Consider the following 115,343-nt stretch of genomic DNA (forward strand, 5'->3'; position numbering starts at 1 on the left):
GCTGCCCATGAGTGGCGACCATAAGCCGTTCCCCTTCTTGCAAGGCACCGCACGCCTGTACGATCCACAATTTTCGCCCGACGGTCACTGGCTGCTCTACACCTCCGACGAATCCGGACGTAACCAGAGCTACGTGGTTCCTTTCCCCGGTCGCGGAGGCAAGTGGCAGGTCTCCATCGACGGCTCCGATAATGCCAAGTGGCGGACGAACAACGATATTATTTGCGTCACCGGAGACCGCCTGTTAAGTATACCGGTGAAAGCAACGGGCAATAGCATGGAAATCGGCCAGTCCCAACCGCTATTACAGGCTCAGAACATCCTTAACACCAACGGGGGACTTTTCACTCACGACGGCAAGCGAGCCATCTTGGCAGTCGGAGTTGAAGGTACTGTAGCTCCACAACTCAATCTTGTAACGAACTGGACATCTGCGTTGAAGAAGTAGTGGAACGGAAGGCGAGAGAATGATGCGGGCACGAACCAGGACACTCCCTATCTCATTGCTCGAAAACAGAGAAGGATTGTTGCACTGAGGTGGAGTTACGACAGAACAGCACGTCGGCGCTACCTTTGATACCTTTTACCTCTTGCGATCCTCCTTCTAGACTTGATTTTCTAGCTGGTGAGGATCAACTTGTCTGGAGACACGATCAGCTGCAGCCGGTTATCACGGAGAGGTGACTCATGCGAAACGTAGCAATAGTCCTTTTATTCACATCACTGGTACTGCCTTTGAATGCGCAAAAGAAGGAACAGGAACGCGTGAAGGACGCCGGCGAAGTGCTGACAGAGATCCTGAATATTCCTGACGACATACCGCAAGACCTGCTGGACAAGGCAGAGTGTGTGGTTGTGCTGCCGTCGGTGAAGAAGTTAGCGATCGGCATCGGCGGCAGCTATGGTCGGGGAGTGATGGTGTGTCGCAGCGGGGAGCACTTCACCGGACCTTGGGGCGCTCCGGCGTTCTTCGCGCTAGAGGGCGGTAACATCGGGTTCCAACTGGGAGGGCAAGCAACCGATTTTGTTCTGCTGGTGATGAACCCGCGAGGTGCGCGCTCGCTATTCAAGAGCAAGGTGAAGTTAGGAGCTGATGCCGCGGCCGCAGCGGGACCAAAAGGTCGATCGGCCGAGGCTGCAACGGATGTTGTGATGAAAGCGGAGATACTCTCCTACTCGCGATCCAAGGGACTGTTTGCCGGGGTGTCTCTGGAAGGCTCCACCCTGCGCTCCGACGGTGGAGCGAACCGAAATTTCTATGGCAAAGACTTAAATGCCGAAGACATTCTTGCCAAGCATGAGGTCGGGGTGCCCGGAGCGGCCTCCCAACTTGTGGGCCTGCTGAACAGGAAATCACCCAGGAACAGATCCGATCCGAAATCACTTCAATAGGATCGGTACGGTTTTAGGACCACTCTATTTTGTCTGCCATCGGCTGATATTCAAGACGCTCATCCTGGACGGTGCTGGTCCACTACTTCGGAGCCTAGTACGGTCCCAAACCGGTCGTCGACTCTGCTGAGTGCGCGCTCCGGATTCTCCTAAAGAAAAACATTGACCAGCCAAAGCATTATATGCAAATATTCTAATCTTCAAATGCCAGAACTATCACAATTTACTGCTGAGTTCTTCAAGGCTCTAGCGCATCCAGTGCGGATCAAGATCCTGGATACGCTGCGCCATGGCGAGGTGACGGTAAACGACCTGAGCGCCCGGCTGAAAGTCGAGCAAAGTACGTTGTCTCAACAGCTTGCAGTGCTTCGGAAAAGCAACATTGTGGTGGGTCGCAAGGAAGGGCAGAACGTTTTCTATTCGGTGCAGGATCAGGCAATTTTTCGTTTGCTGGATGATGCCCGGCAGATCTTCAACAACCACCTTATCGATGTCAGGGACCTATTGTCGCAGTTAGCGCCCCTGAGCGAGAAATGATGGATAACTGAGACGGGACAAGGCGGCCAGACGCTGCTTGGGGCTTCGTCAACTGGCCAACTCCCAGCAAATTCCTGATGATGCAGATTGGTTTCGATTTATTCTTGGCAGTCTTGCTTTGTATTCCAGCAGTGACTCTGGTTGCCAGTCTCTGGAAAAAAGCACACATAATTCCTTCGGCGCTGCTGGTGCTTTCTCTGCTTGTTGGCGCGGTTGTTGCTGCTCTGAGCTTCTGGGGTGGATTCGGACTCAGCCTCGACTTATCGTATCTGGCGCCGTTTTCGTTCACCTTGACCGTCGACCGGCTCAGCGCCTTTTTCCTCTTATTGATCTGCGTTGTGGGCGTGGCAACTGCGCTGTTCTCGACTTCCTATATCGAGCGCCACTATGAGGGCATGCGGCGCAATTGGATCTGGATCCTGCTGCCCCTGTTCCTGCTGTCGATGGTGCTGGTGGTTACCGCCTCGACGGCCTTCGCGTTCTTGTTCGGCTGGGAACTGATGACGCTGTTTTCCGCGGGACTGATCGTGGTGGACGGCGACTCGGAGAAGCGGCGCCACAACATTTATGTGTACCTGCTGATGATGCACGCAGGTGCGGCGGCCGTAGTCGCCGCTTTTCTGCTGTTCCTACCGCATGCTGAGGGATTGGACTTTGCGTCCATGCGGGCCAGTGCCGGCAATCTTCCGGTCGGCGTGCGCGCTGCCATGTTCGTCCTTGCCTTTATAGGGTTCGGCACCAAAGCCGGGATTGTGCCGTTGCACGTGTGGTTGCCCAAGGCCCACCCAATCGCGCCCAGTCCGGTATCGGCGCTGATGTCGGGCGTAATGCTAAAGACCGCCATTTACGGGTTCGTCCGCTTTGCCTTCGATTTCCTCGGTGGCGGACCGAGTTGGTGGGGATATCTGGTGCTGGCTGCCGGTGCGCTTTCGGGTGTACTGGGAGTGTTGTACGCGATCGCCGAGCATGATCTGAAACGACTGCTGGCGTATCACAGTGTTGAGAATATCGGGATCATCTATCTCGGACTCGGTTCGGCGCTGGTGTTTACCGCGAATCATGCGCCAGCATGGGCCGCGTTGGCGCTGATGGCCGCGCTGCTGCACACGCTCAATCACGCTTTATTCAAGAGCCTTCTCTTTCTCGGAGCCGGTGCCGTTTCCGATGGAGCCCACACGCTCGATATCGAAGAACTCGGCGGCCTGCTCAAGCGTATGCGCACAACAGGCACGTTGTTCCTTATCGCGTGCTGCTCAATCGTTGGACTACCGTTATTCAACGGCTTTGTAAGTGAGTGGTTGACCTTCCGGGGATTTCTCGCGGGTGCTGCTTTATCGAACGTAAGCGCCTCCATAACTCTGCCGCTGATGACCGGGGTGCTGGCCCTGATCGGCGGGCTCGCCGCTGCCTGTTTCGCGAAAGTGTACGGCGTGGCTTTTCTTGGACGGCCGCGAAGTGCTGAAGCCGAGCAAGCACATGAAGTTCCTATCCCAATGCTTATCGGTATGGCGGTACTTGGCGTGGCTTGCGTAGTAATCGGCGTTGTGCCTGGGATAGTACTGCGCCCACTCAGTGCCGCTGTAACAGGAGTGATGCACGGAGCTGTCGTACCGGCGGAAGCCACATCCATCGCGCGAGTGCTGCCGTGGGTCGCAGTCGGGGCAGTCGGGATCGTATTGCTTCTCGTCGCGATGCGCCGCGTTGCGCGTGTGACCGCCACCTGGGCGTGCGGAATGCCGGGCCTGGATGCTCGCATGCAATACACTTCCACGTCGTTTTCGAAGCCGCTGCGGCGAGTGTTCGCGCAAGTCTACCGTCCCGACCGGAGCATCGAAGTGCTGCCGGCGGACCAACCGTACTTCCCGAATTCGGTTTCGTATCGCTCGGTGAGAACTACGTCGTTTGAGAAATATCTCTATCGCCCCGGGGTGGACGCTATTGTCTCCGTGTCGCACCGGCTGCGACGCCTGCAGACGGGGAACATCCAGGTTTACCTGCTTTACATGTTCCTGGCGCTGGTGGCCCTGCTCGTTTTCATGAGGTTCGCATGACAGCCGCGATCGACTTATTTCAAGTCCTGCTATTGATTGCTGTGGCGCCGCTCATACGCGGAGTGATCGCGCGCATCAAGGCGCGAATCCAAAACCGGCACGGGGCCAGCGTGTGGCGTCCATATGCCGACTTGTGGAAGCTGCTTCACAAAGAGGATCTGGTACCGCCCTCAGCCTCCACTGTGTTTCGCCTGGCACCTATCGTGCTCTTCGCGGTGACGGCCGTGGCTGCGGCATTCGTGCCGGTACTGCGGGACTCGGCGTTGCTCGGAGTCACCGGCGATTTCATTCTGCTGGTGTATCTGCTGGCCTTGGGACGTTTTTTCCTGATGCTTGGCGCCATGGACGGTGGCAGTGCGTTTGGTGGCATGGGCGCCAGCCGTGAGGCGTTGGTCTCCACGCTTGCCGAGGCGCCGCTGCTGCTCGGGTTGCTGTCCGTGGCGATTGCCGCGCACACGGCCAGCATTGCGGGTATCGTGCATTGGACATTGGGGCAGGACTTTAGCCGCGTGTCCGCCATTCACGCGCTGGCATTTGCCGCATTAGCGCTGGTCGCGATCGCAGAAACAGGCCGTATCCCCGTTGATAACCCGACGACTCACCTTGAACTCACGATGATTCACGAGGCCATGGTGCTGGAATATTCCGGGCCGAGCCTCGCCCTTATCGAGTGGGCCAGCGCCATCAAGCTAACGGTAGTACTGGCGCTGCTGATTGCGCTATTCGCGCCGTGGGGGATGGCGACGACCTTTTCCGTTTTGTCAGTTTCGATCGCATTGTTCGCGCTGCTGGCGAAGGTCGCTGTTCTTGCTGTCGGCATTGCGGTAATCGAGAGCAGCGTGGCGAAGCTGCGAATGTACCTGGTTCCGGATTTCCTGGGGGTCGCGACGGCGCTGGCGATCCTCGCGGTAGTGTTTACGGCGGTGATGAGGTGAGGTATGGGATTGTTTGAAGTGGCGGCGACCAAGGCGTTGGCATCCTCTGCCGTCTTTCTGTTCATAACGGTGCTGCTGATGGCGGCGGCCAAGCGGATTTCGACTTGCATTGTGCTGTTCAGTGCGCAATGCGCGGTGATGACGGCGCAAATTCTCGCCACCGCATGGGTCTACCATTCCGCCGAGGCGTACGCGGTGGCGGCCCTGGTGTTCGCCGTAAAAGTGGTGGCCATTCCGTATGTGCTTTTCCGTATCGTGGACGCCTTAAAGACAGTACGAGAGGTCCAAGCATCCACCACGCCAGCGCAGTCGGTATATATCGCCTGCGCCTTGATTCTGCTCTCATTCTTTGCGGTTGCGCCGTACGTGCGCGCACTGCGCCTGGATGAGGACATGCTTGCAGCCGCAGTCGCCCTGGTGCTCACCGGCGCGTTTCTCATGGTCAGCCGCAGGAAGGCGGTCATGCAGGTGGTTGGGTTGCTGGTGCTGGAGAACGGCATCTTCCTGGCTGCGCTCACCACTACCTTCGGCATGCCGCTGGTGATCGAAATCGGTATCTTCTTCGACCTTCTGATGGGCGTGTTCCTCATGGGGCTGTTCGTGTTTCGGATTCGCGACACTTTCGAGCACTTGGACGTTTCCAAGCTGCGTAAGTTGAGAGGCTGAGGCGATGGTACTGATTTTCCCGTTGCTGGTTCCGATCGTCGCCGCGTGCGTCATGTTCTGGTGCAGAAAGCCGGTCGTGGCAAATGTGATGGCGATGGTGTTCGGAGGCTTGGAGTTGATCGCCATCGGTAATGCAGTATGGGCGACTCATCGTGCAGGAACGATCACTGCGGGTCACTACTTGCGCGCTGACGGGCTGACATCTTTCTTCCTGATAAATCTTGGCCTCATCTTCGCGCTGGTGCTGGCCTACTCGGTCGGTTATCTGCGCCACATCCCAGAAGGACGGTTTTCTTCGCCTCGCTGGTTTTATGGCCTGGTGTTCCTGTTCCTGTTCACGATGATGGCTGTGTACCTCTCCGCGAATCTGGGGATGATGTGGATCTTCGTCGAGGCCACAACATTGGCGTCCGCGCTGCTGGTCGGCTTCTACAACACCGAAGGGGCGGTGGAGGCCGGCTGGAAATACCTGATCCTGTGCACGGTCGGCATTGCTTTTGCACTGTTCGGAACCATTGCGCTGTACCTGGCTGCGGTACGCAGCGGTGTAAATCCAGAATCGGCTCTGGACTGGGCTACGCTGATGAGCGCCGCTCCCGGATTTAGTGGCGTCCAGGAAGTACTGAAACTCGCCTTTGTCTTTGTGGCCGTCGGGTACGGAACCAAGATCGGGTTCGTACCGATGCACAGTTGGCTGCCCGACGCGCACGCGGAAGCGCCCTCGCCAATCAGCGCTCTACTATCGGCCGTACTGCTGAACTGCGCTCTTTACGCCCTGCTGCGCTTCGAAGCCATCACCTCGCTCGCCATGGGCCACGGTTTCAGCCGTACCCTGCTGCTGATCTTCGGCGGACTTTCCGTCACGGTTGCGGCGTTACTCATGGTTGTGCAGAGGAACCTGAAGCGTCTGCTGGCCTACAGCAGCATCGAGCACATGGGGATCGTGGCGATCGGCGTCGGACTGGGTGGCCCCCTGGGTCTGTATGGCGCGCTGTTGCACGCGTTCAATCACTCAATTGCCAAAACACTCTTATTCTTCAGCGCCGGCAGCGTGCGCGAGAACTTCGGCACATTGCAGATGGATCGTATCCGCGGCATGGCTCGCGCGTTGCCCTGGACCAGTACGGCTCTGGTGATCGGCAGCATCGCCATTGTCGGCTTGCCGCCCTTCGGGTTGTTCGTCAGCGAATTCGTGATACTGACGGAAGCTTTCGCGGAAGCGCGCTTTATGATCGCGATCATCCTTCTCGTAGCACTGTCCATAGTGTTCGGAGCGCTGCTTTATCACTTTCAGCGCATGCTGGCAGGCGAGGCGGAAAGAAGTATTGCCGGCCCTCGAATGTTGATCTCGGATTTCGGTGTCATGGGTATTTGCGCAGGCTGCCTGCTGGTGCTGGGCGTCCGCATCCCCACAGCCTTAACGCATTTGCTCCAAAGCGCCACGACGGTCTTGCACCCATGAATCCGACAGCTACCCAAGTCGCTAAGGAAGTCACTGTTCAGGAAGTTCTCACGGTGCTACGTACCGACAACGCTCGCCTGGTTTCGATCTTCGGCAGCATCGGTGACGACGGCACGCGCCGGGCAAATTACATCATCGAGTCAGACAGCCGCGAGTACCGCGTGCTCACGTGCCGTGCCGACGGTTCGATACCTTCGGCAACGCCGATCACGCCGGGGGCTGCCTGGTACGAGCGCGAATTGCACGAGCAGTACGGTATCGCGATCGAAGGCCACCCCGATCTGCGGCCGTTGTTTGCTCATCCTGCGGACTATCCATTCCTTCAAGTCCAGGGTGAAGGCGTTTGTGAAGTGCCGGTCGGACCCGTGCACGCGGGAATCATCGAGCCGGGACATTTCCGCTTCAGCGTTGTGGGCGATACCGTTCTGCATCTCGAACTGCGCCACTTCTACACGCATAAAGGAACAGAGAAGCTGTTCGAAGGCACCTCGGTGCGAAATGGTCCGATCATCGCCGAGTCGGTTTCCGGCGATCATTGTTTCTCGCATGCCGTGGCCTATTGCCAAGCGGTGGAGAACGCGATCGGTATTAGCGTTCCTGTCCGCGCCGAGGCCATTCGTCTTGTAGGCCTGGAACTGGAACGTATGGTGGCCCACATCGCCGACGTGGGGGCGCTCTGCCGTGATGTAGGCTTCACCGTACCCGCTGCCTACACCGCACGGATCAAGGAATCGCTATTGCAGAGTTCTGTGCGGATAGTGGGAACCCGCTTCTGGCGTGGAGTCGCAATACCGGGAGGGGTTCGCTGCGATATTTCCGACGCTGGCGCACATGAACTCCGCCGCACCGTTGCCACCGCCGCGGGCGATTTCGCGGAACTCGCGCGCATCATTCTCGAAACGCCCTCGGTGCAGAACCGCTTCGAGTCCACCGGTGTCTTGAAGGAGGAAGATGCGCGTGCCTTGGGAGTGGTGGGTCTAATAGCGCGGGCCAGCAACGTGAAACTGGACGTCCGCCGCGATCATCCCTATGGCCGCTATCGCGATGTGCAAGTCGAAGCGCCGCGGTTCCATTACGGCGACGTGCTGGCGCGTGCGCGCATGCGCATTGAAGAGACCGCCATTTCGGCGCGCCTGATACAGGACACGCTGGCCACACTGCCGTCGAGCACGCTCGCGGCTGCGCTTCCGGCAGATGCGAGCGGAAAGGGCTTCTCTGCCGTGGAATCGCCGAGGGGAGAGCTTCTCTACTGGATCGGCGTGCGCGATGGAAGCATAATGCGCTGCCACATCAAATCGCCATCCTTCCAGAACTGGCCCGCCTTGCCGCTGGCGATGCCCGGCAACATCATTGCCGATTTTCCCCTGATCAATAAGAGCTTCAATCTTTCCTATTCCGGGTGCGACCGATGATTTTCGACGTTGTGAAACGCAGTTTGCAGAGTCCGAACGTGTTGATTCCGGTCGAACATCTACTGGGCGATTGCCGCGGTAGCCGTCTGCCGGACGTGCATGCGGCCATGCTGACCAACGCCATTGCAGAACGCGTGGTCGCGGCCTGTCCAACCTCCGCACTGAGCTACAGAGATAGGAAGCTGAGCCTCAACTATGGCGACTGTATTGGCTGCGGACGCTGTATTGAAGCCGGTGAGGGGGCGCTTTGTGCCGCGGAAAAACTCACCTGTTGCGGGGTTTCCAAGCAGGGCCTGGTGCGAACATGGAACATCGAAGATGGTGTTGAACTGCTTGCGGATGAAGCCGTATTGACCGCCGCTGCCGCCGAAATTCGTAGCATTGTCGGACGGGCGCTGAATATCCGCGAAGTAGATGCTGGTTCCTGCAATGGTTGCGAAGGCGAAATCATCGCACTCACGAATCCCTACTACGACTTGGAGCGCTTCGGGATCCATTTCGTCGCTTCCCCGAAACACGCGGACCTGCTGTTGGTAACGGGACCCGTTACGAAGAACATGTCCGAAGCCGTCCGGCAAACGTACGAGGCGACGCCCTCGCCCAAACTGGTCGTTGCTGTCGGCGCGTGCGGTTGCACCGGAGGTATCTTTGCCGGCAGCGATTCGGTGGTCGGCGGCGTTGAGAAGGTTATTCCCGTAGACGCCTACATTCCGGGTTGTCCGCCGACTCCTGCCATGCTCCTTTCAGGTATTTTGCAGGCGTTACGCCATGGCTCATGAACGATACTGCTGTGTGCGACGAAGCTAGTTGATTGCACTGGACGCACCGCAAGATTTCACTGATGATTACGGGCAACGGTTGACGTCGGTTTGGACAACTGCTGTTTTCCACGCTGCGGGCGCGTCTTTACTCTGAGCAGTCGAACTGCAATAAGAATGTTATCGAGAGGACATCTCTCCTATGTCCGCCGGTACCACCACATCGCCTGCCAGATTACGCCGCACCCTGAAGCTGTGGAACCTGATCATCATTGGAATCATCATCATCCAGCCCACCGCTCCGATGGGAATATATGGCGTGGTCAGCAACAAAGGCCACGGCCACGTTGTTTCGGCGATCCTCATCGCCATGGTCGCCATGTTGTTCACGGCTATCAGCTACGGAAGGATGGCGCGCATTTATCCCAGCGCCGGTTCCGCATATACATATGTCGGACAGGAAGTCTCGCCTGCAATGGGATATCTGACCGGATGGAGCATGGTGATGGATTACGTGCTCAATCCCCTCATCTGCGTGGCGTTTTGCGCTAAAGCGGCGATGAATATTGTCCCGGGAATATCGTTTTATTTGTGGGCAATATTCTTCGCGATTCTTTTTTCCGCTTTCAACCTGTTCGGAATCAAGACTTCGGCCCGTCTGAACGAATGGTTGTGCGCCGTGATGGTTGCGGTCGTGGTCGTCTTTATAGGCGCGGTCGTGAAATACGTCATAGCCATGCCGGGCCGCGCTCCAGGGTTCTTTACTCACCCGTTTTATAATCCGGAGACCTTCAATCAGGGTGGCCTATTTCGTGCGACGTCCGTCGCGGTGCTGACCTACATTGGCTTTGACGGAATCTCAACGCTTTCGGAAGAAGCTGAAAATCCCGAACGCAACATCCTGTACGCCACCGTGCTGGTTTGCCTGATTACGGGGATACTCTCCGGAATTGAAGTCTATGGGGCACAACTTGTGTGGGGATCGAAACTGTTTCCTTCGGACACAGTTGAATCTGCGTTTGCGACGATCTCCGGCGTGGCGGGTGGCCGATGGTTATTTCAAACCATCAATTTCATTCTCCTGATCGCAAATATTGGTTCCGGAATGGGCTCGCAATTGGCAGCCGCCCGGTTGCTCTATGGCATGGGTCGTGGCGACGCGCTACCGAAGAAGTTTTTCGGAGTCATCGAACCAAAACGACGCATCCCACGCAACAACGTTCTCGCCGTCGGTGCATTCGCGTTGCTTGGAGCCATCGCGCTGGAAGCTCTTTCGACTAGACTCGGCGGCGGCGCCTACGAGATCGGAGCCCAACTACTGAATTTTGGCGCGTTCATTGCCTTCATGGGAGTAAACCTTTCGTCGTTCGTCCACTACTGCATGCGAGGGCGCCAGTGGACGATGTCGCAGGTTGCTCCTCCCGTGCTCGGATTCGTCATCTGCTTCTTCATTTGGCTGAACCTGTCGAACGCCGCAAAGATCGTTGGAGCCAGTTGGGTCGTTGTCGGAATGTTGTATGGTGCCTATCGGACCAGAGGGTTTAAGAAGGACCTCGTCAATTTCGATATCCCAGCGGAGGAGTGACCTGCTGTTGATGTCCAGTCACCAACGAGAGACTCAGATCAGAAGAGGGCAAAAACCCTTTGACGAACCCATTCCGCTAAGTTGACACTGCGTTCATGCCGATGTCGTTTCGTGGGGTTGCTCAAATTCGCGCGGTTGCATTTTTTGTATCCATCTTTATCACAATTCACGCACTCGGACAGGCGACCGGCACTCTGCGCGGCAAGGTATCAGATACGCGCGGCCGTACAGTCGACGGTGCCCGGGTGCTGCTCTATGTCGGGAATCGCGCCGAGGTGAAGGCAACCGCGGTGAGCGATCAGCTTGGGCACTTCGAATTCGTCGATCTTGCACCTGCGAGCGACTATCGGTTACGCGTTACGCACACTGGGTACGTCAACATTGAAGCTGCGGGCATTTCGCTGCGGCCCGCGGAGACCAAGCAGCTGCAGATCACGCTGGACTCGCGGCGCGCGCTTAAAAATGCGGTGACTGAGATTAAGGGCTTCGGCGTGGAAGAGCAAGTGCGCACGTTGCCAGTACGCGGGCAGGCATCCGGCAGTCTCGAGACACTGACCCCTGGGGCCGGCGCAACCGGGGGAACATTTGGATCGTTTCCTATTAACGGCAGCCGTGCGCAGTACAACACCTACATAGTAAGCGGTACGAATAATCTCGACCCGTTTCGTAATGCGGAGGCCATCGGGCAGGGTGGCGCGTTTGGTGCCCCAGCAGTTCTGCTGCCGCTCGATGCCATCCAGGAAATTGAAGTGCGAACCAACACCGGCGCTGAGTATGGCCCATCAGGAGCCGCGGTGCTGACGACGATTAAGGCCGGTGGGCCGCAACTGCACGGGTCGATGTTCGAGTTCTTCGATAACGACAAGTTAGCCGCGAACAATTTCTACAACAATGCCTTTGGACGCCCGCGTCCCGAATTTCGGAACAACCAGTTCGGATTCACCGTTGGCGGCCCCCTGCCGTTTCACAACCATTTCTTCAGTTCCTATGAAGGGCAGCACGAGCGCGTCGGCGTGACGTTTGCATCTCGATTCCCCACGCAGGGCGAAATTGCCACAGCAACATCGCTCGTCGAGGGAAGTGGCCGTTCGGTGAACGCCCTGGCCGCGCCCATTCTCGCGCTCTATCCATCTTCGCTCGGCGAGGGCCAGCTCAGCTTTTCTGATCTCGGGCGTAGCGACGGCAACACGCTCACACTGAAACTGGATCATGGCAAGAGCGCTGATAACAATATCTCGGGGACATACGCTGTCGGCGCGAACCGCCAGAGTTTTCCCCAGGGGCATTTCGGGTTGGGTGGAGGATCGCGGCTTCCGGCTTACGCTTCGCAATCGCACACAGTGGTGCAGTTGTTTGCTGCCGGGTGGCAACGAGCGCTGTCACCTCAGTTGCTCAACTCTGCCCGGGTCGGTTACTCGCGTTACTACGAGACAACATTTCCTGGAGACGAGAGCTTCGACGCAACAACGATCGGCCTGAACACTGGGGTTAGCTCGACCCGCGATTTCGGCTTGCCGGAAATCGATATTGCGCCCGGCGAATACGAAAATATTGGCGCTCCGCTCTCGCTGCCGCGAGGTCGCGCCAGCAACGTCTACGACTTCTCAGATGGTATCTCCTGGAATCGCGGCACGCACCAATGGAAGTTCGGCGGCGACTTCACATTGCTCCAGGAGAATGCGTTCACCGACACCGGCATGCGCGGACGCCTGGTGTTCGATGGCTCGCAACTCGGAGACCAACTCACGAGCGACTTCGCCATTGCCAGTCTGGTTGACCTGCTTGCTGGCCTCCCTGCTCCCGGCGTAACTACCATCGCGCGTGGCGACTCGCAGCGCTATGTGCGCGAGCATCGGTGGGCCGCATACATCGAAGACGGCTGGCAGCTTCGGCCGGCACTGAAGGTCACTCTTGGACTTCACTACGATCAGTTCTCGGTGCCCAGGGAGAAGCAGGGCAGGCTGAGTAATTTCGTTCCCGGCTCAGGGTTGCTGTTGGTCGGCTCTCCTGGACTTGCGCACGAATATCAGCCGAACTACGGCGACTTCGCGCCCCGAGCCGCGTTTTCGCTCGGATTAGGCGGCTCTCGCACCCTGAGCGGCGGTTGGGGAATGTATTTCAACCCTCATTCGTTTGACGAATTGATGGACAACAGCGGTAACTCAAATTCTATTCTTGCCGGGCCGATATTCAATCCTATCGGTTCCAGTGCAATCTTCACGATTACGCCGCCGGCGCCCGTGCCGTTTGGCAGTGGTATTCAGATATTTGGGCCGGCAACTCCACAGCCGCCATTCGATGTTTTCGCTGTGAGCACCCATCTTCCCGATCCCCGCTACCAGGATTTTAATCTCGCGTTGGAACAGCGACTTGGAGCGCAATCTTTCCGCATCGCATATTACGGCACGCGGGGGACGAATTTGCCCGTGGTCATCGACATCAATCAGTCAACCCCCGGCAGTTCCGATCCGGTCAGTGAACAGTCTCGCCGGCCGTTTGCGGCTTCGTTTTCCGAGTTTCGGGTGATCAACACGCTTTCGGACATCGCGCAGTCGAACTACAACAGTCTGCAAGTCTCCGCCCAGCGCTCGGCAGCCAACGTAACATTTCGTGCCAGCTATACGTTCTCCAAATCGCTGGATGATGCGTCCGGTGCTGGCGGATTCCACGGCGGGCCGCCACAGGACAGCCGCAACCTGCGCATGGACTATGGACGCTCGGATTTCGACATTCGCCATCGCTTTACGGTTTCTTATGCCTGGCGCGTACCGTCGCCGACAGGTGTTCCCGGCTGGCTGCACGCTCTCACGTCCAACTGGCAACTGAACGGCATTACGACGCTGCAGACCGGCGGTCCGATCAACATCACTCTGCCTTTCGATAATTCCGGGACCGGCGAATTTCGCGACCGCCCGAATCTGGTCGGCAATCCTCACGTGCCGTTCGATCCCCTGGGGCCCTATCTGAATCCGGCAGCCTTCGCGCAGCCGGTGCCTGGAACTTACGGCAATCTGGGGCGAAACGCTTTCAGCGGACCGGGGCTGAACGACTTCGATATGTCGTTCGTCAAGTCCCAGCAACTGCATGGTGACTGGTGGTTGCGGCTGCGAGCCGAATTTTTCAACATATGGAACCACCCGAACTTTGCCAACCCGTCGACGACTTACGGTTCGGGATTCCGTTTGACCAGCACGCCGGACTCGTTCAACCCATATTTCGGCAACGGCAGCCCTCGGAACATTCAACTGGTTGCGGAGTTCGAGTTCTGAGCCGGTAGGACACAGTTCCGAGAAGACACTCCGCCAGCCGAACCGCAAGGACTCGTGCGCGCCCGTGGCGTGCCTCTTCGCTTTTGCGTCCACGGGGGATGAAGATGTTTAATGCTTCTGTCGATGATTCGCTACCTGCTGGTATTCCTCCTCTTCGCTTCCGCCGCCCTCGCGCAAGTCCCCGAGGGCATTCCGCGTCAGCTCGCCCGCGAGCGCGCTGCCAACGTCAGCGACGTGCATTACAAGCTCTCTTTATCTCTCGCGCCACACGCCACCGACGTTCCGGGATCTGTCGAGATTACGTTCACGCTGAAGCAGCCGGGCGAAACGCTACTCGATTATCGCGACGGTGTAGTGAAGAACGTTGTGATTAATGGTCAGAGGCGCGACTCGAAGGTTGATAACGGGCATATTGTTCTTCCCACCGTGTCAGTGCATGCGGGCCAGAACACTGTAGAAATCGAGTTTACGTCGCACGCGGGACCGGCGGGCAAGCCGATCATCCAGTACGAAGACAAAGACGACGGCTCCGAGTACGTGTACACGCTGTTCGTACCGATGGACGCGAGCATGGCCTTTCCATGTTTTGACCAGCCAGACATCAAGGGAAGGTTCCAGCTCAATATTTCTGTGGCGCCCCAGTGGACTGTGATATCGAACACCGCTGTCCAGAGCGTAGATAGAGCGAGGGGCGTAGCGCCCGTTCCTGCTGTCGGTCCTCCACTGACAGCGTTTCACTTCGGCGAAACGCTGCCGCTGCCAACCTATCTTGTCGCCTTTGCCGCCGGGCCGTTTCGGAAGATCGAGCACGCGGGCGAACCAACGGTTTATTTCCGGAAATCCGAGTTGGCGCGAGCCCAGCAGGAAGTCCCCGAGTTGCAGGAGATCACGGCAAAGGGGATCAAGTTTCTCTCCGACTATTTCGCGCAGCCGTTTCCATTTCCAAAGTACGACCTCGTGCTCATCCCTGGCATGGCATACGGCGGAATGGAGCACGCGGGAGCAACGTTTTTGCGCGAGGAGTCGGTGTTGTTCCGCACCGCGACGACACATTCCGACATCTTGGGCCGGGACATTTTGACGCTGCATGAGCTGACGCACCAGTGGTTTGGCGACCTGGTGACAATGCGCTGGTTCGACGACCTGTGGCTGAAAGAAGGGTTTGCGCAATTCATGGCGTATCGCGCATTGTCGTCCCTGCGGCCGGAGGACACCGTCTGGAAGCGTTTCTACGAGACGATCAAGCCGGGAGCATACGGCATCGATCAGACGCTCGGGACGACGCCGATCTACCAGGATATCGGCAACCTGAATGTCGCGAAGTCCGCCTATGGAGCGATTGTCTATTCGAAGGCTCCCGGCGTTCTGAAACAGCTCTGGTACGTGCTCGGCGACGAGCACTTCCGGGATGGTTTGCGGGCGTATCTGAAAGAACACGCTTATTCCAATGCCGAGTGGAGCGACCTGGTCCACGCTTTCGAGCAGGCTTCCGGCCGATTGCTGGGGAACTGGGCCGATACATGGATCCGAAAGCGCGGCATGCCTGAAGTCGATGTTGCCTGGTCTTGCAGAGACGGCAGGGTGCAAAGCCTCACGGTAACGCAGCACGATGTCCTGAACGAGGGAGTCGTGTGGCCGATTGCCATCGAAGCCGGGCTTCATTATCCAGACGGTTCTGAGTGGACCACGGGTCTGGAAATCGAGAAGGCGGCCGCGAAAATTGAGCGGCCCTTTGCGGACGGCCAGCGACCCTGTCCCGCGTGGGTATTCGCCAACGAAAATGATTACGCCTACGGGCGCTTCCTGCTCGACGAAAAGAGCAAGGAATATGTGATGGCGCACCTGGGACAGATGTCTGATCCCTTCGAGCGCGCGCTCTTGTGGGGATCGCTGTGGGAGTCGGTGCAGGTGGCAGACCTCGATCCGCGACGCTATATCGAGCTCGCCACCCGGCTGCTACCTAAGGAAAAAGATGAAATGATCCTGGCGCAGACTGTCGGGCGAACCGCCGGGGCGCTGCACCGGTACGTGTCGGAGGCAGACCGGCATCTCCTGACGCCTCCGCTGGACCAGATCGCCGCCACGCACATGCAGCAGGAAGCAGACCGCAACCTGCGTATCGTCTGGTTCCGCGGCTTCCGGGCTCTGACGGAAAGTGCGGAGTCGCGGGAGAGACTAAAGGCGTTGCTCAACGGATCAGCGCTCATCCCCGGTATTACCCTGCGGCCGCTGGATCGCTGGAACATGGTCACGACGCTGGTCGCGCTCGACGATCCCGATGCCGATAAGATCCTGGCGCTCGAGAAACAGCTTGATCACACAACCGACGGCCAGAAGTACGCCTACATGGCTGGAGCCGCGCGTCCCGACGCAGCGACGAAGAAGAGATATTTTGACGATTATTTAGACAACCCCGAACGTCCGGAAGACTGGGTGCAGACCTCGCTGGGGGCGTTCAATTATTGGAACCAGTCGGCCGTGACCCAGCCGTATCTCGAGCCGGCATTGCAGGCATTGCCGCAGGTGAAACGCGATCGAAAAATCTTCTTTCTCGTCGCGTGGCTGGATGCGTTCATCGGTGGGCAGCAGAGCGCGAATTCCGACGAGATTGTGCACCACTATCTCGACACGGCGCAGATCGAGCCCGACACTCGGCTAAAGATATTGCAGGCGGTGGACGAGTTGGACCGGACCGTGAAGATTCGGAAGAAGTATGCCGGTGCCCACTGAGCGGATAACAGTTCGAAACGCTTGCAATAATAATTGATCTGGTTGGGCAGTATTTCGCAAGTTCAGTTGCGATCCGTGACTTGAACCTGAGGTACGATCGTTCTTTTCGTGGCAGTTTCGCGCAGGACAAAGAACGTCAGCAGAAGGGTTCCGACTGAAGGGACGATCAGTGCCACGCGGAGAGAGCCGGAGGCGGTTGCGGTCGCGCCGAAGAGCCAGGGCAAGGCACCGCCGCCCATGCTGCCGAGAGAGAAGAGCCAGCCGGGAATGTTTACCGACGCCGCTTCGGCATAGCGCGACATGAGCGAGAGCAACAACGCGAATAGTGGAGCGAGACCGAGTCCGGCGATGAGCGCGGCAACAACCACGATTGCACCGCTGTGCGCAATGAAGAAGACGGCAAGGCCGGCAGCGGTGGTGAGGAGCGATGCGCGGAACAAAACCGCTTCCCCCGTATGTCGCAACAGGACGGCGGCGATGGCTCTGCCAGTGAGTAACGCTGCCCAGAAAGAAACCAGCGATATTGTTACGTAGAAGTGCTTGCTGGAAAGAGTAGCAGCATACTTTCCGGCCCAGCCGCCGACGCACCCTTCCACCCCTATATATAAGAAAAGGAGAAAGCAATAAAGCAGAAGCTTTCCTGCGCCCGTAGAGTCTCTATCATCCCGTTTTGCCGGAAACGTCGCGGGAACTCGGACGATAAGCAGTGCGAGGGCGACAGCAGCCGCTGCGATCGAAATGACAAAAAGCATTCCCGAGAAATGCAGCCAGCGCATGAGCGCGGCTACGATGAGTGCGCTTCCGGCCGCGCCTGCTCCCCAGATCAGGTTCAAGACGTTCAGGGAAGCGGCGCGGCCATCCTTCGCTGCATAAGCGACGGTCATGTTTGTCGCGGGAATTGCCGCGCCCAACCCGAAGCCGAATGCGAAGACGGCAAGAGCAACAACTCCCCAACCGGAAACTGCCAGAGCGAGCAAGCCACCGGCAATCAGTACGAAGCCGCCAACGATGCTGAGTCGTGGACGCCACTGCGACACGAGGCCGCCGAGTGACGCGCCGGCAAATTGGGCGGCGAATAAGGCACCGAGCTCCGAATCGTTTGCGTGAAAGCGCGATTGCAATATGGGGAGAAGCGGGCCCAGCAGGGCATTGACGATTCCTGTGAGCAGAAATCCGACATGCAGCAGGAACAGAGCGCTGCGATATCGGGGGCCCCGTGAAATGTCAACTGCAGTTGCGGCCATGATTATCCGGCTACGACGGCCCGGCGTGCTCGCCTGGAAGCGGGTTGTGTATGCTTAACTGCACAGGTAGATTCCCGAACCACGAGTTCCGGTTCCACGAGTATCTGCTGAGGACCGGTGCCAGGATTAGCGATTCGTTCCAGCAGCGTGCTCGCGGCAAGTACGCCCATTTCATGCAGGGGCTGGCGCACCGTTGTGAGGCGCGGGTTCTGGAATGAAGCGGAAGGAATGTCGTCGAAGCCGATCAGAGAGACGTCCTCCGGGAGTTTGAGGCCGGCATCGCGAAATGCGCTTGCGGCACCGATGGCCGACATGTCGTTGAAGGCGAACAGGGCAGTGAAGTGCTGCTTCCGGTCGAGAAGACGCTGCGCATAAACGTAGCCCTCTTCCGAGGTTGAGGCTTCCGGAAGGCCCGCTACTCCCCGGAGTTGAATCCACAACTCGTCACGGATAGGGATACCGAGATCTGCCGCGGCGTCGCAGATGGACTTCCAGCGCAAATCCGTGTCCGCGCTACGCGGGTGTCCCTTGAAGAGCGCGACGTCTTTGTGCCCGAGGGCCGCGAGATGTTCCATCGCGAGGCGGCACCCCTTCTCATGATCCAGCAGAATGTTGCAGATATTCGGGCCTTTGCGTTCGCCGCCAACCGTCACGATCGGCACGTGGACACCAACTGGCAGCGGAGTGTTGACGAAAATGAAACCTTCGACTGCGCGTTCCACGAGCAGGCGCGGGTACTTCTCGATCAGTTCAGGGCGGTTGCGGTGGCTTGCGACGTAGTAAAGATAGCCGGACTGCGCGAGTTGATCTTCAATTCCCGCGATGACGGATGCGTTGTAACCTTCGCTGACCTCCGGCACCAGGACACCCACGGTGAACGAGCGCTTCTGGCGCAACGAGCGAGCCATGTAGTTTGGGTGGTAATTGAGTTCTTCTACGGCTTTGAATATCCGGTCCTTGGTTTCCTGCGGAATGGTTCGGGCCGGGGGCGCGTCGTTGATAACGGCGGAGATCGTGGCCTTGGATAATCCAAGATGCTGGGCGATCGTCTTTAAACTTACCGGGACGTTCACCGAGCCGCCGTCTTTTGTTCTGGAACCGTTCTTCATCCTACGACGCTCAACTTAGCACGCTCGCCTTAGAGGGTCTTAACTAAATCCACTGCAAGAAATCTATTGACAATCGCGAGTCTCAGGAGCAGATTTAATGCCGTTGACTGTACCGATTTAGTAAGCCACTAAACCGATACAGCATAACACGAGCCCACGATGCGACTGCAACGTTTTTTCCGGACTCAAAGTCCCGGTTTCGAAAACGGGGCCGCGAAAGACTCGCGGTGCGTTCCGTTTTGCGGTTCTGTCTCTTTGCTTCTCCTCATCGTCATTGGTTCAGCGCTTTTCGCATGTGCCGCAACACCGGAGACCGCGGCAGCGAAAGACAGCCAGTGGAAGCTGACCTGGAGCGACGAGTTTTCCGGACCGAACAATTCGCTTCCAGATGCATCGAAGTGGTCGGTTGAAGTCGGCGGCCACTGGTCCAACAACGAACTTCAGGCATACACCAACCGTCCCCAAAACATTCACGTACAAAATGGCAATCTCGTAATAACCGCAACCAAGGAAAATTACACGGGCGCGGATGGAGTCTCGCGCTCCTACACCTCGGCAAGAATTAAGACCGAAGGCAAGTTCTCCCAGAAGTACGGACGATTCGAGGCCCGCATCAAGTTGCCGCACGGCCAGGGAATGTGGCCGGCATTCTGGCTCCTGGGCAATGACGTTGGAACGGCCGGCTGGCCGAAGTGCGGCGAGATCGACATCATGGAAAACGTCGGCTCCCGCATGTCGGTTGCGCTCGGCACCATTCATGGCCCGGGTTATTCCGGAGACAAGGGGATCGGCGCCAAGTACACGCTTCCCAGCCAGCAGGATTTTTCCGACGACTTCCACGTGTTTGCGGTTGAGTGGGAGCCGGCGGCCATTCGTTTCTACGTGGATGATCATTTATATGAAACCCGCACTCCGGCTGATCTACCGGCTGGTGAGAAGTGGGTTTTCGATCATCCGTTCTCCATCATTCTTAACCTGGCGGTCGGGGGCAATTTACCCGGCTCTCCGGACGCAACCACTCAATTTCCGCAGTCGATGCTCGTCGACTATGTTCGGGTTTACGGGCACAAGTAATTCCTGTTCCACAGGTTTCTGAGGGGCACCGGCAGTACGCAAAAAGTTCAAAGAAGCCCTGCTTCAGCCGCAGCGAGGTCCGTACTCCCATTCACGGTCCAGCGGGAATCGGCGGGCGAAGGATGTGAGCATGAAGACAAAAATTCTATTAACAGGATTGGTTTTGCTCCTGGCGACGGTTGCGTTCGCGCAATCGGACCGCGCGACTATCACAGGCACAGTGAAGGACGCCACGCAGGCAGTGGTCCCGGGCGTGCAGGTTCGCGTAACGAACGTCGGCACGAACGATGTCACCACCACGACGACCAACAGCGACGGAATCTATCGAGTTTCCAACCTTCCTATCGGCAACTACAGCATCGTGTTTTCGAAAGACGGATTCAAGAACCTGGAGCGCAACGGGCTGACACTTCTGGTGAGCCAGGTTGCGACAATCGATGTTGCGCTGCAGGTGGGGACCACAGGCGAAACCGTTGAGGTGACGGCTGCAGCACCGATGTTGCAGTCCGAAGACGCGGTAATTTCTACCAACCTCACCAACAACGCAATCAGCCAGTTGCCGATCAATGTGCAGGGGAGCCGCAACCTTTCCAACTTCATGTTCCAGTTTGTTCCGGGCGTGGAAGGGAGCGACTACAGCTCGCATATCAATGGCGGTATTGCCCTGACCAAGGAAGTGATGATCGACGGCAGTTCCGCTGTCTCGCAGTTGGGCGGCTACATCAGCGAGTCGCAGCCGCCAATGGAAGCCGTGCAGGAGTTCGAGGTTGACAGCGCCGGAATCAGCGGAGACGCGGGACGCAGCGGTGGTGGTGTTTTCCGCTACGAAATGAAATCCGGTACTAACAATTTTCACGGATCACTGTTTGGGTTCATGCATTCGACTGCTCTCGATGCATTAAGTGCGCAGAACCACCTCAGTGCTCAAAACGATCCTGCCAATGCGGCGGCATACCTTCGCAAGAGCGATTCCTTATCCGATTGGGGTGGCGGAATCGGCGGACCAATTATCAAAGACAAGCTGTTCTTCTTCGCGGCTTTCGAGCGCTATATGCAGTCCATGTGGTCGCTGGGCGCCAACACCCGCACGGTGCCGACCGATGCCATGATGGGTTTGAACCCCGACGGTTCGGTCGCGTCTTATGCCAATTTGAGCCCGATGCTTTCGACCAACCAGCCGCTCGGAACGGACTCTTGCGGAAACACTGTCTACCTGGGCGGGATATTCAATCCCTCGACTGGCTGCGTGTTTGTCGGCAACATGATTCCGACGAGCATGATCAGCACGACAAGTGCCCAGATACTGCAGCTCTATCATCAGTACTATCAACCGGAATCCAGCAACCCTGCGAATAATGCCGGCCAGGCATATAATCCCGATCCCTGGTTCCACAATACGCAAACCAGCGTTAAGATCGACTTCAACGCCAGCGACCGGCACCATATCAACAGCTCCTTCTATTACGACAACTATCCACGCATTAACGCCGACCAGGGCGGAGTATGGTCCGCCACCGCTCCGTATGGTGGGCCGATGGCGAACTCTTACTGGCACAACACCACTGCGCCGTCGTTCCGGATTAGCGACTCGTATACCTTTTCGCCGCACGTCCTGAACGTCTTCCATGCGACCTTCAACCGGTTCCGCAATCCCAGCAGTGCTGTTTCACAGGCGGGAGGATGGGATAGCAAACTCGGCCTCCTGAACGGCGCCGGCAATTTCCCGCTCATCGTGTTCAGCAGCGGTATGTACACCAACTGGGGCAACTATCAGAACGGGTGGGCGTTCTCGAATCTCGGTAGCCAGTTCAATGATTTCTATGCGGGCAACACGTTCATTTACAGCGACGAGGTTGATTGGAACAAGGGCCGCCACAATATGAAATTCGGCGCCGAGTTCCGCGCAATGCAGATGAATGAGCACCCGGATAACAACATCTTTAACAACATCACTTTTGACCCGACCTCGACGGCCGGGGCATGGTGGAATTACGGCTGGAACACGGTCGGTAATGCGTTCGCGAGTTTCCTGCTCGGCGATGTTTACTTGGCCACGGAGATGCCTGTGGATCCCGAGTACGGCCGCCGCAAGTCGTTCGCGCTGTATGCGACCGATGATTTCAAAGTCAACGATCGCCTGACCGTGAATCTCGGCTTACGTTGGGATTACAACAACCCGTTCAAGGAAAAGTACGGCCACTGGTCCAGCTTCGTGACCGGGGATGTAAACACGGTCACGGGCTCGATGGGCCAGTATGAGTACCTGACGAGCGGCAGCCAATCGTTCGAGAAACGGCAGGAATGGTTCAACTTCGCACCGCATGTTGGCGCGGCTTACCGTTTGAACGATAAGACTGTCATTCGCGGCAACTTCTCCGTGTTCTTCGTCCCCTTGAACATGAACCAGTGGGGCGGCGTACCGTATCAGCAGACGGGCAACCCTGGCTACTACCAGCACGCTGCGCAGTCGAACTTCAACTGGGATAACGGATTCCAGCCAGTGCTGTCGCAGGTTCAGACTCCCGATTACACTCAGTGGGGCACGGTCAGCATCGATCCACGCTCTCTCATTCTGGGCAACACACAGCAGTGGAACATCGGCGTGCAGCGAGAACTGGCGCGCGATACGAAAATTGATGTCAACTGGATTCAGAGCCACAGCTATCACCTGCATAGCGGGTTCCTGGCAACCAACCAGCCCACGCTGGCCAACCTGCAGGCCTATATCAACAACGGCAATGCATGCCCGGCCAACTTAGCAAATGTTCCGTTTGCGGGCGGTGGTCCGGGATGGCAGTGCATCACGCCCTACCCGCAGGCCGCCGTTGGATACGGCCCGCTCTTCTCGGTCGGATCGCCCTTGGGCAATGCCGATTACAAGAGCTTGCAGTTCACGGTTACAAAGCGCGCCGGACATGGGCTCTCGCTGATGGGCAGCTACAACTGGTCACGCACACATGGTGATGTTGATAGCGACATGGGAGAACCGTGGTGGGCGGGCAACGTCCAGAACATCTACGATCTCGCCACCGAAGCTAAGGGGATCTCGGGATTCGACATGACCCATATCGTAAAGGGTTATGTCATCTACGATCTTCCATTCGGTAAGGGCAAGATGCTGTTCTCCGGCGCCAACTCAGTGGCGGACGCGATTATCGGTGGATGGAGCCTGAACGGAGATTTCCACTACAACACGGGAACTCCGATCCAACTCCACTCTTCGAACTCGTATCCTGGCTTCAACTCTGTCTACGTGAACCTGGTTCCTGGCTGCAAATTCACGAACGGAAGCCCCGCGCTCAACAAGATGTGGTTGAACACGGATTGTTTCCAGAATCCCACGTACGGTCAGATGGGCACGGCCGGCAACTACCTCTCCCAGGTACGTAATCCCGGGATGGCGACGGAAGATCTCGGCTTGCACAAGGCAATCTCCATGGGCGAACGTTACAAACTCGCTCTCCGCCTGGAGTTCTTCAACGTATTCAATCGCCATAACCTGGCGGGTCCGGTCACGAACATGAACGACCAGAATTACGGCAAAATCATTAACTACGGTAACCTGGGTGGACGCGTGGGCCAGTTCGGCGCACGATTTACGTTCTAACCAATGACACCACACTGGGCAGCCACCTCCAGGCTGCCCAGTTTTTTTCTTCATCCTCGCCGTGACTGCGCCCCCGGCAAATTCAAATTCGAGAGATCGTACGGGAACGCTCGTCCCCTGCGTACGGAGGAATACGTGAAAGGCAAATTCATACTGGCATTTTCTCTTATTGCGATTATTGCGATGTTGGCCTGCGGTGGCGGTTCGAGTACGAGTTCGGGGGGAGACGGCGGCGGTCGTTCGAGCGCGGTTTCCACCCCAACGATTTCGATGACCGCGCAGTTAAACGGCGGCCAACTCATCAGCATGGCGGATAGCACGTCCGGAACGTCGATCTACTTCACACTCGACGGCAGTACGCCCACTACAAGTTCCGCGTTATACGTGGCGCCATTCCTGTTGACCACAAATGCGACCTTAAAGGCTGTCGCCTACGCCGGAAGCACGGGAAGCCAGCTCGCCAGCCAAAGCGTTTCCCCGAACATTGGGTCTGGAACGTTGGTGTGGAGCGATGAATTCACCAACAGCACGGGGGCGAATATCGGGCCCAACTCGACGTTCTGGACGTATGACACCGGCGCAGGCGGTTGGGGAAACCAGGAACTGGAGACATACTGTGCCTGGGGTTCGTCGACCGCGCCATGCGACTCGAATAATCCCAACGTGTACGTCGGAACCGACGGTTATCTGCACATCGTCGCCCGAGAGCCTTCCACTGGCGTGTACACCTCCGCACGTTTGAAAACGCAAGGACTGTTCAGCGTTCTTTATGGGCGAGTCGAGGCGCGCATGCTGGTGCCCGAAGGGCAGGGGCTCTGGCCGGCGTTCTGGATGCTCGGCAATAACATCGCGAAGGTGAACTGGCCGGCATGCGGCGAGCAGGACATCATGGAGCACATCAACGCTCCTCAACCTGATTGGGTCGCCGCGTCCATCCATGGTACGAACTTGAATGGCTCGCAGCAGTTCTTCGGCGCCGGAGGGCAGACTTTCTCCGCCTCGGAGTGGCATACCTACGGCATGATCTGGTCCCCCGGCCGCGTCGAATACTATGTCGACTCGCCCGACAACATCTATGCGACCTACACGACAGGGCAGAGCGGTGGGGTGTGGCCCTTTGACTCCGGCAGCGGCGCCTTCATCATTTTGAATTTGGCCGTTGGCGGAAACTGGCCGGGATCGCCGGATGGTTCGACGAGCTTTCCATCACAGGTTCTGGTCGACTACGTTCGCATTTACAGCAACTGAGCCGCCCAACGGTGGGTGCATTGGGACATTGGCGTCTGGTGCACCCGTTTACCGGATCCTGCGTTCCTCTGTATTTGGCGCGTTTTGGCTCGTTGCATCGCTTCCCACTAGAGTAGAATCCCCCCACTGCTTTCTGGAGTGGGGATTGGGACTTACCGGTGGAACTCGCCTGGGCTCCTATGAAATCGTGTCGCCTCTCGGCGCCGGCGGCATGGGTGAAGTGTACCGTGCGCGCGATAACAAGCTTGGCCGCCAAGTCGCCCTCAAGGTCATTCCCGACGCATTCGCAATGGATCCTGAGCGATTGGCTCGTTTCGAACGGGAAGCACAGTTGCTTGCGTCTTTAAACCACCCTAACATCGCGGCGCTTTACGGATTGGAGGAATCCCAGGGAACGCGGGCGTTGGTGATGGAGTTGGTCGAAGGCGACACACTGGCCGAGCGGCTTGCGCACGGCCCACTGCCCTTGGATGAGGCAGTTGCTTGCGCACGACAGATCGCCGAAGCTTTGGAGTACGCGCACGAACACGGCGTCGTTCACCGTGACCTGAAGCCCGCGAACATTAAATTGTTGCCCGACGGAACGGCCAAGGTCCTCGACTTCGGGCTCGCGAAGGCGCAAGCGGCCGACAATGCAGGCGGTAGCCCAGTAAGCTCCCCAACCCTCACAGCCGCCGCTACAAAGATGGGCATGATCATCGGCACCGCAGCATACATGAGCCCTGAACAGGCAAAGGGCAGGGCGGTTGACCGGCGCAGTGACATCTGGTCATTCGGCTGCGTGCTCTACGAGATGATGGCAGGGAAGTTGGCGTTTCAAGGCGAGACAGTAACAGATACGCTGGCGGCGGTCGTACGTGGTGAGCCTGATTGGATCCTTCTGCCCGCCACTACTCCCGTTACCCTTCGCAGGCTCATCGAGCGTTGTCTCCGAAAAGACTTAAAGAATCGTCTGCAAGCCATTGGAGATGCCAGAATCGCGCTCGAAGAGTGCCTATCCGGCGAAACGGCAGTGCCGCCGCCCGCGGCTGCTGCCATTGCCCCACGACCGCGGTCCGCGCTCTTTATGGCTGTTCCGTGGGCGCTGGCAGTGGTGCTCGCCTTGTTGAGCCTTCTGATTTGGCGGCCCTGGAAAGTTTCGCCAGCCCCGCAAGTGGTTCGGCTTACGGCGGACCTCGGCGTCGAAGGAGATCTCTACACTGCCTATGGCGCTTCCGCCGTTTTGTCTCCCGACGCCACACGGATCGCATATGTCGTCGTAGATGGCAACCGCGTGCGTCACCTCTGGTGGCGCTCCCTCGATGAGGCGAAACCGAAATTGCTGCCGGGAACCGATGGCGCGCGAGATCCCTTCTTCTCTCCCGATGGACGCTGGATCGGCTTCTTTGCCGAGAATCAACTGAAGAAGCTTGCTGTTGAAGACGGGGCCATCGTCAGTCTCTGCACGATCACGGATGACCGCGGCGGCGCCTGGGGTGAGGACAACACCATTATCTTCGCACCCCAGACGCGCACGTCTCTGATGTGGATTCCGGCTGGCGGAGGGACTCCTACAGCGATTTCCAAACTGCAGGGCAATGAAGTAACCCATCGGTGGCCGCAGTTTCTCCCGGGCGGGAAGGTCATCATCTATACCGCAAGCGATGACGGCAACAACTACGAGAACTCCAACATCATTGCGCAGGTGATCGCAACCGGAGAACGAAAGATTCTCTACCACGGGGGCTATGCTCCCCATTACTTGCCCGGCGGATATCTCGTTTTTGTGCACCAGGGCACCTTATTCGGCATGCGGTTCGATCCCGGAAAACTTGAAGTCCGGAGTCAGCCGGTGCCCATTGTTGGCGGAATCGTCAGCGCGTTTGGCAGTGCTGGGTCACAGATGTCCTTTTCCAACTCCGGCATGGCCGCGTACATGGCCGGAAACGTCAACACCTCGGAGCTATTTGATGTCGAATGGTTGAACTCACGGGGTAAGTCTTCCCCTCTGGCGAGCGCACCAAAGACCTACTGGGCACTAGCCTTCTCACCGAACGGCAACCTCCTGGCGTTAGGGATCGAAGAAGGAGGGTCGCAGGACATTCTTGTCGACGACTATAAGCGCGACGTGATCACGCGCCTGACATTTGGGAGTCCCAGCAATATGTATCCGGAATGGACTCCGGACGGCAAATACGTCTCATTCGCAACGGACGAGCCTGGCGCAAAATTTTCCCTGTCGTGGAAGCGCGCCGACGGGGGTGGCGAGAAGCAAGTCCTGCTGGAAGACGCTCTCCGTTTTGGCCCTGTAACGTGGAGTCCTGATCGCAAATCGACGGTGTTCACCCGTATCACGCGCGGCGGAGCCGATTCGGATCTCTTTCGTGCCACGCTTGAAGGAAATGACAAGGCAGGATGGAAGCTTGGATCCATTCAGCCGTTCGTGACCGCGACTGGGTTACAGACTCAACCGGCGTTCTCCCCGGATGGAAAATGGGTCGCGTATCAGTCGAACGAGACCGGTACATGGGAAATCTTTGTCCGTCCCTTCCCCGGACCCGGAGGACGCTGGCAGGTTTCACAGGGAGGAGGTTTCTTTCCTCACTGGTCCGCCGCTACGCACGAGCTGTTTTTCGAAAACAACGAGAAGCAGTTGATGACCGCCAAGTACGCCGCTACGGCCGATACGTTTAGCCCCTCGACACCACAGATGTGGAGCAGTGTCAATTTGGGCGTCCGCGGGCCGGTCAACACCAACTTCACAGTCCATCCCGACGGAACTCGAGTCGCAGTCCTGCGCGACTACAGCCCAACCGGAAAACACGAACCGATGCGCATCACCTACGTTTTCAATTTCACCCGTGAGGTGGAAGAGAAACTCGCAGGGACGGTGGGTAAATGAGCCTGTCGAGTGGGTCGAGACTCGGACCGTACGAAATCACTGCGCCGCTTGGGGCCGGCGGAATGGGCGAAGTATACCGAGCGCGCGACCCGAGGCTAGGTCGCGATGTCGCGATCAAGTTGCTGCCATCTTCACTGGCGAAGGACGATGACCGCCTACACCGATTCGAACTCGAGGCCCGCACGGTTGCCTCCCTCAACCATCCCAACATTCTCGACCTGTTCGACATCGGTGAGTATGAAGGCTCTCCCTACCTTGTCTGCGAACTGCTGGAAGGCGAGACGCTGCGGGAACGCCTGAAGGCCGGCGCACTTGGTCAGCGACGCACGGTCGAGTACGGAATGCAGATCGCGCAGGGACTGGCGGCAGCACACGACAAGGGCATCATCCATCGCGACCTGAAGCCGGAGAACATTTTTCTGACCAAAGATGGCAGGCTGAAGATACTGGACTTCGGGTTGGCGAAACTGGCGCAACGTGAAACCGTCGCGAGTGCAAGCGCAGATGGTTTGACCGCAGCCGCTCCGACGCACACGACGCCGGGCGTCGTCCTGGGGACGGCTGGTTATATGTCGCCTGAGCAGGTACGCGGCAATGAAGTCGACGCGCGAACGGATATCTTCAGCTACGGCGCGGTCCTCTACGAAATGCTAAGCGGACAGCGAGCGTTTCGTGGTGAATCGTCGATTGAGACGATGAACGCCATACTCAAAGAGGAACCTCCGGAACTCGACCCCGCCGCACTGCACGTTTCGCCAGGACTGGAACGTATTGTGCGGCGGTGCCTGGAAAAAGAACCGCAGCGGAGATTCCACTCATCCCGCGACGTTGGGTTCGCGCTAGAGGCGCTGTCGCAGACCACGACCACGACTGCCCTGCCGGTTGCTCATCGTACAAACTGGAAACTATTCGGTGCAATGGCAGCGCTCCTTGTCGCGGCGGTTGCAATCGGATTGTTGTCTGTCCGTTTAGCAAGCAATCATGGGCCCGCGCACGTCCAGTACTTCGCGATTCCAGTGAACAATGAAGTCAGCCACATGGCGATCTCTGGCGATGGCACGATGCTGGGGTTTGTATCAGTGAACGATGTGACGGGCCAGCGAATGCTGTTTGTGCAACGGATCGGCTCCCGCACATCAACGGTGCTGCCGGGTACAGAGAACGCACTATTTCCGTTCTGGTCACCTGATGACAAGTACGTCGGGTATTTTGCCAATCGTAAGTTGATGAAAATCTCGATCTCAGGCGGGGGACCGCAGCAGCTAGCTTCGGTCAGCACACCACGCGGAGGAAGTTGGAGTAGCAAGGGCGTGATCATCTTCTCGCCGCAGTCAGGCGGACCGCTCTGGCGTATCAATGCTGACGGAACAGGTTTGGTTCAGTTAACTGACAAGATGTTTGCCAAAGACGAAGCCTCACATCGCTGGCCCCAATTTCTCCCGGACGGCAATCACTTCATCTTTTACGGAGGCAATTTCGCCAAGATCGGTAACCGCAACGGCATCTGGATCAGTTCGCTCGATGGCGAACCGAAGCGGTTTTTGCAAGCTACCTATTCCAACGCAGCGTACGTCGATCCGGGCAAGCTTCTATATGTCGGGGAAAAGGGCCAGGTCCTGATGCAAGACTTTGATCCGAAGAGCGGTACCATTCGCGGCGAGGCGCGTATCGTCGCAGAAGGCGTAGCTTACGACGCATCTCTATACTGGGGGGCTTTCACGGTTTCACGAAATGGAACGTTGATATCGAACACGAGCGCGGCGGCTTCGCAATCGCAGTTAACTTGGGTCGATCGGGCCGGCAAGGAATTAGGGACCTTGGGTCCTGCAGGCTTGATTTTTAATCCTGCCATTTCTCCCGACGGAACACGCGTCGCTGAGGATATTGATGATGTAACAACAGCGAACGTCGATGTCTGGATTCGCGATTTAAAAAGTGGAACAGCGACACGTTTCACATTTGCTCCTGACGAAGAAGCCGACCCAGTATGGTCTCCGGACGGAACCGCGATCGCTTTCCGGAGAACATCCAGTCTGTCGTTGAAAGCCTCCAACGGCCTGGAACAGGATCACGTCTGGGTAGCGCGGACCTTGGCCTCGGAGGACCGGTTGCCGAACTCGTGGACTCCTGACGGCAAGACACTGATTTACACTTCGCCGGAGCCGCGCGCGAATGGAGATGAACGGTTAATGCGGGTCAGCCGCGGGGAATCCCAGGGTACGCCGATCTTCGAAGGCGCTGCCAATTGGGCGAATGGACAAGTTTCCGCGGATGGCAAGTGGCTCGCGTATATGTCCGATGAGTCAGGCGCTTGGGAAGTATATGTAACGAACTTCCCGGGTCTCGGCGGCAAGTGGCAGGTTTCGCAGGGTGGCGGAACCGAACCTCGCTGGCGCCATGACGGTAAAGAGCTCTTCTATGTCAACTCGAAGGGAGTACTGACGGCGGTTCCTGTGAGCACGGTCAATGGCTTTGCGGTTGGAGTTCCCGTGCCGCTGTTTCTGCTGCGCGCCCGAATGGCCCTGTCTTCAACCGATTGCTTCAGCTACGATGTGACCCGGGACGGACAGAAATTTCTGGTGAACCGATACATTTCACCGGAGCACGTCAGGCCGCTGGATATTGCGATCGGGATCACGGCGTCGGAAGGGCAGAAATGATTGCGGCTGGAAGCAGATTGGGTTGACGGCACCATACTGGAAGACGCCAGCGCCGAACCGCATGAAACCGGTTATTATTTATCTCATCACTTTTGCGAGAGATAGGTCATGCTCAAGGTATCCAAAATTGTCTTCATACTACTGTTCTCCACGGCTCTTGCGGCTGCTCAATCCAAACACTTCGATTGCACACCGTCGTTTTCACTGAAAGCCCCCTGGCAGGGTGCCGATGCGGCATACTCCATCCCCCTGCAGGATGGGCGCGTGGTATGGATTTTCGGAGATACCCTTTACGGCGACAAGCGTGAAGTCACCGGGAACGAACCCAAGATGGTGCACAACTCACTGGGGATCTCGACATGCAAGAACGGCAAGTGGAATCTTGAATACTCGATCAAGCGCGATGCAAACGGCGCATTTGACAGCTTTTTCAAACCGCAACGTAGTGACGGCACCTACTACTGGGCGCTGGACGGCGTGGAATATAAACACGAACTGTGGATCACGCTGCTATGCGTGCGCAATAAGCCGAACTCCGATGCCTTTGCGCTTGGGTTTGAGGTCTGCGGGACCGATCTCGCGCATGTGACCGGGATCGAGAAGAATCCGCAGGACTGGAAGATTTCGTACTCGCCGCTCGTGGATGAGGCTGTTCACGCGAATCCGTCCGCTTCAACATTGATCAAGGACAACTATCTCTATATTTTCACGATGTACGAACAGGGGAACCGGCCGCAAATCCTCACGCGCATTCCGGTAAAAGGGCTTGGCGATCCAAAGAAGAACCTGCAGTACTTGGGAAGCGACGATAAGTGGCATGACGGCCTCGATCCAGCCAAAGCCAAGGTTGTGATGGAGAAGGGCGCTTCTGAAATGTCGGTGCGCTACCACCCGGAACTGAAGAAATGGATTGCGGTGATGGTGGATCCGCAGATTTTTTCAGACAAAGTGATCTTTCGCACAGCGCCCAGCATGACCGGCCCATGGACGTCCGGCGACGTGATCTACAAGATTCCAATACTGCAGAAGAGCGATCCTCACTACGATCCCGATACTTTCTGTTACGCTGGCAAAGAACATCCCGAGTTCGAAAAATCTGGCGAGTTACTGTTCACTTACGTCTGCAATACGATGAAGCCTAAGAAGCTCGAAACAGAACCGAACGTCTATATCCCCCAGGTCGTGAGCATGCCCATGCCCGTGCCCAATGGAGCGAAGAAGTAAATACTGGTCCCTGCACTCGGACGTGCATGAAGGTGCTCATTGGCATAGTGATGCCAGCGAGGCCGAGTTGTGTCATTTGTAACCCACGCGAGCGCGCATAATGATGCTTATTCAGAAGCCAGCATGCGCATCCTGGTAATTGAAGACGAGCGGCGCCTGGCCGGCAATATCGCTCGAAGTTTGCGTGAGAGTGCCGGTTATGCGGTCGATTGTTCGTACGATGGCGAAGAAGGCCTCTACATGGCCGAGTCAAATCCGTACGACTTGTTGATCCTCGATCTCATGCTCCCGCACCTCGATGGAGCGCAAATACTGCAACGTTTGCGAAAATCGGGGAAAGATGTCCCGGTGCTGGTTCTTACGGCGCGCGATGAACGTGAGTCGGTCGTCGCCTTGCTGAACGGCGGGGCAGACGACTACGTCACCAAGCCATTCGATCTGGGAGAACTGATCGCGCGGGCCAAGGCGCTCATTCGACGCGGCAAAGGACACGCTTCAGCGGCGTTGCACTTCGGGAACGTGGAGATCGATACCAGCCAGCAGCGAGTTTATCGGGCGGGAAAGGCCGTCGCGCTTTCGGCGATGGAGTACCGTGTTCTGGAATATCTTGCTCACCGGAAAGGTGCAATCGTCTCGAAGACCGAACTCTCCGAACATCTGTACGATTTCAACTGGGAGCGCTTCAGCAACGTCATTGAGGTCTACGTATCCGGCCTTCGCCGCAAGCTGGAAGACCGCAACGGGGAGATGATTCAGACTCTGCGCGGCCAAGGTTACCTGTTGCGGGACCAGGAATGAAGCAGCTCTCCATAACGCGACGCCTCATCGTCTCGCTAGTCCTGGCGCAGCTTGTGCTGACAGCGGCAGTGGTCGGCCTCGCCACTTATCTCACGAGTTGGCAGTTGCGTAAGGCGCTCGATGCCGGCCTGCACGGAAGAGCGACAACGATTGCCGCGCTGGTGCGCTTCAGCGAGGACGAGAAGCCCACGCTCATCTTCGACAACAGCCTGGTGCCGCCGCCGCTCGATAGTGAGCATCCGGACATTTACGAGATTCTCGGGAGCAACGGGAGCATCATTGCGAAATCTCCGAACTGGCAAGGCGACCTGCCGCTGCCTCGAAATACGGACCGTTCTTACTGGACGGCGCGACTGGGGAATCAGCAGTACCGGGTGATTCGATTAAAGGAAATATCCGTACTCGATTCGGAAGGTCCCGGGACGGAGAATTCTGCAACTATCACGGTCTTTTACGCGGCCTCGACCCGCGAGATTCGCGAGCGTGAGTGGTGGGTGGCGATCTCTACCTTCCTCGGCAGCCTCGTGCTGCTCGCAATCGCGACATCAACAACGATTTGGGTGGTTCGGAAGGGACTGTCGCCGCTGTGGTCTCTCGCCAGCAGCGCGGCGCAGGTTAACGCGACGGATTGGCAACTCGGAGCCGCCGATGAGGCAAGGTCGACGGTTGAACTTGTTCCTCTTACCGAGGCCATGGACCGCATGTTGGCCACGCTGCAGGAAGCGTTCTTATCCGAGCGCGAGCTTGTGGCGAACGTCGCGCACGAGATCAAGACGCCGATCGCCGTCGTGAAGTCCACTTTACAGTTGGCGCTGCAACGGCCGCGCGGTGCTGAGGAGTATCGGCGGCAACTGGAGCATGCGCTTGATGATGTTGGACGGTTGGAATCGCTGACGCATTCGATGCTTCGCCTTGCGCGAGCCGAGCAACTGCGGGAAGGGAATGGCCGGGAAAAGCTGCCGCCGGTGGACATCGCTGCGAGCTGCGAACAGAGCGCCGACCGCTGGCGTCCGATCGCGGAAGCGAAGTCCGTGCGAATCTCGGTGAACGCCTCGAACATGGCGGAGATTCCGGGCGACGCAGATGACCTGGAATTGATCTGGAGCAACCTGCTCGACAATGCGATTCGCTACAGCCCCGCGGGCGCGGAGGTGCGAGTCTCCGTCGCGAGAGGCGATGGCCGGGTGAGAGTGGAGGTCGCCGACCAGGGACCGGGCATCGGCGAAGAGGAGCTGCAAAGAATCTTCCACCGGTTCCACCGCTCCGATGCGTCCCGCTCGCGCGAGACCGGTGGCTACGGCTTGGGTCTGGCGATCGCGAAAGCGATGGTCGAGGCTTACGGCGGCAGCATCACTGCGGAGAATTGCAGTGACGCAGGAGCGAAGTTTTCGGTCGAGCTTCCAGCCAAGTAGACAGTGCCAACGGGCCATCTAAGCGCAACAATGTGGAGGAGCCGTTCGCATTGCGATCGATATACTGATTGCGATATGGGGGCGAAATGACTGATAGCGCATTCTTTACTCCGGGAGTATTCGAATTTCTTCGTCAATTGAAGCGGCACAATGACCGCGAGTGGTTCGCGAAGAACAAAATGCGATACCAGCAGTTCGTGCAGGAACCTGCGCTGCGGTTCATCGCGGGTTTCGCACCGGAGCTTACGAAGCTCAGTCCACATTTCGTAGCTGACGCACGGCCGACGCGCGGGTCGCTGTTCCGCATCTATCGCGATACTCGATTCTCCTCCGACAAGCGGCCCTTCAAAACGCATGTTGGAATTCATTTCTCGCACGAAAAGGGCAAAGATGCGCATGCGCCGGTCTTCTATTTCCACCTCGAACCCGACAATTGCTTCGCGGCTGCCGGCGTTTGGCATCCGGACGCGCCGGCGCTGACGAAGATTCGAACGGCTGTTGTGGCGAATCCGGCGGAGTGGAAGAGCATCCGAAAGAGGATCGAGTTGGAGGGCGACAAGCTTTCGCGACCGCCCCGCGGGTTCGATCCGAATCACGAATTTGCCGACGATCTCAAGTTCAAGGACTTCGTGGCATCGATCGAGTTGAGCGAGAAGCAGATCTGCGGTGCAAAGTGCATGCAGGATTTTGCCGGAGCATGCCGCAAGATGGCTCCGCTGGTGGAATTCACGACAAAGGCGCTGGGGTTCAAGTACTAACCGGGGCGCGACAAGGCCAAGTAGTGCCCCGGCGCTAGGATAAGTTCTTCTTCAGAAAATCGAGCGATCGTTGGCGCGCGAGTTTTGAAGCGTCGGCGTTGAAGCTGGTGCGATCGCTGGTGTTGAAGCCGTGGCCGGCGTCGTACCAGAAGATCGGAACATCCGGGTGCGCGGCCTGGACCTTGTCTACCTCTTCTTTCGGAATGTGCTGGTCCAGTTTGCCGAAGTGGAGCATCACCGGGCACTGCGACGTTTCTCCTGCATATTGCGCGATACGACCGCCGTAGTAGCCCACAGCGGCATCAGGGTTGAGGCGGGTAGCTGCGAGCCAGGCCATGGTTCCGCCCATGCAGTAACCGGTCACGCCCACTTTTCGCGCGCCCTGCTCACGTAGATAACTCATTGCCGCGGCAATGTCCTTGACGGCATTGCCGGGATTGATTTGCCGCGCGAGTCCGATGCCGTACTGCGCTTCTTCCCCCTCGTACCCCAGTTCCACTCCGCGCTGCATGCGATCGAAGAGCGCAGGAGCGACAGAGAGAAAGCCATCGTCCCCGTACTCATCGACGACCGACCGAATATGACGATTGACGCCGAACGCTTCCTGTATGACGACGAGTCCAGCCGTCGGTTTTCCATTTGGCCGAGAGATATACGCGTCGAATTCGTGGCCGTCCTCGGCCCTGAGCTTTGTGTGTTCTCCCATGCACGCTCAGATTTCTGGACTCGCGGAATGGATGCATTTTAGCGTGAGGTCTTTCGCGCGCCCTTTCGGCGCTTCCAGCGACAATCTCTCTGGTATGCTCTTGGGTCGTTCTGAGGAGCACCATGCGCAATCTCTTTGTCTCTTTTGTTCTATGCCTCATTGCTGTCTGTGGATTCGCTCAACAATCGCGGCATCCTTACACATTCGATGATTCTGTCACGCTGCGCAGTGCGTCACCGGTTGCGGTGTCTCCGGACGGCAAGAGCATTCTCTACCGCGTGCAGTTCGGGGCGCAAAAGGGAACTACCAACACGGAGTGGGATTTGATCGCTCCGTCGGGCGGCGACTCGCGGCAGCTCAGCATTCCCGAAAAGTTTCAGCCGCGTGGGTTCACGCGCGATGGTTCGGCACTCTATGGGACATACGAGGTCGGCAAAGCGGGGCAGTTGGCGACCTTGCCGCTGGCGCCGGCCTACACCCCCGCTGCCGCCGCGGCAACTCCGATTCCGCTGACGGCACTTCCGCGAGGAATTCACTCCGCGGCGATCTCGCCTGACGGTTCGCATTACGCCGTGCTCGCCGATCCGCGCCTTCCCGACCCGCTCGACGACGTCCACACGGTAATTGAGGCAAAGCCAACCAGCATCTACGTCGTGGGTGCCAATGGATCGGGTGGAGCGTGGTGGTGTTCCAATTTGCATGACGTCAACCAGGTAGCATGGTCGCCGGATGGCGCTTCGCTCGCGGTGTTGTCGACGACGCCGAAGATCGGCTTTCACTATATGCGGTCTTTCATTGACGTTTGCAGCGTAGCAGGGTCGCGCCATGTCGCAACCGTCGATAATTCTGCTGGAAGCCTTGTGTGGACTAATGGCGGCAAGGAACTGGCGTTCTTGAGCACGACTTCGTCTGTCTTGACGCCCGATCACGTTTGGACGGTTTCGGCGAGCGGCGGAACTCCAGTGGACCGCACGCCTAAGCTGCAGGGTTCGGTGCTGCACATCTCCGTGGATAACAAAGGGAGCGTGTGGGTAACTGTCGAGCGCGGGGTCCAGGCGGAGATCGATGCCTTCCAGAATGGAGCGCTCTTGCCCACGTACAAGTGGGCTGCGGGCACGATTCAGAGCGGCATTATTTCGCCGCAGATCAGCTCTGCGCCTGAGGGGCGCGCGATGGCCGTTGTCGATCCGCAGCACACGACGAACGTTGCGGTTGCGCAAGGGAACGAGTTGCAGCGCATCACGAAAGAAGGCGACGAACAACTGGCGAAAATTGCCCTGGGCAAAACGCGGGTAGTGCACTGGACAAGCAAAGAGGGGATCGCGCTGGAAGGCGTGCTGACTCTGCCACCAAATTATGAGGCGGGCCACCACTATCCCTTTGTAAACCTGCCGCACGGCGGGCCGGAAGGGAACGACGAACTCGCGTTTAACGGCATGGCGAAGATCATCGCCGGGATGGGCTATGTGGTGCTGCAGCCGGAGTATCGTGGCTCGACCGGCTACGGCACAGAGTTCTTGAACGCCATCTACCAGCATTTCGGCGACCGCGCGTACCGCGATGTGGATAGCGCGACCGATTACGCGGTTCAGCAAGGCTGGGCGGATCCGAACCGGTTGGCGATGTTCGGCTGGAGTGCCGGCGGATTTATGACCGCATGGACGGTTACCCAGACGAATCGTTACAAGGCCGCGATTGAGGGAGCCGGCATCACCGACTGGGGCAGTTTCATGTGGACGAGCGACATTCAGCAGTTCGACTACGACGCGCGTTGGCCGGACAAGGATCCGGAAGCCTTCTCGCAATTTTCGGCTGCGCTGCATTCAGAGAATGTCACCACACCCTTGCTGATCCTGCATGGCGCCGCCGACGAGCGAGTTCCGACCTACCAGGGCCGAGAACTGTTCGAGGTAATGGCAGCCCGCGGAAAAACAGTTCGCATGGTGACGTATCCGGGTTCGCCGCACTTCCCGAGAAAGTGGGAGCAGATTCGGGATGTGTTTCGCGAAGTCGCAGCGTGGTTGGCCAAGTACAACCCGTAGACGAGAAACCCACGGCCGCGATGCTGACGGAACCGTGGGTTCTTGTCCTTCACTTAGCTCGGTTACTTGCGTGACTCTGCTGGCGCTTGAGTTGCGGGAGCCTGGTCGAACAATTTCACGGCGAGTGCTCCATGTGTGACGGCCGCACCGGCACGAAGAGCGGCGGCGAGGAGTGCCGCTTCGGTCACCTCTTCCCGCGTGGCCCCGGCACGTTTCGCGGCGCGGGTATGAACGTCGAGGCAGTAGGGACACTGCGTGGTGCAGGCAACTGCGATGGCAATCAGTTCGCGATATTTGCGCGGAATGGCCCCGTCATCGCGACCGACAATTTTGTCGAATTCGACAAATGCGGAAAACTCGGTCGGCGCCAGTTGTTTGAATTCGCCCAAACGCTTCAAATCGTCAGAATCGTGATAATGCATTTCTCCTCCAAAGGTCTCGACATACTAAACCAACCGGCACCTTCGTGGGTGTAACTTTTTGGCAAAAAGCGGTTCAGTCCGTGACACCTACTGAGGATTGGGCGTCTGTCCTGTTGTTCCGGCGGGTGGCTTTTTCTGTTGCATCATCATGCCGCTGCCCATTCGTCCACCTGGGCGCATGCCCCGCATCATGGTCATGTGCGCTTGCATGTGATCCACGAACTGTTGCCAAATATCGGCATTGTCAAGCAGCGCGGTTTTCGTGTTCGGATCCTGTACCTTTTCGGCATCCGCTCGCATTTTTGCTATCTTGGTCTTCAGGTCCTGCATCTCGGTTTGCATCTGCTGCATGCGGGTGTTCATGTTCGACATGGACTGGGATTTCTGTTCGGGACCCATCTTCATGCCACTCGACACGCCGGTGGTTTGGTTACCGGACTGCGCGGGCTGGCTATTCTGAGCGAACATCCCGCTGCAGGCAAGTAGGACGGTTCCGATCGTCAGGAAGAACTTCATAGTCTTTCTCCTCTAGTTCATAGATGCACTGAGTCCACAGGCGAGGTCCGTTGCGTGTAGCAAAAATTCCCAATATCGCAGGTGAATGAAATCTCCACTTCTACAGTGTTATGATCCCCGGCGTCTGGGCGAACCTTTTTCATGAACACTGGACTTCTGATAGCAGTCATTCTAATCGTGATCGTCTACGTGATTGCGCGTTCGCGGAGTCGCGATTCTAAACGCGAGACGCAACCTGCGGTGGAATCAAAGCCCTCGGCGGAAACCGTCTACCAGGGCTTGCGCAACATGGTGTTGTACGGCACACGCGAGCGGTTCGGGTTGGGTCCACCTCCACACGCTGATGATCCCTGGGGCGTGGTGATGGACTGGGGTGTGCCTGCCGGCACTGCGACGGTGATGGCGCTCTCTGACGGCAGTGCGAGCATTTATCTGAGCAGCGGCGGTGGTTATATCGGCGGCCAAAAGGAAGAGTCGGTAAGGCGAGCGACACTCGAGGCCATAGAAGTCGCACGCGAATATCCGTCGCAGATGCGCAAGACCACGGACTACGTGCTACCAGCGACCGGTGAAGTTATTTTCTATCTGATGTCCGATACCGGAGTGTTCATGGCCACGGAAAGAGAAGTGGAATTGCACAATCCAAGCCATTCCCTCGCGAAGCTGGGAAATGCGATGCAAAACATAGTGACGCAATACCGAATTCTCGAAGACTACAAGAAATAACCAGATCGGAAGATGGGAAGAACACGATGGATGTTCGATCTTTGGCTCTTCGCGTCCTCCGATCGCCCGATGTTCCGATGTACGACTCGCCTATCGGCCACCCGCAACAGTTCTCGCCCCTTCGGGTTATTACTCGCGAAATCCCAAATAGACTCGGAGCAGGTAGTCTGCATCCAAGAAGAACAAGTACAAACCATGGAGTTTGCACATGATTCGACTCAGGCGAGGCAGTAGTGCGTTTTTCGCGGCAGCCATCATTGCGATGACGCTGCTTCTAACAGGGTGTCCACAGGGGCGCAGCATTGCAGAAATCCAGGCGGATCCTGGGCGGTACCAGAACAAGGAAGTCGCGATTCATGGCACCGTCGTTTCTTCCTGGGGAGCGCTCGGCACCGGCATGTATCAGATCGACGATGGAACCGGCAAGATGTGGGTGATGTCGGAGAAGTTCGGTGTCCCCGGTAAGGGCGCACGGGTCGGGGTCACTGGAACCGTAGTACCCACGGTCAGCATGGGTGGCCGCAGTTTCGCCACCGTTTTGCGAGAGACTCGCCGACGCAAATATTGATCGTGTGACTTTGGGACGATCTCGAATCGGAACTTCCGTTATTGAGAAGTGCGGTTCTTGCGCATATTGACTCTTGCCTTAAGTGCACTCTGGGGTACTATCTTCACCCAGAGTGCCCTTGGAACAGACCAGCCCGGGTCTGCTGGATGATTCAATGCCGGCAGCGGTGGCCGTGCGCGAACTCGAATCCAAACTCGAGGCGCTGGACGGTCGCGATCTTTATTTGTGGTCTATCGCCGTCCTGGTCGGTGTTACCATCTCGGCCGGTTTTTTGGCCATGGCGGTGCCGCAGTGGTGGAGCGGCACCCTGGAGCTCTCGCGGCGATACTTGCCGGGGCTCCTTCTTGGATTCGTCGTCCTTGTCATCCTCGTCAACGTTTACCTGCTGGAACAGCGCCTGCAGCTCAAGCGTAACCGCCTTGAATTGATCCGACAGCTCGTAAGAACCGAAGCCGCGGAACTGACCGCGCAGATCGATCCGCTCACCGAAACGTTCAACCGCCGCTGCCTCGAGGCACTGTTGAGCAAGGAGATTGCGACTGCAGAGCGTCGAAAAACCGCGCTCTCCGTGGTCATGATCGACCTCGATGATTTCCGCGGCGTGAATAACACACTGGGTCATGCAACCGGAGACCGAGTGCTGAAGATCGCCGTCCAGATCATGCGCCGCACGCTGCGCGCTTCGGACTCCGTGGTTCGTTACGGCGGCGATGAATTCGTGGTGGTGATGCCGGATACCACGGAGCAACAGGCTGGGTTTGCCCTTCAGCGGCTTCTTGGAAACGTAGTGCGCTGGAACCAGAACCCCGAGATTGAGGCTGTTCACCTCTCCTTCAGCATCGGCGTAACCGAATATCGCAGCGGGGTAACGGTCGGAGAGATGATCGACGAGGCCGATCGTAAGATGTACGAAACAAAGAAGCAACACGTTTGAATGCCACCAGAGCTGCCCCCGGGCAGATCAATTGTCCATCCAGAGTAACTACCGAAACGATTACTATAGGTTACTAGCGTGATATTGCCCTTTAGTAAGAAGCAGCTACAATCATTCGCGAAGTTGGCAGTTCTGGGGGAGGGCTGCCACAGCGTCCTGGACATCGGGTCCGGGACGCTTTATTTTGCGCCTGAGGTTTGCGCGCTCTAGATTTCTCTGAACTATTCTCCCACCGTTGCGGCAGGTCCCGGGCTGCGTCCTTTAGCTTCCGACCGCATCTATGTAGGTGGTACGATATTTCGTTGTTCTCGCCGCCTCATCCTTCGGACTAACCGGCGATACCTTTGGGAGGGACATTGATGGCAAGCGACGCCATTCTTGAGATTACTGATGCCAATTTTGACCAGACGGTACTCAAATCAGACCGTCCGGTAATGATCGATTTCTGGGCAGCCTGGTGCGGCCCCTGCCGCGCCCTGGCGCCAATCGTAGACGAGGTAGCCAAGCAGTATTCCGACAAGATCGTCGTCGGGAAGATGGATGTCGACAAGAATCCCGCCACCACCCAGCGTTTCGGCGTACGCAGCATCCCGACTCTCCTGGTTTTCAAGGGCGGACAGGTTCGTGAGCAGATCGTGGGCTACGCCCCGAAAGATCGCATCGAAAAGGCGATCGACAACAATCTGGCGTAACCGTCTGCGCGGATCAAGAAACTTCAGCCCGGCGCGAGCCGGGCTTCTGATTTCAGTATTGGATAGGTGCCCCGATTAACGCGCCAGCTTCACGCGTCCACCTGCAATTTTGAACTAGTACTTCCGAAGCACTCCAATGACTCTTCCCTGGATCGCAACATTCGCAGCCGGAACCATGATCGGCTGCATAGTGGTGTTTGAGGGCTGCAACCGAACCATCTCGCCTTCCTTGTAGAAGCGCTTCAGCGTAGTTTCAGCGCCGTCGACCAGCGCGACGACGATCTCGCCATTGCGCGCCGCCTGAACCTTCTCGACGAGTACGTAGTCGCCGTTCACGATGTGTTCGTCTTGCATCGACTCGCCGGAGACTTCCAGTACGAACACGTCTTTCGAGCGGGTGAAATCCGCAAGAGAAATGGTTTCCGGCGTCTCCACCTGTTCGATCGGGTGGCCTGCGGCGATCCGTCCAACGAGGGGCAATTCCAGTCCGACTGGACCCACTGCTTTCGCGCGCGATTTGTTCGGCACGACGTCGATTGAGCGGCTGCGGTTGTAATCGCGTTTCAAGTAGCCCTTCTGATCGAGGTTGCTGATGTGCTTGTGCACGGTAGCCAGGGAACTCAAACCGAGCCCCTGGCCGATTTCCTCGAATGACGGTGAATATCCGTTTTCGCGAATAAAATTCGTGATGAAATCGAGCACCTGACGTTGTCGGCGCGTGATTGCCATGAATGTACCTCGTTCGCTCTCAGTTTCAGCGAATAAAAGGCGAATGTCAAGTCCGTCGTTAGTTTTTCATAACCGTTTCCATCCTGGTACATGGCTTTCCGATACACAGTAGTACCAACCCCTACGTGCGAGGGTAAGTGGTTCTCTCTCGATACGTTTGCGGTTATTCTGCAGAAGGTTTCGCAAGCGTCCGAGAAGCCGCTTGCGACCTCCGGTTGCGCGCATGTCGGATATCGCAAAACGTCTCGAAAAAGCCGAGAAATTCCTCCACAAAGGCAAGCCGGAAGCGGCCCTCGACGAATACCTGGCGATCCTTGAAGATGATCCGCGCAACGATTCCGTGCGGCAAAGTGCCGCCGATCTTTGCCTCACACTCGACCGCAACGACGAGGCTGCCCGCCTGGTCTCCGAGATGTTCGATCACTACGTCTCGATCGGTGACATCGGAAGACTTGTTGTTACCTACAAAAGGCTGGCTCGCCTGCGAAGTCCTTCGACTGAGCAAACCCTCCAGTTCGCGCAGTTCAGTGAAAAGATCAATCGCAAGGACGCTCTGGACGCATACGAGGTTGGCATCAAGGGATTACTCAGCGCACGACGCAAGAGTGAGGCGCTGGCAGCCCTTAATCGAGTCGTTGCCCTGAACTCGAACTCAAGCAATCAGCAGCGATTGGGACAGCTTGCCGCCGAACTGGGAGAGAACAAGATTGCGGCGATCGCCTTCGTCGCGGTTGCGGTTGCAGCCGAACGCGCAAACGAAGATCCCTGTCGCGCCTATGCACGAGCCTACGAACTCGACCCGCAGAACGCGGCCGCGGTGCTGGGTCACGGGCGTTGCCTTGTCGAGAATTCTCATCCCGAAGAAGCTGCTCGCCTGCTTGAATCGCTGGCGAATTATCCCTCTGCTCCGGCGGAGGCGCGCGAGGCGTACGGCAAGGCGCTGGTCGGGTGCAATCGCCTGACGGAAGCCGAGCCATACATCTGGGAGATGTTCGATCGCGCCCCGAAACAGTCTTCCCCGCTCATTTACAACTTCATCGGCTCGTTTCTGGATGCCGACGAAGGCGAACACGCCTGCCGCATTGCCGATCGCGTGGATTCGTTCCATCGCAAGGCCGGAACGCGGCGCGAGTTCGTGCACAAAATGAGTGAGATCGCCGAGCAGCATCCGGTCAATGTTCACTTCCTCGAGTACCTCGTAGAACTCTTTAACACCTCGAACCGCGAACACGAGTATTGCGCGACACTGCTGCGACTGTTCGACATCTACTGCGCTGCGGAGAATTTTTCTAAGGCTGCCGACGCCCTGGATCGTGCGGCCGAGGTCGATCCTTATGAGCCCGGACACGCCAATCGCCTGGAGATGCTGCGGCAAAAGATCGAACCCGCCCGCTTTAATGCCATCGCCAACCGATTTGCTGGAGTGTTGAAGGCGGAGGACAGCAAAGAGGCTCCAGCGGTCGGTGACAGCGAGTCCACGGTTCTCGAAGATCTGATCCTGCAGGCGGAGATTTTCCTGCAGTACTCCATGCGCTCCAAGGCGCTGGATCGCCTCGATCGGATCGCAAAGCTCTTTCCTCGCGAAGAAGACACGAACGCTAAGCTTCGCGACCTTTATCAGAGCGCCGGTTATGTTGCGCAGTATCCGCCGGCTCAGACGCGCCTCGTAACAACGCAGACTACCCCGGCGGGACGCTTTCTCATGGTCGAGCCGCCGTCTGCGGCCACGAAGGAGTCGCGCGCACTCACCGGTGAGACCGCCGTCGATAACATTTCGCGCGTGGCGGAGATCACCCGTAACCTTTACCGCCAGCACAACGTAAAGGGCGTTCTATTCACTTCGGTCAACGATATCGGCCGGCACTGGGGCGCGAGCCGCTGCATCGCCGGGCTGATCACGCCAGGTAAGCCGCCGTCCGCCGCCATGGAGTATTGCGCACCCGGCATCAAGCAGTCGGAAGTGACGAGCATCGTTAAGCTGATCACGACACTGCAGGCTGTCAGCGTTGCTAACGGCGGAGCAGTCGCCTATTCGGACGTCGCTGGTATTGCGGAACTCGAACCGATTCAGCAGGTGATCACTTCGCTCAACATCCAGGCGCTGCTTGCGGTTTCACTGATGGACGGCGACAGGCACGCCGGACTGCTTATTCTTGAACAGTGCGGCACGCCGCGACATTGGCTGCCCACCGATACAGTAGTCCTGCGCACCATTGCCGACCACATGGTGCTCGCCGTCAACAATGCTCGCCTGCGAAGCCTGGTCAAAAACCTCGCGGTCACTGACGAAAAAACCGGCCTCCTTAAGCGCTCTTCGTATCTCGACGTGCTCATGTCCGAGGTGCGTCGATCCGTGCAGCAGAACTCGCCACTCAGCGTCATGCTGATGGACTTCGGCAAGGCATCGGTGCTGGTGCGCGAGATGGGTGAGAGCGGCGTAGAAGCGATGATGCAGCAACTCGGACAGACCATCTCTTCGCACATTCGCCAGAACGACGTTGCGGTCCGATACGATCTCACCGAGATCGCGCTGATCCTCGCCGACACGAGCGATAAGAATGCATTCTTCGTTGTGGAGAAGATGCGTAAGCTGCTCGATGGCATGCGCTTCTCCACCAGGACCGTTCCCCTGAGAACCACATGCGGAATTGCCGAGGCGGTGCTCGACCCCTCCTATGATCCCGTCGACATCGTCACTGAAGTCATCAACCGCGCCGAGAGTTCCTTGCACGCCGCCAAGCACGAAGGCGGCAACGTAGCCCGAGCGCTGGCTCCCGCTTTCGCGACTGCCAGCTGAGAAGAAACGTAAAAGGACGGCGAAGACGAAACCCGCCCTTGGGGTGTTTACTCCTCAAAGATTGCTGGGGCACCGGTAAAATCCTCTCGAAGTAACCTCTCGACTTGAGCGACTCACCTATAGTTCATGTGCTTTCCCCCTCTGCGACCTCTGCGTCCTTTGCGTTAATCTTTGCTTCCCCGCGTGCTACACTTTTCGTGCAATTCCGCACATTCTGCTTCACTGGATTCTTATGCCCACCAGCGCCATTGTTTCCGCGTTCCGAGCTGCCGCCGCCCAACATCCTGACAAACCAGCTTTGATCTCCGGCGATCAGATCGTCACCTACCGACAACTGGAATCTCAAATCGCCGCCACGGCTCAAGCCATTGCGCAACGAGTCCCGGGAGACACAGTCGCCTTGCTGATTCCCAACTCGCTTGCTTTCGCGCCTGCGTTCCTGGGTGCATTGTGGGCAGGGAAGACGGTTACGGTGCTTCCAACCCTTGCTCCGCCGCAAATCCTGAAACTGATGGTGGCGAGTGTCGGGGCCGGACTGGTGATCACCTCGGAAGAGTTTGTGCCGCGCCTCGTGGAAGCCGGGATCCCGTGCTGGTTGTACGAAGGAACGGAATCATCCGATCCCGCCAGTGTCCGCATCGCGGAGCGAAAACGCGAAGCGGCTGTGTTTCTCTTTACGTCCGGCACGACGGGGATGCCTAAGACCGTCGAACTCAGCGAGCGCAACATTCTCGACAACGCCAAGGGGTGCAGCGATGCGACCGGCTTCGACGGCAACCAGATTATGCTGGCCGTCCTGCCGCTGTTCCACGCCTACGGCTTGACCGTCACCCTGTTGCTGCCTCTGACCACGGGTTCCACCGTCGTCATCGAAAAATTCGTGCCTCGCCAGATCCTGCAAACGATCGAGAAACTTCGAGTCACCTGTCTCATCGCGGTGCCGAACCAGTATCGACTGCTGACGAAGGAGCCTGTGCCCGCTGACCTCAGTTCCATTTGGCTGGCCATTGCCGGGGGCGAGCGTCTTCCCGAGCAGGTTGCCCTGGAGTTCGAGCAGCGGTTTCACAAGACAATCGTGCAAGGATACGGCGCGACCGAAGTCTCTCCCGTAATCTCGCTTAATGTCCCGGAGACAAATCGTTTCGGCTCGGTTGGCAAGCCGCTGCCGAATGTCAAGGTCACGATCCGCGATGAAAACGACGCCGTCCTTCCGGCAGCCGAAATCGGCGAAGTCTGCGTCGAAGGCTCGTCGATCATGCTTGGCTATCATAATGATGCGCAATCCACCGCGAACAAGATCCGCAACCGCTTACTGCACACCGGCGACCGAGGATTCTTCGATGCCGATGGTTATTTACACCTGGTCGGGCGAGCCGACGACCTCGTGAAGGTTTCCGGCGAAAAGGTATACCCGGCAGAGGTCGAAACTGCCGTCGAGAACATCGCCGGAGTAGAAGAAGTTGCCGTCCTGGCCTTCCCAGATGAGAAGCATGGTTCGCGCTTGCAAGCGTATGTGCAGCTGAAAGCCGGTGCGAGCCAGAACGAGAACTCTTTGCGTGCGGCATGTCGCGAAATGCTGGAGCCCTTCAAGGTTCCACGCAGCTTCACAATATTGGAAGCTCTGCCCCGAACCGCCACCGGCAAGACCGACAAGCGTGCGCTGGCTACAATCGCGGTGTAAAAATCGTGCCATCGAGCCGTTGAACTGCTTAGGATGGCCCGATGGCCCGATCGTCCGATCGCACGATTTCGGAGGTGCGTCATGCGAGGCAGTTTCCCACCAAAACACGAGGTCGGCGTTCCCCCCTGTCCTTCCTGTGGTTCAACAAGCAAGGTTGTACGCATGCCGGATTCCCTGACGCCTTTCGAGCGGCCGAATATGCGCGTGGAAGAGATTGGCGGGCGCTATTACTGCCAGGGTTGCGCACACGACTTCGAGCCAGGACCCGAGGAATAGCGCATTTGCATTTCCCCGCCTCCGGCAACTATCCTCGACCTCCATTAGTTTTCACGAGGGCCGTCCTTTGAAGACCAGGATTTCTGCGCTTCTTCTTTTAGCTGTAGTTCTCTTCACAACTTGCACCGGTCTTGCCCAGCAGGAGGACGCTTCTGCGTCCAATGTCGCTGCCTACATCGACCAATCGTGGGACACCCTGACGCGGTCCATGACTCATTGTGAAACGATCATTGACAAGCGCGTTCCCGAACACTCGCTCATGTATCTCCCTGCGGACTTTCCGGAAACCGACGCGATCAAGGAACTCGGCGAGCGCTGCCACGTCAGCATCGAGCACCTTCCGGAGAGAATCACCGCTCCTGGCGAGGTCGATCCGGAGAAGCTCCCAGGACAGGGCGTACTCTATTTGCCGAACCCTTACGTCGTTCCCGGCGGTTTCTTCAACGAGATGTATGGCTGGGACAGCTACTTCATCATTCGCGGCCTGCTTCGCGCCGGACGCGTAAAGCTCGCACAGGGAATGGTTGAGAACTTCTTCTTCGAAATCAACCACTATGGTTCCATCCTGAACGCGAACCGTACGTACTTTCTCACCCGCTCGCAACCGCCATTCCTGAGTTCGATGGTGATGGCCGTCAATGATGCGCTCCCGGATACCGCGAAACGCGCATGGCTGGAGAAGTCCTACCCGTACATTCAGCGCGACTACGATCTCTGGACCAACAGCCGGCACCTAGCTGGCGACACTGGCCTCTCGCGCTATTACGACTATGGCCACGGTCCCGTGCCTGAGATCGCGGACATGTACGACCCCTACTATCGCGACGTGTTCACGCACATGCAGGCGCTGCCCGAGCGTGGGAAGTATCTGAAAGTAGCTGCGAAGGAGACCGCAGTGGCGCTTGACGGACCTTCATTCACTTTCCAGGCCTGTGAGCAGGACGAGGTCGGTTGCACCAAGTCGCCGGAAATGAAGTTTACCGCCGACTATTACAAGGGCGACCGCGCGATGCGAGAATCCGGCTTCGATATCAGTTTCCGCTTCGGTCCGTTCGGCGCCGAGACGCACCACTTCGCTCCGGTCTGTTTGAACAGCCTCCTGTACAAGGCGGAAACCGATTTGGAAAAAATTGCGACCATTCTGGGTAGGGCTGCCGAAGCGAAAGAATGGCGGCAACGCGCGCAAGGCCGCAAGGAGTTCATGACGCGGTACATGTGGGATGCCTCGAAGGGCATGTTTTTCGACTACGATTTCGTTAATAAAACTCGGTCGACCTATGAATACATGACCACCTTTTACCCGCTCTGGGCAGGACTCGCGACCCCGCAGCAGGCGAAAGCCGTCATCTCAAACCTGAAACAGTTTGAGCGCAAAGGTGGATTGCTGACGAGTCCCTACGTGACGGGTGTTCAGTGGGACGCGCCCTACGGTTGGGCCCCACTGCAACTGATGGGGGTCGAGGGAATGCGCCTTTATGGGGACAGCTCCGACGCAAACCGCGCTGCACGCGAATGGGTCAGCACAGTCGAGCAGAACTTCGCCCGCGAAGGCACAATCCGCGAGAAGTACAACGTCGAAACGCAGACATCAGAAGCAAACGTGACTGCCGGCTACAAGCAGAACGTCGTAGGCTTCGGCTGGACCAACGGCGTAACGCTGGAGTTCATGTACGAGTTGGGGATGCTGCAAAGGAAAACCGCAGCCGCTTCCGCAAAATAAAAAAGGGCCGCGCTTGTCGCGCGGCCTCATCACCTGCGAATAGCTTTCTGGGTGCCGCGTCCTGGCTTCGCCAGGGCGGAGTCGTCGTTACGAGGCAGCCTCTGCGAGCACCTCGTCGCTTTCTTCTTCACCGTCCACCACCGCCAGAGAAGTATGCTTTCGCGCCACCAGCACGTAGATGGACGGCACCACGAATAGCGTAAAGATCGTGCCAATGAACATTCCGGTCACCAGCATGATGCCGATACTGTTTCGCGCTCCGGCCCCCGGACCCTTCGCCAGCACAAGAGGGAAGTGCCCGACGATCGTTGCCGCCGTCGTCATCAAAATCGGTCGCAGTCGTGTCGAAGCGGCTTCGATTACTGCGGCGATCTTGTCTTTGCCAGTCGTCTGCAGGTGGTTTGCAAACTCCACGATCAGAATGCCGTTTTTCGACACTAACCCCACCAGCGTGATCAGTCCAACCTGGCTATATATGTTCAGCGTCGTCATTCCGAGGAACGAGAACAGCAACGCGCCCGAAATTGCCAGGGGCACCGAGCCGGCCAGGATGATGAAGGGATCGCGGAAGCTCTCGAATTGTGCCGCCAGTACCAGGTAAATCAGCACTGCCGACAGCAGGAAGACGCCGAGAAACTTGCTGCCCTCCGTCTTGAGCTGTCGCGATTCGCCCGCGTAGTCGATCGTGTATCCCTTCGGCAGAATCTGCTTCGCCTGCGTCTCGAGGTACGTCAATGCCGAGTCCAGCGAAACACCGGGCGGAATCACGCCCTGGATTCGCACCGCGTTCAACTGCTGGAATTTGTTCAGCGAGCGCGGCTCCGCCGTAGTTTTCAGCGTCGCGAATGTCGAGAGAGGAACGAGATTACCGTTCGCGCCTGTCACGTAAATTTGCGACAGCTGCTCGGGCGTGAGTCGATCCACGCGCTTCACCTGTGGGATGACCTTGTAACTCTGACCCTGGATGCTGAAGCGGTTGACGTAATTTCCGCCCAGCATCGTCGAGAGATCCTTGCCTACCTGGCTCAGATCGACGCCCTCGGAACGCAACTTGTCGCGATCGAAGACGACTTCGGTCTGCGGCTGGTCGTATTTCAAGTCCGAGTCAGCGTAAATGAACATTCCGCTCTTGAACGCTTTCGCGACCAGTTGATTCGCGAAGGCCTCCAGTTGCTTCGGTTCCGCCGACGAGCAGATTACGAAGTCGACAGGGAAATTTCCGCCGCCCGGAAGCGGTGGCGGGGTAAGCGGAATCACGCGAATTCCAGCGATCTTCGAGAGCGGCCCAGTCGACTCGAGCAGCAGTTGCTGCGTCGTCTTCTTGCGTTCGCTCCAGGGTTTCGTGACCATGCCACCAAACCCCCCATTCGGGTTCGTGATCTGGAAGATACTCTGCGCCTCAGGGAACGAGTGATACACGTCGTAAACCTGCTTCGAGAACATCTTCGTCTGATCCAGCGTGGCGTTGGGCGAAGCCTGGATCACACCGAATACCACGCCCTGGTCTTCCGTGGGCGCCAGTTCCTTCTGCGAAAACAGGTAGAAGGGAATCATCAGCGCCGCCACGATCAGCCACAGCGTAAGCACCACCGGTCGGTACTGCAGCGTGCGTGACAGCGCGCGGTGGTACCAGTGCCGAACATTTTCGAACCGCCGGTTCACGAATCCGGCGAAGCCGCGTTCGGTGTCTCCCTGGCGCAGTAGCCTCGAACCCATCATTGGCGATAGCGTCAGCGCGACGATGCCCGACACGATGACCGCGCCCGCCAGCGTGAACGCGAACTCCCGGAACAGAGCCCCGGTCAACCCGCCTTGGATGCCCACCGGCGCGTACACCGCCGCCAGCGTGATCGTCATGGCGATGATTGGGCCAACCAGTTCGCGAGCCGCATCAATCGCGGCCTTGAACGGAGTCTTGCCCTCGTGCAGGTGGCGTTCCACGTTCTCCACCATTACGATCGCATCGTCAACGACGAGTCCGACCGAAAGCACGATCGCCAGCAGTGTCAGCAGGTTGATCGTGAATCCCGCCAGCAACATCAGGAAGACAGCGCCGATGAGCGAAATGGGAATCGCTACAATCGGTATCAGCACCGATCGGAAAGAGCCGAGGAACAGGAATATGACGATGATCACGATGATCAGCGTCTCGGTCAGGGTTCTCAGCACCTCGTGGATCGCGTCCTGGATGTACGCCGTCGAGTCGTACGGAATCCCAACCTTCATACCCGCCGGAAGTTGTGCCCGAATCTCCGGAATCTCGTCGCGAACGCGCTTGATCACGTCGAGCGAGTTCGCCGTCGGCAGCACCCAGATTCCAATGAACGTCGCGCCTTCGCCATTGAAGCGAACGTCGTCGTCATAGCTCTCGGCCCCAAGCGCAACGTCGGCAATTTCGCCGAGCCGCACCACGGTGCCGTTGTCCTGCTTCACCACCAGGTTCTTGAAGTCGTCCGCGGTGCGGAGGTCGGTGTTGGCCACCAGGTTCACGGAAACCATGGTGCCCTTCGTCCTGCCGAGCGCCGACAGGTAGTTATTGTTCGCCAGCGAGTTCCACACCATCGAGGGCGAAATTCCGAGTGCGGCCATGCGGTCCGGCTTCAGCCAGATGCGCATCGCGAATGTGCGCTTACCCTGGATGTCGGCGCGCTGCACGCCGCTGATCGCGCTCAGCTTTGGCTGAACCACGCGTGTCAGGTAATCCGTGATCTGGTTCTGGTCGAGATCCGACGACGAAAACCCGATGTACATCGCGGCAAATTGTGTATCCGCGGTTTGCAAGTCGATGACCGGAGCCTCGGCCTCCGGTGGAAGGTCATTGCGAACCTGCGCCACCTTCGACTGAATCTGCGTGAGCGCCGCGTTAGTGTCGTAATTGAGCTTCAGGTGGACTGTGATCGTGCTCAGTCCCTGCGTGCTCGACGACTCCATGTAGTCGATGCCGTCGGCGCTTGCAATCACGCGCTCCAGCGGAGTCGTGATGAATCCGCGCACCAGGTCGGCGTTCGCGCCCACATACACGGTCGACACCTGGACCACCGCGATATCGCTCCGCGGGTACTGGCGCACGCTTAGCGAGCGGATCGACTGCAACCCGGCAATCAGGATCACCAGGCTGACAACGATCGACAGTACGGGTCTCTTTATGAACAGGTCCGTAAACTTCATTTAGTTATCCTCGGGCCGTGGGGCCGGGCTATCGGACGGCTGGACCGTGTTGTTCACTGCGATCGCCGCGCCGTTACGCAGTTTGAAACCGCCGGAGGTCACAATCTGTTCTCCCGGCTTGACCCCCTCGACGACGCCAACCTGGTCGCCGCGCGAGCCCCGCACCTTGACGAATTGCTGTCGCACTCCCTGGTACGACTTTCCGTCGGGGCCTTTCATCTGCTCGACGATGTAGACCGAATCCCCGAACGGCGCGTAGTTGATCGCGGAAGCCGGTAGCGGAATTACCGAAGCATTGCCGCCGACGCCGACCTCAACCTGCGTAAACATCCCCGGGTGCAGCTTTCCATCGGCATTGCCGACCGTCGCCTGTACCTCGACATTGCGAGTGGCCGGATCGATTACCGAATTTATTGCGTTGATCTTGCCCCTGAAAGTCCGTCCGGGCAGGCTGTCGGTCTTGAACTGGATGGCCTGCCCGACGCGCACCTGCCCCAGTACCTGCTGGGGCACGCTGAAGTTCACATAGATCGGATTCAGCGATTGCAGCGGAACAATCGCCTGTCCGGCTGCCAGGTACTGGCCGAGATTCGCCTGGCGAATTCCCAACACACCGGAAAACGGCGCGCGAATGGTCTTGCGATCGATGGTTGCGCGGATCTCGTTGACATTCGCTTCGGTCTGGCGATCATCTGCCATCGCCTTGTCATAGTCCATCTTCGAAATGACACCTTCGTTCATCAATTGCAGATAGCGCGCATGGTTCACCTTTGCCAGATCGCGCTGCGCTTCCATCGCCGCCAGTTGCGCGCGCTCCTGCCGTGTATCAAGCTCGGCGAGAATCTCGCCCTTCTGCACCATGCGTCCGGAGTCGAAATGAATCACGCTCACTGTGCCTGGAAGATCGGCGCTTACCGTCACCCCATGAACCGCTTCCATCGAGCCCACAACTGTCATGGTCGTCGGCCAGGTCGCTTCCTTGGCCAGAACGGTCGTCACGGCCTCCGGTGGCGGCGCGAACGAGTGCTCCTTGATTGCAGCCTGTATCTGTCGCGTTTTGAAGTACCCAAGCGATACCAGCACGACAACTACAATTGCCAACATCAACAACATGCGCTTTAACATACTGTTCGACCTCAACCTGAAATTTGGCGCACAAGTCGCCTCTTGCAGCTGGATCACCCCCAGCCACCCGCAACGCCCGCTGTGCTCAGCGCGCTTGCGTCTGTTCTCAATTTGTTCGGTATCTACTAACGATCACTCATCGCCGGCTTCACCCGTACAAAGATTTTGGTCGGCGGAGCGCTGGAAGTCCCCACGTCAAAATCTGGAGTCAAATATCAGATTTCACTAAAGTGGGATTGGATTCGAAACTTCTCACCATCCTTCTCCCACAAGAACCCTTACGCACAAAGCCCTCGGGGAGTTTCAACAGCGGGCGAAATCTCCCATCCGGAACCTTCCGTGTCATTACTATGACGAACCAGCACCAGAAAAATTGACACAATCTGACGATTTTTTTGCGGAACCCGAAAATATCACATCGGGGCCCCACCTTCTGCCCCGACTGCCCCACGCAAATCTTGTTTTGCTTGAGCGATTTTTTAACTGGGGATAATTTCGGCAGCAGCAGTGGCCGCGAAATCGCGTCTATACTGACCCGGGAGTCAGTCTAATGAATGGCTGCTCAGTTCGCGAATTCACGGAAAATCCATCGGACGGAATTAACGTCCGCGGATTTCTTCACATCCCGGAAATTTCCACAGGCTACGGGCTCGTCCTGACACACGGCGCTGGCGCGAACTGCCAGTCACAGCTACTCGTGGCAATCTCCCGGGCATTTTGCGAAGCGGGATTCGGCGTACTTCGTTGCGATCTACCATTCCGACAGCTGCGTCCCCACGGACCGCCAGTCCGCGGCAGCGCCGAACGCGATCAGCTGGGATTAAGACGAGCTATCGAGGCATTGAGAAAGCACGTTCCTGGTCGGGTGTTCGCGGGCGGACACTCCTACGGCGGGCGCCAGGCAACATTGCTGCTCACCTCGGAGCCCGGCCTCGTCGAAGGACTGCTCCTGCTTTCCTACCCGCTGCATCCGCCGAAAAACCCGGAACAGTTGCGGACCGAGCACTTCCCCCGCCTTCGGACTCCGGCGCTGTTCGTCCACGGTGCGCGCGACGGCTTCGCAACCCACAGCGAAATCAGCAAAGCACTGAAACTCATCCCCGCAAAAACTAGGCTCCTGGAAATCGAAAATGCCGGACATGAATTGCTGTCCAGGAAAAACGCCGAGGAACTGCCGAAGATCATTGTGCAAACTTCCAGGGAGATGTTTGGAGCCGCGGAAACGGGTTCGTGACGGAACTATGCTGAAGATCCAAAAGTCCATTTGGGAAGCCCTTCGCCAGCATGGCGAACAGACCTACCCGCATGAATGCTGCGGGGCGCTGCTCGGTGCAATTGAACCCGACGGCATCATCACCGTGACCGGGATCGCGCGCTGCGGCAACACGCGCACCGACTCTCCGCAGAACCGCTACGCTATCGATCCTCGCGAACTGATGACCATCCAGCGCAAGGCCCTCAATACCGGCGTAGACATCGTCGGCTTTTACCACTCACACCCCGACCACCCCGCGCGCTGGTCGCAAACCGACCTCGCCGAAGCCCATTCAACGGGCTGCTCCTACGTAATCACGAGCGTCGATCACGGCCGCGCAACTGCCACGAATTCCTTCCGTCTCTCGGGTGCCGACGATGATCGATACTTCGAAGACGAAGAGATGGTTGTTTCTGACGACCCATCGTAGCTTCTGCAAGGGTGGGGTTTAGCAAATGGCGACTCGCTTGCGGGCTTTCGTCTGAATCCGCTGCCTGTGGCTGCGCATCATATCGAGACACGGACACCCTTGCGATTGTGCTGCCTGTTCCCAGCAAACTGAAATAGAGGTCCCATGAACCTGGAAGCCACACGAACTCCCAGCCTCAGCAATGACGAGATCCTCCGCTATTCGCGCCATCTCATCATGCCCGAGGTCGGCATGGAAGGTCAGCAGAAGCTCAAGGCCGCGCACGTACTGTGTATTGGTGCCGGGGGCTTGGGTTCTCCGCTCGCGCTCTATCTCGCCGCCGCCGGGGTCGGCACGCTCGGCCTCGTGGACTTCGATGTCGTCGACTTCACGAATCTCCAGCGCCAGATCATCCATACCCAGGGCGACGTCGGCCGCCCCAAACTCGACTCCGCCGAAGAGAAGCTGAAGGCGATCAACCCGTACATCAACATTCGCAAATTCGGAACCAGGCTGACTAGTGCAAACGCCCTCGATATCTTCAGCGACTTTGACATCATCGCCGACGGCACCGACAATTTCCCGACGCGCTATCTCGTGAACGACGCTTGCGTGCTTACCGGCAAGCCCAATGTTTACGCATCGATCTTCCGCTTCGAAGGTCAAGCGAGCGTTTTCGCCACCGAAGAAGGTCCGTGCTACCGCTGCCTGTATCCTGAACCGCCACCGCCCGGCCTCGTTCCATCGTGTGCGGAAGGCGGAGTGCTCGGAATTCTTCCCGGCCTGCTCGGCGTCATCCAGGCGACGGAAGTCATCAAGCTCATCCTCGGCTCCGGTGAACCGCTAATCGGTCGTCTCTTGCTCGTCGATGCGCTCGCCATGCGCTTCCGCGAACTCAAGCTGCGCAAAGACAAGGATTGCCCTGTCTGCGGCGAGCACCCGACCCTTCACCAACTCATCGATTACAACGAGTTCTGCGGAATTCGCGGCGAAGAAAAACCGGTCGAGGTGAACATTCCCGAAATCCAGCCGCAGGAACTCAAACGCCGCCTTGATGCCGGCGAAGACATCTTCGTCCTCGACGTCCGCGAGCCGCACGAATACCAGATCTGCAACATCGGCGGCTACCTGATTCCGCTCGGCGATCTGCCCAAGCGTGTGAGTGAACTGGAGACCAGCCGCGAAATCGTTGCCCATTGCAAGAGCGGTGTGCGTAGCGGAAAAGCCGTGGATTTCCTGCAGAAGGCGGGTTTTGGAAAAGTGAAGAACCTGGCTGGCGGAATTCTGGCGTGGTCAGAACAGGTAGACCCGACAGTCCCAAAATACTGAAACCGCGAACAACGAGCACAAAGTCGAACACGCCACCGTGCTCCATTGTGCCTTTCGTGAATTACCTCTTATACCGTGGCGTTTTCGGCAATGTCGATCGCTACCTTGCACGCTGCCTTCAGGCTCTCCGCGTATTCCGCTGGCAAATTGACGAACTCGAAACCGTGATAGAAACCGTGCGAGTGCCGCAGAACCACGTCGGTTGCGATGATCTTGGAGTCGCCCTCGCCGGCACTGAACTCGACGGCAGCCCGCGTGTCCGCTGGCAGTGATTTCGGAATGACCACGCCGACCCCAATACCGCTAATATCCCGGATCCGACCCGATATCATCTCGCCATCGATCTTCACTTTGATTCGCTGATCAAAAAAGTAGCGCTGCACGCGCCGTCGGTTTTGCCGGTCGAGGATTGCCTGCGCCGTCGGCGCTCTGAGAACTTCGATAGTCGCCATCATTCCGATTCTCAACGCCAGTTCCTGCCGCAGTTTCGTAACACTGGCCTGCTGCCGAACAGCAAAGATCGCGAAGATGATAACGATCGGCCACAGCCCGCGAATCGCCAGTTCAAATTGCCTCGCGCCATAAACGCCGTCCCGCGCAGCTCCGCGCGAAAGCATGGTGACCCCGGTTGTCAGCGCGAATATGATGACTAGCGCAGTGGCCAAACTCCACCAACCGCGCCGCTCAAGGTAAGTCAGCTTTTTCAGCGTTTGTGATAAATCCCCCGCCGGCTCCCCCGGTGAGTGCATAACGAGCCCCCAATTTCGTTCGGATTCCGCGTCAGAATTGTGTCACCAATTCGCCTGTCAGGCACGGTCTTTCCGGCAATTCGCGTCAAAACTATTGGCTCAGATGGTGCATTTTAGGAATCGTGCCAAGGGCCCGCGAATTGGCACGAGGGCCTGATCGCGCGATCTCAGCACTCGATCACATTCAGCGCGAGCCCTGCCAGCGACGTCTCCTTGTATCGCGATTGCATATCCAGCCCCGTCTGATACATCGTCTGGATCACCTGGTCGAGCGACACCTTGTGCTCTCCGGTTTCGCGCATAGCGATCCGGCACGCATTGATTGCCTTCACGGCACCCATCGCGTTGCGCTCGATGCACGGTATCTGCACCAGTCCACCGATCGGATCGCAAGTCATGCCGAGGTTATGTTCCATTCCGATCTCGGCCGCGTACTCCACCTGCCGGTTGTTGCCGCCAAGTGCCGCGACGAGTCCTCCCGCCGCCATCGAGCACGCCACCCCGACCTCTCCCTGGCACCCGACTTCAGCACCCGAGATCGACGCATTCTCCTTGTAGAGAATTCCGATGGCCCCCGCTGTCAGCAGGTAACGGAAGATACCCTCATCAGAGGCTTCCGGCACGAAGCGCAAATAATAATGTCCCACAGCCGGGACGATCCCCGCCGCGCCGTTTGTAGGCGCGGTTACCACTCGTCCGCCTGCGGCATTTTCTTCGTTCACCGCCATCGCGAACGTATTCACCCAGTCCATTGGCGCCAGGGGATCGTTGCTCACCTGTAACGAGAGTTTTTTGTACAGTCCCGGAGCGCGCCGCCGCACCTTCAAGCCGCCCGGGAGAATGCCTTCCGTATTGATTCCACGCTCCAGGCAGTCTTCCATCGTTTGCCAAACGCGCTCAACGTACGCACGAACCTCGCTCTCCGGACGCCATGACATTTCGTTGGCGAGCGCGATCTCCCAGATCGCAATCCCGTGATTATCGCCGATGCGAAGCAGGTCTTCCGCGCTCGAGAAGGGAAATGAGACATCGCGCTGCGCATCGTTTGCCGTCGCGGCCTCACCTTCTTTCTGAATGAAGCCACCACCCACCGAGTAATAAACATCGGTGGCGATCGGTTCGCCGGCGGAATCCAGCGCGGTAAACCGCATCCCGTTCGAGTGTCCTGCCAGAATCTTGTCTTTATGGAAAATCAGGTCATCGACCTCGGTGAAGGGAATGTCCTTCGCTTCCGCCAGCCGCAGCGAGCCCGACTGTCGCACCGCACCGAACTTGTGATCGATGGATGCCGGATCGATCTCGTCCGGCGCTTCGCCCATCAGCCCGAGAATGACCGCCCGGTCCGTACCGTGTCCCTTTCCGGTGAGCGCCAGTGAGCCATAAAGCTCGGCCCGCACGCGTGCCGTAGGTTCCAGTTTTCCGTGACGAGCCAGCGCAGTAGCAAACGCCCGCGCGGCCCGCATCGGCCCCACCGTGTGCGAACTCGAAGGCCCAATCCCAATCTTGAAAAGTTCAAAAAAGCTGGTTTTCATGCCCGCCTTTGATCCGCGTCCAATCCGCGTAAATCCGCGGTTAGCGTTTACCCCTTGCCTCTACCCTCTGACTTGTATTTCTACAATATCAAAGCCGCCTGTTACGATATTGGCACTCTGGAAGGAGAGCCCTAATGTCCGTGTTATCTGAATTGGAACCCAAAGCAGTCTGGAAGCATTTCGAAGCCCTCACCAAGATTCCCCGCGCCTCCGGCAACGAAGCCGCCGCCCGGCAGTACATCCTCGACCAGGCCAAAAAGCTCGGCCTGCAGACGCAGGTAGACGATGCCGGAAATGTCGTCGTGCGTAAGCCCGCCTGCAAAGGCCGTGAGAATGCCACGCCAGCGCTCCTGCAGGGCCACCTCGACATGGTCTGCGAGAAGAACGAGGGAACACCTCACGACTTCTCCAAAGATCCGATTCGCGTCGTTCGCCGCGACGGTTGGCTCTACGCCGACGGCACGACGCTCGGCTCCGACAATGGCGTCGGTGTAGCCGCCTCGCTCGCCGTCATGGAGAGCACCGACATCGCCCACGGTCCGCTCGAATTCGTCTACACCATCGACGAGGAAACCGGCCTGACCGGCGCGACCCGTTTCGCCAAAGGCATGCTCAAGTCCAAGTATTTCCTCAACCTCGACAACGAGGAAAAGGGAACACTCTGCATCGGCTGCTCTGGCGGCGTGAACACAACCGCACGACTCAAAATCAACTTGCAGCCCGCCCCTGCCGGCAACTCCTATCGCATCAAAGTCTCCGGTCTCAAAGGTGGACACTCCGGCGTCGACATTCATCTGGGCCGTGGCAACGCCATTCGTATCCTCGGCAACGCCCTGCAGCGCGTTTTAGAGAAACTTCCCATCGCCATTGCCGATGTTAAGGGCGGCAGTGCTCACAACGCCATTCCTCGCGAAGCCTCGGCCACCGTCGTCCTCGACGCCTCTCGCGAAAAAGAATTGCGTGCGCTCATCGCGGAGTTCGCCGCCGAAACCCAGACCGATCTCGGCAACTTCGATCCCGGCGTCCAGGTCACCGTCGAATCCGCCACTGCGCCGGCGCAGGTCATGGATAAATCCGATGCCAAGCGCATCGCCAACGTCCTCGCCGCTGCTCCCCACGGCGTGCTTGCGATGAGTCCCGACGTGCCCGGCCTGGTGCAGAATTCCACCAATCTCGCAACCGTCTCCATCAAGAGCGGCCAGGTCGAAATCGTGACTAGCCAGCGCAGCGCCATCGCCACCAGTCGCGACGCCTCCCGTCGCCTGGTCGAAACCGTCTTCAGCCTCGCCGGCTTCGATGTCGAGCACGACGAGGGCTATCCCGGCTGGAAGCCCGAGCCCGACAGCGACATCGTCAAGACCTGCAAAGAGGTTTACAAGAAGACCTTCGGCAACGAGCCGAAGCTTATCGCCATGCACGCCGGACTCGAGTGCGGCGTCATCGGTGAAAAATACCCAGGCATGCAGATGATCTCCTTCGGCCCGCAGATCGAGAGCCCGCACAGCCCCAATGAGCGCGTCGAAATCTCGTCGGTGGAGGAGTTCTGGAAGTACCTGAAGGCCGTGCTGGAGAACTTGTAAGTAGTTGGGATAAGTAGGAAGTTGGTGCCCACATCTGCGCGCTTTGCGCAGATGTGGGTCTTTTCCCGATGACTCGCGACATCACATCTCTTCCGCCGGTTCCCGCCAACTACCGCATCCGTTACGGCGACGCACCCTCACACTTCATCGACCTCTTCCTCCCCGAGAAAGAAACCCGCGGCGCTGCCATGATGATCCATGGTGGCTTCTGGCGCGCCCGCTACGACCTTCAGCACGCCAGCCACTTCTGCTCTGCCCTTGCTCGCGAAGGCATAGCTGTTGCCAGTCTCGAATACCGCCGTGTGGGCGAACCCGGCGGCGGCTGGCCGGGCACTTACGAGGACGTCCTCTCCGGCTTCGACGCCGCCCGAAACAAACTCGGAAACCGCATCCTCGTGCTGGGCCACTCTGCCGGCGGCCACCTCGCCCTTCGCCTCGCCGCCGACCGCCACCCCGCAGGCGTCGTTGCTCTAGCTCCCGTCGCCGACCTCCCACAAGCTTACAAACTGAATCTCAGCAATGGCGCCGTCGTCGAGTTTCTCGGTGGCACGCCTGAAGCGACGCCTTCGATCTACCAGGCCGCCGACCCTCGTTTGCACGCCTCTTCCGTTCAGCGCTGCCTGATCCACGGCGATCAGGACGACACCGTACCCATGTCAATGAGTTATTCGTATCTGAAGGCTCGTGGAGCGGACAAACCGGACATCATCCTGATCAAAATCAAGGACGCAAATCATTTCGACCTGATCGATCCGGAATCGGCAGTGGGTTGGAGTCCTGTTCTTAAAACCGTAAAAGCTCTTCTCGGAATCGAGTCTTAGCCAACAAGCGTCGCAAACTTCTCAGCAAACGCATGCACATCCGCAAACGTGTTGTACAACGGCGCCGGCGCTACTCGCAGAATATCCGGCTCTCGCCAGTCGCAGAGAACGCCTGCTTCCGTGAGGCGGTCGCAAACCTCACGCCCGTTCCGCGGAACACAAATCGACAACTGCGCTCCCCGGCGCCCCGCTTCGGGGGGTGTGATGATCCAAAACTTCTCCGAGCGCCTCTGATCGAGCAGAAATTCCAGGTACCCGCTCAGCGCAACGCTCTTCTCACGTAACCGCTGCATTCCAACCTCATCAAAAATGTCCATCGAAGCCCGCAGGGCCGCCATCGTCAATATCGGCGGGTTGCTCACCTGCCAGCCCTCGGCCCCTGGCGCGGCCTGAAATTCCGGGCCCATCTGGAAGCGCGTTTCCTGGTCGTGCCCCCACCAACCCGCAAACCGTGGCAAAGCTTCGCGCGTATGTCGCTCGTGCACAAAGCATCCCGCAATGCACCCCGGGCCGCCGTTCAAATACTTGTAGCTGCACCACACGGCAAAATCAGCACTCCAATCGTGTAATTTCAAAGGCAGATTCCCCGCCGCATGCGCCAGGTCGAATCCGACCGCACACCCTTTCGCGTGCCCCGCGCGAGCGATCGCCTCCAGATCAAAAAACTGCCCCGACGAATAATTCACCCCACCGAGCATCACGAGCGCAATCGAATCACCTTCGCGCTCAATCAGCGCCACGATGTCTTCATCGCGCAGCACCCGCTCTCCCGCGCGCGGCTTCAACTCAACCAGCGACTTTGCCGAATCCAATCCGTGGTACCGAATCTGCGATTTGACAGCGTATTGATCGGAAGGGAACGCGCTCTCTTCGACAACGATCTTGTGCCGCTCTTTTGTCGGACGGTAAAACGAAACCATCATCAGGTGCAGGTTCACCGTTAGGGAATTCATCACGACGACTTCAACAGGCTTCGCACCTACCAAACGCGCCGTCTGCTCCGTCAACAATCGGTGATAGGACATCCACGGATGCGTCCCGCGAAAGTGCGCCTCCACCCCAAGCTTCGCCCAATCGTCCAACTCCTGCCCGACATAGCTCCGAACCGTTTTCGGCTGCAGCCCCAGCGAGTGGCCACACAGATAAACGCAATCTGCACCGTCCGGCCCCTTCGGAATGTGAAAACGTTCGCGATATTTCGCCAGTGGATCGCCCTCATCCATCTGGCGCGCAAAAGCAGCATCGGCTCTAAAAGCTATGCTCATCGTTCCTCTTCCAGCGGCGTCAGATCGCGACGCACCAAGTCGTCGGCCTTCTTCCAGTCGAGATCCTCAATCCGCTCGATCCCATCGCACAACTTGGCCAGCATCCGGTCCTGGATCTTTCCTCGCTTCTCCGCCACCGAATACGGCACGCGGTGGAAAGTCACCATAGCGTATTTCGGCACGAACACGCCCGGATACTTCGCCTCCAGCGCCAGTTCCACCTTCTTCTTGAACAAGAATCGCGGGTCGGCCACGCGATCCCGCATTTCGACAAAGTTCTCCACCGCAAGATCCGCGATCGCATCCGTATTCATCTTGCGTGCCCGCTCAAACTCTTCGAATACCTGCCGCCACTGCGGCCCGTGCCGGTCCAGTAATTGCAGCAGCACAGTGCAATCCTCGAACCCTGCATTTAATCCCTGCCCAAAAAACGGAACGATCGCATGCGCCGCGTCGCCCAGCAGCAGCGCTCTTCCATCCACATGCCAGGGCGAACACTTCACCGTCACCATCGCGCCCGTCGGGTTCGCAAAGAAATTTTCCGTCAGCTGCGGCATTAGCGGCACTGCATCCGGAAACCGCTCATGGAAGAACCGCGCCACCTTCTGCTCCGAATCCAGCTCCTCGAAGCTGTCCTTGCCTTCAAACGGAAGAAACAGGATGCACCCATACGTCCCGTCAATATTCGGCAGCGCAATCAGCATGTAGTTCCCGCGTGGCCAGATGTGCAACGCATTCGGTTCCATCGCGTGTCGCCCATCCGCTGCCGCTGGAATCGTCAGCTCTTTGTACCCGTAATCGAGATATTGCTGCGAAAAGTTGAATCGATGCAGCTTCAACATCTCAGTCCTTATCGCCGAGGCCGCCCCGTCCGCCCCAATCACCAAATCGGTTTCCAGCGTCTGTTCCTCGCCGGTCTCTTCATCTCGCAGATGCACCGCGCCGCTCCGCAAATCGAATCCTGTGCACCGCTGCTGGAAATGAATCCGCACTCCTTGCTCGTCCGCCGCATTCATCAACGCGATGTTCATCTCCGCCCGCGAAATCGAGTTGATGACCTCGGTCTCGTCCTTTCCGTACGGCTGGAACGTCAACTCGCCCGAGACCGAATGCATCATCCGCCCCCGCATCTGAACGATGATGCTCTGCATCTTCTCCCACAACCCGGCCTGTTGCAGAGCGTGAATTCCGCGCGTCGAAATTGCAAGATTGATCGAACGGCCCGCGCTGATGTGCACTTGCCGCATGTCCGGCCGTCGTTCGTATAGCTCGACCTCGTACCCGCGCCGCAGCAGTTCAATCGCGAGCAGCGGCCCCGTGAGCCCCGAGCCAATCAGCGTGATCCTTTGTTTGTTCGCCATCTTCCATCACATTCAAAATGCAAACTCGTCATCCCGAGCGAAGGCCGCGATCTCTCCTTGCGCGCCGGTGTTGGCGCGCTCGCGACCGAAGTCGAGGGATCTGGATTCCTCTCGCGGCCACACTCTGTTCTCATTCGTTCAACTGAGTTCAGAAAATCGCTTATTCGGGCGGGCGCAGCATTGTGCGCGCCTCCCAAAGCTCAGGAAAGAATTTCTTGTCCAGCGTCGTCCTCAGATACGACGCGCCCTCGCTTCCGCCGGTTCCGAACTTCGCTCCGATCGTTCGCTCCACCATTTGTATATGCCGCAGCCGCCAGCTGACTACCAGTTCGTCAAACTCGGTGAGCCGCTCGCACACGTCGATCCAGTCGCGATAGTGCTGCTCGTTCTCGTACAGATCGCGGATCGCCGCTGCGCGCGCCTCGAACCGCTCCCGTTCGCCCATCTGCGGCGCATACGGTCGCAGTTTGCCAATTGCCCGCAGGGCCTCAAACAGCACATCGTGCAGCGAAGGTCCGTGCAGCCTGCGCTCCAGCTTCGCGTGTTCCTGTGGTATGTCCCCATGATGCCGAAGCATCTTCGCGTCCTGCAACCCGCAGAGGAACTCGATCTCGCGAAACTGTGCGGACTGGAATCCGCTCGCTGGTGCCAGTTTCTCCCGAAACGCCAGGAAGTGCGTCGGCAGCATCGTCTCCAAAATCGTGAACTGCGTGACGATCACCCGCATGATCTCCGTGCATCTCCGCAGCAGTCGCGCTGCTTCATACACCTCGTCGCGCGACTTCACGTTTCTCGATACCGCCTGCAGGCAGCGCACTACCGCTTCCAGGTCGTGCAGCAACTCCTTGAACCACAATTCGTACGTCTGGTGAATGATGATGAATAGCAGTTCGTCGTGCCGAGGCGGCTCCGAAAGCATGTGCTGCAGGCTAAGCAACTCGGGGATCTTCAGGTACGAGCTGTACGTCAGCTTGTCCCTGTCTTGACCATCGCCCGACGAATGCGCCACCGGGCACCCAGCACTTTCGGTGCCGCACATCTGCGCGCTTTCCGCAGATGTGGGTCTTTCGTCAGCTTTGGGAATATTGCCCGACGTCAACCCCAGAAACTTCGCCGCGTTCCGATACAGCAGCTTCGACTTCGTTTCCTCGTTCAATCCACTTCGCCGGATCAAGCTCCCAATACGTTCTTCGCCGAGCGGGAAGGGATAATCCGATCCGAGCACGACGTGGTCCTCACCCATCACACTTACAAGAAACTGAAGTGTCGCGTCGTCGAACACCGCCGAATCGACATAGAACCGGTCCAGGTAATGTCTGGGCGAATATTCTGACTTCCCGCGCGCTAGCGGGTGATGCGACCACGCATTCTCCAGTCGTCCCAGCAGGAATGCGAAGCTCCCGCCACCATGCGCGAAGCAGATTCTCAAGTTCTTCGGCAGCCGGTCGAACGCACCGCTCAGTATCATCGTTACGATTGCGAGTTGAGTCTCTGCCGGCATCGCCACCGTCCACGGCATCATGTAATTCGGCATCCGCTCGCGTCCCATCATGTCCCACGGATGCACCAGCACCGCCGCACCCTCATCCGCGCAGTGATGCAAAAACGTCAGAATGCCCTGATCGTCGAGGTTTTTCTCCCCAACGTGATTTCCAATATGCACTCCGAGATGCCCAGCCCTCATGCATCGCGTCAGCTCTTTGCAGGCCGCGTCGATATCCTGCAACGGCACCTGGCACAGCGACTTCAGCCGACCTCTGCCGCGCGCGCACAACTCCAGTCCCGCGTCATTGAAGATCTTCGCGCAATCCAACCCGTGCTCCGCGCACGCTCCATATGAGAAGAGCACCGGCGTCGCCGAGATGATCTGGATGTCCACGCCGTCGCGGTCCATCTCTTCCAGGCGCTTCTCGGGATCCCAACAAGCCGAGTAGATATGCCGAAACTCGCGGTCACCCAGCATGATGACGGCCTTGCCCCGTTCCGTGTGCTGGATCCACGGCCAATTCGGTGTGCCGAAACGCTCGGCAAGGTCCGGCCAGGTCTCCGGAAAAAAGTGCGTGTGAATGTCGATCGTTGGCATGTTCTATCGAGTTGGATGCACGGTTCCGCAATGTTTGCAGCGGCGCAATTCCTCGTCGCTGTTGAACCGCTCAAAAATTGGCGGCAGGTCGCGAACGATGCTCTTGAGCCTCAACTCCGCCCGATGCACGCGGTTATGACAATTCGGGCAATACCACTCGAAGGCATCGAGTTCACCCTCGGGGCGCGGCATCTCGATCACCATCCCGATCGTCTCCGCCGGGCGCTGCGGCGAGTGCCGCATGTGCTTCGGCAGCAGAAAAACCTCGCCCTCGCGGATCGGAATATCGACCGGCGGTTGTCCAGGTTTCTCGATGACGCGCAACTTGATGTCTCCCTTGAGTTGATAGAAGAATTCTTCCGTCGGGTCGTCGTGATAATCCCGCCGCTGGTTCGGGCCGCCCACGACGGTAACCATGAACTCTCCGTCTTCCCATACCTGCGCGTTGCCCACCGGCGGCTTCAACTTCTCACGATTCTGATCAATCCATCCTTGCAGGTTGAACGCTTTCAGCGTCGATATCGATGGCATCTCGTTCCTCCATTTGGGTCCCGTCCGTATTCAAAATAACGATTGACGATTTTCTACATTGACGAGTGAAGGATGAATGACGGAATGACGAATTGAGGACCGACGGGCGACCGTGCAGCTTATTCGTACTTCCGAAATTCGGCATTCGTCATTTGGCTTTCCAATCGTTCAATGTGAAAATCGTCAATCACTCTTTCGTTTTCTTGTATGCCATGGCCCTGATCTCAATCAGCAGATGCGGATGCGGCAACTGATGCACGGCGACCGTCGTCCGCGCAGGCCCGTTGTAGTCGAAATACTCGCCGTAGACTTCGTTGTATCCCGCAAAATCGTTCATATTGACCAGGTATGTCGTGATCTCGACCACGTCCTGCAAACTCGCGCCGGCACTCGCAAGAATGTCGCGCACGTTCTCAATCACCGCACGTGTCTGCGCCCGAATATCGAGCTTCGTCGTGCCCATCGCGTCCACGTCTGCACCTGCAATCGTGTTGTCCGCGCGCCGCGAACTCGTACCGGAAACGAACAGAAAATCGCCAGCGCGCTTAATGTGCGGATACTTTCCCCGGGGCGTCGCTTTCCCTGCAACTACCTTTGTATCCATTCACTCCTCAAAACTTCATGCAGACGTTATTTAACTCTGAATAAAAATTCAGGGAATGCATTCCACCCTCACGACCGATTCCCGACAGTCCAGCGCCCCCGAACGGCGTTCGCAAATCGCGCAGAAACCAGCAGTTCACCCAGGTGATGCCGGCCTTCATCTGCGGCGCCACCCGATGTGCCCGCGCCAAATTCGTCGTCCACACCGACGCCGCCAGTCCATATTCCGTATCATTCGCCAGTGCAATCGCTTCTTCTTCGGTATCGAACAGTGCAACGTGACACACCGGCCCGAAGATCTCTTCCTTTACGCAGCGCGCCGACTCCCGCAGCCCGGTCAGAATCGTCGGCTCGACATAGCAGCCTCTAGCTCGGCCATCTCCAAACTCCGGAACTCCTCCGCCCGTCACAACTGTCGCGCCCTCTTCACGCGCCAATTTGTAATACGACAGAACCTTCTCACGATGTTGCGCCGAGATCAGCGGCCCGAAATCCGTCTTCTCATCGGTGGGCCATCCCATTCGCATGTTCTCAGCTTTGTGCGCCAGCGCATCCACCACGGCAGGGAAGATCGATCGCTCGACATAGACTCGTTCCGCGCACAGGCAAACCTGCCCGGTATTCAGAAACACCGCATCGCTCAACCCGTTTACGGTCTGCTCGAAATCGCAATCGGCGAATACAACCGCAGCATTCTTCCCGCCCAACTCAAACGACACTGGCCGCACAAACGGAGCGCATCCCGCCATAATCGCCGCCCCGGTTCGCGACTCTCCCGTGAACGTGATCGCGTCCACTCCCGGATGCTTCACGAGTGCCTCACCCGCCGAATCAGGTCCGAACCCATGCACCACGTTGAAGACACCCTTCGGGACGCCGGCATCCTGCATCGCTTCCGCCAGCAGCGTCGCCGTCGCCGGAGTCTCCTCGGATGGTTTTGCCACCACCGCGTTTCCGCACGCCAGTGCCGGAGCCACTTTCCATGTCAGCAAGAGCAGCGGCAGGTTCCACGGCGTTATGACTCCGACCACCCCAACCGGTCGTCGATGCGCGATGTTCAGGGCCCGGTGTCCGTCCGAAGTCTGCGTCTCATACGATTCCAATCCCGCGCTCTTGATCAGGTCCGCGAAGGCCCGGAAGTTCGCCGCTCCTCGCGGCACATCCAAGCGCGACGCCAGCGCGATTGGTTTTCCCGTATCCGCAACTTCCGCCTGGACAAAGCAATCGAACCGTTTTTCGATCGCATCCGCGACCTTGTAGAGCATCGCCGCGCGCTCGCGAACCCCGCATCGCCCCCACTCTCCCTGCAGTGCTCTCTGCGCCGCGTCAACAGCCTCGTCCACCATCTCGGCGCTGGCCTCGCTCACCTGCGCCACCACCGACCCATCCGCCGGGTTGATATCGGCGAACTCCCGTTTCCCGCGCACAAATCGTCCATCGATGTAGCTTTCCAGCAGCTTCATCCCTTCACCTCGGCGCGCAATTTCCGGCGAAGACACGCGACCATGTCTTTATCGAGTAAGCAGGATTCCTGGCGCGAATGTTCCCACACAAATCACTGCATGAATTATAGACAGGAATCAGGGGCCCTGCTGAAGAATAGGTTCTTGAATAGCTGGATATTGCTTATCGAGTCCACATTAGAATTTGAAGACTATCCCCGTCGCGAGGCGGAAGTTATCTTGATGGCCGTTCCCGGAGCCTGTCGCATCTTTCAGCTTCGTTACCAGATAATCGACTTGCACGATTCTCCAATCGACGCTCTTTGACACCTGCCTGTCGAACCCTCCTCCGAGCGCCATTGCGAATCCCGTGCTGCTGTATGTGCCCTTCGTGTTGCTCATGTGCGCCGCACCGAAAAGCGCGTGCACAAACGGTGTGCTCTTCTCCAGCGGAGCCCGCATCGTCGGCCCAACCATGAACGTGTACGTAGGCAGGCTCGTGCCAACTCCGCCCACTGTGGGCGAGCCATACGAACCGGTCACCTCTCCCGTAATCCCAAAAGGCTTATTCAGGTAGTGAGTGAACTGGGCGTTCCATCCGAGCAGGCTCACATGCTGGATCCGGAATGCGTCAAAGCTGTTGTACTGGAATCCGACAAACACATCGCTCTTCGGATACTCCTGCGCAGACGCCGCCAAACAACACGCAATCACCGCCACGCACAACAATACTTTTGGCACGATTTCCTCTCCCACCACTCGTGCGTAAGTTGTACAACGACGGCCCGAGTTCCTCAATTGTCCAGGATGGTTCTTCGGTCACGCGACTTTCCGGGCGAGGGAAGCTTGCTTAGCTCCCGACAATATCCCGCAATTCCTGGAGCAGCGACCGCATTCGCGCCGGTTGGGCGGTTCCGTTTTGGAGCATCCCTTCGATTTCCCTCGCCAGTTCCGTCCCGTGTCCGCGCCCGAAGGTTCCCAGCGCTCCGGCCAGCTTGTGCGCGGCGGCGAGTGCGGAATGCCGTTCGTCTGGGGAGAGCTTGCCCTTTCCCAGCGATTCGCACGCGCGCTCGAGCACCCTAACGCGCTCCGTCATCTCGGGCAGATACTTCTCCCACAGTGCCGCGAGCTTTTCCCGAACCTCTTTCTCGTCCATGCGCGAGGCCAGCTTAGTCCAGTGAAGCGCTGCCTCGCCAGTACCACCCCCTATTTTGCAGATCTTTGTTTTCAGTATTTTGCGGAAATTTTCCTGCTAAGACACTGAGCCCGAAGGTCTTAAATCTAAAAACATCCAGAGATCGTTTGTTTTCAGGATTTTGCGCGCGGAAAATGTGATTCTTCGCTGCGAGTTATCGGACGTAGACGGATGGTTCTCCGTTCTCTCCGCAAATGCAAGAGCAACGGCCGAGCCCAGGAGTTTCACTCCTGGGAAGTGGAAGGCGCCACATCTTCCGGTTTGCTTTGAAGGTCGCACCTTGGCGTCTAGACCCACATCTGCTGACTGCGGCAGATGTGGGGCACCGAGCCGTGTCGCTTGAGAAAGATCGAAAGGCAACCGAAGAACCGAGGATCGGGTGAACCGAAGAACGGACTTCGACTGCTAAAACCAACGGCGCCCGGTAAGGGGCGCCGTCGTTGGACTGATCCATGTTCAGGATAGAGGGTGGTGGAAGTGGGTGTCTGTGATGTAAAGAAAAAAGCTTTGGGTGGTTCCCGAAATGGGAATTCTAAATTGCGTATTTCATTGAAATTCCCGAATACAGCATGTCGCTATCTTTAATGCTTGACTCCAACGTCGAGATTGTCGATTACCATTAGGATAGGAGAGATATTGTGGCGATTAGCGCAATTCATCCGGGCGAGCACCTGGCCGAGGAACTAACGGAACCTAGGGGATGAGCGCTGCGGAACTGGCGCGGCGCCTGGAAGTTCCGACCAATCGCATAACCGAGATTCTGAATGGCAGGCGTGCGATCACTGCGGATACAGCGCTGCGACTTGCCCACTTCTTCGGCACAACGGCTGAGTTTTGGCTGAATCTGCAAAGTCTCTTCGAATTGCGCATAGCGAAAAAGAAGTCTGGAAATTCGATTCAGCGACTGCCGAAGTTGAAGCACATCGAGAAGCTACCCGCATAGACCCTCTCGCGCTGGACTGCCCGCGGGAAGGGTTGGGCACGAAGAAGAACGAACCGTAAACGTTGAGTGTCGGCCCACGTTAGCGTCCAACAGCGGGACGCGAACGTGGGGCACAGAAGGCACAGAAGGTCATGAGATACCTGGGCCACCCGTCCTTCTGCCGGAGTTACCGGACAAAACCTCGCAAGAGCAGTGGGTCCGGTGAGGTGCAGATGATCTGTGGGCGCATTGGGAGAATAGAATGAGTGCGGCTATTTCCAGAGTGGAACTGCCCCACCCTCTCGCAAAGAACGCGAGAAGGGTAGGGCACAAGGGAAAGGATGCGCCACCAGCCAAGTGCGGAGGAAACCAATCTCGGCCAGAAAGAGCGACCAGAACAGCCTTGAGAAAGCCGAACCCAAGGCATCCCGCGAAAAACTGAATCCACAGGTGCATCGTGAGCGGAATAAGCACCGCCGCCAACGACAGCTCGACCCAGCCAAGCCATGCTGACGGAACGAAGTGGCCGTCAGACCACACTGCGTCTAGCCCATAGGCAAGAAGAAACAGTCCGGCGCAAAACGAGAGGACTCCACCTGCTAACCGGAATCCGCTTCTAACCTGTTCTCCAACAGTGCGGCTCATCTCAGGCTGAGTCTTTCTTGTCCGCCCTCCACCAATGCACGCACCATGCAACCAGCAGCGCAAACAGTCCAAGCGCCAGACCTGGGCCTGCGGCGGAAAATTCCACTCGGTCGGCGTGCCACATGAACGAGTAGAGGTACAGCATGACGGCTACGCGGTCTATGATCGTCAGCGGTTTCTTCCAAAGCCTCAGCATCAACACAACTGATGCCACAGCAAAAACCAACAACTCGACCGCCTCTAGGCGGGTAAGGGTGGCTTGGGAAGCAAACACATCGCCCCCTCCGAGTAGGACGATCACACATTTGACAGACCCCAGCACCATGCATCCCGCAAGCAACATCCACCATCCTCCAGCCGTGGATAGCAGGATCGCCGTGGCTAAAGTAAGTTCCAGCCAGCCTATCGGCTCGGGCCAAACCACATAGTGCGGGGAAGACGCCGACCACACCACCCTCCCCATTCCGCTGCTGAGCAACATCCCAGCGATCAGAAACAGTCCCAAGCCGATTCCCAAGCGGAGCCCGCTCTTGGCCTGTTCCTTTGCCGTCCCACGTGTGCCTACGTTGCTGGACAGATAGCTATCGATGAAACGCACAGCCGATTGCCTCCGCGCCCGTAAGGCCAACGTCTATTGCGAACTTAATTTCCGCAATCCCAGAGAGCACGCCTGCGACTTCCTCAGCCCCAGTCTTGCCGAGAATCGTCGGCGCGGGTCCGGTTGTTCCAGAAAGATTGAGATCGAAGATTGACGCGGTTCTTCTTCCGAAGGTTCCCGCTGTGCCGACCCCAGCAGATACAGCGGTCGCTCCTCCGTGCGACAGCAAAAGTCCCGCCTGTCCCTTGCTAGCATCCCCGAAGAGGAGATTGCCCGCGTCGTTCCCAGCCAAGAACTTTCCGGCACTGTTCTGGATGTTGAAGACACCGGCGATACTGTAGTTCCCAGTATTTGAGGCCAGGCATTGACTGTACGTTTGTCCGGGGGCACGGATGCCGATGGTGAAGCCGTTGTTTGCAGTGTTAGTAGGTTTAGCATCTCCGGTTGACTGTGACGCTTGTTGCTGTCTTCCGCCACAGGTATTTCCCACGTAATTTCCGTCGGAGTAGATATCCTGGCATCCGCCTGCGGACCAGGTGTCGGGTACCCATCCCCCGACGAAACCGCTGCCGGACACAAAGATTTCACAAGAAGCGTAACTGTAACAGTCCCACGATGGAGCCGCCTCATCAAGTCCGAGGAGATCAACGAACCTCAATGGGGTATTTTGCACATAGCCGTACCTGTTCCAACTCTGAGGGGCAGTGGGATCGACGGCTCCTAGTCCCGCAGGATCCGGCGAAATCCACCGTCCCTGCGTCTGGCTCAAGCGCCGGAACAGGAAATCGTACAATCCCGCAGCCGTGTCTGGCTGCTGGCCCGTGAAGTTCTGGTCGTTGGTGCCAGCTTTGGCGTACTGCTCGCCGAACGGAGCGTAGGCCGAACTGGAATACATCGCGCGCCCGGTGGTCGAGGCAAAGCGCGAACTGCCCAGCCAATCGGCGTGACGATAGTAGAGCAGTCCGGTAGGAACATAGACCGCCGTTCCAGAGGGAGTCGCAACAAAGGCATTCTTGAGCGTTTGCCCATTCATCAGCGCCAGTTTCTCACCCGCCAGCCCGTAAACGGTCTCGGTGTAAGTTCCCGAGCTGTTCAGCTCCACCATGCGTCCGAGAGCATCATAGATCGCTGAGAAACTGTCAATCCCCAGTTGCTTGCCTTCAGCATCCCAGGTGTAGGTATGGGTCGTTCCGTCATTGATGGTCAGCAGATTGCCGTTGGCATCGTAGCTCTGAGAGTAACCGCCGCCGTTGATCTGATTCGTCGAGTTGCTGTAGGTCGGCGTGAAGCTTTGGCTGCCTGTCTTGTTGATGTTCCCGAATGGATCGAAGCCGAAGCTCTGGGACCAGATGGAGCCGCAATTCACGAAGTCGCGGTTCTTCGTCGTTCAAGGGAGAGTTGGGAGTTTAGACGGGGTTGAACTGCCCCACCCTCTCGCCCAATCACCCCAGCAAGCTGACGCTTGCCGGGGGCCCCGATCGCGCGAGAAGGGTAGGGCACGAGCGAAAAGGGGCACCATCAGCCATGAGGGAAGGGGTGCGCCACCAGCCACGAAGAAGAACGAACCGTAAACGTTGAGTGTCGGCCCACGTTTGCGTCCAACAGCGGGACGCGATACGTGGACCACCAGCCACAGAAGGTCATGAGATACCTGGGCCACCAGCCCACCCGGGCAACTGAGAATATCGTGCTGACCAAATGCAGGTCCCTCCACTCCTGAACCCACATCTGCTAACTGCGGCAGATGTGGGGCACCGACCGCAGCGCGGCTCCGCTCGGGATGACGGTCATGGGAAGTGATCGGGGAAGTGTGGGCGAGACGTGAGATTCCGGGCCAGGCTGAGTTCGCCAGAGAGCCAGAAATTTTGAAGAAATTTAACAGGGCTGGTCACCCGAGAACGGTGGCGCCGGTGTATTCTTTCGGACGCCATTCGCGCCGGACGGAAGACTGTTCGCTGCGAACCCGTGCAAATAATGGAGGATGTGTTTATGAGCAGCAAGCCCACGCATGAACAAGCGCAACTTCATCTCCAGGTTTTTGAGCAGCGCCGCGAAGCACGCTTGCGGCAGGCACGCGACTGGTTCATGAGGAACTATTTCGCTGAGAGTTTGGACGAGGCCATGCGGATTGCCGGACCGGGCACCGAGCACGGCATATTCGTAAACATGGTTTCCGGCTACTGGGAGCAGACCTGCGCGTTGCTCAACTACGGGTTGCTGCACGAAGACCTGTTCTTTGAGACGACGGGCGAGTTCTGGGTAGTGTGGGAGCGGGTGAAGCCGGGGATCGAGCAGGCACGACAGGTTTTCAAGAACCCTCACTTCCTCTCGCACATTGAGCGCGCAGCGAAACGGTTCGAGGAATGGAGTGAAGCCCGCACGCCTGGACATGTCGCGACGATGCGTCAGTGGATGCAGCAAATGCGTTCGCAAATGCAGTCGGCGAAAGCAGCATAACGGAAAGGCGGGCAGGCGCGGGCGCCTGCCCGGCATCATGCATGCCGGGAAGTGCCGGCGCTGCGACGTCTAGCTTGCCGCCGAGGAGGCTTCGTTCTCGGGTTCCAAGTGATCGGCGACTTCCAGCGGCAGGAAGACAGTCACGGTGGTGCCGCGCCTCTGGACCTGGGAGTTGCTGGTGATGTGGATTGTTCCGCCGTGTTTTTCGACTATGGACTGACTGACCCAGAGTCCGAGGCCGCTGCCGTTAGTTTCTTTCGACGTAGCGAATGGACTGAAGAGCCGCGATTTCATCTCCTCCGGGATGCCGGAACCGTCGTCGACGACATGCACGAGGACGCCAGCGTGTTTGTCCTGCGTGCCTGGAACGGTGAAGACGCGGATGCTGCCGCCTTCCGAGGTCGCTTCCACGGCATTCTTGATGATGTTGGTGAAGACCTGGCGGAGTTCGGCTGGGAAGCCCTGGATCTCGCCGTCGAAACCGTGTTCTATCCAGAAGCGCCGCTTGCCCTTGGCAATGGTTTCGTCGATCAGGCTGACGACACTGTCGAGCATTTCGCTGATTCTCACGGGCGAAGGAGAGCGCGAATCGCGATGGAGGCTCAGCATGTTCTTGCTGATCTGCGCCACGCGATAAACCTCGGTTTGCGCGGTTCCGACCAGTTGCTGCAATTCGGGCCTGTTGTCGGCTTTCTGGCCGATCAGGAAGAGGATGTTCCCGATCGTGTCGAGAGGGTTGTGAATCTCGTGGGCAATGGAAGCGGAGAGACGTCCGGCAACCGCGAGGCGTTCGTTAGACTGCAGCGCGGTTTCGAGCTTCCGCTGCTGAGTGACGTCGCGGAAGACCAGCACGATCCCGATGATGGATCCGTGATCGCCGCGGATTGGAGCGCCACTGTCGTCGATGGCGAACTCCTTTCCGTCCTTGCTGATGAGAATGGTGTGATTGGCGAGCCCGACGACCTTGTTGAGGCGCCGGACCTTGTCGACAGGATTCTCCACCAGTTCGCGCGTGTATTCGTTGAAGATGCGGAAGACTTCAGGGAGCGGTTTGCCGGCCGCTTCGGGGACGGTCCAGCCAGTGAGGTTCTCGGCGACCGGATTCATGAAGGTGATCGCGCCTTCGGCGTCGGTAGCGATGACGGCATCGCCGATGCTGCGCAAGGTGGTCTGCAGCCACTCTTTCTGCGCCTGGGCTTCGCGGGTACTCGCTTCCGCCTTGTCCAGCGCGGCGCCGAAGTTCTGGGAGAGGACCACGAGCTGGCGGCGGCCGAAAGCGGCGAGAGCAGCGCCGATAGCAATGCATAGGGCGATGATGGTGGAGTTAACCCAGTGCAGGGCATTACGCGAGTGACCCAGTTGCGCGTCGCGGAGATGCTGCTCAGCCGTGATGAACGACATGCGCGCGTCGCGGTATTTGTCCATCAAGTCCTTGCCCTGGAGCTGAAATGGGACGTCGGTGACTTCCTGGCCGACCTTCGCCCGGGCAATGGCTACTTGAGCCCAAGCGGACCACCGCTGGAAGGCCTCAAGAGCTGTCTTATTGCGCTCCTGCTGTTGAGGGTTACCGGAGATCATCTGGCTCAGCTGTACCTCGATTTCGCGGTCCTGAGTGAGTCCGTCGAGGAAAGGCTGAAGAAAACGGTTGTCTTTGGTGAGCAGGAAAGCGCGAAGTCCGGTCTCCTGGTCGACCCGTCCGCGATAGATGCGTTGGGCGAGACTGATGACCTGATCGCTGTGTTCCACGCGTGCAGAGATAGTCATCAAATAGCGAACTTCGAGGACCAGAGTAATCGCGAGGAAAAGGGCGATGGTGACAGGAACGAGAATCACGCGCCGGAGTATCTGCTGAAATCGAATCTTATCCATGCTCTAGCTAAGCGACAGAGGTGGTTTTGGAATTGACGAAACGATGCTCTCTCAGGAGTTGCGCGACAGTGTCAAGCAACACGGGAGGGGGTTCGCCCTTGGTGAGATACCTGTCGACGAGGGCGAGCGTTTCCTGGGGTAAATCGACATAAGCGGATAGCAGGATTATGGGAACGGCAGGATTGATGGTTCGCATCGCCTGAGCCACGGCGCCGCCATCCATTCCCGGCATTTTGTAATCGAGTACCACCACGTCGATTCTGCGAGAGGAGAAGAGTTGCAAGGCATCGGGTCCGTTTTCTGCCGCGAGAACGGAGTAGCCTTGTGACTCAAGAATCAGCTTCCGAATAGATAGGCCAACAGCTTCGTCGTCTACGCAAAGAACAACAAAAGGCTTCCGGTCACGGTTCATGGGTCAGTAGCTTTGGGTGCTGTTCAGAAAGCAAAATCCCCACACTCTGAAAGCATTATAGGCATGAATACAAGGAAGTGAATTCCGCCAAAGTGCGCCCGGCGGAATCACCTGATGCTTCGGCTGGCCAGAGCAGATCATGAAAGTGCCGGGTGGGAATGGCACGGACGAGCAGCCTCACAACGATTCTGCTGCAATATGATTCTCAGTAGTGTAGGTATCTGAGATGAAAAGCAGGCTTGTTGTTCTGGTCGCTCTAACATTCGTCCTTTCCCCGATTCTGCTTAGCGCTACGGCGAAGCAGTATCACGACGGCGGTATCCGCGACATTTCGGCGATCGGCAACCGCAACGTCGGCTGCGGAAAAGGGCTGGGGAACTGGTACAGCCTGGATAAGCAGATCGCGATGGGCAAAACCTATGCCGCGCAGGTCGACCAGGAATCGAAGATCATCAACGATCCGGTAATCAGCGAATACATCAACCGGTTAGGTCAGAATCTGGTCCGCAATTCCGATGCCCGCGTGCCGTTCACGATCAAGGTGATCGACTCGGACGACATCAATGCGTTTGCGCTGCCCGGGGGATTCTTCTACGTGAACTCGGGGCTGATTCTTGCGGCCGATAATGAAGCCGAGCTTGCGGGAGTCATGTCGCACGAGATTGCGCACGTGGCGGCGTGTCACGCGGCTCGGGAGCAGACGCGCGGTGAATTGGCGAACCTCGCGACAATACCGCTGATCTTCGTCGGAGGCCCCGTTGGTTACGCCGCGGAGAACGCCGCCGGGCTTGTAGTGCCGATGGGCTTCCTCAAGTTCTCGCGTACGTTCGAGGCGCAGGCCGATTATCTTGGCATCCAGTACATGTACAAAGCGGGCTATGACCCGAACGAGTTCATAACCTTTTTTGAGAAGATTGAAGCCAAGGAAAAGAAGAAACCTGGATTCATCTCCAAGGCGTTCTCGACGCACCCACCGACGCCCTCGCGAGTGGCAGCGGCGCAAAAAGAGATCGATACATTGTTGCCGCCGCGGCCGGAGTACATCGTTGACACGTCGGAGTTCGAACACGTGAAGGCGCGACTCGCGGCACTAGAGAACCGACGGAAGCTGCAGAGCCCGAAGGACCATCGTCCGACGCTGCGGAGAGCGAAACATGACCAAAATAGCGGGCCGCCAGTGCTGAAGCGCCGTGACGACGAAGGCCAGGGAAACTAGAAAAGGCGCCGGCAAAACGACAAAGATTTCCTTCTAAATTCTTGGGATCACCGCGGGGACGCGTTTGCGATACTCGTGGAAGGGCTTGCCGAAGCGGCGTTCGAGTTCGGCGTCTTCGGCGCGGATCATGAACGCTCCCGTGATTACCGCCCAAACCAGGAGACCGAGCACGGCGCGGGTCTGGGCTAGAGCCAGCCAGCCGAGCATGGTGCAGAGGTGTCCGAAGTAAAGTGGGTGGCGGATACGGGCGTGGAGTCCGGTAGTGACGAGCCGCTGTTCGCGGTCGGATTCGAGTTCGGTGCGGCCGATGACCTGGTCGAGGGAAAAGTGTCGCTTGCCGCCGAAATAGATGAAAACAGTAAGAGACCAGAAGGGGATTGCGGCGAGCGAAAGCCAGTTGAGTCCCGAATTACCCCACCCTATTGCTGTGCGATAAGGGGCGGAGACGAGGGCTACCTGGTACCAGGGATAGCTCGCGCCCCAGGCCAGGATCCAGATGAGGATCCAAATGGGCGTGACTACTTTCAGTGGGGCGCGGAAGTGTTTGCGCCAGAAGTCCGCGAATGGATGAACGATGAGCCAGAAAATAGGGATAGTGGCGTAAACGCCGCAAGCGAGCCAGGCGAGAATACGGATATAAATCATCGCAGAAGGAAAGCCCCACATATGCTCGCACGCGCGAGCATATGTAGGCCACAAAACCAGCAAGTGAACGGGCCCACATCTGCTAACTACCGGCAGATGTGGGGCACGAAGCCACGGGGCGAGCACATTTGGGCTACGCTGGCGTGAACATATGTGGGTCACAAGTACGTCGGAAAGGGCCATAATAGAGGCATGGCCAAAGGTTGGGAAAGCAAGTCTGTAGAGGAACAACAGAGTCTCGCCAGTCAGGTCCCCTTAACAGAAGAAGAACGGGAGCGGCTCTCCCGGGAGCGCGTTGACAAACTGCAGCAAGTGCACGCGCTGGAGATGAACCGGACGCGTGTTTTGCAGCAGATGGATAAGTGCACAAACGAGCGGTATCGCGGGATATTGCAGCAGGAACTGGATTATCTCCAGGGGGAGATTGAGAAGCTGGGGTAGACCGAAAAACCGAAGATCGGAAGATTAATGCATGGTCGATCTGTCAATTGCTGACGGGAAACTACAACTGCATGTGCGCGGAATGGATGTGCTTTGGGCGCTGAAGAGTTCGCTGGAGATTCCGCTGCAGCACGTTGCCGGCATTCGTGCGGATCCGTCGGTCGCGCATAGCTGGTTTCATGGCGTGCGAATGCCCGGGACGAACATCCCCGGCGTGATTACGGCTGGAACGTTTTACCAGGATGGAAAGCGCGTTTTCTGGGACGTGCATAACCCCGACAACACTGTTGTCATCGAGTTGCACGACGAGCGCTACAACGAATTAATTGTCGAGGTGGCGGACCCAATCCTGACGGTGATGGCGGTGCAGGATACGTTGAAGCAGGGGTTGTGATGCCGAAGGGCAAAACGGCGCCGAAATAAAGCGGCAAAGGGCAAAACGAAAATCAACCTGAACGGAAAAACGGCAAAACTGAAAGCAATATTGTTTCAGTTCTGCCGTTCGCTTCTGCGGGAAGTTCAGCGTTATTTCAAGTGAACTAGTTTTTCGATGAGGCCGGAGTAATCGGTCTTCTCCAGGCCGTGGACCTGCTTGTTGTACTCGTCAACTTTAGCGGAATAATTCATTGAACAGAATTTAGGGCCGCACATGGAGCAGAAGGCTGCTTCCTTGTAGAACCCGTCGGGCAGGGTTTCGTCGTGCATGCTGCGCGCAGTCTCGGGGTCGAGGGAGAGCTCGAACTGCTTTTCCCAATCGAAGACGTAGCGGGCGTGGCTGAGAGCGTCGTCCCGATCGCGAGCGCCGGGCCGGTGGCGTGCAACGTCGGCGGCGTGGGCAGCGATCTTGTAGGCGATGATTCCGTCCTTTACATCTTTCTCGTTGGGCAGCCCGAGGTGCTCTTTGGGCGTCACGTAGCAGAGCATGGAGGCGCCGTGCCAGCCGATCATGGCCGCGCCGATTGCCGAGGTGATGTGGTCATAACCGGGAGCGATGTCGGTGACGAGAGGGCCGAGCGTGTAGAACGGAGCGCCGTCACACCACTCGATCTCCTTGTCGACCTGTTCCTTGATCTTGTCGAGCGGAACGTGGCCGGGTCCTTCGATCATGACCTGCACGTCGTGCTTCCAGGCGATGCGAGTCAGTTCGCCGAGAGTCTTCAGTTCCGCGAATTGGGCTTCGTCGCTGGCGTCGGCGAGGCAGCCGGGACGGAGTCCGTCGCCGAGCGAGAAGGAGACGTCGTGCTTCGCCATGATCTTGCAGATGTCTTCGAAGTGCGTGTAGAGGAAGTTCTGCTTGTGATGATGCGCCATCCACTGCGCGAGGATTGCGCCGCCGCGTGAGACGATTCCGGTGATGCGCCGGGCGACCATGGGAATGTACTCAACCAGCACGCCGGCGTGGATGGTCATGTAATCGACGCCCTGCCCGGCCTGCTCCTCGATGACTTCGAGCATGAGTTCTGGCGTGAGGTCTTCGAGACGGCGGACGCGCGAGACGGCTTCGTAGATCGGAACAGTGCCGATTGGCACTGGCGAGTTGCGAAGGATCGCTTTGCGGATCTCGGGGATGTCGCCACCGGTGGAGAGGTCCATGACGGTGTCTGCGCCGTAGTGCACGGAGATGTGGAGCTTCTTGAGCTCTTCGTCGATGTTCGACGTGACGGCGGAATTGCCGATGTTGGCGTTGATTTTGCAGAGGCTCTCGACTCCTATGCACATCGGTTCGAGTTCGGGATGGTTGACGTTGGCAGGGATGATCATGCGTCCGGCGGCGACTTCGGCACGAATGACCTCCGGCGTAACTTTCTCGCGATCGGCGATGTAGAGCATTTCTTCTGTGACAAGGCCCTTGCGGGCGAAATGCATCTGCGACATGTTGGTGTCGCCGGTGCGAGCGGCCTCTTCGCGGCGGCGCACGATCCATGGCTCGCGCAGTTTCTGAATGCCTTGACCAGTTCCGACTACAGGTTTGTGTCCGAGATTGCCTGCCATACGCTCCTGTACCTCACTAAAGTGCAATTTCTAATTATACGACTCGGGGCGAGGGCGCAGAGTGGCGACAGAAGCGGAAATCGGCGCGATTCAGCCAGACCAGGTTTTCACCGCCTGCAGGAGTAGCAGGACGCCGACGACCGCCAGCCCCATGTAGACATATTTCAGGAAAAGTTCTCCACTGAGGCGATGATTGATGGCCCTACCGAGCAATACGGCCGGGATCATAACGGGGATGGAAAATAAGTAGTAGCGAGTGACGGCCGGAACCCAAAGTCCAGCGAAGAGAAAGCCCGTCATTCCGAGAATACTCGCGGGAAGGAAGTAGGCCTGCAGGGTCGCGCGGAATTGTTGTGCCGACCAACGACGCATAGAGCCATAAATGACCAGCGGGGGCCCGTTCATCCCATAGGCGCCGCCGAGTACCCCAGCAGACAGACCACAAAGAAACAGCCACCAGCGGTTGTCGCGACGCAATTCGAGCTGAGCACGCCCGAGAAGCGAGTAACAGGAGAAGAGGATGATGATGACCGCTAGAGTTCCCTTTACGAGATGCTGGTGGCCGCGGGTCAACAACAACAGGCCAAGGGGAATGCCGGGAAGGGTGGAGATAACCAGCCATCCGGCACTGCTCAAGTGGATTTTCTTCCAGTCCTGGACGACGACAATGGAGGCAATCGTGATGGAAACGAGCACGGCGAGAGGAGCAGCTTCCTTGAGGGGAATGCAGAAGGCGAGCAGAGGGACGGCGATTAGCGCCTCGCCGAAGCCGAAGGCAGAACGGATCACGGTAGCGAGAAAGATTACGAGGAGAACTTCTATGGTCGATATTCCGATTGGGAACTCCGTCGGTGGAAATTCGGCAGGGGGGCCATCGTCAGAAGGTACAGGTCAGCGGCTCCATTGTGAATAGTATCTTGAGGGCTCTATAAGACAAAACAGTGCACAATTCAGGATCGGTACTCACCGGAAAATGGAAAACGGGAGCACGGACAGGGTCGTGTCGGAAGCCATGCACTTCGGGTACCCTAAAGCGTCCATTGACCGTCAACTCGGAACAGGGGTAACCTTCTGGCAAGAGTTTTGTGTCCGGGGATGGCAAGCGGGCATCAACTCACGTATGTCTATGTCGCAACAGACTAAGAAATACCTCCAGTTCGGCGCCGCAATCACCGTCATTGTGCTTGCTCTTGGATACCTTGCTTTCACCGGAGCGCAGGAGAGCAAGAGCTATTACAAGACCATCAAGGAACTGAACGCGATGGGCGATAAGGCCCACACGATCCGTTTGCGTGTGGCGGGGAACGTTCAGCCGGGATCGATCAAGCGGCATGGGCAGCACGTTGACTTCAACCTGATAGAAGAGGGCCAGGTCCTGCCTGTTGACTACGTTGGGACGGAAGCGCCGCCCGACACATTCAAGGATAATTCGCAGGCAATGGCCGAGGGCACCTATGGGCGCGACGGCATTTTCCATGCGCAGAAACTGCAGGCGAAATGTGCCTCGAAGTACGCGCCGCAGCAAGAGCAACAGAACTCGCCTTCGGCAACCACCCAGAAGGCTGAGGTCAGTCCACAAAGCTATTCCAAGTGAGCTCCACCCACAGCACGGGATCTGTTCAAGACCCACGTCTGCCAAAAGAAGGCAGAATTGGGGCGCCGAAGCTTCCCGATAATCCCAGTAACGAGCCGGCAATCCGACTTTCGGAAATCGCGAAACATTTTGGACGATTTGCTGCGCTGCGCGGGATTACAGCAGATTTTGCGCCGGGGAAACTGTATGTCATTCTCGGCGAAAATGGAGCGGGGAAGAGCACGCTGCTGAGGATTGTCACAGGGCTGCTGGCCCCGACGCGAGGTAAGGTTTCGGTGCTGAGGTCGGAGGATCTGCGTTCGGTCGCGATGCGCGTGGGGTACATGGGGCATGCGCCGCTGCTCTACGACGAAATGGACGCGATAGAAAACATGCGCTATTTCGCGGGGCTCTATGGGATCTGTGACGATGGGCGCTGCGCCGACGCTTTGCGGCGAGTGGGACTGGATCCGAAATTGACGCGGCGTGTGGGACAGTACTCTCAAGGAATGCGGCAGAGGACGTCACTGGCGCGAGCGATTGTTCATGACCCGGAACTGCTGCTGCTGGATGAGCCGTTTTCGAATGTGGACGTGGCGTCTGCGCGGGAGATGTCGCGGCTGCTGGGCGTTATGCGCGATGGCGGCAAGACGATCTTCGTGGTGACGCACCAGGCGCCGGTGATGGAACCGGTGTGCGATGAGGCTGTGCTGATCTCGGCCGGGCGGATTGCGGCGCGGGAGAAAGGTATTCCACCGTACCTGCTTTCGCCATACGCGCAGGAGGTGGCAAAGTGACCTCCCCGACGCTGACGGCAATTACCCGCGCTACGCTGGCAAAAGACTTGCGGCTGGAGTGGCGGTCGAAGGACGCCATCAACTCCATGCTGTTTTTCGCGCTGCTGGTGGTCGTGATCTTCGCGTTTGCGTTCGATCCCACGGCGGAGCAGTCGCGGCAGATAGCAGGAGGCTTGATATGGACGGCGCTGCTGTTTGCGACGGTGGTGGCGCTGAACCAGACATGGGCACGCGAACTCAGGAACAACGTGCTGGATGCGTACCGGGTTTCGCCGGCGCCGCCGAACGCGATGTTCCTGGCGAAGTCGATTGCGAATTTCATTTTTGTTGCCTTGTTGCAGGCGGTGATGACACCGCTGTTCGTGGTCTTCTACAGCCTGCGATCGATCGGGCCGGTATGGCAGTTGGTAGTGATCGGATTGCTGGCGAACTGGGCGCTGGTCGTGAACGGGACGTTTTTCGCGGCAATGTCGATTCGGACGCGCAATCGCGAGATCATGCTGCCGTTGATCCTGTTCCCGCTATCAATTCCGGCGCTGCTGGCAATGGTCGAAGCGACGACGCAAGTGCTGACGGGAACCTCGCAGGTACTGACCGGTGCGTCGTGGCCGCGGTTCTGGGTGCAGTTCTTGGGAGTTTACGATGTGGTGTTTACTGTCGTGTGTCTCGTACTATTTGAAACCGTGTTAAACGCCGAATGAAAAAGTCATTCATTATTTTCGCGATCGGTACATTTGTGTTGCTGTCGTATGCGCTGTACATGGCGCTGGTGGTTGCGCCGACAGAGGCGACGATGGGCGACGTGCAACGTATCTTCTATTACCACGTTCCCAATGCGTGGTGCGCCTTCCTTTGCTTCCTGGTGAACGCAATTGCCTCCGTCTGGTACCTGGTGAAGCGCGGGGTTAAATCCGATGCGCTGGCCTTGGCATCGGCGGAAGTTGGTGTCGTTTTTTGCAGCGTTGTGCTGGTGACAGGGCCGATCTGGGCGCGGCCGGTATGGGGGATCTGGTGGACGTGGGATGCGCGGCTTACCAGCACACTGGTGCTCTGGCTGATTTATGTTGCGTACCTGATGCTGCGCCGGTTCTCGGGAACTGGAAGAGCGCCGGTGTTGGCAGCGACGCTGGCGATATTCGGCTTCTTCGACGTGCCATTTGTCTACCTTTCGATCCGGATCTTCCGGACGCAACACCCGCAACCGGTGATGGGCGGCGGGCAGAATTCTGGGCTCGACCCGACGATGGCACATGCCTTTCTCTGGAACCTGCTGGCGTTCACGTGTTACTGCGCGCTGCTGATCTGGCTGCGGTACCGGATGCAGGTTGCGGAGCAGGCGATCGAAGAAGCGCACGCGGAACGCGCACTTGGGGAGGGAGCATGATCAAGTTTCTGTGGGCAGCGTATATCGCGACGTGGGCGATTCACATTGGGTATCTGCTCTATTTGAGTGCGCGGGCGAAACGGATTCGGCAGGAAGCGGAAGAGTTGAGAAGAAGCAATTAGCCAGTAGCAACTAGCGAAGGCAAAGACGACATGCTGACTTAGCTATACCGGCGGCGAAAAGCAGCTTCGCTCGTGGTGACAAAGGGCTTTGCTCGTGGTTACAAGGCCAGGTATCGTTATTCATCGGCCACGACGAGCGGGTCACCGGTTTTGTGCTCGTTGATTTCGAATTTCATGAACTCCTGGATTGCCTCCCGCGCCTGCTCGTTGACTGTGAACATCCGGAGCACCGCGCCGTGTTCACTCTTCACCGCGAAAAAGGTTATCTCGTTGCGGAGCTTCTTGAGTCGCGGAAGACCGTCAGGAACTTTTCCGTGCACATCTGCATCGGCGTCGGTCTTCCCCTTCTCAAACAAATCCCTCTGAGCTTCGAGATATTTCTGGATAGCGGCGATGCTGGCGTTGTCGGTGGGGTCCTTAACGGTAAATTCGATGACTCCGCCGTTCTTCATCAGATAGTAGTGCTGAACGATTTTGTCAGCGTCCGTGCCGAGAGCCTTGCTGAAACGGGCGTCCAGGTCGTTGTCGGTGAGTGCTGGCGATTGCGACCATGCCGCCGAAGTTAGCGCGAGTAGAAGGAAGAAAACAGGCGAAACGCGCACCATAATTCTGTTCATGGCCGCCTCCTGTGCGTCTGACTGCGGGATGCCCTTTTAGTTTGCGAATGTTAGCGCGGGGAGCGACTGCAAGCAAGGGGTTCCAAGAGAAAGAGTGCCAAGGGGGACGTCGGCGGGCGTGAAGCACGCGAAGGCGCTGGGTCTGCTAGAATCGGGCATTCGTACGGCAAAACGGAGCAGAGGATGGCATTGAAAAGATTCCTGATCTTCGCTTTCGACCCGGCTGGGGCGGCAGGCGGCTGGCGCGATTTCAAGGGCGACGCAGATAGCAGGGAAGAGGCGGAGAGAATGGCGGAGAGGCTGCACGGCCAGATCCAGATAGTGGATACAAGCCACGACGAGAAACTGGGCGGTTCGAAGGTGCACCTTGTCTATTCGTTGTACAGGCCGTTCGAATATCACGACCATTGAACAGTCTGGATGGCGGAGTGAAAGGAGCTGCGGGTTTCCGCAGCTTTCTTATTTTGGCGGAGCTTTCTCTTCAGCCCTGCCGAAGAAGACTTCGAAGCGCAGTTCCATCATGTAAAGGACGATGAAGACGTTGACGATGAGAATGCCCCAGCGCAGCCAATCGGAGTGGCGGAAGATGGCGAGGATCTCCCAGGGCAGGTAGAGGGCGCCTGAGAGAAGTGCGAACCACTCGGCCCAGTCGCGTTCGTGCCAGAGACCGTATGCTTCGGTGAAACGGACAGCCGCATAAGCGATGACTCCAAGCGCGAAGATCCACAATCCATTCTGCGTGGCGCGGTAGGCTGCGGTGAACAAGAGGCCGGAAAGGCGCCCTTCGGGATCAATGTGCAGGGCGTCAGTGAGATGCTCGGCGACTTCGTAGAGATCCTTGTGGACAAGGGTGAAGAGAACAATCGCGACGGCAACGGCCAGAACACCCTTCGATGCTTCGATGGTTGCGACAGTTCGGAGGCCGTACTTGTGCTGGCGAAGTTTCATCTTCTTCTAGGGAATCGGACGTGCCTCCATCCAACAGGAGACTAGGTAGGAGGTAGTTTCGTCAAGGAAAACGAGTGGCGAAAGAGTGCTAACGTGCGCGAAAGACTGACAGATTTCGAACAGCGTTGGTGGTCGCAGCACGGGAGGAATCAATAGCGGGACGGTTCTGCTCAACCCAGTTGCCGATCATTGTGCGCTGCTTGTCATTGACATCGAAACGAATGCCGAAGCATTGACCCACAGTCCGGCAAACGACAGCGGGAATGTCAATCGCAGAGCCACCAGGGAGTGAGAAAGAGATGTGGATGGGTTGGCCGATGGCGAGCGGCCTATCGGGCTTCAACTGCATCCCGCCAATCGAGAGATCGCGGCTTTCGGCAGTAATATTGTCGGCTCGCGAATGGCTGTGTATCAGCACAGGGGCACGGAAAGGAATACGCGGCGGACGGCGGATCTCACGACAGAGTTGAAGTTGAGCCTCGGCGGATACCCACTTTTCGGGCACCGGAGCGCGGCGGAGAACGGCGATCAGCACGACGGCTGCGACAACTCCGGTCGAAATAAGAAAGCTCAACATGTAACCTCGCTGACGGCTCAAATGAGCACAGCGGGGGAGGATGCGAGATCAAGAATAGCTCAGGTTCGCAAAGTAGCTAATTACTTTAGGGTTACGACCCCAAGGGAACCACCTGGCCGTGACCTGCTGTATGCGCGGCGCAGGTGGCGCTTTAGGGGCGCAACTCGGGGCGCGAAAGACTCATCCGAAGTTGCATCGAGGGCTAAGGTGCTCGCGGTTGCGAGGGATTTTCCTGGAGTCGCTTTTCAACTCTGTCTGACCGCCACCTCGAATAGCAGATTTCAGGTGGGAAGGGAAATTTCCGCGGGCCATGGCCACTACAACTCCCCAGGCGCTTGGACGTTCCTCGTCCGTGAAAAGCTGGTTCAGCCGTTTCAACGACTCGGTAGAAGTAATCAACGAAAATCCCCGGCGGGTTCTGTTCGCAGTCGCGGTGGTCTACGTGGTCCTGGTTGTGCCCCTGGCAATGATCAAGCTGCTGTGGGCGGACGAATTCATCACGTACTACATTGCAAAACTTAACAGGGTTCACGCGATCTGGAGTTCGGCGACAGCGAACTGGCGCTACGACTGCCGGTTGTTCTGGCTTGCCTGCTGGGCGTGGCGACTCACAGCCGCGATATTGGCGGATTTACACCACTGTCCCACGGGGCAACTTACTTCTTCGAAGTTGGGAATGCGTTGCCATGGGATATGCAGTACGCGGCAACTCAGCAGACCCTGGTGTCGAACTGGAACCGCGGAGCGAGTGGGCGAGCAGGCGGTCACGGGTCGCAGCAGTAGTGGAAACCTCGGGGGCGAAAGCCCCGTCATCAATGCGGATGTTCGACACTGCCAAGGCCGAACTCTTCCCAACGCGGTTCCGGCGCTTTTCACTCCTGAGAGAAAATTTGAGCGAGGTGCGAATTGGCCTCGCTCTCGGTAGAAACGATTCCTGACGGAAGGAAGCCGCCGTTGTATTCCGCCATCCGGTTTTTCCATTTCAGAAAGTCGGTGATGGTCTTAGGTTCGATACGGACTTCTACGCGTCGCAGGCTGGCGAGAAGCAAGTTCATTTCTTTCATCAGACCGACAGTAGTCCGCTGATCGGTGCGCCTGGGCTTTACGATGAGGCGCACTTCGCGACGGGCAAATTCGAGCAGGCCCCAGCCTTTGGGGAGTTCTTCCGCCTTGATGATTCCGGCAGGCGCGAGATAGAGACGCTCGGCGCCGAGACCCTCCTCTGGTTTGAGGCGGAAAGGCTTGCCGGCATCGGCGAGGAAGTCGGCGCGCGAAACCTTGCACTCAACAACGACAGAATGGCAAAAACCCTTCCAGCCGATGGCGTCGGGAATCTCCCCGGTTGCGCAATATTGCTCCGACAGAATGATGCCGCATCCGTAGCTACTGCGCAGCCAGTCGACCGCGACCGACACGAGTTTGGAGTGCTTCAGCGAGGCCGATTTGCTCATGCTTTCTTCTACCGCGAATTGAAGGTTGCGAAAAGTGACTTGGGAAGTGCACGGAAGTAAAGATGGTCATATAAGGCGAACTGGCATCTATGACTATCGAGTAACCAGTCGGGGATGAAGGGGGAGTTATGGCGGATCAAATCGATAAGCTTCGGAAGGAGCTCATTTTTCAACTTAAAGGTGGGCATGCTCACGCGAAGTTCGATGACGTGGTGAAGAATTTTCCGGAGAAGCTGCGAGGGACGGTGCCGGAGGGAATGCCGTATTCGGCGTGGCAACTGCTGGAGCATATACGGATCGCCCAGGACGACATCCTAAGCTATTGCAAGAACTCGGATGGGAGTTACAAGGAAAAGAAGTGGCCTGATGATTACTGGCCGAAGGATCCGAATCCCGAGAGCGCGAAGGCGTGGACGGATTCGATCAAGAGTTATCACGCGGACCTGGACGAGTTCGTTGAACTGATCGGCGATCCGAAGTCGGAACTGTTTGAAGCGTTTCGGTGGGGAGATGGTCAGACGCTGTTCCATGAGGCGATGCTGCTGGTGGATCACGCGGCTTATCACCTCGGCGAGATTGTTGCGGTGCGAAGAATCCTCAAGAGCTGGCCCGCAAGGTGAGCTTCCGTTGGGCGCGATTCGAATAGCGGCTAACCATGAACGCAATCGGCAGTCCGACGCAAAAGATGTGGGTGACGATAGCGACGACTGTGTTGAAGATGGAACGGGAAGCCCCGTGGAAGCGCGAGAGAGGCATCACGACCCAGTACATCACCAGGTAGACAAGGATGCCATAGAGTGGCCCAAACAATAGAGGCCGGCGGGTAAGGACGGGAAACGAACGGCTCGCGAGGTAAAAGACGGTCGCCCAGGAAAAAGCGATAAAGAAGTGCAGGAACAGGCCGAGCGCCATAGTTGGCGTCCCTTCATGGAAAGCAGACGGACCGAGGAGGGCGCTGGCGATGCCTTGCAGAATGATGCGTGGCGAGACGCCTCGGGGCATCCAGGTAACGAAAGCGGCGGAGATATCCATGCAGCCGCAGAGCGTGCCGGCGGCGACGATGGCGGCAAGTTGGCGCGAAGCATTCTGGTTCACGAAAAGTGCTCCTGCCCATGAGGTGCGCGCGGTAAATCAATGCCACAGGGGCGTTCGCCATTCGGGGTAAAAACGATGAGCGTCAGCAAGGTGGCAGGGAAGCCGAAGATAAAAGTCACGACCTTCCAGAAGAGAAGGCCTCGGTCCTGGGCCCGCATAGCGGTGAAAGACAGATTCGAAAATGTCCAAAGGGCGGAAATGCCGCCTTCGGTGCCGGGCATCTCAGGCCTCCCAAAGTGGGGAGGAATTCTAACGCAGCGGTAGGCCTGATTAAATGGTCCAGATTCAACAACATCGTTGAAAAGTCCTGCAACTCTGTGCAGGGCGTGCTCATCTGGTTAAGTGTTGGTAGAATAACCAGTTCCGTCGTGTGTGGCGGCGGAGACAGAGGATGGCATTCAGGGGACACTCCCTTGAACCTACCCCACTCAGGCCAACAGAGGGCTTGAATGGGGCACCCAGCGAACAACAGAACTCAGGAGATTTCTACGACCTCGGCGACACCTTTCAATAAAGGTCATCACAGGTTTGCTGTGCTGACTGCCTGTTGGGTATTCGGTCTAATCATTTTTGGAGCGCTCGTTACCAGCAACGACGCGGGACTTTCGGTTCCGGATTGGCCCACTTCTTTCGGATCGCTCTATCGCATTCCTCCGCTGAACGGCGGCGTCTTCTACGAACACATCCATCGCATGATTGCGCAGGGCGCGGGATTGCTCACGATTATCCTGGCGGTTTGGACGCAGAAGGTAGACCGGCGCGGATGGATGCGGAAGCTGGGATGGACGGCACTTGGACTTGTGATTGCGCAGGGGATTCTGGGCGGTTTGACGGTGCTGTTCTATCTGCCGCCGTGGATTTCGGCGGCGCACGCAACACTCGGGCAGACGTATTTCTGCGTAATGGTGAGCCTGGCGCTGTTCACGAGTCGAGGATTCATTGAGCGCGCGCCGTTGCACCTGCCGCAGAACGAGCGTCCGCAATTGACGACCCTGGCATACGCTTCGGTGGCGGCGGTGTGGCTGCAGTTGGTGTTCGGTGCGGCCTTCCGGCACAACGGTATGAAGATCATGTGGCACCTGGCGTGGTTCGTCGTGGTGTTCACGGTGCTGATGTGGACGATGATGCGCGTACTTCGCGGCTATCGCGAGGTGGTGGAACTGCGGCGTCCGGCGTTCTGGCTGATGGGATTACTGACACTGCAGATCCTGTTGGGCTTCGGCGCGTTCGTTACGCGCGTGGTATTGAGTCCGAATTCGCCGGAACCGATGACGAGCCTGGTGATCACGACCGTGGCACACGTCGCGGTTGGAGCGCTGGTGCTGGCGAACACGGTAGTGCTGGCAGTCGAGGCAAGACGGCATTTAGCGGTGACCAAAGAAGAAGCTGTAGAGACCACGGGGAAGGCACTGGTGGCATGAGCAGCATTTCGCAAGCTATTGTTGTTTCGCGCGGCGGCATGGCGCTGCTGCGCGACTATTCCGAACTCGTAAAGGCTCGTATCACGATGTTGATTGTGATCAGCGCGTGGTGCGGATTTTACTGTGGGGCCGCGCGGTCAGAAGTCAGTTCGCTTTCGTGGACGCTGGTGAACGCACTGCTGGGAATCGCACTGGTTTCGGCGGGCACGGCCGGAATGAACGAGGTCATGGAGCGCGACATCGATGCGCGGATGCAACGTACTGCGCGCCGTCCGCTGGTGACGCAGACGATGAGCGTTCAACATGCCGCGCTGGTGTCGATCGCGATGATTGTGGGCGGGACGGTTTATCTCGGGTTCACCTGCAACATTCTCACGGCGGCCCTGACGTTTGCGACGTCATTCGTCTATCTTGGCTTTTACACGCCTCTGAAAACGGTGTCGCCTATCTGTACGTTCATTGGGGCGATTCCGGGGGCAATGCCGCCGGTGCTGGGGTGGGCAGCGGTTCGAGGGCGACTGGACTGGGAAGCGTTCGTACTCTTCGCGATCCTGTTCTTCTGGCAGTTCCCGCACTTCCACTCAATCGCATTGCTGTATCGGGACGATTACCGGCGCGCGGGTATTCGGATGCTCCCGGTGGTGGAGCGATCCGGACGGACGACGGCCGATGCCATCGTCTTCTACTCTCTTGCGCTGCTGGCGGTGACGCTGGCTCCGACCCTGCTGGGAATGACTGGCTACACCTATTTCTTTAGCGCCTTGGTGCTGGGTTTATGGGTGCTGATGGCGGGCCTGAAAATTTGGCGCGCTAGGCTCGATCCGGATCTTCCAGAGGCGAAAGTGTTGGCCCGCAACCTGTTAAAGACGACGGTGTTTTACCTGCCGCTGCTGTTTGCCATCATGATGCTGAACATAGTGAGCTAGCAGCAGTTTAGAATCGATACGTGACTACGAAAATGCAAGTACCCGAAGCAGTAGCAGCTTCGACGGAAGCCAGCCCGGCTGCGGTGGCGGTAATCCAGGTAGAAAATCTGCGGCACCTATATGAGACGCGCGTCGCGCTCGACGGCGTTAGCTTCGAGGTGCGTGCGGGTGAAATCTTCGGGCTCCTCGGGCCGAATGGCAGCGGTAAGACGACGATGTTCCGCATTCTTTCGACGCTGATGCTGCCGAGTGGCGGGCGAGCGATGATCTGCGGGCTTGATGTGGCGAGGTACCCGAACCAGGTTCGCCGCGAAATCGGGGTCGTGTTCCAGGCGCCGAGCATCGACGTGAAACTTACGGCGGAAGAGAACCTGCGGCACATCGGTCATCTCTATGGGCTACGCGGAGCGGTGCTCGACCAGCGGGTGAAAGAAATGCTGGGGCGCGTGGCGCTCTCGGACCGCGCGCATGACAATGCCGAGACCTTCTCGGGCGGGATGCAGAGACGGCTGGAAATCGCGAAGGGACTTCTGCACCGGCCATCGGTGCTGCTGCTGGATGAACCGACAACCGGACTAGATCCGGGCGCACGGCGTGACCTCTGGCAGTATCTGAATACTCTGCGCGAGCAGGGAATCACGATCATTGTGACGACGCACCTGATGGAAGAAGCGGAGCGGTGCGACAGGCTGGCGATCCTCAGCGAAGGACACCTAGTTGCGCTGGGCACTCCGACGGAGTTGAAGCATGAGATTGGCGGAGATGTAATTTTGCTCGAAACGCGCGATCCGGAATCGCTCGCACAACGGATTCATCAGCGGTACGGACTCGAGGCCGGTGTGCTCGATAACAAAGTTCGGCTGGAGCGTGAGGCCGGGCACAGGTTCGTAACCGACGTAGTCGAGGCTTTTCCGGGAGAGATCGATGCGATCTCGATTTCGAAGCCGACGCTGGAAGATGTGTTTATTCATCGGACAGGGCATCGGTTCTGGACGGAAGAGCAGAAGACGGAAGAGAAGACTTCAAAGAAGAAGAAAAGGCATTGAGGTTCAAGGCGCAAGGTACAAGGTGCAAGAAATTAGATATCCTCTTGTACCTTGCACTTTGAGCCTTGTGCCCGAGTGGTACTGACCTATGGCAACGAATACTACAGTTTTACCTCGGGCGCGGGATGGCGCCACGTTTTCATTCACGCCGGCGCTTTCGTTGTGGAAGCGCGAGGTGGTCCGGTTTTATCGGAATAAGTCGCGTGTGGTCGGCGTGATCGCGTCACCACTGTTGTTCTGGATCGTGATTGGCTCGGGCTTCGGGACGTCATTTCAGTCGCATAACGCGAAGGGCGGCCAGAATTATTTGGAGTTCTTCTTTCCCGGCGCGCTGATCATGATCGTGCTGTTCACGGCTATTTTTACGATGATGTCGGTGATCGAGGATCGCAAGGAAGGATTCCTGCTGTCCGTGATGGTTGCGCCGGTACACCGCACGGCGATCGTGCTGGGCAAGGTACTGGGCGGGGCGACGCTGGCGGCGGCCCAGGGTGTGCTGTTTCTTGTGGCGGCGCCGTTCATCGGCGTGCACTTCAGCATCGAATCATTCCTGCTGATGCTGCTGGTGATTTTCCTGGTATCGTTTTCGCTGACGGCACTTGGATTCGCGATCGCGTGGCCGATGGATTCGACGCAGGCGTTCCATGCGATCATCAACCTGTTCCTGATGCCATTATGGATGCTGAGCGGGTCGCTGTTCCCGATTAAGGGAGCGTCGTTCTGGATTGCGTGGATCATGCGGGTGAATCCGCTGACCTACGGGACGGAAGGATTGCGGGCGCTGCTGTTCCCAGAGACGGCAACGTTCTCACTGACGCTGTGCCTTGCGGTTCTGATCGCGTTTACGGCGGTGATGTTCACGCTGTCGTTTGTGATGGCGAACCGGAGAACGACGAAGCCAGCCGCTTAGAACCAATTCACCACAGAGGCGCAGAGAACCTTATTCATCTTTTCTGTCGAGGCCAGTCCTTGAGTCGAATCTTCTTACTTTCACATTAGAATGCCTTCCTACATCGAAATCGCCCCCACGCTCGATGCCTTGCTCAATGGCACGGCGGCGGTGCTGCTTCTTACGGCAAGGTATTTCATCGGGCGCAAGAGAGTTCAGGTGCACAAGTGGGTAATGGTCGGGGCAGTCGGGATGTCGGCGCTATTCCTCGTGAATTACCTCACCTACCATGCGCTCATTCACGGGCCGAAGCATTTCACGGGGCAGGGCTGGATCCGACCGGTGTATTTCGGGATTCTTACCTCGCACACGATCCTGGCGGCGACAATTGTGCCGCTGGTGCTGATCACGCTGGGCCGCGGCTTGAAGCGCAGTGATCTGCGGCATCGGGCGATCGCACGGTGGACGTTTCCGCTGTGGTTGTATGTGTCGGTGACGGGCGTAGTGATCTACTTTATGCTGTATCGCCTTACATGACATCGGCAAATCGGGAAATCTGACAATCGGGAAAACGGCAACTGTAATGAAGCTTGACTGGGCGGATATCCAACACGCGCGTGCTTTTGTCAGGGAGAGTTTCCCGCCCACTCCGTTACAAGCGGCGGATTCCCTGAGCGACAATGCGAAACGGGTTTACCTGAAGAATGAGACAGGACTGCCGACCGGGTCCTTTAAGGTTCGCGGGGCACTGTTTGCGCTGCATGCGGAGACGAAGGTGCGGCCGGTGAAAGAAGTGGTCGCGGCGAGTACGGGAAATCATGGTGCGGCGGTGGCGTGGGCCGCACATCGCTCCGAAATACCGGCGGTAATCTTCCTTCCGAAGAACCCGAATCCGGTTAAACGCGGGCGGATTGCCGACCTCGGGGCGCGCATTGTCGAGGCCGGGGCAGACATCAGCGATGCGCTTGCTGCCGCGAGGGAGTACACGCTCAAAACGGGAGCCTTCATGCTGGATGACTCGACGAGTCCAGAGGTTCCGGCGGGTGCGGCAACGATTGGATATGAAATAGTCGAGCAACTGCCGAATGTCGCGGAGATATGGGTGCCGATGGGGGATACGGCATTGATCCGCGGCGTGGCAGCGGCGGCAAAGCATCTTCGTCCGAGCGTGCGCATGGTTGGCGTACAGGCGAAAAATGCTCCGTCGTATTACCTGTCGTGGAAAAAGGGCGAAGTCGTCGTCACGGAAACGTGCGACACCATCGCCGATGGACTCGCCACGCGCAGCCCGGTGAAGGAGAACGTGCTTGCGATCCGCGAACTGGTGGATGATGTTTGCCTGGTCAGCGAGGAGCAACTCCTTCAGGGAATCCGACATTTGCGGGAGCGCGAAGGCGTTCTCGCGGAACCGGCTGGAGCCGCTACAACGGCGGCATGGTTGGCGCATGCGGGGCAGTCGAGAACAGTAGAGTCCGTGCTGGTTGTAACCGGCGGAAACATCGCAGAAGAAGTTCTACGACAAGTCTCCTGACCCCTATTCCCCTGAGCCAAGTTTCAGTGCGCCTGGATTGCGGGCGTACCGCTGTTGAATCCGAACGGTGCTGCAAACAATTCCTGCCGCGGCAGCAGAGCGACATTTTCTCGTAATAATTTCATGGCCTCCTCGGCCGTCAGCGGTTTCCGGAAATAATAGCCCTGGATGTGGTCGCATTCTTGCTGTTGGAGGAAGTCGGCTTGTGCATCGGTTTCGACGCCTTCGGCGGTTACCTGCAAGTGTAGCCGCTTTGCGATGCTGATGATCGCTGAGGTGATTGCGGCGTCGTCGGCATTTTCGGGGACGTTGCGAATGAACGAGCGGTCGATCTTGAGTTTGCCGACGGGGAACTGCCGCAGGTAGCTGAGGCTGGAGTAACCGGTCCCAAAATCATCGATGGTGAGCCCGAGCCCCATCTGCTTGAGGTTGTAGAGCGTGCGAGAGATGGCATCGGTTTCGGAGAGCAATACGCTCTCGGTGAGTTCGAGTTCAAGGAACTGCGGGGCTAAGCCGGATTCAGCCAGAATCCGTTCGATCACGTATTGAAATCCTTTCTGACGGAACTGCACGGCCGAGACGTTGACGGCGACGGGGACGGGAATACCTTCGGATTGCCAGCGTCGGGCTTCCTTGCAGGCGGCGCGGAGTACCCATTCTCCGAGTGGCATGATGAGACCGGAGTTTTCCGCGATTCGTATGAACTTATCCGGGGGGATGAGACCCATGATGGGGTGCATCCAGCGAACGAGCGCCTCGAACCCGATGATCCGGCCGGTGGCGATATCAACTTGAGGCTGATACATCAGGAAGAACTGATTTGTCTCAAAGGCCTGGCCCAGGAACCGCTCCAGGGTCATGCGTTCAACGACCTGGGCATTCATTTCGTCGGTGAATATACGGAAGGTGTTGCGTCCGCTTTCTTTCGCCGAATACATTGCCTCTTCGGCGTTCTTGATGAGAGTGTCGATGTCTCGTCCCTGGTCGGGGAAGATGCTGATGCCGATGCTGCAACTCGTGGTGAGGACGTGGCCGTCGATGTTGAATTCGGATGAAAGCGCGCGCACCAGGCGACCGGCGACGATAGCCGCATCGGAAAATTCGCGAACGGCGGAGAGCGCGATCAGGAACTCATCTCCGCCAACGCGAGCGACGGTATCCTGTTCGCGGCTCCATTGATTGAGGCGTTCGGCCACTTGTTGCAGGAGATGATCACCAACGGTGTGACCTAGCGAGTCGTTGATTATCCTAAAGCGGTCGAGATCGATAAAAAAAACGGCGACTTTCTCGTGCCGCCGGCGGGCCGAGGCCAGCGCGACATTGAGACGATCGCGGAGCAGCATGCGGTTAGGCAAGCCGGTCAGGACATCGTAGTAGGCCAGGTATTGCGCCTGCTGCAAGGCCAGTTTGCGATCGGTGATGTCTTTCACGGTGCCTTCCAGATATTCAGTGTTTCCATCGTTGGCGGGGTCGGCAGAACGTTCTTCGAGTCGACACACAATGGAATTCATCGGTTGCATCGGGTTCGAACTTGAGGCGGAGGAACTCGTTGCGCAGGCGGGGAAGGTTTTTCCTGTTTTGAAAATCGGGCGGTTTTTTCCACGGGGTATCGCCTTTATTGCTCTGTTATAGTTGTGCTTCCGAAGCAAGGAGCTCCGATATGGCCAAAAGCGTCAATAAAGTCATTCTCGTAGGAAATCTGGGCAAAGATCCGGAAGTGAAGTACACGCCACAGGGAACAGCGGTGGCGAAGATCACTGTCGCGACCTCGAGTTCGTATAAGGACAAAACCAGCGGTGAGTGGCAGGAAACCACCGAATGGCACAACGTGGTGCTGTGGCAGCGCCTCGCGGAAATCGCCGGCGAGTACCTGAAGAAGGGCAATAAAGTCTACATCGAAGGCCGACTGCAGACGCGCTCCTGGGACGACAAGACGTCGGGCCAGAAACGATATATGACCGAGGTTGTGGCGAATGAACTGGTGCTGTTGGGCGGGCCGGGCGGCGGTCAGGGCTCGGGCGGCGGTGGCTTCCAGAAGCGGGGCGCCAACAACGACTTCGACCAGCGCGCGCCGGAGCCGGAGCACGCACCGGCGGGAGACAACACCGGGATTACGGACGAAGATATACCGTTCTAACCGCAAAACCTCCCCCACTGGTTGACCGAGCTTCACAAGCCCACTTCACGTGGGCTTGTGTTTTTACAGAAGCATGGCTTCAGTTGACATTCGTGTCTGCCTCGGCAACGGTGTTCGCGCCCTGCGGCTCGAGCGCGGCTGGAAGCAGGTTGAAATGGCAGAGTTGCTTGGGGTTGATCGAAGTTACCTTTCGGAGATTGAAAACGGAAAGAAGGATCCCAGTTTAAGGGTCCTCAAGACAATCGCCGACGGCTTCAGCCTCTCGTTGTCGCAACTACTGCGCGGCCTGTAAGTTGGAACAACAGCAGCAGTTCCGGGTTCTAAGCAGACTATGGGCTTCTCGAAGTGGTTCCCAGCAACCGCCTGGGTTTGGCGAAAGATCAGAAGCCGAGGCTTTCGCAGAGGGGCAGTAGCGTTCGCATTGGTTGTTGGAACTATTGCCATCGCCTTTCGTGTCGAAGCCATCATCTTCCAAGTTCGAGTACATCGGACCCTCGCTGCACTCAAGACAGTTGGGTACGCCAGACCACTCGAAAAGAGTTACTGGCGCGAATCCCCTCGCTACGCAAGGGTGACAACCTCTTCCAAGTCGGGCCGGCTGGTGAGGATCATCCTTGGGCAGGCAGAGACGGAAATTTCCGACAAGTTCGTGCAGGCTGCGGCCGCATATAAGGAGAATCCGACGGCGCTGCATCTGCGGGCGATGAACATGCTGTATGAGGCCATCAAGGAACGAGGATCGATGGTGATTGTGCCGTCGTCGGCGGTGGAGACGATGGGACTGGGTGGAACACTGGCTACAGCGTCGCTCGGCGGCGCGAAGGCGGAATAGTTCCCCTTAAATAGTTCCCCTAAAAGTGTCGAAAGGAGTGGAAGTCATGAAACTTACGCTTGGAGTGTGCCTGCTCGTATTAGCTGCGACGACGATTGCGTTCGCTCAAGATGCAACCAAACCAGTGCTGCGGCCAGGGATTTCGGTGCAGATGTTAGAGGACAGTCATGCCGTACAGGTGCCCGAGGCGGATGCCGAAGACGCTAACGTTGTGACCATCATGAGAGATGGGAGGCTGGTTCTCGGAACCAATCAGGTGGACACGCCTGCACTAAATCACCTCAGGGCGGGCACCGTATATGTGAAAGCGGATGCCCGTGCGCCATTTCAGAGCGTGCTGGCGGTGCTGGATGCTTTGCGTGGACGGTCCGTGATATTGCTAACCGCACCTCTGTCGCGCCCGGAAAAAGGAAAGATCACGCCGCCTTATGGCGTCAAGGTAAGCCTGGGTGAGTGATCAGGCACCACTCTTGCAACTACAACTTGCGGGTGAGGATCCGGCGCGAGCCCATGCTAGTTTCGCAGAAATCTGATACAAATTTGACACCGCTGTTTGCAAGAGCTCCATGTCGAAACAGAAATTCAACGAAAGCCCTCGGCCCGTCCGCCGGTACATTCGGCGCAAACTCGATATGCGTGTACGGATCCTCACGCAGGCGGAAGGAGTCGACGTTGTGCATGGGCGCTGTATCACGATCAGCGAGGGCGGGTTCGGGGCCATTCTGACCCAGGAACTGCCAGAGCAGAAGGAAGTCTGGGTCGAGTTTCGTTCTCCTAATCTGGTGCAACAGAACCAGATACGGGCCGAAGTTCGGCAGGCCAAGGGGTTTCACTACGGCTTCCAATTTGTTTCTCCGGACCAGCAGGCGCGGTCTTTCATTCGTCGCCTTGTGGCGCAGGGAACTGATTCGGCCTAACGCAAATACGCGCCAATTTCCCCAAAACTAACGAATCACTCGACCCCTCACGTGCATCTTTTACTGACAGTTGAGGATGGCCGGGGTGTTTCTTTGTCTAGTGCCGCAGAGATTCTGAAATCGCGGGGCAATCTACTCGCCGACTACGAACGCGTTCGTCGCTGGAGTTGTACTTTGGTCGAGCCGCTTTCGGCAGAGGACCAGATGGTTCAGTCCATGCCGGATGCGAGTCCGACCAAGTGGCACCTGGCGCATACAACCTGGTTCTTCGAGACGTTTCTGCTAAGCGAATACCTTCCGAGCTATAAACCCTTTAACCCCGAGTTCCGAACCGTTTTCAATTCCTACTACAAGCAGGTGGGGAAGCATCCGGCACGTGATTCGCGGGGCACGTTCTCGCGGCCGTCGCTGGAGAAAGTGTGGGATTTCCGGCGCGCGGTCGATGAGGGAGTGAGGGAACTGCTGGAATCAGATTTGCGACCCGAGGCAGCGCAACTGGTTGAACTCGGGTTGAACCATGAACAGCAGCACCAGGAACTCATTGTCACGGACATCAAGCATGCCTTCTGGTCGCAGCCGCTGAAACCGAGTTACCGCTCGAAGAAGAAGGAAAGAGCCACGTCAGCTGAGAACGGCAGACGTGGGGCACCCGCGCGGACCTGGCATGAGTTCCCGGGTGGCATTGTTGAAATCGGGCATTCGGGCGATGGGTTCGCGTTCGATAACGAGTCACCGCGGCATGAACTTTTATTGCAGCCGTTCAAAATTGCATCGCGGTTGATCACCAATAGCGAGTATCTGGATTTCATGAACGACGGCGGATACCGCCGACCCGAACTCTGGCTGTCCGACGGGTGGGATACAGTCTGCCGCCTTGGATGGGAGGCGCCGCTGTATTGGGAGCGCGAGGGAGACGAGTGGCAGGTCTTTACCAGTTCAGGAACTCATTCGGTCATTCTCGATGATCCCGTTTGCCATGTGAGTTATTACGAGGCGGACGCGTTTGCGCGCTGGGCCGGAGCGCGGCTTCCGCTTGAGGCTGAGTGGGAATTGGTGGCAGAGAGAGTGCCGGTCGAGGGGCACTTCGCCGAATCGCTCGATTTCGAACCGCAGATGACAGCGTCGGAGAGCGGAGTGAGTGATCTGTTCGGATCTGTCTGGGAGTGGACCGCGAGCCCGTATACGGCATATCCCAGGTTCCGTCCTGCTGCAGGTGCTGTGGGCGAGTACAACGGAAAGTTCATGTGCAACCAGTTCGTGCTGCGTGGAGGCTCGTGCGCGACGCCGCAATCGCATATTCGAGCTTCGTATCGGAATTTCTTCCCGCCACATGCGCGCTGGCAATTCATGGGAATAAGGTTGGTCGCCGATGCGTGCTGATCGAGCGCAGCAAATTCTTTCGCCGATGGCGATGGACGTCGCCGCCGGATTGCTCGCCAAGCCGAAGAGGTTGTCGCCGAAGTATTTTTACGACGCGGCAGGGTCGGTTCTGTTCGAGGAGATCACTCGGCTGCCCGAGTACTACCTGACGGCGACGGAACACTCGATCCTGACGTCGTATGCACGCGACATTTTGCAAACCTCCGCGAATGGCCACCCGGCGCCGGCTCCGCCGGAAAAGCTCATCGTTCTGGAACTCGGTGCCGGGAGTGCAGCAAAGACGCTGGTATTGCTGCGGGAACTTCAAACCATGCAGGAACAAGTTCGGTTTGTGCCGATCGATGTTTCGCACTCGGCGCTGGAAGATGCTGTTCAGCGGATCAACGAGGCTTTACCTGCGGTTGAAGTGTGTCCCGAAGTTCTCGATTACACGGAGTCGCTGGCCGGGTTGGAGCAGGTGGACGGACGGAAACTGGTTCTCTACATCGGTTCAAGCATTGGAAACTTTGAGCCGTTTTATGCGGGGTCGTTGCTGCGGAATGTGGCGCTCTCGCTCAAGAAGGGCGATGCCGTTCTGCTGGGCACTGACATGTGTAAGCCGAAAGACGTTCTGCTGCGTGCCTACAACGATTCGCGTGGGGTCACTGCCGCGTTCAACAAGAACATTCTGCGGCACATCAACCGCGAGCTTCGCGCGAACTTCGACGTGGATTCGTTCCGGCATCGAGCTATCTGGAACGCGAATGAGTCTCGAATCGAGATGCACCTGGAGAGCGTGCGCGAGCAGACGGTGTTCATCGCCGCGCTCAGCCTGAATATACATTTTGAGCGCGGCGAGACCATTCATACCGAAAACAGCTACAAGTTCACGATGACGATGATCCGCGCTATTGCCGAAAACGGCGGGTTTCAGCTGGAGCGGACATGGAGCGATCCGCAGGGATGGTTCACGGTACACCTGCTGCGGGTGTGATTACGCGACCTGCTTCATTACCTTTTTGGCAGATTTCTTTACCTTTGAGAACTTTCTTCGGACCTCTCCCCGGGTTGGAACCTCCCAGTGGATAGCCGCGTTCTTCGCTTGCTTCGCCGTGGACTTGATCCCTTCGGTGCTCAGATGCTCGTTTCCGAGCGCCGCACGCATTCCGCGGCGTACCGACTCTGTACTCACGCCATAAACGAGGTGCGACGCAAGCGCCTCCAGATGAGAGGACAGAGGAACCTCTTTGGCTGATCTGCTCAGTTTGAGAGCAGGAACGGCACCTTCATCGGCGACCAGAAACAGGCCAGTCGCGAACGCGGTTCCGAAGCCCGACCTGGCGGAAGGGAACTCTTCGGAGAGAATGCCGTAGAGAGTGCCCATCAGGGTGCCGAATCCGTAATGGAAATACGGAGCGGCCTTCTTCTTTTCCTCTTTCGAGAGTTCGCGATGCAGCGTCTTTTCCGCAGCGAGATTCGCGGCTTTCATCGTGGCATCTTCATCCTCACCTGGCTGACTCTGACCACTCTCCTTCTTCTCGATTTTGCTCCACAACGACTCAAACTGATTCATGGTCCACGACGCCGCTAAACCCGCGACCGCTCCCGACACTGCGCCTTTCCAGAGCTTCTGTCCGTTCTGCATATTGGCCACCTCGTCCGAATGGATGCGGTGCGTGGACCCGAAGTTCGCCGTCACTTCGCGCTTCGTTCTGAACCAGCTATACTGGCCTGCCTTCAGAAAAATCTTGTTCCGGAGATCCAATGCGGGTGGCCCAATTCCTGCTCATCGCATTTGTCCTTTCGTCCTGCTTTTGTGTAGCCCAGTCGTCCCTTGAGTACCGGCACAATCTCATGCCGGTTCCGGCTCATCTTGCGTTTCATTCGGGCAAGATGCTGATTGATAGAAGCTTTGCCGTATCTACGGATAGTCAACCGGGTACTGTCTTGAAAGATGGTGTGCAGCGGATGGTGCATCGGTTGGAAGGCCGCACTGGGTACACGATCGCGACGGATTTGGGAAGTGGCACGACGGCGCGCTTGCTCATTCACTGCAAGCGACCAAGCCCGGCGATCCCCCAGTTCGGCGAGGACGAATCCTACACGCTGGAGATCACGCCGACACAGGCCGTACTGAGCGCGAATGAAAGCGTTGGTGTGCTCCGGGGGCTCGAAACTTTCCTGCAACTCGTCGATAGCGATTCGAAAGGCTACTACGTTCCGGCGGTCAGCATTCAGGACGCACCGCGGTTCCCGTGGAGAGGATTACTGGTCGATGTGGGACGGCACTTTGAGCCTGTTGAGGAGATCAAGCGGACGCTCGATGGCATGGCGGCCGTCAAGATGAACGTGCTGCACTGGCATCTCACCGAGGACCAGGGATTCCGCATTGAGAGCAAGAAATTTCCGAAGCTCGCCCAAATGGGCAGCGACGGACAGTTCTATACGCAGGAGCAGGTGAAGGATGTGATCGCGTACGCGGCCGAGCGCGGGATACGGGTCATGCCTGAATTCGATATGCCTGCCCACTCGACGTCCTGGTTCGTTGCATATCCGCAGTATGCCAGCGCGCCGGGGCCGTACCAGATTGAGCGGGAGTGGGGAGTATTTGATCCGACGTTCAATCCCGCCGATGAGCACGTCTACAAATTTCTGGATGCTTTTCTCCGGGAAATGGCGAAGCTCTTTCCGGACGAATACATCCACATCGGCGGTGACGAAAGCACCGGGAGACAGTGGGACGCAAATCCGGCGATCCAGGCTTTCAAGAAAAAACATGACCTGAAGGACAATGCCGCGCTCCAGGCGTACTTCAATAAGCGCATAGAGAAAATTCTCAAGAAGCATGGAAAGAAGATGGTCGGGTGGGATGAGATTTTCCATCCCGATCTGCCGAAGGATGTAGTGGTGGAGTCTTGGCGCGGGCAGGAGTCGCTGAATACGGGCGCGAAGCAAGGGTACAGGGGAATCCTCGCCAAGCCGTATTACCTCGACCTGATCAAGCCTGCGTCAGAGCATTACCTGGGCGATCCGCTGCCGCCGGATTCAGACCTTACGCCGGAGCAGGCGAAGCTTGTACTGGGTGGGGAAGCGTGCATGTGGTCCGAGCAGGTAACACCAGAGACAATCGACTCGCGCATCTGGCCGCGACTGGCCGCGGTTGCGGAGCGGCTGTGGTCCCCGGGCAGTGTGCGGGATGTTCCTGACATGTATCGCCGGCTGGCGCGCATGAGTATTGAACTCGAGGAGTTGGGACTGCAGCATGAGGAAAATACGGCACGGATGTTGCGGCGCATGGTGCAGGATCGCGATATCGGACCGATGATGGTTTTTGCCTCAACTCTGCAACCCGGCACCACCGGCCAGCGCCATCACGCTCAGAAGGTGAACCAACTGTTTCCCTACGTTCGTATGGCGGATGCGGTGGTTCCGGACCCGCCCGCCGGCCGTGAACTGCAGGCAGCGGTGGATACGTTCCTTGTCGATCCCGCGCACAATGGAGAGCAGTTAGCAGCGATTCTGAATCGCTGGAAGGCCGCGGTGCCGGAAGTGAAGGCGACTGTGGATACCCATCCGGTATTGGCGGAGGTTGCGCCGCGAGTCCAGGAATTCGATTGGCTCGCGAATGCGGGACTAGAGGCGGTGAACTACATTCAGACCCAAACGACGCCACCACAGGGTTGGTTGACCACGAGCCTTGCGGCTCTGGATGAAGCCGCTAAACCCCAGGGAGCTGTACGCTTCGTGGTGCTGGAGCCTCTTCGGCAACTGGTGCAGGCTGCCGGTGGAGTACCGACCACACCAGCAGTTGGCGGAGGGCCCAAGGCTAGTCCTCCGGATCTGTAAGCGGAGTTAGAGGTTCAGAGTTGTTGCTGAACTCGGTTACTGGGCGATTACTGGCGTAAGCTGGTGGCCTGGGTGGCCTATGATAGTGTTCAAGGTAAGCGAACTCCCCCAGCGCTAAGCCAACTTGGTTCCCATTTGCGAGGAGAAGGCATGCCGATTCGGGTGGACGATTTTGCGGATTCTGGAAAGGCATACGCGGACCAGCTCAATTCGCAGATCGAGCAGGTATCCCGCTCGTTGACGCACCTGGATAAGTTGCTTGTGGCGGGACTGGTTGACCGGCGAGTGCTGTCGTCATTCCGGGAAGCGGTGGACCGCGTGCGCACGACAGGTTATGTGGTACAACAGGCGATCGATGGGAGCGGCCCTGGCGCGCAAATCACGGATGCGGTCCTTCGGGAACGCATTGGCGCGGCAACGCGCACGCTGAAATATCTCACGGCAGATCTCAAGTCCTCGCGGCCCGCTGGTCCTATTGCCGGCGCGGACGAACTCCAAGCCGCGCTCCGTCAACTGCTCGAAATCCTTCAGGAGAAGTAGTTCGCGGAACATCCGAAAGCGCATTTGCGTAATATCGATCAGCGGTTCTGCCAGATGCTCGCTAAACGGCACAGCGTCGGCGGACGCACTACCTATAAGTTCGAGAGGCGCTGGTGATGCACGTCGGCTACTTGATGCCGCCAAACGGTCGCGAACTCCGGCTGGTTCGTGCCGCCGCACTCACCTTTTGCCCCGACCGGTCCGCCTGGTAAATACCGGGAGGGCCGCCCTTTTGTGAACCGCAGATCTACGCGGTCAAAAACAAGAAATACCTCGGCGAAAAGATCACGTGCCTGTATAGAGTCACGGCCGCATGCGGTATGTGGCTTTTTCATGGGGTGGGTGGCGCGTAATGACGTGTTCCGGATTTTCCGACCTGCTTCTCTGAAAAACAACTCAGGTGCAGAAATCATGCATCTGGAGGTATGTCAGGGTGCCTTCCTGTTGCGAAGGAAGAGTTGTGGATGACTTGTGGAAGGCGTGCAAGAACGGGTGATTCAACGATCGAAGGTCAGTTTAGACACAGGTAGCATCGCTGGAGCTGGATCGATTTCCAGCGTGGAAATCACGTCCTGATCGCGAAACATGCGGCGCTCGCTTGTTTGCCTAACGGAGTGACCATGGTTAGTCAGTGTGCCAATCCTGGTTGCACGGAAAAGTTCAGATATCTTGGAGAAGGGAAGCTGTTCCTCGCGAATCCCGCCTCGGGATTGCAGATGACGCAGCAACAGCTCTTCGAACAGTGTTACTGGCTTTGCAAGGAATGTTCGAAACATTTCCGCGTGGGATTCGAACAGGGATTGCCAAAATTAGTTCCTTTGAGCCTTAAGAAGGCGGCGAACCTGTAACGCACAATTCAGTTGAGGTGTCGAAATGATCTACAGCTACAACGGATATTCTGCGGTGATTACGCCCGTACGTGACCCGAAAAGCCACAGGGCTCTTCGCTGGAAATACGAGATCTACGACGAAGACACGCTGCTGCTTGACGGACATGATGTCGATAGCCAGGCTGCCCGCATAACGGTCGAAGCACACATCGACTGGTTGATTGCGGAGAACCACCATCTCGCGGCCTGACGGAAGTTACTTAGCCAATTCTGTGGCGGCAGATGGAGCCTTCGACGGTTTCCAGTGATTGCCCGGCCGGGCGACGTCGTACATCTGCTCCGCAATCCGCGTTTCCAAGCCTCCCTTGTACAAATCAAAGTGCGTGCGTCCCGGAAGATACGTGAACTTGGCGCTGTAGCCGAGACCGGCGATCCGCTTCTGCAGAAGGTGAATGGCACCGTCAAGGTAAAACGTGTCAGCGGTGCCGACGATGATGTGGATTTTGTTTTTCAGTTCCGGCGCCAGTTGCTTCGAGTTATCGGCAAGGATGCGGGCGATATCGTAATGCTTTAGCCAGTAGTCGGCGACGTTGTGATGTATCTCGCCGGTCGAACGGTCGAACATGGGCTCAGGCCGCCCGTCCTTTCCGCGCGGGCTGAAGACCCAGTCAAACGACGAGATCTGTCCGCCATAAGCACCAAGAACCGCTTCTTCCTTCGAGTATTGCTCGAAGCTTTCGACCTCTTTGCCATCCATGCGGACGAGCGGCGTGGACGTGCCATCGGGACGGGTATAGACGTTAGAGTCTTTCGTCAGATCGATGTTGGTGAAATCGCGAAAATCGACGGGGTCGGGTGAAGTCGACCAGGTTCCGCCAAAGACTTTCGGGTATGCGACCTGCATCCACATCGTCGCCCAGCCGCCGGAAGAGTGGCCAGTGAGGAAGCGTCCGCTTGGGCGGGCGTCCATCCGATATTTGTGCTCGAGGTATGGGATCAGTTCGGTGGTGAGCGCGTGGCCCCATGGGCCATTGTTCACGGAGTCTGCGAACTCGTGCGTGCCACCGGGGCAGGATTCATCGAGAAGCACATAGATCATTGGCGGCAATTCGCCATCCGCCATTTCTTTCGGGAGGCTTTCGCCGAATTCCTTTGCCAGGTAGTTGATGTTTGCGCCGAACCCATGAGTCAGGTAAACGGTGGGATAGCGCCCCTTAGAGGTTGCGTACTTGGGTGGGAGTACCACGATGCCGCGCATGTGAATCGGCCGCCCCCAGAACTTAGTAAGCGAGGGGCTGACGAAATCGATCATCTCGTCACCCTTCGGGAGATCAATGGCGGCCATCTGTGGAACGTGCAGGCTGAGCTTCAGATCGACCGGGCCTGCTTGGGCAGGATTCAGCGCCTTGAGTTGTACTACGGCGCTGCGAAGATCGGCATCGGTGAAGAGGTTGTAAGCCGCATTGTGATCGACGTCGAGCAGCGCCATCACCTGGTAGTTGCCTGCGGGCACCTTGGCGAAAGCTTCGGGATAGGCGATCTCGTTGGGATCGAGTTCGACGGTTTCGCCCGGGGCGAGGTGCGGGACTTCGCGGGCGGTGACCCACGTTTTCACGGTTTCCGGCTCGCCGAAATGTTGGCCGATAACCTGTCTCGGCATCGGGTCATTTGTCATGAATACGATCAAGCGGCCAGAAGTTGCCGACGAACTTAGCGCCGGATCGAGCGAGACCTCGAAGCGCAGCGGCCCAGAGGTTTGGGCCAGCAGATTGACGGAAAATAGAAGAGAGAGAATTACGCTGAGGCGGCGCAGGCGTCTGGACATGCGGAAGATAGTAAATGGAAGGCGCCTCGGAAGGGAATGGCACGGGCCGGAGGTGCAAGGTTCAAGGTACAAGGTCCAAGAAAAACTTTAACGACCTGCCCTTGTGCCTTGCGCCTTGTACCTTATCCCCACGTTTTCAATGTTTGAATCCGGCAACCTGCAATCGCATCTCATTTCGCGGAGGTACGAATGAGGAAACTGATCCTTTGCCTATTCGTTCTTGTGCTCAGTGGGGCCAGTTTTGCTGCCACGGAGAAGAACGTTTCGTATAAGAGTGGCAATGAAACCGTCAATGCGGTTCTATACACGCCCAACGGGAATGGTCCGTTTCCGGCGCTGGTTGTAATCCATGAGTGGTGGGGATTGAACGACTGGGTCAAGGAGCAAGCGAGGAAACTGGCGGACCAGGGATATGAGACGCTTGCGATCGATCTCTATCGTGGCAAAGTAGCGACGACGCCCGAGGAAGCGCACGAGTTGATGCGCGGCGTGCCGGAGGACCGAGCCCAAAGTGACCTGCTGGCAGCCTATGACTACCTAGCCTCGCAACCGAACGTAAAAAAGAACAGGATTGGTGCGATTGGTTGGTGCATGGGCGGCGGGTATGCGCTCGATCTCGCTGTACTGCAGCCGAAACTCGCTGTGGACGTAATCAACTACGGGCACCTCGCAACCGAAGATTCGACCCTCAAGAAGATCAACGCAAAGGTGCTTGGGATATTCGGCGGGCAGGATCGCGGAATCACGCCGGACTCGGTCCACACGTTCGAGCAACAGATGAGGAAGCTCGGGAAAGTCATTGAAATAAAAATCTATCCCGATGCGGGACACGCGTTTGAGAATCCAAACAATAAAGGCGGGTACAAGCCGGAAGACGCTAAGGACGCGTGGAACCGTACGCTGAAATTCTTAAACGAAAACTTGAAGTCATGAAGTGGGCCGCCGAGGACTGGACGCTGATCGAAGAAGGCTTGAGCCAGCGTCCCATGTTCCAGCGTTGTTTGGAGTTGTACCTGGAGTGAGAGTTGTTGGCGTTGCTCCCGCAGTTTGCTTCCGCTCTCCCAAAACAATAAGATTCTCGGTTAAATAATTCCTTTAGAGGCGCACTATGCCGGTGGAAACCGAGACTCCTACGCGCACTTACTCTCCTATTAAAGCTCCCCGAGGAAACGAACTGAGCTGCAAGGGTTGGCAACAGGAAGCCGCCATGCGCATGCTCATGAACAATCTTGACGAAGACGTCGGTGAGCGTCCGCGCGACCTGGTGGTTTATGGCGGGACTGGCCGTGCGGCGCGCAACTGGGACTGCTACGACGCGATTGTTCGCTCGCTGAAGTCGCTGGAGAGCGACGAGACGCTGCTGGTGCAGTCGGGCAAGCCGGTCGGGATCTTCAAAACGCACGATTACGCCCCGCGGGTACTGATCTGTAACGCGAACCTGGTCGGGCATTGGTCGAACTGGGAGAAATTCAACGAGTTGGAGCGCGCCGGCTTGATGATGTACGGCCAGATGACGGCGGGCTCGTGGATTTATATCGGGTCGCAGGGGATTATCCAGGGGACGTTCGAGACTTTCGCGGCGGCGGGCAACAAGCATTTTGGCGGCGATCTCTCGGGCAAACTGATCGTCTCCGGCGGTATGGGAGGCATGGGTGGCGCCCAGCCACTGGCGGCGACGATGACGGGAGCGGCCTTCCTTGGAATCGACGTTGACCCGGAAAGAATCAAGAAGCGCCTGAAGACCGGCTACTGCGATTTCATGGTGAACTCCCTCGACGAGGCGCTGCGAATTCTGAAGAACGCGGTTCGCAAGAAAGAGAACATCTCGGTCGGGCTCGTTGGCAATTGTGCCGACATCATTCCGGAACTTGCTGACCGCGGCGTGGTGCCGGACATCCTGACGGACCAGACATCGGCGCACGACCCGCTGAACGGATATGTGCCGAATGGGATGACGCTGGCTGAGGCTTTGGAATTGCGGAAACGCGATCCGAAGGCATACCAAGAGAAGTCGATGGACGCGATTGCGCGGCACGTCGAGGGAATGCTGAAGCTGCAGAAGATGGGCTCGGTGACCTTCGATTACGGTAACAACATCCGGACATTCGCGTTTCAGCGTGGCGTCAAGAACGCCTACGATTTCCCGGGATTTGTTCCGGCGTACATTCGGCCGCTGTTCTGCGAAGGACGTGGGCCGTTCCGCTGGGCAGCCCTGTCCGGCGATCCGGCCGATATTGCGGTGACGGACGATCTCGTGCTGCAGATGTTTCCGGGGAACAAAATACTTTCGCGGTGGATCGATCTCGCGCGGAAGCGGATCAAGTTCCAGGGTCTGCCATCGCGCATTTGCTGGCTCGGGTACGGCGAGAGGGCGCAGTTCGGATTGGCGATCAACGACCTCGTCAAGAAGGGGAAGATTAAGGCGCCGATTGTCATGGGGCGCGATCATCTCGACTGCGGCTCTGTGGCGTCGCCATACCGCGAGACCGAATCCATGAAAGATGGTTCGGACGCGGTTGCGGATTGGCCGCTGCTCAACGCGCTGCTGAATACGGCGAGCGGTGCCTCGTGGGTGTCGATTCACAACGGCGGCGGAGTTGGAATTGGCTACGCGCAGCATGCGGGGCAGGTCACGGTCGCGGACGGGACCGACGGAATGGCGAAACGGATCGAACGCGTGCTGACGAACGATCCGGGAATCGGCGTGGCACGGCATGCGGACGCCGGGTACGAGGAAGCGAAGCGGTTCGCGAAGGAGAAAGGGATAGACATTCCGATGTTGTGATCCCGTTTTGGGTATGGTGGCAAAGTCTCCACTCGTGATGACAAATCATGAAACCTACAGCACAGAAGATCGCCGCTCCCGTCCTCCTTCACAGCATCGCGCAACTAGTGACGCTGCAACTGCCCGCGTATTTTGGGCCGCGGCGAGGCAAAGCGCTCGGCGAGATTGGTCTTATACGCGACGGCGCGGTGCTCATCAGCGGCGGGAAAATTGCCTCTGTGGGAACAACCCGCGAGATGCATCGCGACGCCTGGCTCAAGAAGCACAGTAAGGAAGTCGTTGAAGTCGATTGCCGGGGCAAGATAGTGATCCCCGGTTTTGTCGATTCGCACACGCATCCCGTATTCGTGGCGCCGCGACTGGTTGATTTTGAGAAACGCATCGAGGGCGCGACATACGCGGAGATCGCGGAAGCGGGCGGCGGGATTCGCTCCAGTATTGAAGGGGTAAGGAGCGCATCAAAAAAGGAATTGTGCAAAAAGGTGCTCGACGCATTTCGCGAGATGGCCGCCTATGGGACCACGACGATTGAGGCGAAGTCCGGATACGGGCTCAGTCACGAGTCGGAGATCAAGTCACTGGAAGCGATACACGATGCCGCAAAGCAGTGGCCGGGAACTGTGGTTTCCACGTTTCTGGGGGCGCACGTGCCCCCGCCCGAGCATAAAGCAGATCCGGATCGATATGTCGAAGAGCTGATCGAAAAGACAATTCCGGAAGTTGCGAGACGCAAGCTCGCGAAGTACGCCGATGTTTTTTGCGAGCACAATGCGTTTACGCTGGCGCAGACGGAGCGAATTCTCGAAGCGGCGGTTAAGCATGGGCTTGAGGTTCGTGCGCATGTCTGCCAACTTACGAGGTCGGAGCTTGAGCCGTTCCTGCGGTTCCGGCCGGCATCTTTCGATCACATGGATTTCGTGAGTGACGACGATGTCGCGATCCTGGCGAAGCAGGATACGATTGCGACGTTAGTGCCGGGAGCCAACTACTTTCTTGCCACAGGGCAATACCCGCCGGCGCGGAAGTTGATTGACTCAGGGGTGCCGGTGGCGCTGGCGACTGACTACAATCCCGGAACTTCGCCAACGGCGAGCATGCCGATGGTGCTCTCGATCGCCTGCACCCAGATGAAGATGACGCCCGCTGAAACGTTGGCGGCGGCCGGCATCAATGGGGCTTATGCGCTCGGACTGGGTGATCGTAAGGGCAGTATTGAACCCGGTAAAGACGCCGATTTAGCGATCTTTCAACTCGACGACTACCGCGAGATAGCCTATTGGTTTGGCGCCAATCACTGCGTCGGGACCATGATTTCCGGGCTTTGGAGCGATTAACAGGCTACTGCAAAAGCTCTGGTGTGCATCCCACTGACGGAAACGGCTCAAGCCACGGAACTTCGCGCTCGCGACTAACGTATTGCGTTTCAGGCCGTCCAACCGGAGACCCTTGTGTGCATGCGCACCGCGTCACTTGGGACGGCATAGAGCACTCGCCCACTTTCTGGGTTGAGCAAATCCTCGCGAGGAAGCAGGGCACGAAAGACCTTCTGGATTCTAAAAAAACATGAAAAAGACGATTGTGTGTTTCCTGGTTGTCCTTGGGCTGGCGGCGGTTGGCCAGGCCCAGCGTCTGCCGCATACGGCAGTCCCCAATTCCTACAAGCTCACTTTTTCGCCGGACTTCACAAACGATACGTTTGGCGGTGATGAAATCATCCAGGTGAATGTTCCTCAACCGATGTCGAAAATTGTTCTGAATGCCGCCGAAATCAAGTTCGAGGACGTAACGATTGATGCCGGAGGAAAATCGCAGAAGGCGACTGTCACGACCGATGAGAAGAACGAAATGGCGACGCTCACGGTTCCGAAGGAGATTCCCGCGGGCGCTGCGACCATTCATATCAAGTACACCGGAATCCTGAACAACAAACTCCGTGGGTTTTACCTCAGCAAGTCAGGCGGGCGGAAGTACGCGGTGACGCAATTCGAAGCGACGGACGCGAGGCGCGCTTTCCCGTCCTGGGACGAACCGGATTACAAGGCTACGTTCGACATCACGATCATCGCTCCCAAGGAAGATACGGCGATCTCGAACGGCAAAATGATATCGGATACGCCGGGGCCGGGCGCAAATTCGCACACCATGAAGTTTGCGCAGACGCCTAAGCTCTCCAGCTATCTGGTTGCCATGCTCGTGGGCGAGTGGAAGTGCATTTCGGACCAGGAAGATGGGATTCCGCTGCGGGTATGTTCTGTTCCGGGCAAGGAACAGATGGGTGCCTTCGCCATGGAAGCGACCAAGCACATCCTGCACTATTACGACCAGTACTTCGCGATCAAGTATCCGTTCCACAAACTGGACCAGATTGCGGTCCCCGATTTTGAAGCGGGCGCAATGGAAAATGCAGGCGCGATCACCTACCGGGAGTCGCTGTTGCTGGCCGATCCCAAGACGGTGTCTGAGGACCAGAAGATCAACATCGCAGGTGTGATCGCCCACGAAATGGCGCACCAGTGGTTCGGCGACTTGGTGACCATGAAGTGGTGGGATGACATCTGGCTGAACGAGGGCTTCGCAACGTGGATGACCGCCAAGCCGCTGGAAGCGTGGAAGCCGGAGTGGAAGCAGAACGAACAAGTAGTGGCGGAAGCAAACAGTGCGATGAACGGCGACTCTGTCGTCGCGACGCGCCCAATCCACCAGGAAGCGGAGACACCGGCGCAGATCAACGCGCTCTTCGATGGAATTGCATACGGAAAGTCCGCTGCCGTATTGCGCATGGTCGAATCGTATCTCGGGCCGGCAACATTCCGCGCTGGCGTGAATCGCTACCTGGAGCAGCATCAATACGGCAATGCGACGGCGCAGGATTTCTGGAATACGCAAGCGGCAGTCTCAAAGAAACCAGCGGACAAGATCATGGAAAGCTTCGTGATGCAACCCGGCGTTCCTTTCGTCGATGCTTCGGTGAAGCAGGCGAATGGTAAGACGGAAGTCACGCTTTCACAGAAGCGCTACTACTACGATCCGAACCTGTTTGCGAAGGGTGGGAACGAGACCTGGACCATCCCGGTGTGCCTGGAAGGATTAAATACCGGCTCGAAGCCCGGCGGCATGCAATGCGAACTGCTCAGTTCCAAGCAGCAGACATTCACCTTGTCCAACAGCAGCACTCGGATTTTCCCTGACGCGGGCGGCGCGGGTTACTACCGCTACGGCTTCGACGCACAGGCAGTGAAAGGGACATCGCTCGAGACGGAACTCAAACCCGAAGAGCGCATTTCGCTGGTCGCAGACGATTGGGCGCTGGTGCGTGCGGGACGGCACACCGTGCCGCAATTCCTCTCCCTTGTCGATAGTCTGAAGGGTGACCGGAACACTTTCGTGCTTTCCGAGATCATTCGACCGGTACAGTACATCGGGCGCCATTTGATCAGCCAGAATGACCGGCCGGAATTTCAGAAATGGGTTCGCGGCTACTTCAAACCTGTGCTGAACGATATCGGGATGCTGCCGAAGCCGGGAGAATCGGATTCAGTTGCCGCATTGAGGCCAAGGCTGTACGGGATACTCGGCGGTCGGACCGGTGAGGATCCGGAGATTATTGCTGAGTGCCAGAAACTGACGCAGGAGTACATGAAAGACCCGACGAGCGTTTCGCCAAATCTTTCGGGAGTTGCCATAGAGGTAGCGGCGCTGCATGGGAACGCGGACCTGTATGACCAGTTCATGGCGAAGCTGAAAGAGGCGAAGACGCCGCAGGAGTATTACAAGTACTTCTACGCGCTAGCCGATTTCCAGCAGCCGCAATTGTTGGAGAGGACGCTTGAGTTTGCTTTGTCGCCCGCGGTGCGCAACCAGGACTTGTATATCATTCCGATGGTGATGGAGAACCATGCGGGCGGCGACCTGGCATGGAACTTCGTCAAGACGCACTGGAATGACCTGGCGAAGAAAGCTGGGGGCGGGATAGAGGGAGCAGCTCCGGTTGCCTTCGGCGGAACGGGGAGTTTCTGCGATGCTCAGAAACGAGACGACGTGAAAAATTTCTACGATGCGCACCCGATTCCAGGGGCGGAGCGACAGTTCAAGGGCATTCAGGAATCCATCAACTACTGTATCGAACTGAAGCAGCGGCAAGAGCAACCGCTGGCCGAATGGCTTCAGAAGAACACCGTAGCCGAATCGCGGTAGGTTCGACGTGCAGCAGAGCGGCGGAAAATTCCGCCGCTTTTTTTCGTCTGCTTTTGACCAGCTTCAATCCGTAATCAGCCCGCCTTTGATTTCTTGACATTGGCCTTGACACAGCTAATCCTAATTGGTTGATTTATCTTTAGTCGGCGCTGTGAACATTCATTGTGGCTTTTAAACATCGGAGCACTTATGGCTTTCTCCAAGTTCCTAATGCCGGCCGCGTGCACGATCGCACTTCTTTTTTTCTTTAGTGCCTGCGATCACGACAAAGGCAAACCTGCGGGGCCGGTCATGTCCGGATTGCCGGTAAAAACTGAGACGGTTCAGACGAAGAAGGTTCCCGAGTATACGGAATATATCGCGACCCTGGAAGCACGCGGTTCGGCCATTCTCCAACCTGAAGTTGAGGGGCAGATCACTAAAATCCTCGTGCACTCTGGCCAGCAAGTGACCGCCGGACAGCCGCTGATGGTGATAGATCCGAGACTCCAGGAGGCCACGTTGAGGTCGCAGGAAGCGTCGCTAAAGAACAAACAGGCGACGCTGGAATATGATCGTGTGGACCTCGAGCGCAAAAAGAACCTGTACGCCGCCGGAGTGATCCCGAAGCAGGAACTCGACCAGGCGCAGACCGCCTATGACGCGGCCCGAGCAGATGTGGCCGCAACCGAAGCGACTGTTCGGCAGCAGAGCGTCCAACTGCGCTACCACACGGTTTCCGCACCGGATAACGGGACGATTGGGGATATTCCGGTTCGAGTTGGCGATCGCGTACAGACTTCGACAGCGCTGACGACCATCGACCACGGTGGTCCGCTTGAGGCCTATATCTCGATTCCTGCCGGGGATGCCGGACGGGCTAAGATCGGCACGCCGGTGGATGTACTGGTAAATGGCCAGGTTGCGTTGCGCACGAAGGTCTACTTCATATCGCCGCGAGTCGACAACGCGAACCAACTGCTGCTGATCAAGGCTCCGGTCCCGAACGCCGAAGGTAGGTTCCGGAACTACGAACTCGTGCACGTTCGGGTCATCTGGAACGAGCAGGACCGTGTGGTGGTTCCTGTTACGGCGGTTGCGCACCTGGGGAATATGGCGTTCGCATTCCTGGTGCAGAAGACCGATAAGGGTTACGTAGCGAAGCAACAGGCGATCAATACAAGCGGGATTAGCGGAAACGATTACGTTGTGGTGAGCGGGCTGGAACAGGGAAATCAACTGATAACCACGGGCGTGCAGAATCTTGTCGACGGCATGCCGGTGCAACCGGAATAGCGGAGGACACCCTGTGGTTAACTTTTTTATTCGACGACCGGTCTTTGCGACCGTGTGTTCTCTGCTCATCGTGCTCGCGGGTGCAGTCTCGATTCCAACCTTGCCGATCGCGCAGTTTCCGAGTCTTGCGCCGCCGACGGTGACCGTCAGTTCCTACTAC

Annotated in this window: 100 protein-coding genes and 2 pseudogenes (2 of these 102 running past the window's edge); 68 read left to right on the top strand and 34 right to left on the bottom strand. The window is 57.7% G+C overall.

From position 1 onward, the window contains the following. From ROO76_05825 to ROO76_05880, 12 genes are all read left to right on the top strand, one after another. Window positions 1–448, top strand: the final stretch of a protein-coding gene (locus tag ROO76_05825) for a protein kinase (GenBank protein MDT8067669.1). 2,207 nt of this gene lie to the left of the window's left edge; 448 of the gene's 2,655 nt are visible here — the last part of the coding sequence; the start codon falls outside the window, past its left edge; the stop codon is at window positions 446–448. A gap of 239 nt (window positions 449–687) precedes the next feature. Continuing rightward, on the top strand, window positions 688–1,392 hold the full coding sequence (locus ROO76_05830; GenBank protein ID MDT8067670.1) for a lipid-binding SYLF domain-containing protein: 705 nt from the start codon (window positions 688–690) through the stop codon (window positions 1,390–1,392). 204 nt (window positions 1,393–1,596) lie between these two features. Beyond that, window positions 1,597–1,929 carry a metalloregulator ArsR/SmtB family transcription factor gene (locus ROO76_05835; GenBank protein MDT8067671.1) on the top strand — a complete coding sequence of 111 codons (333 nt, stop codon included), beginning with the start codon at window positions 1,597–1,599 and terminating at the stop codon, window positions 1,927–1,929. Window positions 1,930–2,060: 131 nt separating this feature from the next. Continuing rightward, window positions 2,061–3,980, top strand: a complete 1,920-nt coding sequence (locus ROO76_05840; protein MDT8067672.1) for a proton-conducting transporter membrane subunit — start codon at window positions 2,061–2,063, stop codon at window positions 3,978–3,980. After that, window positions 3,977–4,915, top strand: a complete 939-nt coding sequence (locus ROO76_05845; GenBank protein ID MDT8067673.1) for an NADH-quinone oxidoreductase subunit H — start codon at window positions 3,977–3,979, stop codon at window positions 4,913–4,915. Before ROO76_05840 ends, ROO76_05845 begins: the two co-directional genes overlap by 4 nt. A gap of 3 nt (window positions 4,916–4,918) precedes the next feature. Further along, a complete protein-coding gene (locus tag ROO76_05850; GenBank protein ID MDT8067674.1) occupies window positions 4,919–5,581 on the top strand; it encodes a hydrogenase in 663 nt (220 codons plus the stop codon). Window positions 5,582–5,585: 4 nt separating this feature from the next. Next, a complete protein-coding gene (locus ROO76_05855; protein MDT8067675.1) occupies window positions 5,586–7,043 on the top strand; it encodes a hydrogenase 4 subunit F in 1,458 nt (485 codons plus the stop codon). Then, on the top strand, window positions 7,040–8,455 hold the full coding sequence (locus ROO76_05860) for an NADH-quinone oxidoreductase subunit C (GenBank protein ID MDT8067676.1): 1,416 nt from the start codon (window positions 7,040–7,042) through the stop codon (window positions 8,453–8,455). Before ROO76_05855 ends, ROO76_05860 begins: the two co-directional genes overlap by 4 nt. Beyond that, window positions 8,452–9,234, top strand: a complete 783-nt coding sequence (gene nuoB, locus ROO76_05865) for an NADH-quinone oxidoreductase subunit NuoB (GenBank protein ID MDT8067677.1) — start codon at window positions 8,452–8,454, stop codon at window positions 9,232–9,234. The genes ROO76_05860 and nuoB overlap by 4 nt, the downstream gene beginning before the upstream one ends. 181 nt (window positions 9,235–9,415) lie before the next feature. Further along, window positions 9,416–10,798 carry an APC family permease gene (locus ROO76_05870; protein ID MDT8067678.1) on the top strand — a complete coding sequence of 461 codons (1,383 nt, stop codon included), beginning with the start codon at window positions 9,416–9,418 and terminating at the stop codon, window positions 10,796–10,798. A 95-nt stretch (window positions 10,799–10,893) separates the two neighbouring features. Beyond that, window positions 10,894–14,067 (top strand): TonB-dependent receptor, encoded by a 3,174-nt coding sequence (locus ROO76_05875; GenBank protein MDT8067679.1) that lies wholly within the window; start codon window positions 10,894–10,896, stop codon window positions 14,065–14,067. A 111-nt stretch (window positions 14,068–14,178) separates the two neighbouring features. After that, window positions 14,179–16,797 (top strand): M1 family aminopeptidase, encoded by a 2,619-nt coding sequence (locus ROO76_05880; GenBank protein ID MDT8067680.1) that lies wholly within the window; start codon window positions 14,179–14,181, stop codon window positions 16,795–16,797. 62 nt (window positions 16,798–16,859) lie between these two features. On the opposite strand, the gene ROO76_05885 is transcribed toward ROO76_05880, so the two are convergent. Continuing rightward, on the bottom strand, window positions 16,860–18,041 hold the full coding sequence (locus ROO76_05885; protein MDT8067681.1) for a hypothetical protein: 1,182 nt from the start codon (window positions 18,039–18,041) through the stop codon (window positions 16,860–16,862). A gap of 2 nt (window positions 18,042–18,043) precedes the next feature. Further along, window positions 18,044–19,150, bottom strand: a complete 1,107-nt coding sequence (locus ROO76_05890) for a LacI family DNA-binding transcriptional regulator (GenBank protein MDT8067682.1) — start codon at window positions 19,148–19,150, stop codon at window positions 18,044–18,046. A 159-nt stretch (window positions 19,151–19,309) separates the two neighbouring features. On the opposite strand from ROO76_05890, the gene ROO76_05895 reads away from it, so the two are divergent. The 9 genes from ROO76_05895 to ROO76_05935 all read left to right on the top strand — a co-directional run bounded on the left by ROO76_05895 (window position 19,310) and on the right by ROO76_05935 (window position 34,812). Then, on the top strand, window positions 19,310–20,224 hold the full coding sequence (locus ROO76_05895; GenBank protein ID MDT8067683.1) for a glycoside hydrolase family 16 protein: 915 nt from the start codon (window positions 19,310–19,312) through the stop codon (window positions 20,222–20,224). Window positions 20,225–20,354: 130 nt separating this feature from the next. Continuing rightward, on the top strand, window positions 20,355–23,831 hold the full coding sequence (locus ROO76_05900; GenBank protein ID MDT8067684.1) for a carboxypeptidase regulatory-like domain-containing protein: 3,477 nt from the start codon (window positions 20,355–20,357) through the stop codon (window positions 23,829–23,831). A 135-nt stretch (window positions 23,832–23,966) separates the two neighbouring features. Further along, window positions 23,967–25,079, top strand: a complete 1,113-nt coding sequence (locus ROO76_05905) for a family 16 glycosylhydrolase (protein MDT8067685.1) — start codon at window positions 23,967–23,969, stop codon at window positions 25,077–25,079. Between the two features lie 145 nt (window positions 25,080–25,224). Next, window positions 25,225–27,960 (top strand): protein kinase, encoded by a 2,736-nt coding sequence (locus ROO76_05910; GenBank protein MDT8067686.1) that lies wholly within the window; start codon window positions 25,225–25,227, stop codon window positions 27,958–27,960. Then, window positions 27,957–30,620, top strand: a complete 2,664-nt coding sequence (locus ROO76_05915; GenBank protein MDT8067687.1) for a protein kinase — start codon at window positions 27,957–27,959, stop codon at window positions 30,618–30,620. The genes ROO76_05910 and ROO76_05915 overlap by 4 nt, the downstream gene beginning before the upstream one ends. Before the next feature lie 108 nt (window positions 30,621–30,728). Next, complete coding sequence (locus tag ROO76_05920) at window positions 30,729–31,844, top strand: DUF4185 domain-containing protein (protein MDT8067688.1); 1,116 nt, start codon at window positions 30,729–30,731, stop codon at window positions 31,842–31,844. A gap of 123 nt (window positions 31,845–31,967) precedes the next feature. Beyond that, window positions 31,968–32,642 carry a response regulator transcription factor gene (locus ROO76_05925; GenBank protein MDT8067689.1) on the top strand — a complete coding sequence of 225 codons (675 nt, stop codon included), beginning with the start codon at window positions 31,968–31,970 and terminating at the stop codon, window positions 32,640–32,642. Then, a complete protein-coding gene (locus ROO76_05930; protein ID MDT8067690.1) occupies window positions 32,639–34,054 on the top strand; it encodes an ATP-binding protein in 1,416 nt (471 codons plus the stop codon). Before ROO76_05925 ends, ROO76_05930 begins: the two co-directional genes overlap by 4 nt. Before the next feature lie 86 nt (window positions 34,055–34,140). After that, complete coding sequence (locus tag ROO76_05935) at window positions 34,141–34,812, top strand: DUF2461 domain-containing protein (GenBank protein MDT8067691.1); 672 nt, start codon at window positions 34,141–34,143, stop codon at window positions 34,810–34,812. A gap of 34 nt (window positions 34,813–34,846) precedes the next feature. On the opposite strand, the gene ROO76_05940 is transcribed toward ROO76_05935, so the two are convergent. Then, the gene (locus ROO76_05940; protein MDT8067692.1) at window positions 34,847–35,518 is read right to left on the bottom strand and encodes a dienelactone hydrolase family protein; all 672 of its coding nucleotides are present in this window, start codon (window positions 35,516–35,518) and stop codon (window positions 34,847–34,849) included. A 122-nt stretch (window positions 35,519–35,640) separates the two neighbouring features. Here ROO76_05940 and ROO76_05945 point away from each other — a divergent pair, with 122 nt between their 5' ends. Then, window positions 35,641–37,560: a S9 family peptidase gene (locus ROO76_05945; GenBank protein ID MDT8067693.1), complete on the top strand. Its 1,920-nt coding sequence runs from the start codon at window positions 35,641–35,643 to the stop codon at window positions 37,558–37,560. Between the two features lie 62 nt (window positions 37,561–37,622). On the opposite strand, the gene ROO76_05950 is transcribed toward ROO76_05945, so the two are convergent. Further along, window positions 37,623–37,982, bottom strand: a complete 360-nt coding sequence (locus ROO76_05950) for a carboxymuconolactone decarboxylase family protein (GenBank protein MDT8067694.1) — start codon at window positions 37,980–37,982, stop codon at window positions 37,623–37,625. Between the two features lie 87 nt (window positions 37,983–38,069). Next, entirely contained in the window at window positions 38,070–38,498 is a 429-nt protein-coding gene (locus ROO76_05955) for a hypothetical protein (protein MDT8067695.1), read from the bottom strand. Between the two features lie 141 nt (window positions 38,499–38,639). On the opposite strand from ROO76_05955, the gene ROO76_05960 reads away from it, so the two are divergent. From ROO76_05960 to trxA, 4 genes are all read left to right on the top strand, one after another. Beyond that, the gene (locus ROO76_05960) at window positions 38,640–39,224 is read left to right on the top strand and encodes a hypothetical protein (GenBank protein MDT8067696.1); all 585 of its coding nucleotides are present in this window, start codon (window positions 38,640–38,642) and stop codon (window positions 39,222–39,224) included. 208 nt (window positions 39,225–39,432) lie between these two features. Then, window positions 39,433–39,792 carry a hypothetical protein gene (locus ROO76_05965; protein ID MDT8067697.1) on the top strand — a complete coding sequence of 120 codons (360 nt, stop codon included), beginning with the start codon at window positions 39,433–39,435 and terminating at the stop codon, window positions 39,790–39,792. Between the two features lie 154 nt (window positions 39,793–39,946). Beyond that, entirely contained in the window at window positions 39,947–40,726 is a 780-nt protein-coding gene (locus tag ROO76_05970) for a GGDEF domain-containing protein (protein ID MDT8067698.1), read from the top strand. Window positions 40,727–41,085: 359 nt separating this feature from the next. Continuing rightward, a complete protein-coding gene (gene trxA / locus ROO76_05975) occupies window positions 41,086–41,418 on the top strand; it encodes a thioredoxin (GenBank protein ID MDT8067699.1) in 333 nt (110 codons plus the stop codon). A 114-nt stretch (window positions 41,419–41,532) separates the two neighbouring features. Here trxA and lexA read toward each other — a convergent pair whose 3' ends face one another. Next, window positions 41,533–42,147: a transcriptional repressor LexA gene (lexA, locus tag ROO76_05980; protein ID MDT8067700.1), complete on the bottom strand. Its 615-nt coding sequence runs from the start codon at window positions 42,145–42,147 to the stop codon at window positions 41,533–41,535. 202 nt (window positions 42,148–42,349) lie between these two features. Here lexA and ROO76_05985 point away from each other — a divergent pair, with 202 nt between their 5' ends. From ROO76_05985 to ROO76_05995, 3 genes are all read left to right on the top strand, one after another. Next, window positions 42,350–44,944: a diguanylate cyclase gene (locus ROO76_05985; protein MDT8067701.1), complete on the top strand. Its 2,595-nt coding sequence runs from the start codon at window positions 42,350–42,352 to the stop codon at window positions 44,942–44,944. Between the two features lie 232 nt (window positions 44,945–45,176). Then, a complete protein-coding gene (locus ROO76_05990; GenBank protein MDT8067702.1) occupies window positions 45,177–46,625 on the top strand; it encodes an AMP-binding protein in 1,449 nt (482 codons plus the stop codon). 343 nt (window positions 46,626–46,968) lie between these two features. Further along, window positions 46,969–48,621, top strand: coding sequence for a trehalase family glycosidase (locus ROO76_05995; protein MDT8067703.1), 1,653 nt, complete (start codon window positions 46,969–46,971; stop codon window positions 48,619–48,621). Between the two features lie 87 nt (window positions 48,622–48,708). Here the strand turns inward: ROO76_05995 and ROO76_06000 are convergent, their stop codons facing one another. Both ROO76_06000 and ROO76_06005 read right to left on the bottom strand, forming a co-directional pair. Then, window positions 48,709–51,789, bottom strand: coding sequence for an efflux RND transporter permease subunit (locus ROO76_06000; protein ID MDT8067704.1), 3,081 nt, complete (start codon window positions 51,787–51,789; stop codon window positions 48,709–48,711). After that, entirely contained in the window at window positions 51,790–52,914 is a 1,125-nt protein-coding gene (locus ROO76_06005; protein ID MDT8067705.1) for an efflux RND transporter periplasmic adaptor subunit, read from the bottom strand. It lies immediately after the preceding gene. Between the two features lie 550 nt (window positions 52,915–53,464). On the opposite strand from ROO76_06005, the gene ROO76_06010 reads away from it, so the two are divergent. The 3 genes from ROO76_06010 (at window position 53,465) to moeB (ending at window position 55,907) form a co-directional block, all read left to right on the top strand. Then, on the top strand, window positions 53,465–54,148 hold the full coding sequence (locus ROO76_06010; protein ID MDT8067706.1) for an alpha/beta family hydrolase: 684 nt from the start codon (window positions 53,465–53,467) through the stop codon (window positions 54,146–54,148). Window positions 54,149–54,155: 7 nt separating this feature from the next. Continuing rightward, on the top strand, window positions 54,156–54,599 hold the full coding sequence (locus ROO76_06015) for a M67 family metallopeptidase (protein ID MDT8067707.1): 444 nt from the start codon (window positions 54,156–54,158) through the stop codon (window positions 54,597–54,599). Between the two features lie 144 nt (window positions 54,600–54,743). Further along, window positions 54,744–55,907, top strand: coding sequence for a molybdopterin-synthase adenylyltransferase MoeB (moeB, locus tag ROO76_06020; GenBank protein ID MDT8067708.1), 1,164 nt, complete (start codon window positions 54,744–54,746; stop codon window positions 55,905–55,907). 68 nt (window positions 55,908–55,975) lie between these two features. Here moeB and ROO76_06025 read toward each other — a convergent pair whose 3' ends face one another. Beyond that, window positions 55,976–56,656 carry a PilZ domain-containing protein gene (locus ROO76_06025; GenBank protein MDT8067709.1) on the bottom strand — a complete coding sequence of 227 codons (681 nt, stop codon included), beginning with the start codon at window positions 56,654–56,656 and terminating at the stop codon, window positions 55,976–55,978. A gap of 167 nt (window positions 56,657–56,823) precedes the next feature. After that, a complete protein-coding gene (locus ROO76_06030; protein ID MDT8067710.1) occupies window positions 56,824–58,188 on the bottom strand; it encodes an L-serine ammonia-lyase in 1,365 nt (454 codons plus the stop codon). Between the two features lie 134 nt (window positions 58,189–58,322). Between ROO76_06030 and ROO76_06035 the strand changes: the two genes are divergently transcribed. Beyond that, complete coding sequence (locus ROO76_06035) at window positions 58,323–59,768, top strand: aminoacyl-histidine dipeptidase (GenBank protein MDT8067711.1); 1,446 nt, start codon at window positions 58,323–58,325, stop codon at window positions 59,766–59,768. A gap of 68 nt (window positions 59,769–59,836) precedes the next feature. Continuing rightward, window positions 59,837–60,589: an alpha/beta hydrolase gene (locus tag ROO76_06040; GenBank protein MDT8067712.1), complete on the top strand. Its 753-nt coding sequence runs from the start codon at window positions 59,837–59,839 to the stop codon at window positions 60,587–60,589. On the opposite strand, the gene kynU is transcribed toward ROO76_06040, so the two are convergent. The 8 genes from kynU to ROO76_06080 all read right to left on the bottom strand — a co-directional run bounded on the left by kynU (window position 60,586) and on the right by ROO76_06080 (window position 69,030). Next, window positions 60,586–61,854 (bottom strand): kynureninase, encoded by a 1,269-nt coding sequence (gene kynU / locus ROO76_06045; GenBank protein ID MDT8067713.1) that lies wholly within the window; start codon window positions 61,852–61,854, stop codon window positions 60,586–60,588. The genes ROO76_06040 and kynU overlap by 4 nt on opposite strands. Continuing rightward, the gene (locus ROO76_06050) at window positions 61,851–63,215 is read right to left on the bottom strand and encodes an NAD(P)/FAD-dependent oxidoreductase (protein MDT8067714.1); all 1,365 of its coding nucleotides are present in this window, start codon (window positions 63,213–63,215) and stop codon (window positions 61,851–61,853) included. The genes kynU and ROO76_06050 overlap by 4 nt, the downstream gene beginning before the upstream one ends. A gap of 160 nt (window positions 63,216–63,375) precedes the next feature. Beyond that, complete coding sequence (locus ROO76_06055; protein MDT8067715.1) at window positions 63,376–65,298, bottom strand: tryptophan 2,3-dioxygenase family protein; 1,923 nt, start codon at window positions 65,296–65,298, stop codon at window positions 63,376–63,378. Window positions 65,299–65,301: 3 nt separating this feature from the next. Then, a complete protein-coding gene (locus tag ROO76_06060) occupies window positions 65,302–65,829 on the bottom strand; it encodes a 3-hydroxyanthranilate 3,4-dioxygenase (protein MDT8067716.1) in 528 nt (175 codons plus the stop codon). A gap of 187 nt (window positions 65,830–66,016) precedes the next feature. Beyond that, window positions 66,017–66,433 (bottom strand): RidA family protein, encoded by a 417-nt coding sequence (locus ROO76_06065; protein ID MDT8067717.1) that lies wholly within the window; start codon window positions 66,431–66,433, stop codon window positions 66,017–66,019. A gap of 7 nt (window positions 66,434–66,440) precedes the next feature. After that, window positions 66,441–67,895: a 2-hydroxymuconic semialdehyde dehydrogenase gene (locus tag ROO76_06070; protein MDT8067718.1), complete on the bottom strand. Its 1,455-nt coding sequence runs from the start codon at window positions 67,893–67,895 to the stop codon at window positions 66,441–66,443. A 177-nt stretch (window positions 67,896–68,072) separates the two neighbouring features. Beyond that, window positions 68,073–68,615 (bottom strand): outer membrane beta-barrel protein, encoded by a 543-nt coding sequence (locus tag ROO76_06075; protein ID MDT8067719.1) that lies wholly within the window; start codon window positions 68,613–68,615, stop codon window positions 68,073–68,075. A gap of 109 nt (window positions 68,616–68,724) precedes the next feature. Further along, window positions 68,725–69,030, bottom strand: a complete 306-nt coding sequence (locus tag ROO76_06080; protein MDT8067720.1) for an Hpt domain-containing protein — start codon at window positions 69,028–69,030, stop codon at window positions 68,725–68,727. 677 nt (window positions 69,031–69,707) lie between these two features. Here ROO76_06080 and ROO76_06085 point away from each other — a divergent pair. Beyond that, window positions 69,708–70,012, top strand: a pseudogene (locus tag ROO76_06085) (HigA family addiction module antitoxin). 625 nt (window positions 70,013–70,637) lie between these two features. Here the strand turns inward: ROO76_06085 and ROO76_06090 are convergent. Both ROO76_06090 and ROO76_06095 read right to left on the bottom strand, forming a co-directional pair. After that, entirely contained in the window at window positions 70,638–71,234 is a 597-nt protein-coding gene (locus ROO76_06090) for a hypothetical protein (protein MDT8067721.1), read from the bottom strand. Next, window positions 71,218–72,600 (bottom strand): RHS repeat-associated core domain-containing protein, encoded by a 1,383-nt coding sequence (locus ROO76_06095; protein MDT8067722.1) that lies wholly within the window; start codon window positions 72,598–72,600, stop codon window positions 71,218–71,220. The genes ROO76_06090 and ROO76_06095 overlap by 17 nt, the downstream gene beginning before the upstream one ends. 623 nt (window positions 72,601–73,223) lie before the next feature. On the opposite strand from ROO76_06095, the gene ROO76_06100 reads away from it, so the two are divergent. Next, entirely contained in the window at window positions 73,224–73,691 is a 468-nt protein-coding gene (locus ROO76_06100; GenBank protein ID MDT8067723.1) for a hypothetical protein, read from the top strand. 69 nt (window positions 73,692–73,760) lie between these two features. Here the strand turns inward: ROO76_06100 and ROO76_06105 are convergent, their stop codons facing one another. Together ROO76_06105 and ROO76_06110 are read right to left on the bottom strand one after the other, a co-directional pair. Further along, the gene (locus tag ROO76_06105; GenBank protein ID MDT8067724.1) at window positions 73,761–75,560 is read right to left on the bottom strand and encodes an ATP-binding protein; all 1,800 of its coding nucleotides are present in this window, start codon (window positions 75,558–75,560) and stop codon (window positions 73,761–73,763) included. 7 nt (window positions 75,561–75,567) lie between these two features. Continuing rightward, window positions 75,568–75,972, bottom strand: coding sequence for a response regulator (locus tag ROO76_06110; protein ID MDT8067725.1), 405 nt, complete (start codon window positions 75,970–75,972; stop codon window positions 75,568–75,570). A gap of 226 nt (window positions 75,973–76,198) precedes the next feature. On the opposite strand from ROO76_06110, the gene ROO76_06115 reads away from it, so the two are divergent. After that, the gene (locus ROO76_06115; protein MDT8067726.1) at window positions 76,199–77,188 is read left to right on the top strand and encodes a M48 family metallopeptidase; all 990 of its coding nucleotides are present in this window, start codon (window positions 76,199–76,201) and stop codon (window positions 77,186–77,188) included. Window positions 77,189–77,221: 33 nt separating this feature from the next. On the opposite strand, the gene ROO76_06120 is transcribed toward ROO76_06115, so the two are convergent. Next, on the bottom strand, window positions 77,222–77,833 hold the full coding sequence (locus ROO76_06120) for an isoprenylcysteine carboxylmethyltransferase family protein (protein ID MDT8067727.1): 612 nt from the start codon (window positions 77,831–77,833) through the stop codon (window positions 77,222–77,224). 192 nt (window positions 77,834–78,025) lie between these two features. On the opposite strand from ROO76_06120, the gene ROO76_06125 reads away from it, so the two are divergent. Next, a complete protein-coding gene (locus ROO76_06125) occupies window positions 78,026–78,274 on the top strand; it encodes a hypothetical protein (protein ID MDT8067728.1) in 249 nt (82 codons plus the stop codon). 31 nt (window positions 78,275–78,305) lie between these two features. After that, on the top strand, window positions 78,306–78,668 hold the full coding sequence (locus ROO76_06130; protein ID MDT8067729.1) for a hypothetical protein: 363 nt from the start codon (window positions 78,306–78,308) through the stop codon (window positions 78,666–78,668). 131 nt (window positions 78,669–78,799) lie between these two features. Here ROO76_06130 and thiC read toward each other — a convergent pair whose 3' ends face one another. Both thiC and ROO76_06140 read right to left on the bottom strand, forming a co-directional pair. Then, complete coding sequence (thiC, locus tag ROO76_06135) at window positions 78,800–80,266, bottom strand: phosphomethylpyrimidine synthase ThiC (GenBank protein MDT8067730.1); 1,467 nt, start codon at window positions 80,264–80,266, stop codon at window positions 78,800–78,802. Between the two features lie 90 nt (window positions 80,267–80,356). Then, on the bottom strand, window positions 80,357–81,103 hold the full coding sequence (locus ROO76_06140) for a sulfite exporter TauE/SafE family protein (protein MDT8067731.1): 747 nt from the start codon (window positions 81,101–81,103) through the stop codon (window positions 80,357–80,359). A 289-nt stretch (window positions 81,104–81,392) separates the two neighbouring features. On the opposite strand from ROO76_06140, the gene ROO76_06145 reads away from it, so the two are divergent. Genes ROO76_06145 through ROO76_06165 form a run of 5 tightly spaced genes read left to right on the top strand, consistent with a single transcriptional unit; the run spans window position 81,393 to window position 84,142 of the window. Continuing rightward, a complete protein-coding gene (locus ROO76_06145; protein ID MDT8067732.1) occupies window positions 81,393–81,860 on the top strand; it encodes a cytochrome c maturation protein CcmE in 468 nt (155 codons plus the stop codon). Further along, window positions 81,857–82,636 (top strand): ABC transporter ATP-binding protein, encoded by a 780-nt coding sequence (locus tag ROO76_06150; protein ID MDT8067733.1) that lies wholly within the window; start codon window positions 81,857–81,859, stop codon window positions 82,634–82,636. The genes ROO76_06145 and ROO76_06150 overlap by 4 nt, the downstream gene beginning before the upstream one ends. Beyond that, window positions 82,633–83,337, top strand: coding sequence for a heme exporter protein CcmB (locus tag ROO76_06155; GenBank protein MDT8067734.1), 705 nt, complete (start codon window positions 82,633–82,635; stop codon window positions 83,335–83,337). The genes ROO76_06150 and ROO76_06155 overlap by 4 nt, the downstream gene beginning before the upstream one ends. After that, on the top strand, window positions 83,334–84,020 hold the full coding sequence (gene ccsA / locus ROO76_06160; GenBank protein ID MDT8067735.1) for a cytochrome c biogenesis protein CcsA: 687 nt from the start codon (window positions 83,334–83,336) through the stop codon (window positions 84,018–84,020). The genes ROO76_06155 and ccsA overlap by 4 nt, the downstream gene beginning before the upstream one ends. After that, window positions 84,017–84,142, top strand: coding sequence for a hypothetical protein (locus ROO76_06165; protein ID MDT8067736.1), 126 nt, complete (start codon window positions 84,017–84,019; stop codon window positions 84,140–84,142). The genes ccsA and ROO76_06165 overlap by 4 nt, the downstream gene beginning before the upstream one ends. 116 nt (window positions 84,143–84,258) lie before the next feature. Here the strand turns inward: ROO76_06165 and ROO76_06170 are convergent, their stop codons facing one another. Then, the gene (locus tag ROO76_06170) at window positions 84,259–84,759 is read right to left on the bottom strand and encodes a hypothetical protein (protein ID MDT8067737.1); all 501 of its coding nucleotides are present in this window, start codon (window positions 84,757–84,759) and stop codon (window positions 84,259–84,261) included. Window positions 84,760–84,942: 183 nt separating this feature from the next. Between ROO76_06170 and ROO76_06175 the strand changes: the two genes are divergently transcribed. Then, window positions 84,943–85,170: a hypothetical protein gene (locus ROO76_06175; protein MDT8067738.1), complete on the top strand. Its 228-nt coding sequence runs from the start codon at window positions 84,943–84,945 to the stop codon at window positions 85,168–85,170. A 48-nt stretch (window positions 85,171–85,218) separates the two neighbouring features. On the opposite strand, the gene ROO76_06180 is transcribed toward ROO76_06175, so the two are convergent. The 3 genes from ROO76_06180 to ROO76_06190 form a co-directional block, all read right to left on the bottom strand. Further along, entirely contained in the window at window positions 85,219–85,707 is a 489-nt protein-coding gene (locus tag ROO76_06180) for a DUF2127 domain-containing protein (protein MDT8067739.1), read from the bottom strand. A gap of 88 nt (window positions 85,708–85,795) precedes the next feature. Beyond that, complete coding sequence (locus ROO76_06185; GenBank protein ID MDT8067740.1) at window positions 85,796–86,284, bottom strand: PilZ domain-containing protein; 489 nt, start codon at window positions 86,282–86,284, stop codon at window positions 85,796–85,798. Between the two features lie 872 nt (window positions 86,285–87,156). Then, window positions 87,157–87,735: a hypothetical protein gene (locus ROO76_06190; protein MDT8067741.1), complete on the bottom strand. Its 579-nt coding sequence runs from the start codon at window positions 87,733–87,735 to the stop codon at window positions 87,157–87,159. Between the two features lie 128 nt (window positions 87,736–87,863). Between ROO76_06190 and ROO76_06195 the strand changes: the two genes are divergently transcribed. Beyond that, entirely contained in the window at window positions 87,864–88,355 is a 492-nt protein-coding gene (locus tag ROO76_06195) for a DinB family protein (protein MDT8067742.1), read from the top strand. Here ROO76_06195 and ROO76_06200 read toward each other — a convergent pair. Beyond that, complete coding sequence (locus ROO76_06200; protein MDT8067743.1) at window positions 88,333–88,830, bottom strand: hypothetical protein; 498 nt, start codon at window positions 88,828–88,830, stop codon at window positions 88,333–88,335. The two genes, ROO76_06195 and ROO76_06200, sit on opposite strands and share 23 nt — an antisense overlap. Then, on the bottom strand, window positions 88,827–89,051 hold the full coding sequence (locus ROO76_06205) for a hypothetical protein (GenBank protein MDT8067744.1): 225 nt from the start codon (window positions 89,049–89,051) through the stop codon (window positions 88,827–88,829). The genes ROO76_06200 and ROO76_06205 overlap by 4 nt, the downstream gene beginning before the upstream one ends. A gap of 228 nt (window positions 89,052–89,279) precedes the next feature. On the opposite strand from ROO76_06205, the gene ROO76_06210 reads away from it, so the two are divergent. From ROO76_06210 to ROO76_06235, 6 genes are all read left to right on the top strand, one after another. After that, on the top strand, window positions 89,280–90,251 hold the full coding sequence (locus ROO76_06210; protein ID MDT8067745.1) for a COX15/CtaA family protein: 972 nt from the start codon (window positions 89,280–89,282) through the stop codon (window positions 90,249–90,251). After that, window positions 90,248–91,177 (top strand): heme o synthase, encoded by a 930-nt coding sequence (gene cyoE / locus ROO76_06215; protein MDT8067746.1) that lies wholly within the window; start codon window positions 90,248–90,250, stop codon window positions 91,175–91,177. The genes ROO76_06210 and cyoE overlap by 4 nt, the downstream gene beginning before the upstream one ends. 20 nt (window positions 91,178–91,197) lie before the next feature. Next, window positions 91,198–92,223, top strand: a complete 1,026-nt coding sequence (locus ROO76_06220; protein ID MDT8067747.1) for an ATP-binding cassette domain-containing protein — start codon at window positions 91,198–91,200, stop codon at window positions 92,221–92,223. Window positions 92,224–92,311: 88 nt separating this feature from the next. Then, a complete protein-coding gene (locus ROO76_06225) occupies window positions 92,312–93,133 on the top strand; it encodes an ABC transporter permease (GenBank protein ID MDT8067748.1) in 822 nt (273 codons plus the stop codon). A gap of 90 nt (window positions 93,134–93,223) precedes the next feature. Beyond that, window positions 93,224–93,649, top strand: coding sequence for a DUF420 domain-containing protein (locus ROO76_06230; GenBank protein ID MDT8067749.1), 426 nt, complete (start codon window positions 93,224–93,226; stop codon window positions 93,647–93,649). Between the two features lie 46 nt (window positions 93,650–93,695). Continuing rightward, complete coding sequence (locus tag ROO76_06235) at window positions 93,696–94,643, top strand: pyridoxal-phosphate dependent enzyme (GenBank protein ID MDT8067750.1); 948 nt, start codon at window positions 93,696–93,698, stop codon at window positions 94,641–94,643. 23 nt (window positions 94,644–94,666) lie between these two features. Here ROO76_06235 and ROO76_06240 read toward each other — a convergent pair whose 3' ends face one another. Continuing rightward, window positions 94,667–96,154 (bottom strand): EAL domain-containing protein, encoded by a 1,488-nt coding sequence (locus ROO76_06240; GenBank protein MDT8067751.1) that lies wholly within the window; start codon window positions 96,152–96,154, stop codon window positions 94,667–94,669. A 149-nt stretch (window positions 96,155–96,303) separates the two neighbouring features. Between ROO76_06240 and ROO76_06245 the strand changes: the two genes are divergently transcribed. The 7 genes and pseudogenes from ROO76_06245 (at window position 96,304) to egtD (ending at window position 100,882) form a co-directional block, all read left to right on the top strand. Next, the gene (locus ROO76_06245) at window positions 96,304–96,780 is read left to right on the top strand and encodes a single-stranded DNA-binding protein (protein ID MDT8067752.1); all 477 of its coding nucleotides are present in this window, start codon (window positions 96,304–96,306) and stop codon (window positions 96,778–96,780) included. Window positions 96,781–96,853: 73 nt separating this feature from the next. Beyond that, window positions 96,854–97,072 carry a helix-turn-helix transcriptional regulator gene (locus tag ROO76_06250; GenBank protein ID MDT8067753.1) on the top strand — a complete coding sequence of 73 codons (219 nt, stop codon included), beginning with the start codon at window positions 96,854–96,856 and terminating at the stop codon, window positions 97,070–97,072. 312 nt (window positions 97,073–97,384) lie between these two features. Next, a pseudogene (locus ROO76_06255) lies at window positions 97,385–97,612 on the top strand (slipin family protein). Between the two features lie 46 nt (window positions 97,613–97,658). Continuing rightward, window positions 97,659–98,069: a hypothetical protein gene (locus tag ROO76_06260; GenBank protein MDT8067754.1), complete on the top strand. Its 411-nt coding sequence runs from the start codon at window positions 97,659–97,661 to the stop codon at window positions 98,067–98,069. Window positions 98,070–98,178: 109 nt separating this feature from the next. Further along, window positions 98,179–98,529 carry a PilZ domain-containing protein gene (locus ROO76_06265; GenBank protein ID MDT8067755.1) on the top strand — a complete coding sequence of 117 codons (351 nt, stop codon included), beginning with the start codon at window positions 98,179–98,181 and terminating at the stop codon, window positions 98,527–98,529. Between the two features lie 93 nt (window positions 98,530–98,622). Beyond that, window positions 98,623–99,909 (top strand): ergothioneine biosynthesis protein EgtB, encoded by a 1,287-nt coding sequence (gene egtB, locus ROO76_06270; GenBank protein ID MDT8067756.1) that lies wholly within the window; start codon window positions 98,623–98,625, stop codon window positions 99,907–99,909. Continuing rightward, complete coding sequence (egtD, locus tag ROO76_06275) at window positions 99,899–100,882, top strand: L-histidine N(alpha)-methyltransferase (protein ID MDT8067757.1); 984 nt, start codon at window positions 99,899–99,901, stop codon at window positions 100,880–100,882. The genes egtB and egtD overlap by 11 nt, the downstream gene beginning before the upstream one ends. Here the strand turns inward: egtD and ROO76_06280 are convergent, their stop codons facing one another. Continuing rightward, entirely contained in the window at window positions 100,883–101,587 is a 705-nt protein-coding gene (locus ROO76_06280; GenBank protein MDT8067758.1) for a DUF1440 domain-containing protein, read from the bottom strand. Between the two features lie 65 nt (window positions 101,588–101,652). Here ROO76_06280 and ROO76_06285 point away from each other — a divergent pair, with 65 nt between their 5' ends. The 3 genes from ROO76_06285 (at window position 101,653) to ROO76_06295 (ending at window position 105,354) form a co-directional block, all read left to right on the top strand. Further along, window positions 101,653–103,734 (top strand): family 20 glycosylhydrolase, encoded by a 2,082-nt coding sequence (locus ROO76_06285; GenBank protein ID MDT8067759.1) that lies wholly within the window; start codon window positions 101,653–101,655, stop codon window positions 103,732–103,734. A 150-nt stretch (window positions 103,735–103,884) separates the two neighbouring features. Next, on the top strand, window positions 103,885–104,274 hold the full coding sequence (locus ROO76_06290; GenBank protein ID MDT8067760.1) for a hypothetical protein: 390 nt from the start codon (window positions 103,885–103,887) through the stop codon (window positions 104,272–104,274). Window positions 104,275–105,147: 873 nt separating this feature from the next. Continuing rightward, on the top strand, window positions 105,148–105,354 hold the full coding sequence (locus ROO76_06295) for a hypothetical protein (GenBank protein MDT8067761.1): 207 nt from the start codon (window positions 105,148–105,150) through the stop codon (window positions 105,352–105,354). A 6-nt stretch (window positions 105,355–105,360) separates the two neighbouring features. Here ROO76_06295 and ROO76_06300 read toward each other — a convergent pair whose 3' ends face one another. Further along, a complete protein-coding gene (locus ROO76_06300) occupies window positions 105,361–106,929 on the bottom strand; it encodes an alpha/beta hydrolase-fold protein (GenBank protein ID MDT8067762.1) in 1,569 nt (522 codons plus the stop codon). A gap of 189 nt (window positions 106,930–107,118) precedes the next feature. On the opposite strand from ROO76_06300, the gene ROO76_06305 reads away from it, so the two are divergent. From ROO76_06305 to ROO76_06330, 6 genes are all read left to right on the top strand, one after another. Beyond that, window positions 107,119–107,862, top strand: coding sequence for a dienelactone hydrolase family protein (locus ROO76_06305; protein MDT8067763.1), 744 nt, complete (start codon window positions 107,119–107,121; stop codon window positions 107,860–107,862). Between the two features lie 175 nt (window positions 107,863–108,037). Beyond that, window positions 108,038–109,714: a urocanate hydratase gene (gene hutU / locus ROO76_06310; protein ID MDT8067764.1), complete on the top strand. Its 1,677-nt coding sequence runs from the start codon at window positions 108,038–108,040 to the stop codon at window positions 109,712–109,714. Between the two features lie 47 nt (window positions 109,715–109,761). Further along, a complete protein-coding gene (hutI, locus tag ROO76_06315; GenBank protein MDT8067765.1) occupies window positions 109,762–111,048 on the top strand; it encodes an imidazolonepropionase in 1,287 nt (428 codons plus the stop codon). A 229-nt stretch (window positions 111,049–111,277) separates the two neighbouring features. Beyond that, window positions 111,278–113,908: a M1 family metallopeptidase gene (locus ROO76_06320; GenBank protein MDT8067766.1), complete on the top strand. Its 2,631-nt coding sequence runs from the start codon at window positions 111,278–111,280 to the stop codon at window positions 113,906–113,908. A 189-nt stretch (window positions 113,909–114,097) separates the two neighbouring features. Beyond that, the gene (locus tag ROO76_06325) at window positions 114,098–115,183 is read left to right on the top strand and encodes an efflux RND transporter periplasmic adaptor subunit (GenBank protein MDT8067767.1); all 1,086 of its coding nucleotides are present in this window, start codon (window positions 114,098–114,100) and stop codon (window positions 115,181–115,183) included. Between the two features lie 13 nt (window positions 115,184–115,196). After that, on the top strand, window positions 115,197–115,343 hold the 5' end (the start) of the coding sequence (locus ROO76_06330; protein MDT8067768.1) for a multidrug efflux RND transporter permease subunit. The gene runs 2,979 nt beyond the window's last position; only the first 147 of its 3,126 coding nucleotides appear in the window; the start codon lies at window positions 115,197–115,199; its stop codon lies beyond the right edge, outside the window.

It is taken from the genome of Terriglobia bacterium, from assembly GCA_032252755.1.
GTDB lineage: Bacteria > Acidobacteriota > Terriglobia > Terriglobales > Acidobacteriaceae > JAVUPY01.

What these genes read in the sequence shown, in the direction of transcription:
- ROO76_05830 (MDT8067670.1), top strand. Translation starts at nt 688, where the DNA reads ATGCGAAACGTAGCAATAGTCCTTTTATTCACATCACTGGTACTGCCT.
- ROO76_05835 (MDT8067671.1), top strand. Translation starts at nt 1,597, where the DNA reads ATGCCAGAACTATCACAATTTACTGCTGAGTTCTTCAAGGCTCTAGCG.
- ROO76_05845 (MDT8067673.1), top strand. Translation starts at nt 3,977, where the DNA reads ATGACAGCCGCGATCGACTTATTTCAAGTCCTGCTATTGATTGCTGTG.
- ROO76_05850 (MDT8067674.1), top strand. Translation starts at nt 4,919, where the DNA reads ATGGGATTGTTTGAAGTGGCGGCGACCAAGGCGTTGGCATCCTCTGCC.
- ROO76_05855 (MDT8067675.1), top strand. Translation starts at nt 5,586, where the DNA reads ATGGTACTGATTTTCCCGTTGCTGGTTCCGATCGTCGCCGCGTGCGTC.
- ROO76_05860 (MDT8067676.1), top strand. Translation starts at nt 7,040, where the DNA reads ATGAATCCGACAGCTACCCAAGTCGCTAAGGAAGTCACTGTTCAGGAA.
- nuoB (MDT8067677.1), top strand. Translation starts at nt 8,452, where the DNA reads ATGATTTTCGACGTTGTGAAACGCAGTTTGCAGAGTCCGAACGTGTTG.
- ROO76_05870 (MDT8067678.1), top strand. Translation starts at nt 9,416, where the DNA reads ATGTCCGCCGGTACCACCACATCGCCTGCCAGATTACGCCGCACCCTG.
- ROO76_05875 (MDT8067679.1), top strand. Translation starts at nt 10,894, where the DNA reads ATGCCGATGTCGTTTCGTGGGGTTGCTCAAATTCGCGCGGTTGCATTT.
- ROO76_05880 (MDT8067680.1), top strand. Translation starts at nt 14,179, where the DNA reads ATGCTTCTGTCGATGATTCGCTACCTGCTGGTATTCCTCCTCTTCGCT.
- ROO76_05885 (MDT8067681.1), bottom strand. Translation starts at nt 18,041, where the DNA reads ATGGCCGCAACTGCAGTTGACATTTCACGGGGCCCCCGATATCGCAGC.
- ROO76_05890 (MDT8067682.1), bottom strand. Translation starts at nt 19,150, where the DNA reads ATGAAGAACGGTTCCAGAACAAAAGACGGCGGCTCGGTGAACGTCCCG.
- ROO76_05895 (MDT8067683.1), top strand. Translation starts at nt 19,310, where the DNA reads ATGCGACTGCAACGTTTTTTCCGGACTCAAAGTCCCGGTTTCGAAAAC.
- ROO76_05900 (MDT8067684.1), top strand. Translation starts at nt 20,355, where the DNA reads ATGAAGACAAAAATTCTATTAACAGGATTGGTTTTGCTCCTGGCGACG.
- ROO76_05915 (MDT8067687.1), top strand. Translation starts at nt 27,957, where the DNA reads ATGAGCCTGTCGAGTGGGTCGAGACTCGGACCGTACGAAATCACTGCG.
- ROO76_05920 (MDT8067688.1), top strand. Translation starts at nt 30,729, where the DNA reads ATGCTCAAGGTATCCAAAATTGTCTTCATACTACTGTTCTCCACGGCT.
- ROO76_05925 (MDT8067689.1), top strand. Translation starts at nt 31,968, where the DNA reads ATGCGCATCCTGGTAATTGAAGACGAGCGGCGCCTGGCCGGCAATATC.
- ROO76_05930 (MDT8067690.1), top strand. Translation starts at nt 32,639, where the DNA reads ATGAAGCAGCTCTCCATAACGCGACGCCTCATCGTCTCGCTAGTCCTG.
- ROO76_05935 (MDT8067691.1), top strand. Translation starts at nt 34,141, where the DNA reads ATGACTGATAGCGCATTCTTTACTCCGGGAGTATTCGAATTTCTTCGT.
- ROO76_05940 (MDT8067692.1), bottom strand. Translation starts at nt 35,518, where the DNA reads ATGGGAGAACACACAAAGCTCAGGGCCGAGGACGGCCACGAATTCGAC.
- ROO76_05945 (MDT8067693.1), top strand. Translation starts at nt 35,641, where the DNA reads ATGCGCAATCTCTTTGTCTCTTTTGTTCTATGCCTCATTGCTGTCTGT.
- ROO76_05950 (MDT8067694.1), bottom strand. Translation starts at nt 37,982, where the DNA reads ATGCATTATCACGATTCTGACGATTTGAAGCGTTTGGGCGAATTCAAA.
- ROO76_05955 (MDT8067695.1), bottom strand. Translation starts at nt 38,498, where the DNA reads ATGAAGTTCTTCCTGACGATCGGAACCGTCCTACTTGCCTGCAGCGGG.
- ROO76_05960 (MDT8067696.1), top strand. Translation starts at nt 38,640, where the DNA reads ATGAACACTGGACTTCTGATAGCAGTCATTCTAATCGTGATCGTCTAC.
- ROO76_05965 (MDT8067697.1), top strand. Translation starts at nt 39,433, where the DNA reads ATGATTCGACTCAGGCGAGGCAGTAGTGCGTTTTTCGCGGCAGCCATC.
- ROO76_05970 (MDT8067698.1), top strand. Translation starts at nt 39,947, where the DNA reads ATGCCGGCAGCGGTGGCCGTGCGCGAACTCGAATCCAAACTCGAGGCG.
- trxA (MDT8067699.1), top strand. Translation starts at nt 41,086, where the DNA reads ATGGCAAGCGACGCCATTCTTGAGATTACTGATGCCAATTTTGACCAG.
- lexA (MDT8067700.1), bottom strand. Translation starts at nt 42,147, where the DNA reads ATGGCAATCACGCGCCGACAACGTCAGGTGCTCGATTTCATCACGAAT.
- ROO76_05990 (MDT8067702.1), top strand. Translation starts at nt 45,177, where the DNA reads ATGCCCACCAGCGCCATTGTTTCCGCGTTCCGAGCTGCCGCCGCCCAA.
- ROO76_06000 (MDT8067704.1), bottom strand. Translation starts at nt 51,789, where the DNA reads ATGAAGTTTACGGACCTGTTCATAAAGAGACCCGTACTGTCGATCGTT.
- ROO76_06005 (MDT8067705.1), bottom strand. Translation starts at nt 52,914, where the DNA reads ATGTTAAAGCGCATGTTGTTGATGTTGGCAATTGTAGTTGTCGTGCTG.
- ROO76_06010 (MDT8067706.1), top strand. Translation starts at nt 53,465, where the DNA reads ATGAATGGCTGCTCAGTTCGCGAATTCACGGAAAATCCATCGGACGGA.
- ROO76_06015 (MDT8067707.1), top strand. Translation starts at nt 54,156, where the DNA reads ATGCTGAAGATCCAAAAGTCCATTTGGGAAGCCCTTCGCCAGCATGGC.
- moeB (MDT8067708.1), top strand. Translation starts at nt 54,744, where the DNA reads ATGAACCTGGAAGCCACACGAACTCCCAGCCTCAGCAATGACGAGATC.
- ROO76_06025 (MDT8067709.1), bottom strand. Translation starts at nt 56,656, where the DNA reads ATGCACTCACCGGGGGAGCCGGCGGGGGATTTATCACAAACGCTGAAA.
- ROO76_06030 (MDT8067710.1), bottom strand. Translation starts at nt 58,188, where the DNA reads ATGAAAACCAGCTTTTTTGAACTTTTCAAGATTGGGATTGGGCCTTCG.
- ROO76_06035 (MDT8067711.1), top strand. Translation starts at nt 58,323, where the DNA reads ATGTCCGTGTTATCTGAATTGGAACCCAAAGCAGTCTGGAAGCATTTC.
- ROO76_06040 (MDT8067712.1), top strand. Translation starts at nt 59,837, where the DNA reads ATGACTCGCGACATCACATCTCTTCCGCCGGTTCCCGCCAACTACCGC.
- kynU (MDT8067713.1), bottom strand. Translation starts at nt 61,854, where the DNA reads ATGAGCATAGCTTTTAGAGCCGATGCTGCTTTTGCGCGCCAGATGGAT.
- ROO76_06050 (MDT8067714.1), bottom strand. Translation starts at nt 63,215, where the DNA reads ATGGCGAACAAACAAAGGATCACGCTGATTGGCTCGGGGCTCACGGGG.
- ROO76_06055 (MDT8067715.1), bottom strand. Translation starts at nt 65,298, where the DNA reads ATGCCAACGATCGACATTCACACGCACTTTTTTCCGGAGACCTGGCCG.
- ROO76_06060 (MDT8067716.1), bottom strand. Translation starts at nt 65,829, where the DNA reads ATGCCATCGATATCGACGCTGAAAGCGTTCAACCTGCAAGGATGGATT.
- ROO76_06065 (MDT8067717.1), bottom strand. Translation starts at nt 66,433, where the DNA reads ATGGATACAAAGGTAGTTGCAGGGAAAGCGACGCCCCGGGGAAAGTAT.
- ROO76_06070 (MDT8067718.1), bottom strand. Translation starts at nt 67,895, where the DNA reads ATGAAGCTGCTGGAAAGCTACATCGATGGACGATTTGTGCGCGGGAAA.
- ROO76_06080 (MDT8067720.1), bottom strand. Translation starts at nt 69,030, where the DNA reads ATGGACGAGAAAGAGGTTCGGGAAAAGCTCGCGGCACTGTGGGAGAAG.
- ROO76_06100 (MDT8067723.1), top strand. Translation starts at nt 73,224, where the DNA reads ATGAGCAGCAAGCCCACGCATGAACAAGCGCAACTTCATCTCCAGGTT.
- ROO76_06105 (MDT8067724.1), bottom strand. Translation starts at nt 75,560, where the DNA reads ATGGATAAGATTCGATTTCAGCAGATACTCCGGCGCGTGATTCTCGTT.
- ROO76_06110 (MDT8067725.1), bottom strand. Translation starts at nt 75,972, where the DNA reads ATGAACCGTGACCGGAAGCCTTTTGTTGTTCTTTGCGTAGACGACGAA.
- ROO76_06115 (MDT8067726.1), top strand. Translation starts at nt 76,199, where the DNA reads ATGAAAAGCAGGCTTGTTGTTCTGGTCGCTCTAACATTCGTCCTTTCC.
- ROO76_06120 (MDT8067727.1), bottom strand. Translation starts at nt 77,833, where the DNA reads ATGATTTATATCCGTATTCTCGCCTGGCTCGCTTGCGGCGTTTACGCC.
- ROO76_06125 (MDT8067728.1), top strand. Translation starts at nt 78,026, where the DNA reads ATGGCCAAAGGTTGGGAAAGCAAGTCTGTAGAGGAACAACAGAGTCTC.
- ROO76_06130 (MDT8067729.1), top strand. Translation starts at nt 78,306, where the DNA reads ATGGTCGATCTGTCAATTGCTGACGGGAAACTACAACTGCATGTGCGC.
- thiC (MDT8067730.1), bottom strand. Translation starts at nt 80,266, where the DNA reads ATGGCAGGCAATCTCGGACACAAACCTGTAGTCGGAACTGGTCAAGGC.
- ROO76_06145 (MDT8067732.1), top strand. Translation starts at nt 81,393, where the DNA reads ATGTCGCAACAGACTAAGAAATACCTCCAGTTCGGCGCCGCAATCACC.
- ccsA (MDT8067735.1), top strand. Translation starts at nt 83,334, where the DNA reads ATGAAAAAGTCATTCATTATTTTCGCGATCGGTACATTTGTGTTGCTG.
- ROO76_06165 (MDT8067736.1), top strand. Translation starts at nt 84,017, where the DNA reads ATGATCAAGTTTCTGTGGGCAGCGTATATCGCGACGTGGGCGATTCAC.
- ROO76_06170 (MDT8067737.1), bottom strand. Translation starts at nt 84,759, where the DNA reads ATGAACAGAATTATGGTGCGCGTTTCGCCTGTTTTCTTCCTTCTACTC.
- ROO76_06175 (MDT8067738.1), top strand. Translation starts at nt 84,943, where the DNA reads ATGGCATTGAAAAGATTCCTGATCTTCGCTTTCGACCCGGCTGGGGCG.
- ROO76_06180 (MDT8067739.1), bottom strand. Translation starts at nt 85,707, where the DNA reads ATGAAACTTCGCCAGCACAAGTACGGCCTCCGAACTGTCGCAACCATC.
- ROO76_06185 (MDT8067740.1), bottom strand. Translation starts at nt 86,284, where the DNA reads ATGTTGAGCTTTCTTATTTCGACCGGAGTTGTCGCAGCCGTCGTGCTG.
- ROO76_06190 (MDT8067741.1), bottom strand. Translation starts at nt 87,735, where the DNA reads ATGAGCAAATCGGCCTCGCTGAAGCACTCCAAACTCGTGTCGGTCGCG.
- ROO76_06195 (MDT8067742.1), top strand. Translation starts at nt 87,864, where the DNA reads ATGGCGGATCAAATCGATAAGCTTCGGAAGGAGCTCATTTTTCAACTT.
- ROO76_06205 (MDT8067744.1), bottom strand. Translation starts at nt 89,051, where the DNA reads ATGCCCGGCACCGAAGGCGGCATTTCCGCCCTTTGGACATTTTCGAAT.
- ROO76_06210 (MDT8067745.1), top strand. Translation starts at nt 89,280, where the DNA reads ATGGGGCACCCAGCGAACAACAGAACTCAGGAGATTTCTACGACCTCG.
- cyoE (MDT8067746.1), top strand. Translation starts at nt 90,248, where the DNA reads ATGAGCAGCATTTCGCAAGCTATTGTTGTTTCGCGCGGCGGCATGGCG.
- ROO76_06225 (MDT8067748.1), top strand. Translation starts at nt 92,312, where the DNA reads ATGGCAACGAATACTACAGTTTTACCTCGGGCGCGGGATGGCGCCACG.
- ROO76_06230 (MDT8067749.1), top strand. Translation starts at nt 93,224, where the DNA reads ATGCCTTCCTACATCGAAATCGCCCCCACGCTCGATGCCTTGCTCAAT.
- ROO76_06235 (MDT8067750.1), top strand. Translation starts at nt 93,696, where the DNA reads ATGAAGCTTGACTGGGCGGATATCCAACACGCGCGTGCTTTTGTCAGG.
- ROO76_06240 (MDT8067751.1), bottom strand. Translation starts at nt 96,154, where the DNA reads ATGAATTCCATTGTGTGTCGACTCGAAGAACGTTCTGCCGACCCCGCC.
- ROO76_06245 (MDT8067752.1), top strand. Translation starts at nt 96,304, where the DNA reads ATGGCCAAAAGCGTCAATAAAGTCATTCTCGTAGGAAATCTGGGCAAA.
- ROO76_06250 (MDT8067753.1), top strand. Translation starts at nt 96,854, where the DNA reads ATGGCTTCAGTTGACATTCGTGTCTGCCTCGGCAACGGTGTTCGCGCC.
- ROO76_06260 (MDT8067754.1), top strand. Translation starts at nt 97,659, where the DNA reads ATGAAACTTACGCTTGGAGTGTGCCTGCTCGTATTAGCTGCGACGACG.
- ROO76_06265 (MDT8067755.1), top strand. Translation starts at nt 98,179, where the DNA reads ATGTCGAAACAGAAATTCAACGAAAGCCCTCGGCCCGTCCGCCGGTAC.
- egtD (MDT8067757.1), top strand. Translation starts at nt 99,899, where the DNA reads ATGCGTGCTGATCGAGCGCAGCAAATTCTTTCGCCGATGGCGATGGAC.
- ROO76_06285 (MDT8067759.1), top strand. Translation starts at nt 101,653, where the DNA reads ATGCGGGTGGCCCAATTCCTGCTCATCGCATTTGTCCTTTCGTCCTGC.
- ROO76_06290 (MDT8067760.1), top strand. Translation starts at nt 103,885, where the DNA reads ATGCCGATTCGGGTGGACGATTTTGCGGATTCTGGAAAGGCATACGCG.
- ROO76_06295 (MDT8067761.1), top strand. Translation starts at nt 105,148, where the DNA reads ATGATCTACAGCTACAACGGATATTCTGCGGTGATTACGCCCGTACGT.
- ROO76_06300 (MDT8067762.1), bottom strand. Translation starts at nt 106,929, where the DNA reads ATGTCCAGACGCCTGCGCCGCCTCAGCGTAATTCTCTCTCTTCTATTT.
- ROO76_06305 (MDT8067763.1), top strand. Translation starts at nt 107,119, where the DNA reads ATGAGGAAACTGATCCTTTGCCTATTCGTTCTTGTGCTCAGTGGGGCC.
- hutU (MDT8067764.1), top strand. Translation starts at nt 108,038, where the DNA reads ATGCCGGTGGAAACCGAGACTCCTACGCGCACTTACTCTCCTATTAAA.
- hutI (MDT8067765.1), top strand. Translation starts at nt 109,762, where the DNA reads ATGAAACCTACAGCACAGAAGATCGCCGCTCCCGTCCTCCTTCACAGC.
- ROO76_06320 (MDT8067766.1), top strand. Translation starts at nt 111,278, where the DNA reads ATGAAAAAGACGATTGTGTGTTTCCTGGTTGTCCTTGGGCTGGCGGCG.
- ROO76_06325 (MDT8067767.1), top strand. Translation starts at nt 114,098, where the DNA reads ATGGCTTTCTCCAAGTTCCTAATGCCGGCCGCGTGCACGATCGCACTT.